The 115,343-nt window shown below is 72.6% G+C and carries 78 protein-coding genes and 5 pseudogenes (2 of these 83 cut by a window edge); 35 read left to right on the top strand and 48 right to left on the bottom strand.

Going from position 1 to position 115,343, the window contains the following annotated elements; translation table 11 throughout:
- The 13 genes from KME66_RS31250 to KME66_RS31190 all read left to right on the top strand — a co-directional run.
- A protein-coding gene (locus KME66_RS31250; protein ID WP_216328298.1) for an alpha-(1->3)-arabinofuranosyltransferase family protein crosses the window boundary here: on the top strand, positions 1 to 3,103 show its 3' portion. It extends 1,184 nt beyond the left edge of the window; the window shows 3,103 of its 4,287 coding nt (coding positions 1,185-4,287); its start codon lies beyond the left edge, outside the window; its stop codon occupies positions 3,101 to 3,103.
- Positions 3,103 to 4,431 (top strand): condensation protein, encoded by a 1,329-nt coding sequence (locus KME66_RS31245; protein WP_216328296.1) that lies wholly within the window; start codon positions 3,103 to 3,105, stop codon positions 4,429 to 4,431. Before KME66_RS31250 ends, KME66_RS31245 begins: the two co-directional genes overlap by 1 nt.
- The gene (locus tag KME66_RS31240; protein WP_073224967.1) at positions 4,428 to 5,153 is read left to right on the top strand and encodes a class I SAM-dependent methyltransferase; all 726 of its coding nucleotides are present in this window, start codon (positions 4,428 to 4,430) and stop codon (positions 5,151 to 5,153) included. Before KME66_RS31245 ends, KME66_RS31240 begins: the two co-directional genes overlap by 4 nt.
- A 4-nt stretch (positions 5,154 to 5,157) precedes the next feature.
- Complete coding sequence (locus KME66_RS31235) at positions 5,158 to 6,051, top strand: hypothetical protein (RefSeq protein ID WP_216328294.1); 894 nt, start codon at positions 5,158 to 5,160, stop codon at positions 6,049 to 6,051.
- 51 nt (positions 6,052 to 6,102) lie between these two features.
- Positions 6,103 to 6,321 (top strand): Trm112 family protein, encoded by a 219-nt coding sequence (locus tag KME66_RS31230; RefSeq protein ID WP_216328292.1) that lies wholly within the window; start codon positions 6,103 to 6,105, stop codon positions 6,319 to 6,321.
- Entirely contained in the window at positions 6,318 to 7,088 is a 771-nt protein-coding gene (locus KME66_RS31225) for an FkbM family methyltransferase (RefSeq protein WP_216328290.1), read from the top strand. Before KME66_RS31230 ends, KME66_RS31225 begins: the two co-directional genes overlap by 4 nt.
- A gap of 49 nt (positions 7,089 to 7,137) precedes the next feature.
- Complete coding sequence (locus KME66_RS31220) at positions 7,138 to 7,902, top strand: GntR family transcriptional regulator (protein ID WP_216328288.1); 765 nt, start codon at positions 7,138 to 7,140, stop codon at positions 7,900 to 7,902.
- Between the two features lie 219 nt (positions 7,903 to 8,121).
- Entirely contained in the window at positions 8,122 to 9,360 is a 1,239-nt protein-coding gene (locus KME66_RS31215) for an amidohydrolase family protein (protein WP_216329726.1), read from the top strand.
- Positions 9,361 to 9,712: 352 nt separating this feature from the next.
- Positions 9,713 to 10,384, top strand: a complete 672-nt coding sequence (locus KME66_RS31210) for a response regulator transcription factor (RefSeq protein WP_216329724.1) — start codon at positions 9,713 to 9,715, stop codon at positions 10,382 to 10,384.
- On the top strand, positions 10,381 to 11,745 hold the full coding sequence (locus KME66_RS31205) for a sensor histidine kinase KdpD (RefSeq protein WP_216328285.1): 1,365 nt from the start codon (positions 10,381 to 10,383) through the stop codon (positions 11,743 to 11,745). The genes KME66_RS31210 and KME66_RS31205 overlap by 4 nt, the downstream gene beginning before the upstream one ends.
- Before the next feature lie 178 nt (positions 11,746 to 11,923).
- On the top strand, positions 11,924 to 13,633 hold the full coding sequence (locus KME66_RS31200; protein WP_216328283.1) for an alpha/beta hydrolase: 1,710 nt from the start codon (positions 11,924 to 11,926) through the stop codon (positions 13,631 to 13,633).
- A 159-nt stretch (positions 13,634 to 13,792) separates the two neighbouring features.
- Positions 13,793 to 14,554 (top strand): IclR family transcriptional regulator, encoded by a 762-nt coding sequence (locus tag KME66_RS31195; RefSeq protein WP_073224958.1) that lies wholly within the window; start codon positions 13,793 to 13,795, stop codon positions 14,552 to 14,554.
- A 234-nt stretch (positions 14,555 to 14,788) separates the two neighbouring features.
- A complete protein-coding gene (locus tag KME66_RS31190) occupies positions 14,789 to 17,119 on the top strand; it encodes an FdhF/YdeP family oxidoreductase (RefSeq protein WP_216328281.1) in 2,331 nt (776 codons plus the stop codon).
- 256 nt (positions 17,120 to 17,375) lie between these two features.
- On the opposite strand, the pseudogene KME66_RS31185 reads toward KME66_RS31190, so the two are convergent.
- Positions 17,376 to 17,528 (bottom strand): annotated as a pseudogene (locus KME66_RS31185) (IS5/IS1182 family transposase); the annotation flags it as partial.
- A gap of 76 nt (positions 17,529 to 17,604) precedes the next feature.
- Entirely contained in the window at positions 17,605 to 17,871 is a 267-nt protein-coding gene (locus tag KME66_RS31180) for a hypothetical protein (RefSeq protein ID WP_253208523.1), read from the bottom strand.
- Between the two features lie 284 nt (positions 17,872 to 18,155).
- On the opposite strand from KME66_RS31180, the gene KME66_RS31175 reads away from it, so the two are divergent.
- Positions 18,156 to 19,036, top strand: a protein-coding gene (locus tag KME66_RS31175) for an IS5 family transposase (protein WP_216328280.1) whose coding sequence is annotated in 2 segments (ribosomal slippage) — positions 18,156 to 18,516 and positions 18,516 to 19,036 — 882 coding nt in all. Because the reading frame shifts where the segments join, the coding sequence is not laid out codon by codon here.
- Between the two features lie 127 nt (positions 19,037 to 19,163).
- Entirely contained in the window at positions 19,164 to 19,994 is an 831-nt protein-coding gene (locus tag KME66_RS31170) for a hypothetical protein (protein ID WP_216329718.1), read from the top strand.
- Positions 19,995 to 20,057: 63 nt separating this feature from the next.
- Here the strand turns inward: KME66_RS31170 and KME66_RS31165 are convergent, their stop codons facing one another.
- Positions 20,058 to 20,510 (bottom strand): hypothetical protein, encoded by a 453-nt coding sequence (locus tag KME66_RS31165; protein WP_216328278.1) that lies wholly within the window; start codon positions 20,508 to 20,510, stop codon positions 20,058 to 20,060.
- A 767-nt stretch (positions 20,511 to 21,277) separates the two neighbouring features.
- On the opposite strand from KME66_RS31165, the gene KME66_RS31160 reads away from it, so the two are divergent.
- Both KME66_RS31160 and KME66_RS31155 read left to right on the top strand, forming a co-directional pair.
- A protein-coding gene (locus KME66_RS31160; RefSeq protein WP_216328276.1) for an IS3 family transposase occupies positions 21,278 to 22,470 on the top strand; the annotation gives its coding sequence in 2 pieces (ribosomal slippage) (positions 21,278 to 21,542 and positions 21,542 to 22,470; 1,194 coding nt in all).
- Between the two features lie 283 nt (positions 22,471 to 22,753).
- On the top strand, positions 22,754 to 23,959 hold the full coding sequence (locus KME66_RS31155) for an IS110 family transposase (protein ID WP_216328275.1): 1,206 nt from the start codon (positions 22,754 to 22,756) through the stop codon (positions 23,957 to 23,959).
- On the opposite strand, the gene KME66_RS31150 is transcribed toward KME66_RS31155, so the two are convergent.
- Positions 23,952 to 24,437, bottom strand: coding sequence for a hypothetical protein (locus KME66_RS31150; protein WP_216328273.1), 486 nt, complete (start codon positions 24,435 to 24,437; stop codon positions 23,952 to 23,954). The genes KME66_RS31155 and KME66_RS31150 overlap by 8 nt on opposite strands.
- Positions 24,438 to 24,731: 294 nt before the next feature.
- Positions 24,732 to 25,718 (bottom strand): DUF3710 domain-containing protein, encoded by a 987-nt coding sequence (locus tag KME66_RS31145; RefSeq protein ID WP_216328271.1) that lies wholly within the window; start codon positions 25,716 to 25,718, stop codon positions 24,732 to 24,734.
- A 309-nt stretch (positions 25,719 to 26,027) separates the two neighbouring features.
- Between KME66_RS31145 and KME66_RS31140 the strand changes: the two are divergent.
- A pseudogene (locus tag KME66_RS31140) lies at positions 26,028 to 26,981 on the top strand (IS5 family transposase).
- 15 nt (positions 26,982 to 26,996) lie between these two features.
- Here KME66_RS31140 and KME66_RS31135 read toward each other — a convergent pair.
- The 6 genes from KME66_RS31135 to KME66_RS31110 form a co-directional block, all read right to left on the bottom strand.
- A complete protein-coding gene (locus KME66_RS31135; RefSeq protein ID WP_216328269.1) occupies positions 26,997 to 27,170 on the bottom strand; it encodes a hypothetical protein in 174 nt (57 codons plus the stop codon).
- 3 nt (positions 27,171 to 27,173) lie between these two features.
- Positions 27,174 to 29,723, bottom strand: a complete 2,550-nt coding sequence (locus tag KME66_RS31130; protein WP_216328267.1) for an ATP-dependent Clp protease ATP-binding subunit — start codon at positions 29,721 to 29,723, stop codon at positions 27,174 to 27,176.
- Positions 29,724 to 29,952: 229 nt separating this feature from the next.
- The gene (locus KME66_RS31125) at positions 29,953 to 31,677 is read right to left on the bottom strand and encodes an acyl-CoA dehydrogenase family protein (RefSeq protein WP_073224953.1); all 1,725 of its coding nucleotides are present in this window, start codon (positions 31,675 to 31,677) and stop codon (positions 29,953 to 29,955) included.
- Positions 31,678 to 31,742: 65 nt separating this feature from the next.
- The gene (locus KME66_RS31120) at positions 31,743 to 32,309 is read right to left on the bottom strand and encodes a PadR family transcriptional regulator (protein WP_216328264.1); all 567 of its coding nucleotides are present in this window, start codon (positions 32,307 to 32,309) and stop codon (positions 31,743 to 31,745) included.
- A 150-nt stretch (positions 32,310 to 32,459) separates the two neighbouring features.
- Complete coding sequence (locus KME66_RS31115; RefSeq protein WP_101928054.1) at positions 32,460 to 33,194, bottom strand: GAF and ANTAR domain-containing protein; 735 nt, start codon at positions 33,192 to 33,194, stop codon at positions 32,460 to 32,462.
- 530 nt (positions 33,195 to 33,724) lie between these two features.
- Complete coding sequence (locus KME66_RS31110) at positions 33,725 to 34,201, bottom strand: STAS domain-containing protein (RefSeq protein WP_073224949.1); 477 nt, start codon at positions 34,199 to 34,201, stop codon at positions 33,725 to 33,727.
- A gap of 197 nt (positions 34,202 to 34,398) precedes the next feature.
- Here KME66_RS31110 and KME66_RS31105 point away from each other — a divergent pair, with 197 nt between their 5' ends.
- The 4 genes from KME66_RS31105 to KME66_RS31090 all read left to right on the top strand — a co-directional run bounded on the left by KME66_RS31105 (position 34,399) and on the right by KME66_RS31090 (position 37,403).
- On the top strand, positions 34,399 to 35,136 hold the full coding sequence (locus tag KME66_RS31105) for a GAF and ANTAR domain-containing protein (protein ID WP_073224947.1): 738 nt from the start codon (positions 34,399 to 34,401) through the stop codon (positions 35,134 to 35,136).
- 268 nt (positions 35,137 to 35,404) lie between these two features.
- Positions 35,405 to 35,731, top strand: coding sequence for a plasmid stabilization protein (locus KME66_RS31100; RefSeq protein WP_216328262.1), 327 nt, complete (start codon positions 35,405 to 35,407; stop codon positions 35,729 to 35,731).
- 53 nt (positions 35,732 to 35,784) lie between these two features.
- Positions 35,785 to 36,261 (top strand): DUF5709 domain-containing protein, encoded by a 477-nt coding sequence (locus KME66_RS31095; RefSeq protein WP_216328260.1) that lies wholly within the window; start codon positions 35,785 to 35,787, stop codon positions 36,259 to 36,261.
- 350 nt (positions 36,262 to 36,611) lie between these two features.
- A complete protein-coding gene (locus tag KME66_RS31090) occupies positions 36,612 to 37,403 on the top strand; it encodes a SigB/SigF/SigG family RNA polymerase sigma factor (RefSeq protein ID WP_216328258.1) in 792 nt (263 codons plus the stop codon).
- Positions 37,404 to 37,416: 13 nt separating this feature from the next.
- Here the strand turns inward: KME66_RS31090 and KME66_RS31085 are convergent, their stop codons facing one another.
- The 4 genes from KME66_RS31085 to KME66_RS31070 form a co-directional block, all read right to left on the bottom strand.
- The gene (locus KME66_RS31085) at positions 37,417 to 38,448 is read right to left on the bottom strand and encodes an iron-containing redox enzyme family protein (protein ID WP_073224939.1); all 1,032 of its coding nucleotides are present in this window, start codon (positions 38,446 to 38,448) and stop codon (positions 37,417 to 37,419) included.
- Entirely contained in the window at positions 38,445 to 38,702 is a 258-nt protein-coding gene (locus KME66_RS31080) for a CDGSH iron-sulfur domain-containing protein (RefSeq protein WP_216329716.1), read from the bottom strand. Before KME66_RS31080 ends, KME66_RS31085 begins: the two co-directional genes overlap by 4 nt.
- Before the next feature lie 13 nt (positions 38,703 to 38,715).
- Positions 38,716 to 39,357, bottom strand: a complete 642-nt coding sequence (locus KME66_RS31075) for a HemK2/MTQ2 family protein methyltransferase (RefSeq protein ID WP_216329714.1) — start codon at positions 39,355 to 39,357, stop codon at positions 38,716 to 38,718.
- Between the two features lie 128 nt (positions 39,358 to 39,485).
- Positions 39,486 to 39,710, bottom strand: coding sequence for a hypothetical protein (locus KME66_RS31070; protein WP_216328256.1), 225 nt, complete (start codon positions 39,708 to 39,710; stop codon positions 39,486 to 39,488).
- Positions 39,711 to 39,884: 174 nt separating this feature from the next.
- Between KME66_RS31070 and KME66_RS31065 the strand changes: the two genes are divergently transcribed.
- Complete coding sequence (locus KME66_RS31065; protein ID WP_216328255.1) at positions 39,885 to 40,571, top strand: DNA alkylation repair protein; 687 nt, start codon at positions 39,885 to 39,887, stop codon at positions 40,569 to 40,571.
- Between the two features lie 169 nt (positions 40,572 to 40,740).
- On the opposite strand, the gene KME66_RS31060 is transcribed toward KME66_RS31065, so the two are convergent.
- The 4 genes from KME66_RS31060 to KME66_RS31045 are packed head-to-tail and all read right to left on the bottom strand — an operon-like array spanning position 40,741 to position 45,638.
- Entirely contained in the window at positions 40,741 to 41,886 is a 1,146-nt protein-coding gene (locus tag KME66_RS31060; RefSeq protein WP_216328253.1) for an XdhC/CoxI family protein, read from the bottom strand.
- The gene (locus tag KME66_RS31055) at positions 41,879 to 44,032 is read right to left on the bottom strand and encodes a xanthine dehydrogenase family protein molybdopterin-binding subunit (RefSeq protein WP_216328251.1); all 2,154 of its coding nucleotides are present in this window, start codon (positions 44,030 to 44,032) and stop codon (positions 41,879 to 41,881) included. Before KME66_RS31055 ends, KME66_RS31060 begins: the two co-directional genes overlap by 8 nt.
- Positions 44,029 to 45,021: a xanthine dehydrogenase family protein subunit M gene (locus tag KME66_RS31050; RefSeq protein ID WP_216328249.1), complete on the bottom strand. Its 993-nt coding sequence runs from the start codon at positions 45,019 to 45,021 to the stop codon at positions 44,029 to 44,031. Before KME66_RS31050 ends, KME66_RS31055 begins: the two co-directional genes overlap by 4 nt.
- Positions 45,018 to 45,638 (bottom strand): (2Fe-2S)-binding protein, encoded by a 621-nt coding sequence (locus KME66_RS31045; RefSeq protein WP_216328247.1) that lies wholly within the window; start codon positions 45,636 to 45,638, stop codon positions 45,018 to 45,020. Before KME66_RS31045 ends, KME66_RS31050 begins: the two co-directional genes overlap by 4 nt.
- 195 nt (positions 45,639 to 45,833) lie before the next feature.
- Here KME66_RS31045 and KME66_RS31040 point away from each other — a divergent pair, with 195 nt between their 5' ends.
- Complete coding sequence (locus tag KME66_RS31040) at positions 45,834 to 46,418, top strand: TetR/AcrR family transcriptional regulator (protein ID WP_073224925.1); 585 nt, start codon at positions 45,834 to 45,836, stop codon at positions 46,416 to 46,418.
- Between the two features lie 323 nt (positions 46,419 to 46,741).
- On the opposite strand, the gene KME66_RS31035 is transcribed toward KME66_RS31040, so the two are convergent.
- Positions 46,742 to 47,095, bottom strand: a complete 354-nt coding sequence (locus tag KME66_RS31035; protein ID WP_216328245.1) for a PRC-barrel domain-containing protein — start codon at positions 47,093 to 47,095, stop codon at positions 46,742 to 46,744.
- Between the two features lie 419 nt (positions 47,096 to 47,514).
- Between KME66_RS31035 and KME66_RS31030 the strand changes: the two genes are divergently transcribed.
- Together KME66_RS31030 and glpK are read left to right on the top strand one after the other, a co-directional pair.
- Positions 47,515 to 48,360, top strand: coding sequence for an MIP/aquaporin family protein (locus KME66_RS31030; protein ID WP_216328243.1), 846 nt, complete (start codon positions 47,515 to 47,517; stop codon positions 48,358 to 48,360).
- Positions 48,361 to 48,388: 28 nt separating this feature from the next.
- Positions 48,389 to 49,906 carry a glycerol kinase GlpK gene (gene glpK / locus KME66_RS31025; protein WP_216328241.1) on the top strand — a complete coding sequence of 506 codons (1,518 nt, stop codon included), beginning with the start codon at positions 48,389 to 48,391 and terminating at the stop codon, positions 49,904 to 49,906.
- A 70-nt stretch (positions 49,907 to 49,976) separates the two neighbouring features.
- On the opposite strand, the pseudogene KME66_RS31020 reads toward glpK, so the two are convergent.
- Both KME66_RS31020 and KME66_RS31015 read right to left on the bottom strand, forming a co-directional pair.
- Positions 49,977 to 52,330, bottom strand: a pseudogene (locus KME66_RS31020) (PQQ-binding-like beta-propeller repeat protein).
- Between the two features lie 224 nt (positions 52,331 to 52,554).
- A complete protein-coding gene (locus KME66_RS31015) occupies positions 52,555 to 53,550 on the bottom strand; it encodes an oxygenase MpaB family protein (RefSeq protein ID WP_216328239.1) in 996 nt (331 codons plus the stop codon).
- A gap of 141 nt (positions 53,551 to 53,691) precedes the next feature.
- Here KME66_RS31015 and KME66_RS31010 point away from each other — a divergent pair, with 141 nt between their 5' ends.
- The 3 genes from KME66_RS31010 to KME66_RS31000 all read left to right on the top strand — a co-directional run bounded on the left by KME66_RS31010 (position 53,692) and on the right by KME66_RS31000 (position 55,887).
- Positions 53,692 to 54,294, top strand: a complete 603-nt coding sequence (locus tag KME66_RS31010) for a TetR/AcrR family transcriptional regulator (protein WP_073224905.1) — start codon at positions 53,692 to 53,694, stop codon at positions 54,292 to 54,294.
- A gap of 122 nt (positions 54,295 to 54,416) precedes the next feature.
- Entirely contained in the window at positions 54,417 to 55,766 is a 1,350-nt protein-coding gene (locus tag KME66_RS31005) for an OFA family MFS transporter (protein WP_216328237.1), read from the top strand.
- The gene (locus tag KME66_RS31000; RefSeq protein ID WP_216328235.1) at positions 55,735 to 55,887 is read left to right on the top strand and encodes a hypothetical protein; all 153 of its coding nucleotides are present in this window, start codon (positions 55,735 to 55,737) and stop codon (positions 55,885 to 55,887) included. Before KME66_RS31005 ends, KME66_RS31000 begins: the two co-directional genes overlap by 32 nt.
- A gap of 64 nt (positions 55,888 to 55,951) precedes the next feature.
- Here the strand turns inward: KME66_RS31000 and KME66_RS30995 are convergent, their stop codons facing one another.
- Positions 55,952 to 57,919, bottom strand: a complete 1,968-nt coding sequence (locus KME66_RS30995) for an acyl-CoA dehydrogenase family protein (protein WP_216328233.1) — start codon at positions 57,917 to 57,919, stop codon at positions 55,952 to 55,954.
- A 694-nt stretch (positions 57,920 to 58,613) separates the two neighbouring features.
- Between KME66_RS30995 and KME66_RS30990 the strand changes: the two genes are divergently transcribed.
- On the top strand, positions 58,614 to 59,930 hold the full coding sequence (locus KME66_RS30990; RefSeq protein ID WP_216328230.1) for a cupin domain-containing protein: 1,317 nt from the start codon (positions 58,614 to 58,616) through the stop codon (positions 59,928 to 59,930).
- Positions 59,927 to 60,823, top strand: coding sequence for a sucrase ferredoxin (locus KME66_RS30985; RefSeq protein WP_216328228.1), 897 nt, complete (start codon positions 59,927 to 59,929; stop codon positions 60,821 to 60,823). Before KME66_RS30990 ends, KME66_RS30985 begins: the two co-directional genes overlap by 4 nt.
- 35 nt (positions 60,824 to 60,858) lie before the next feature.
- Here KME66_RS30985 and KME66_RS30980 read toward each other — a convergent pair whose 3' ends face one another.
- Positions 60,859 to 61,269: a Fur family transcriptional regulator gene (locus tag KME66_RS30980; protein ID WP_073224894.1), complete on the bottom strand. Its 411-nt coding sequence runs from the start codon at positions 61,267 to 61,269 to the stop codon at positions 60,859 to 60,861.
- A gap of 389 nt (positions 61,270 to 61,658) precedes the next feature.
- On the opposite strand from KME66_RS30980, the gene katG reads away from it, so the two are divergent.
- Positions 61,659 to 63,914, top strand: coding sequence for a catalase/peroxidase HPI (gene katG, locus KME66_RS30975; protein ID WP_216328226.1), 2,256 nt, complete (start codon positions 61,659 to 61,661; stop codon positions 63,912 to 63,914).
- A 160-nt stretch (positions 63,915 to 64,074) separates the two neighbouring features.
- Here katG and KME66_RS30970 read toward each other — a convergent pair whose 3' ends face one another.
- From KME66_RS30970 to KME66_RS30950, 5 genes are all read right to left on the bottom strand, one after another.
- Positions 64,075 to 64,908 carry a PIG-L family deacetylase gene (locus tag KME66_RS30970; RefSeq protein ID WP_073224890.1) on the bottom strand — a complete coding sequence of 278 codons (834 nt, stop codon included), beginning with the start codon at positions 64,906 to 64,908 and terminating at the stop codon, positions 64,075 to 64,077.
- Between the two features lie 247 nt (positions 64,909 to 65,155).
- Positions 65,156 to 66,130 (bottom strand): alpha/beta hydrolase, encoded by a 975-nt coding sequence (locus tag KME66_RS30965; RefSeq protein ID WP_216328224.1) that lies wholly within the window; start codon positions 66,128 to 66,130, stop codon positions 65,156 to 65,158.
- Positions 66,131 to 66,493: 363 nt separating this feature from the next.
- Positions 66,494 to 67,528: a DUF3533 domain-containing protein gene (locus KME66_RS30960; RefSeq protein ID WP_216328222.1), complete on the bottom strand. Its 1,035-nt coding sequence runs from the start codon at positions 67,526 to 67,528 to the stop codon at positions 66,494 to 66,496.
- A 304-nt stretch (positions 67,529 to 67,832) separates the two neighbouring features.
- Complete coding sequence (locus KME66_RS30955; RefSeq protein WP_216328220.1) at positions 67,833 to 68,192, bottom strand: UBP-type zinc finger domain-containing protein; 360 nt, start codon at positions 68,190 to 68,192, stop codon at positions 67,833 to 67,835.
- Positions 68,193 to 68,321: 129 nt separating this feature from the next.
- The gene (locus KME66_RS30950) at positions 68,322 to 69,107 is read right to left on the bottom strand and encodes a flavodoxin family protein (protein WP_253208522.1); all 786 of its coding nucleotides are present in this window, start codon (positions 69,105 to 69,107) and stop codon (positions 68,322 to 68,324) included.
- A 126-nt stretch (positions 69,108 to 69,233) separates the two neighbouring features.
- Between KME66_RS30950 and KME66_RS30945 the strand changes: the two genes are divergently transcribed.
- Positions 69,234 to 70,193, top strand: a complete 960-nt coding sequence (locus KME66_RS30945) for a DUF5996 family protein (RefSeq protein ID WP_073224880.1) — start codon at positions 69,234 to 69,236, stop codon at positions 70,191 to 70,193.
- Between the two features lie 166 nt (positions 70,194 to 70,359).
- Here KME66_RS30945 and KME66_RS30940 read toward each other — a convergent pair whose 3' ends face one another.
- From KME66_RS30940 to eccD, 12 genes are all read right to left on the bottom strand, one after another.
- Positions 70,360 to 70,788 (bottom strand): FKBP-type peptidyl-prolyl cis-trans isomerase, encoded by a 429-nt coding sequence (locus KME66_RS30940; protein ID WP_216328218.1) that lies wholly within the window; start codon positions 70,786 to 70,788, stop codon positions 70,360 to 70,362.
- Between the two features lie 75 nt (positions 70,789 to 70,863).
- Positions 70,864 to 83,307 (bottom strand): hypothetical protein, encoded by a 12,444-nt coding sequence (locus tag KME66_RS30935; RefSeq protein ID WP_216329710.1) that lies wholly within the window; start codon positions 83,305 to 83,307, stop codon positions 70,864 to 70,866.
- Between the two features lie 2,447 nt (positions 83,308 to 85,754).
- Positions 85,755 to 87,101, bottom strand: a complete 1,347-nt coding sequence (locus KME66_RS30930) for a hypothetical protein (RefSeq protein WP_216329834.1) — start codon at positions 87,099 to 87,101, stop codon at positions 85,755 to 85,757.
- Positions 87,098 to 89,623 (bottom strand): hypothetical protein, encoded by a 2,526-nt coding sequence (locus KME66_RS30925; protein WP_253208521.1) that lies wholly within the window; start codon positions 89,621 to 89,623, stop codon positions 87,098 to 87,100. The genes KME66_RS30930 and KME66_RS30925 overlap by 4 nt, the downstream gene beginning before the upstream one ends.
- 81 nt (positions 89,624 to 89,704) lie before the next feature.
- Positions 89,705 to 90,073 carry a hypothetical protein gene (locus KME66_RS30920; RefSeq protein WP_216328216.1) on the bottom strand — a complete coding sequence of 123 codons (369 nt, stop codon included), beginning with the start codon at positions 90,071 to 90,073 and terminating at the stop codon, positions 89,705 to 89,707.
- Between the two features lie 5 nt (positions 90,074 to 90,078).
- Complete coding sequence (locus KME66_RS30915) at positions 90,079 to 90,534, bottom strand: YbaB/EbfC family nucleoid-associated protein (protein ID WP_073224872.1); 456 nt, start codon at positions 90,532 to 90,534, stop codon at positions 90,079 to 90,081.
- 112 nt (positions 90,535 to 90,646) lie between these two features.
- Positions 90,647 to 94,165 (bottom strand): AAWKG family protein, encoded by a 3,519-nt coding sequence (locus KME66_RS30910; RefSeq protein WP_216328214.1) that lies wholly within the window; start codon positions 94,163 to 94,165, stop codon positions 90,647 to 90,649.
- Positions 94,166 to 94,213: 48 nt separating this feature from the next.
- Positions 94,214 to 94,687: a type VII secretion system-associated protein gene (locus tag KME66_RS30905; RefSeq protein WP_216328211.1), complete on the bottom strand. Its 474-nt coding sequence runs from the start codon at positions 94,685 to 94,687 to the stop codon at positions 94,214 to 94,216.
- 109 nt (positions 94,688 to 94,796) lie between these two features.
- On the bottom strand, positions 94,797 to 95,105 hold the full coding sequence (locus tag KME66_RS30900) for a WXG100 family type VII secretion target (protein WP_030081478.1): 309 nt from the start codon (positions 95,103 to 95,105) through the stop codon (positions 94,797 to 94,799).
- Positions 95,106 to 95,198: 93 nt separating this feature from the next.
- Entirely contained in the window at positions 95,199 to 95,534 is a 336-nt protein-coding gene (locus KME66_RS30895; RefSeq protein WP_073224866.1) for a hypothetical protein, read from the bottom strand.
- Between the two features lie 446 nt (positions 95,535 to 95,980).
- Positions 95,981 to 97,525, bottom strand: a complete 1,545-nt coding sequence (gene eccB, locus KME66_RS30890; protein ID WP_216328209.1) for a type VII secretion protein EccB — start codon at positions 97,523 to 97,525, stop codon at positions 95,981 to 95,983.
- Between the two features lie 45 nt (positions 97,526 to 97,570).
- The gene (eccD, locus tag KME66_RS30885) at positions 97,571 to 98,977 is read right to left on the bottom strand and encodes a type VII secretion integral membrane protein EccD (protein ID WP_216328207.1); all 1,407 of its coding nucleotides are present in this window, start codon (positions 98,975 to 98,977) and stop codon (positions 97,571 to 97,573) included.
- A gap of 402 nt (positions 98,978 to 99,379) precedes the next feature.
- Here eccD and eccCa point away from each other — a divergent pair, with 402 nt between their 5' ends.
- A complete protein-coding gene (gene eccCa / locus KME66_RS30880; RefSeq protein ID WP_216328206.1) occupies positions 99,380 to 103,393 on the top strand; it encodes a type VII secretion protein EccCa in 4,014 nt (1,337 codons plus the stop codon).
- A 50-nt stretch (positions 103,394 to 103,443) separates the two neighbouring features.
- Here the strand turns inward: eccCa and KME66_RS30875 are convergent, their stop codons facing one another.
- From KME66_RS30875 to KME66_RS30860, 4 genes are all read right to left on the bottom strand, one after another.
- Positions 103,444 to 104,727: a S8 family serine peptidase gene (locus KME66_RS30875; RefSeq protein ID WP_216328204.1), complete on the bottom strand. Its 1,284-nt coding sequence runs from the start codon at positions 104,725 to 104,727 to the stop codon at positions 103,444 to 103,446.
- Entirely contained in the window at positions 104,724 to 108,035 is a 3,312-nt protein-coding gene (locus KME66_RS30870) for a right-handed parallel beta-helix repeat-containing protein (protein ID WP_216328202.1), read from the bottom strand. The genes KME66_RS30875 and KME66_RS30870 overlap by 4 nt, the downstream gene beginning before the upstream one ends.
- Positions 108,036 to 108,142: 107 nt before the next feature.
- Positions 108,143 to 109,429, bottom strand: a complete 1,287-nt coding sequence (locus KME66_RS30865) for a ricin-type beta-trefoil lectin domain protein (protein WP_216328199.1) — start codon at positions 109,427 to 109,429, stop codon at positions 108,143 to 108,145.
- The gene (locus KME66_RS30860; RefSeq protein WP_216328197.1) at positions 109,426 to 110,049 is read right to left on the bottom strand and encodes a type VII secretion system-associated protein; all 624 of its coding nucleotides are present in this window, start codon (positions 110,047 to 110,049) and stop codon (positions 109,426 to 109,428) included. The genes KME66_RS30865 and KME66_RS30860 overlap by 4 nt, the downstream gene beginning before the upstream one ends.
- Positions 110,050 to 110,301: 252 nt before the next feature.
- Between KME66_RS30860 and KME66_RS30855 the strand changes: the two genes are divergently transcribed.
- Positions 110,302 to 111,459, top strand: a complete 1,158-nt coding sequence (locus KME66_RS30855; RefSeq protein WP_216328195.1) for a mannose-binding protein — start codon at positions 110,302 to 110,304, stop codon at positions 111,457 to 111,459.
- Between the two features lie 211 nt (positions 111,460 to 111,670).
- On the opposite strand, the gene KME66_RS30850 is transcribed toward KME66_RS30855, so the two are convergent.
- From KME66_RS30850 to KME66_RS30840, 3 genes and pseudogenes are all read right to left on the bottom strand, one after another.
- Positions 111,671 to 112,324 (bottom strand): HAD family phosphatase, encoded by a 654-nt coding sequence (locus KME66_RS30850; protein WP_216328193.1) that lies wholly within the window; start codon positions 112,322 to 112,324, stop codon positions 111,671 to 111,673.
- Positions 112,325 to 112,713: 389 nt separating this feature from the next.
- Positions 112,714 to 114,116: pseudogene (locus KME66_RS30845) on the bottom strand (IS1380 family transposase).
- Positions 114,117 to 114,402: 286 nt separating this feature from the next.
- A pseudogene (locus tag KME66_RS30840) lies at positions 114,403 to 115,343 on the bottom strand (transposase); it runs 239 nt beyond the window's last position.

Genomic DNA, 115,343 nt, shown 5'->3' with positions numbered 1-115,343 from the left:
GGCGCACGTCACCGGCGTCGCCGCGGTGGCCGCCTCCCGGCGGGGCCGGAACCAGGCCCGGACGCGCCGTCTGGCACCGGTCGTCGCCGCGGCGATCGTCCTGCCCGGTCTGGCCTGGCCGTACCTCAACGGGTCGATCCTTCAGACGGGTTCGTTCCAGAAGGTCCCCGACTACTGGGAAAGCACCGGCAGTTGGCTCAAGAACAACTCGCCGGACGACCGCGCGCTGGTCGTCCCGGCGACCGCGCACGGCATCTACACCTGGGGCTCCCCCATCGACCAGCCCCTGGACGTGCTGGCCGATTCGCCCTACGCCCAGCGTGATTACGTGCCCTTCGGCACCCCCGGCAACCGGCGGGCGATGGACGCCGTCGAGCAGGCCCTGACCTCCGGCGGCGAGGTCCCCGGGCTCAGCCGGTTCCTGAACCGGGCCGGACTGCACTACGTGGTGGTCCGCAACGACCTGGACCCGGACCAGCTGGGCTACGTCCCGACCACCACGGTGAAGCGGACCCTGGAGGCGTCCGGCTACAGCCGCGTCAAGGGCTACGGGCCGGTGATGACCGCCGGCCGGATCGCCGCGGACACCCCCGTGCAGGTCGAGGGCCTCTATCCGCGCCAGCGGGCGGTGGAGATCTACGAACCCCCCAAGGGGACCGAGCGCCCCGGGCGGGCGGCGGCCACCCCGGTCGCCTCGACGGCCGTGGTGAGCGGCGGCCCGGAGTCGCTGCTGCCGCTGTCGGCGAACGGCGCCGTCGTGGGCCGGCCGACCGTGCTGGCCGGTGACGCGCACCCGGGCCTGGGGCGGCCGTCGCTGTACGCGGCGGGCGACGGGCTGCGGCGCGCCGACACCCGGTTCGGGCTGGTCAACTCCAACACCTCGTACACGTACACCGCCGAGGAGCGCAATGCCGAGGAGTCGGCGCAGGACCCGGGGCGGGAGCCGCGGCAGATCCTGCCGGCGTCCGGGGCGGAGCACCAGACGACGGCGGTGATCCGCGGGGCGGAGTCGGTCAGCGCGTCCTCGGTGGGCAACTGGCTGTTCCATCTGCCGCAGTACGATCCGGTGAACGCCTTCGACGGCAATCCGGCGACCGGCTGGGCGGAGGGCTCCCCCGGCGCGCCCAAGGGCGAATGGGTGCGGGTCGGCTTCTCGACGCCGACGGACATCCCCGGCTCGATCCAGGTGACACCGCTGCCCAGCGGCAACGTGCGGGCCGCGCCGACCGTGATCCGGGTGGAGACGGACCGGGGCTCCAAGGACAGCCCGCTGCGGCCCGACGGGTCGCCGCAGCAGGTGGCGGCGCCGGCCGGGCAGGCGGCCTGGCTGAAGGTGACGATCCTGGATTCCCAGCAGGGGCGTCCGGGGCTGACCGGGGCCGGGTTCACCGACATCGCCATCCCCGGGGTGCAGGTGACCCGGATGCTGGAGCTGCCGAACGACGCGCCGCGCGAGGGCGCCGACGCGACGGTGTTCTCGCTGCGGCGGGGCAGCGACCCCGGCGGCCTGTCGTCGGTGGCCGCCGAGGTCGGTCTCGGCCGGCAGTTCACCGCGCCCGAGGCGGGCGACTACACCGTCTCGGCGACCGCGCTGCCGGTGCCCGGCGAGGCGCTCGACAAGCTGCTGTTCGAGCTGACGGGCGTGCGGGACAGGATCGAGGTGACCGCCGACTCCACGGCGCGCCTGGGCACCAACCTCAGTCCCCGCAACCTGACCGACGGCGACCTCACCACGGCGTGGATCGCGGGCGAGCGTCCCGTACTGCGGCTGACGTGGCCCGAGAAGCGGCCGGTCGGCGAGATCGTGTTCGCCGCGGCCGGGGGTCTGTCGGCCCGCGCCGAGCAGGTCCAGATCAGTTCGCCGGACGGTACGGCGGTGGCCTCGGTGGACGAGAACGGCATGGCCCGCTTCTCGCCCGTCACCACCGACCGGATGGACATCACCATTTCGAGGACGGCGCCGCTGACCGTGCACAACCCGGTGGCCGACGGCCAGTTGCAGCTGCCGGTCGGGCTGAGCGAGGTCCACATCCCGGCGCTGGAGGAGTTCCGTACGCCGCAGCCGAAGCCGGACCAGAGGTTCACCCTGCCCTGCGGCAAGGGCCCGGTCCTCTCCGTGGGCGGCACCTTCCTGGAGACCAGGGCCGAGGGGCGGGTGCGGGATCTGACCCAGCGCCGGCCCATCGAGGTCTCGCTGTGCACCGACGGCAGCAAGGTGGAGCTGGCCGCGGCGTCCACCACCGTGCAGGCGGGGGACGAGGGTCCGCTGGCCATCACCGACGTGACGCTGAGCAACGGCACCGCCGAGGCCGCCGCGGCGACGCCGCGCACGGTGGACGTCGAGCAGGGCGAGGGCGACCGGCGGACCATCGAGGTGGGGGCCGGTGAGGCGTCCTACCTCCAGATCCACGAGAACCACAACAAGGGGTGGAAGGCCACCCTGGACGGCAGGGAACTGACGCCGCTGCGGATCGACGGGTGGCAGCAGGCGTGGCTGGTGCCGGAGGGCGAGGGCGGCACGGTCACCCTGGAGTACGAACCGGCAACCGTCTACCGGTGGGGTCTGATCGGTGCGGGCGTGCTGTTCCTGGCGCTCGTGGCGCTCGCCCTCGTGGGCCGCAAGGGCTCCGGCCGGGAGGAGACCGAGGAGCAGCCGGCGCCGCCGGGGCCGGGCCTGATCCTGGGCACGGTCGCCCTCACCCTGGTGGGCGTGGTGATCGCGGGCCCGGTCGCCGTGGCTGTTCCGCTGCTCGCCGTCCTGGCGCACATGTGGCCGCGGCTGCTCGTGCCGGTCGCGTTCGCGGCGATGGCCGCCGCAGGGGTGGTCGCCGCTGTGGGCACCGGGGAGAGCACGACGGCGGGCGAGGGGGCCTTCGGCGCCACGGCTCAACTCCTGGCTCTGATCGGGCTGTTCGCGGCACTGGTGACGGTGCGGCGGGATCCCGTCGGGCGGCGCGCGGTGCGTGCCGGCCAGGGCGCGGACGAGCCGGCCCCGGCGGGCGGCGACCGGCCGACGGCCCCGCTCCCGGCGCAGCCCGCACCGCCGTCGGGCCGGACGCTGTCCGCCGACGGCAGGCATCCGACGAAGGGAGAGGACGCCTGATGGCGACCACGCAGCACCGGCGGGCGCCGGGCGGCGACGGGCCGGCCGGGCAGCCCTCCCGGGTGCCGTTCCCGGTCGTCGACGAGGTGGCCCGGCACTGCGCGCAGGACGCCGAGCCGAGCACGGTGCACATCGAGATCCACCTGCCGGGGCGGGTCGACGAGGAACGGTTGCGCTCCGCGTTCGCCGCCGCGCTGGCCCGGCACCCGCGGGCGCTGATGCGCGAGCGGCCCCGGGGGCCGTGGGCCCGACGGTACGAATGGGAGCTGACCGGGGGCCCGGACACGGACCCGGTCTCGTTCCCGCCGTGCGCGCCCGGCGCGCTGGAGCGGGCGCGGGCCGGGGCGCTGGACCGCGCCCCGGCGCTGACCGCCTCACCACCGCTGCGGCTCGATTTGGTCCGCGAGCCGGACCGGGAAGGCTGTGTGCTGCTGTTCACCGTGCACCACACCGCCCTGGACGGTCCGGCGTGCCTGCGGCTGGCGGCGACCGCAGCGGAGGTCTACAGCGGGTCTCCCGTCCCTCCGCCGCCCGCCCCGGCCCGCCCGGCCGCGGGCCCGCCGCCCCGGCAGTCGCGGGCCCCGGCGCTGGCCCGGCCCGCCCGGGTGACGCCCGGTTCGCCGGGACCCGCAGCGGTGCCGGGCAACGCCCTGCTGCTGGCCGAACTCCCGGTCCCTCGACGGGAGTCCGGCGCACCCTACACGGTGAACGACCAGCTGATGGTGGCCACCGCGCTGACGGTGGCCGACTGGAACCGGTCCCAGGGCGCGCCGGGGACGGACCGGCGGCCGCTGCGGATCACGATGCCGGTCGACGACCGTCCCCGGGGCCCCGGGATGCCGATCGGCAACGGCACCCGGCTGGTGGAGGTGTGCTTCACAGCGGCGGAGGTGGCGGCGGGGACGGACGTGGCGGCGCTGTTGCGGACGACCGCCGAGCGGACCCGGGCGCTGAAGGCCCAGCCGCGCCCTCAACTGGGCCACGGGGCCGGACTGTTGACCGTGCCGCTGCTGCCGGTGGCGGTCCGGGCCGCCCTCACCCGGGGGCTGCGGGTGGCGGCCGGTCCCTGGACGTCGACGACGCTGCTGAGCAACATCGGCCGGATTCCGTACCCGTTGGACTTCGGCGACGCGGGCCGGGCGACGGCCGTGTGGTTCTCCGCGCCCGCCCGGATGCCCCGGGGCCTGACCTTCACCACGGCGTCCACGGGCGGTCGGCTGCATCTGTCGCTGCGCTGGTCGCGCACCCTGCTGGGCGAGCGCGACGGTGTCAGGCTGCTGGACCTGTTCACCCGCCACCTGGCCGCGACGTCCTCGGAGGCCGTATGACCGGCGCCACGTCCCCCTCCCCCGGGCTGCGGGACTTCTACGAGAACCCCGCGGTCCCGGTCGCCTCGGGCGACGGGCGGACCCTGCGGCAGGCCCGGCTGCTGGCCGGCGCGCTGGACGCGCCGGGACAGGTGATCCTGGACATCGGGTGCGGTGACGGTACGGCGGCGGCCACGGCGGCCCCCATCCTCGCCGGGCACCGGCTCATCGGGGTCGACTGGTCGCAGGACGCGCTGCGCCGGGCCCGGCCCCGGATGGGCCATGTGGTGCGCGGCGAGCTGGAGCACGGCGGGCTGCCGCTGGCCGACGGGTGCGCCGACGCGGTGCTGTTCAGCGAGATCCTGGAGCATCTGGTCGATCCGGACCAGGCGTTGGACGAGCTGCGGCGGGTGCTGCGGCCCGGCGGCCATCTGATGCTGTCGACCCCGAATCTGGCGGCCTGGTACAACCGGGCGCTGCTGCTCGCCGGGGTGCAGCCGGTGTTCTCGGAGGTCAGCCTGCGCGGGATCCACGGCCGTCCGGGAACGGAGGTGGTGGGCCATCTGCGGCTGTACACGGCCCGTGCGCTGCGCTCGTTCCTGACGGCGTCGGGCTTCGCCGACGTGACGGTCAAGGGCGCCCCCTTCCACGGGGTGCCGCGTCCGTTGCGGCTGCTGGACCGGGCGGCGTGCGCGGTTCCCGGGGCGTCCTCCATCCTGCTGGCCCACGCGCGGCGGAGGTAGCCGCGTGTGGTGGGGTGTCGGCGCGGCGCTGGTCGCCAACGCGCTGTACAGCGTGGGGTTCGTGGTGGAGAAGCGGGCCCTGGGATCGCTGCCCGCACTGTCCGCGGGCCGCCCGCTGCACGTGCTCCGGGTGCTGGCGACCAGTCCGCTGTGGATCCTCGGCGCGCTGGCGCTGGCGGCCGGGTTCGGGGCGCAGCTGGTCGTCTACCGCGCGCTGCCGATCGCGGCGGCGCAGGGCATCTTCGTCTCCGGGCTGGTGCTGCTCCTGCTGTTGTCGTCGGCGGTGCTGGGCGAGGCGTCGACGGGCCGCGAGCGCTACGCGCTGGGCGGGGTCCTGCTCGCACTGCTGATGGTGGTGGCCTCGGTCCGCGAGGGCGAGGACGCGGTGAGCGCCGGGGCCCCGTGGACGCTGGTGCTGCTGGTCTGCGTCCCGGCGCTGGCGGCGGGCGTCTGGCTGTACGTACGGGTGGAGAGCCGGGCGGCCAAACGGCACCGGGTCCCGACGAGCGGCATCGGGTACGGCGTGGCGGTGGGCCTGCTCTACGGGGTCAGCTCCCTGGCCATCAAGGGCACGTCCAGCCGTCTGACCAGCACCGATCTGAGCGAGGCCGCGCTGTCGCTGCTCGGGTCCCCGTATCCGTACCTGCTGCTGTTCACCGCGGGGGCCGGCCTCGTCATGTCGCAGGCGGCGCTCCAGCGCTGCCGGGCGTCCCTCATCGTGCCGGTGTGCACGACGGTGACCTGCCTGTTCACCGCGGTCCTCGGGACGTTCGCGTTCGGCGAGAGCCTGCCGGAGGATCCGCTGCTGCTGGCCCTGCGGGTGGGCGGCACGGCGCTCGCCCTGTCCGTCCTGCTGGCCATGCCGCGCCACGATCCGCAGCCCGCCGCGGCCCCCTGACCCCCTGACGTCCCTTCCGCTGTTGTGCCGATGACTCCCGAGGAGCTGCCGATGCGTCCCGACGACCCGCTGCTGACGATCCTGGCCTGCCCGCTCGACAAGGGGACGCTGTCCCTGCTGCCGGAGGAGGACGCGCTCTACAACCCGCGGCTGCGCCTGAGTTACCCGATCGTGGACGGGATACCGCAGCTTCTGCCCTCCTCGGGCCGAAAGGTCGGCGCCGTCGACCACGAGCGGTTCCTCACCTCGCTGAAGGCCTCGGCCCCGTGACCACGCTCGCCGCGGCGGTCGCGGCCGGACTGCCCGGACGCCTGGTCGGCTCCGTCGCCGTCGCCCTGTATCCGCGCTTCGAGCCCGAACTCCGCAGGCTCGCCGACTTCTGCCCGCCGGGCGGCGTCGCCCTCGACATCGGGGGCTGGTACGGGCCCTGGTCGCGGCGGCTCGCCGCGCGCTGCGAGCGGGTGGTGACCGTCGAGCCCGTGCCGCATCTGGCCGAGCACCTGCGCCGGACGCTGCCGTCGAACGTCCGGGTGGTCCAGGGCGCGGCGACCGACCGGGAGGGCACGGCGCGGCTCTGGTTCCCCGAGGGCGACCAGGGCGACCGGGGGGTGTCCTCACTGGCCCGCCGCGCGATCCACGCCCACAGTGTGGAGGTCCCCTCGGTCACCGTCGACGGCCTGGGGCTGACCGGGGTCGGCTTCGTCAAGATGGACGTGGACGGCGGGGAGGCGGCCGCGCTGCTCGGTGCGGCGGAGCTGCTGCGCCGGGACCGTCCGGCGCTGCTGATCGAGCTGGAGGGCCGGCTCGGCCCGATCGAACCGGTGATCGCCACCTTGACCGGTCTGGGGTACGCGGGCTGGGTCCTCCCGCACCGCGACTGGCTGCCGCTCACCGGGTTCGACCTGGTCGCCCACCAGGAGCGGACCGAGCACCTGGTGCACCGGGGGGTGCTGCACCGGGCCTTCGCACCCCGCCGGGAGCGGTACGTCAACTCGGTGCTGTTCCTGCCCGAGGGGCGGACGCCGGGTACGGTCTGAGCGGCCCGCGTATCCTCGGCCGGAGGCCGAAAGGCGGGCCGAGCGGAGGATGGCGCACGTGGCGGGCAGCAGCGCGAGGCGGAACGGGGCGGGTCCGGGCGGTCCGGGCGGCGGGCGGACGACGGCTCCGGGTCGTCCGGCACCCCAGGAGGACATCCGGCCGGGACGTACGTCGCTCAGTGTCCGCGCCCGGGACGCGGTCCGGCAACGGATCGTCGACCGCCGCTATCCGCAGGGCGCCCGGCTGGTGGAGCGCGAGGTCGCCGAGGAACTGCGGATGTCCCGCGTCCCGGTCCGCGAGGCGCTGCGCGCCCTGGTGGGCGAAGGGCTCCTGGAGCTGCTGCCGCACAGCGGGGTCCGGGTGCGGCGGCTGGAGCGGCCCGACGTGGAGCACCTGTACGAGGTGTGGGAGCCGCTGGCGGTCCAGGCGTCCCGGCTGGCGGCCCGGCGGGTGGCGGGGTCCGCCCCGGTGGAGCCACCGGGCGTCACCGCGCTGCGGACCTCCCTCGACCGGGCGGAGGAGGCGGCGTCCGACGACGAGGGCACGCGCGAGGTGGCGGCCCACACCGCCTTCCACGAGGACATCGTGGCCCTGAGCGGCAACCCCATGCTGGCGCGCACCATGGAGCAGTTGAGCGGACAGCTCCAGCTGCTGTTCGGGATGCGGGAGGAGCCGCAGCACATGCGGGCCCAGCACGCGGTCATGTTCCGGTACATCGCGGCGGGCGACGAGGAGTCGGCGGCGGCGAGCACGCTCCTGCACGTGCGGGACAGCCGGGCCGTGGCCCTGCGGTCCCTGTTCGACGACGCCTGATTTTGTATACACCTCATGTCGACCTCTCGGAGCCCCACGAAGGCAGGGCCCATTTCCTGCGTGTTCTCGGCCCGCACGGGAAGGCGGAACCGCCGGTTCCCGGAGGTGCGACGATTCTGGTATACAACATGCTCCCGCTCGCTTCCGTGACCTGAGGAGCGCTCCCCCGTGCCTCGTGAACACCCCGCCTCGCCCGCAGCCGGCCCTTCCCGGCGCTCCATGCCCGCCGGGGCCGCCGCCGACCGGATCACCGGGCAGCCCGGCCGCACGGACGGCGACGCCCGCGCAACGGTGTTCAGGAACGTCCGGCCCCACGGCGCGCAGCACCCCGTCGACCTCACGGTCGTCGACGGGGTCGTCACCGCGAAGCACGCCCCGCGCGGCGCGGAGGTCGTCGACTGCGCGGGCCGGATCGCGCTGCCGACCCTGGTCGACGCGCACATCCATCCCGACAAGACGGCCTGGGGCGAGCCCTGGGCGACCCGGAACCCGGCGGGCTCCATCGCCGAGTACGCCGAGGAGGACGTGAAGCTGTACCACGCGCTGCGCACGCCGCTGAAGGTGCGTGCGGAGCGCCTGATGGCCCATGCCGTGACCCGGGGCACCCGGGCGATGCGGGCCCATGTCGACGTCGCCCCCGCCTACGACCTGGTGGGCGTCGAGGGAGTGGGCTCCGCCAGGAGGGCCCTGCGGCACGCGCTCGACGTGGAGATCGTCGCGTTCCCCCAGCACGGGGTGGTCCGGACGCCCGGCACCGGGGAACTCCTGGAGGAGGCCGCGCGCACCGGGGCGATCGACCGGGTCGGCGGCATCGACCCCATCGGGTTCGACGAGGCGCTCGACGAGCAGCTCGACATCGTCTTCGGCATCGCGGACCGGCACGGGGTGGGCGTCGACATCCATCTGCACGAGCGGGCCGCGACGGGCATGGAGTCCCTGCGCGCGATCATCGACCGCACCAAGGCCCTGTCCCTCCAGGGCAAGGTGACCGTCAGTCACGTCTTCTGTGTGCCCGGCCTGCCCGAGCGGGAACTCGACCGTCTCGCGGCCCACCTCGCCGACGCCGGGATCTCGCTGACGACGGTCGCGCCCTCGTCGGACCTGGTGCTGCCGGTCGACCGGCTGCGGGAGCACGGGGTCGAGGTGGGCCTCGGCTCCGACGGCGTACGGGACTCCTGGAGCCCCTTCGGCAACGCGGACATGCTGCACCGCTCGCACCTGCTGGCCCGGGTGCGGGACGCCCGCCTCGACGAGGAGCTGGAGGCGGCGTTCCGCTCGGGGGCCGATGGCGGGGCCCGGCTGCTGGGGCTGCCGGTGGCGGACCTGAAGCCGGGTTCGCCGGCCGACTTCCTGCTGGTGCGCGGGGAGTGCCTGCCGCAGGTCGTGGTGGACCTGCCGCGGCGCGAGATGGTGGTGCGCGGCGGGCGGATCGTGGCCCGGGACGGGGAGCTGCTCTGACACTGACGCCGCACACGGCCGGGCCCGAGTCGGCGCGCCACGGGGCCTGACCCCGCGCACGGCGGGATCCCACTCCGCCCACCGGGGACCTGGTTCTGCGCACGCCGCGGCCCGACTCCGCCTACTGCGGGGCCCTGCTCTGCGCACTGCAGAACCTGGTGCTGCGCACAGCGGGGCCCGACGGGTACGGCCGGGCCACGGACTGTGTGCGGTCGGCCGCCGGCCTGTGTGCGGTCGGCGCTGACCTGCGGTGGTCGGCGTTGCCCCGCGGGGGCCGACGCTGACCTGCGGTGACCGGCCGCGGCCCCGCCCGACCGGCCTCACCCGGCGCGGCTAGGGTGACGGCGTGAGAGTGCTGCTGGTCGAGGACGACGCCAACCTCCGCTTCGGTGTGGCCGCGGCCCTGCGCGCCGCCGGGCTCGCCGTCGACGAGGCGGTCGACCTGCCGCAGGCCGACGAGGCGCTGTTCGTCACCGCGTACGACTGCGTCGTCTTCGACCGGATGCTGCCCGCCGGGGACGCCGCCGAGTACGTGGAGGAGCTGCGGCGCTCCGGGCGGGCCGTGCCGGTGCTGTTCCTGACCGCCCGGGACACCGTCGCCGACCGGGTGGAGGGCTTCGCCCGGGGCGGCGACGACTATCTGGTCAAACCGTTCGCCGTCCCGGAGCTGGTCGCCCGGGTGCGCAGCCTGTGCCGCCGCGCCCCGGCCGTCACTCCGCCGGTCCTGCGGGTCGGCGATCTGGAGATCGACACGGCACGGCGGCGGGTGCGGCGGGGCGGGGTACTGCTGACGCTGACCAGCCGCGAGTTCGCGGTACTGGAGGTGCTGGCCGAGCGGGCCGACCAGGCGGTCAGCCGGGCGGAGCTGGTCGAACGCTGCTGGGACGAGATGGCCGAGCACCGGTCCAATGTGCTGGAGGTGCTGGTCTCGCAGCTGCGCCGCAAGCTCGGCGCTCCCCCACTGCTCCACACCGTGCGCGGCACCGGCTACCGCCTGGCCGTGGCGGCGGATGCGGCCTCGTGACCGGAGCCGTACGCCTGCCGTCGCGGCGCTCCCGCCCCCTCACCCCGACGGCCCGGGTGCGTCGGCTCCGCCGCCGTATCACCCTGCTGTTCGCGCTGACCAGTGCGGTGGGACTGGTGGCGATGGCCGCCTGGGCGGTCCGCGGGGACGATGAGCGCTGGCGCGACCAGCTGGACCGGACGATGAGCGCGGACACCAACTGGGCGCTCGGCCTGCTGGAGACCGACGAGGACGGACGGCTGGACCCCGAGGTGCTGCTGGACACGGCCGGGACCGCCTGCCCGCCCCTGCACGTGCTGTCCGTCCCGTCGGACGCCGCCCGGGACGCGCGCCGGACCGCCCCGGCGGACCTGGTCGTGGAGCACGCGCCGCGCGAGGCGTGCCTCACCGTCGACAGCACTGCCGTACGAGGGGCGGCCGCGGCGGCCGTGAACGCCGACGAGGAACGGTCCCTCGACGGGCGTACGGCCACGGGTGAGCCGGTCCGCCTGTTCGCCCTGCCGTTCTACCCGCCCGAGGCCGAGGCGGACGCCCTGCCGCAGGGGGCTCTGGTCACCATGGCGGACACCGCCGCGCAGCAGGCCGACCACCGGCGGTTCGCCTGGCGGGTGACCGGCGGCTGCGCCCTGCTGGTGGGCCTGTCCGCCCTGGTCGGTCATCTGCTGTCGGGCCGGGCCGTCCGGCCCGCCCTGGACGCCCTGGACCGGCAGGAGTCGTTCCTCGCGGACGCCGCGCACGACCTGCGGACGCCCGCGGCCTCGCTGCGGACCCTCGCCGAGACCGCGTTGCGCGGGGAGACCGACAGCACCGACGTGCACCGGCGCACGCTGCGGCTGGCCGAGGGAATGGGTTCGCTGGTGGACGGGCTGCTCACCCGGGCCCGGCTGATGTCGGGGACGGCCGTGCTCGCGGTGGAACCGCTGCGGCTGGACCAGTTGGTGGAGGCGGCGGTGGAGGACGCGCCGGCCGACGGCCACCGGGTGACGGTCCGGACCCAGGAGGCCGTCGTGGTCGCCGACCCCGACCTCGTACGGCGTGCCGTGGCCAATCTCGTCGGCAACGCGCTCGTCCACGGTCATGCGCCCGGGGCTCCGGCGCAGGTCGAGGTGACGGTCGCCGCCGACGGGACGGCGACGGCCGTCGCCGTGGAGGACGCCGGGCCGGGGCTGCCGCCCGAGGTGGCGGGGGCGCTGTTCGACCGGTTCCGGAGCGGGTCGCGGTCGACGGGGCTCGGGCTGTCCATCGCCGCGTGGGTCGCGCACGCGCACGGGGGCAGCCTGACGGCCGGACCCGGACGGCGCGGCGGGGCCCGGTTCGTGCTGCGTCTGCCGAACGGCGACCGGCCGTCGGCCGAGGACTGACGCCAGCCGCCGACTGACGGCTGACGGCTGACGGCTGACGGCTGACGGCTGACGGCTGACGGCTGACGGCTGACGGCTGACAGTCGAGGGCCGACAGTCGACCCGACTCAGCAAAACCTCAGCATCGACCAGGGATGCTGCCGGGGATCCGCACGGCCCGATCCCTGGGAGCAGTCCGTTGAAACACCCCGCACGCCGCCGCCCCGCCCTCGTCACCGCACTGGCCCTCGCCTGTTCGGTCGCGCTCACCTCCTGCACGGCCGGTCCCGCCACCGGACCGGGCCGGGACTCGGCCTCTCCCGCGTCCGCCGACCCCGCGTCCCGGCCCGGCCTCGCGCCGTTCTACGGCCAGCGGCTGCGGTGGACGGACTGCGCATCGGCAGGGTACGCGTGCGCGCGGCTGACCGTTCCCCGGGACTACGACGACCCGGGGAACGGCAAGACCTTCGTTCTGCCGGTGGCCCGCGTGGCGGCCGGGAAGCCGGACCGGCGCATCGGCTCGCTCGTCTACAACCCCGGCGGGCCCGGGGCGGCCGGGGCCCGGTCCCTCGAAGAGGGCATGGACGAGGCCTTCGGCCGGGCGGCCCGCGACCGCTTCGACATCGTCGCCTTCGATCCGCGCGGGGTCGGGGCGAGCGTCCCCGCCCTGACCTGCACGGCGAGCGACGACGAGGCCGAGGAGGAGCGGGAGGAGGCTGCGGAGCCGCCCGGACAGGAGGGCGTCGTCGCGCCTCTCCACCCGCGCACGGACCAGGAGCGCAGCGCCGCCGACGCGGGGGCGCGGGCCGCCGCGGAGGACTGCGAGCGGCACAGCGGCGGTCTCCTGCGGCACGTCGGTACCGAGGACGCGGCCCGTGACCTGGACGTGCTGCGCGCCGCGCTGGGCGAGCACGAACTGACCTACCTGGGCTGGTCGTACGGCACGAGCCTGGGCACCGCGTACGCCGAACTGTTCCCGCGCCGGGTCCGCGCGATGGTGCTGGACGGGGCGATCGACCCGTCGCTGGACTGGTCGCAGCGGGTGCTCAGCCAGTCGGCCGGGTTCCGGCGGAGTGTGGACGACTACGCCGACCACTGCGCCGGGATCGCGGGGGACAGCTGCCCGGCCGGCGGCCCCGACGCGATACGTGCGCTGATCAAAGGGCTCTACGCCCGCGCCGAACGCGAGCCGCTGCCGGTCTCCGAGGACAGCTCGTACGCGGAGTACGGCGGGATGGACGCGACGGCCGTGCTCGACGCGGTGTCGATGGCGATGTACACCCCGGAGGAGCAGTGGGAGCCGCTGTCCCGGGCGCTGGCGGCGGCGGACGCGGGGGACGCGACCCTCCTGGGCGCGCTGGACGAGGAGGAGCCGGAGGAGGGGGAACCCTCGGCGGAGGATCCCGCTCCGCAGGACACCGGCGATGTCACCGAGGAGGACGGCGGTGGTGAGGGCGGTGGTGACGAGGACAGCCCGGCTGCCGGGGAAGCCCCTGTCGACAACGAGGGTGCCGCACTGACCGCGGTCAACTGCCTGGACGTTCCGCACCCGCGCGACCTGGACGCCTACTGGGACGCCCTGCCCCGCGCGGAGAAGGCCGCGGGGGTCTACGGCACGGCCGGGGTCACCGCCGAACTCACCTGCCGCGGCTGGCCGTCCGGCGGCCGGACGCCGCACCGGGTCGACGCCGACGGGGTGCCGCCGGTGCTGGTCGTCGGCACCACCGGTGACCCGTCCACCCCGTACGCGGAGGCGGTGAGCCTGGCGGAGCAGTTCCCCGGCGGGATGCTGCTCACGTACGAGGGGATGGGGCACACGGCGTACGGGCGCGGCGACGCCTGCGTCACGAGGAAGGTCGACGCCTATCTGGTCGGTCTGGAGCCCGTCCGTCCCGGCGCGACCTGCTGACCGGGACGGCTCGGGCCGTCGGCGCCCGGCTTGCCGCGGCGGGTCGCCACGGCGGCATGTCCGGCCGTGCAGCCCGCGCCCGGGCGCCCGGTGCGCCGACGACCCGGCGGGCGGCGGGCCGCCCTTGCCGCACCCCGGCGCCGGGTCCATCCTGGTGCCATGGGTGACCAGGCCGGCCCCGAGCCGACGGTGTCCGTCCGGCAGGACCTCCGGTTGCTGGAGGCCGCCGGGGCGCGGCCGGACGGCGCCTTCGCACCGCAGCTGGCGCGGGCGGCCGGGCTGCCGGAGTCCACCGCCCGCCGGCTCCTCCACGAGCTCGCCCGGGACGGCTATCTGGACGAGCTGGACGACGGGGCGTTCGCCCTCCCCGAGCGGAGCCCCGGGCTGTGGCCCGCCGCCGACGACCTGGCGTCGCAGGAGCGCGTCCGCCCCCTGCTGTCCTCGCTGCGCGACAGGCTGTCCGCCGCCGTCTATCTGACGCTGTACGACGAGGGCGAGATCCGGGTCCTGGAGATCGTCGACAGCCCGCGCGCTCCCCGGGTGAACGTCTGGGTGAGCTTCCAGGAGGCAGGGCACGCGACCGCGCTCGGCAAGAGCGTGCTGCGCGAGCTGGACCCCGAGGCGCGCGCCAACTACCTCGCCCGGCACGCCCTGGCCGACCTCACCCCCCGCACCATCACCCGCCGGGAGGAGCTGCTGCGCCAGCTCGACGCCGCCCCGGCGGGCCCGCTCTCGATGGACCGGGAGGAGTACGCACGGGGTACGACGTGTGCGGCGGTGCCGGTGTACAGCGGTGACCAGATCGGTTCGATCGGCATCTCGTTCCGGTCGGACCGGATGTACCGGACCACCGAGGTCCGGGCGCGGCTGCTGGAGTCGGCGCGGCGCGTGACGCGGCGGCTGACGCTCCCGGACCACTGATCCTCCGCCACGCCGGCGGTGGCTCCGCCCGGTGGGGCGCCCACGAGCCGGGGAACGGTACCCGACCGGGAGCGACTCCGGTGCCCGCCCCGGAGCCGACTGGCAGCCGGGAACCGCCCGGCATAGCCTGCCGGAAAGACCCGTTACAGACCGTCATGTCCTGCTATCCGCCGCAGCCGGTCCGCCGTACCCGCCGTACCCCGCCGTACCCGCAGGTGAAAGGGGGGAAGTGCCGTGAGCACCGACAAGGACGCCAGCACCGGCAAGGAACCGCAGGAGTCCCCGGAGCCCCGGGTCGGTCCCGCCCCCGACGGCGATCCGCGGTTCCGTCCCTACCGCCATCCCGCCGCGGGGTGGGGAGCGGCGAAGAGCGTGACCCGTTTCCTGGTGGAGGAACGCGCGCTGGTGGACGGCCCCCGCGCGATCATGCGGATGAACCACGAGGACGGCGGCTTCGACTGCCCCGGGTGCGCGTGGCCGGACGACACCAAGGGCCTGCACCTGGACATCTGCGAGAACGGCATCAAGCACGTCACCTGGGAGATGACGCCCAAGCGTGTCGGCCGCGAGTTCTTCGCCGCGCACTCGGTGACCGAACTGTACGGGTGGAGCGACCACGACCTGGAGAACCAGGGCCGGCTGACCGAGCCGATGGTGTACGACGCCGACTCCGACCACTACGTCCCGATCAGCTGGAAGGACGCGTTCGCACTGGTCGGATCGACCCTGCGCGGTCTCGACAACCCGAACCGGGCGGCGTACTACACCTCCGGCCGGCTCGGCAACGAGGCCACCTTCCTCTACCAGCTGATGGCCCGCGAGCTGGGCACGAACAACCTCCCGGACTGCTCCAACATGTGCCACGAGGCCAGCGGACGGGCCCTCCAGGCTTCCCTGGGCACCGGAAAGGGCACGGTCGACCTCAAGGACTGGGAGTCCGCGGACGCCCTCTTCATCCTGGGCGTCAACGCCGCGTCCAACGCGCCCCGGATGCTGACCGCTCTCGCCGATGCCGACCGTCGCGGCGCGCAGATCGTGCACGTCAATCCCCTGGTCGAGGCGGCGGCCACCCGCACCATCGTGCCGCACGACTTCACGGACATGGCGCTGTTCAGGACCACGAGGACCAGCACGCTCAACCTCCAGCCGCGCATCGGCGGCGACATGGCGCTGCTGCGCGGTATGGCCAAGGCGGTCCTGGAGAAGTCGGCGAGCGACCCCAAGGCCCTGGACCGTACGTTCATCGACCGTCACACCGCCGGATTCGAGGAGTACCGGGCGCTGTGCGAGGCCACGCCCTGGGAGGAGCTGGAGCACCAGTCCGGGCTGAGCCGCGCCGCGATCCTCAAGGCCGCGCAGGTGTACGAGGAGGCCGACCGCTCCATCGTCAGCTGGTGCCTGGGCCTCACCCAGCACGAGCACGGCGTCGACACCGTCCGCGAGATCGTCAACCTCCTGCTGCTGCGCGGCAATATCGGCCGGGAGGGGGCGGGCCCCTCCCCCGTGCGCGGGCACAGCAACGTCCAGGGCAACCGCACCTGCGGCATCGACCACCGCCCCACCGAGGAGTTCCTGGACCGGCTCGCCGCGACCTGCGGGATCGACCCGCCGCGCGCACACGGCCTGGACACCGTGGGAACGATCCGGGCGATGCGGGACGGCGAGGTGAAGGTGTTCGTCGGGATGGGCGGCAACTTCGCGCTCGCCGCACCCGACACCCCGGCGACGTACGCGGCTCTGCGCTCCTGCGACCTCACCGTCCAGGTGAGCACCAAGCTGAACCGCAGCCATGTCGTCCACGGGCGCACGGCCCTGATCCTGCCGTGTCTCGGCCGCACCGAGAAGGACCATCAGCGGGGCGGCGTCCAGAGCACCTCGGTCGAGGATTCGATGAGCATGGTCCACCTGTCCGTCGGGATGAAGCACCCTGCCTCCCCGCACCTGCTGTCCGAGCCGGCCATCGTCGCCGGGATGGCGCGGGCCGCCCTGCCCGACAGCCGGACCCCCTGGGACTGGTACATCGAGGACTACGACCGGATCCGGGACACGATGGCCGAGGCCCTGGACGGATTCGAGGACTTCAACCGCCGGGTCCGGCTGCCCCTCGGCTTCCGGATCAGGCAGCCCGCCCGCGAGCTGGTCTTCCTGACCCCGTCGGGGCGCGCCGAGTTCTCCGCGGCACCGCTGCCCGACGTGGTGCCCGAGCCCGGCACCCTGGCGCTCGGCACGATGCGGTCGCACGACCAGTGGAACACCACCGTCTACTCCGACAACGACCGGTACCGGGGCGTCAGGAACCTGCGCACGCTGATCTTCATGAACCGTGCCGACATGCGTGAGCGCGGGATCGCCGACATGGGGCCGGTCGACATCACGAGCACGGCGAAGGACGGCAGCCGGCGGTTCCTGAACGGCTACACGGCGGTCCCGTACGACATCCCGCGCGGCTGTGCGGCCGGCTACATGCCGGAGATGAACGTCCTGTGCGCGCTGGGCGACTACAGCACCCAGAGCGACCAGCCGATCATGAAGCACGTCAGGATCACGGTGGTCCCGGGCACCTGAACGGGCATCACCCGCGGGCCATCACCCGCCGGCCCCGCGCAGGGACGGCACCGGCACGTCCGGCCGCGGTGGACACCGCCCGACAGGCAGCCGGCCGTGCCCCGAGGGGTGCGGGGCACGGCGGCCGCCACCCGGAAAACCGGATCGGAACCGGCCCGCGCTCTGCCGGAGAGCACGGGCCGGACGGATGGGGCGGCCCCCGGAGCGGCCGCCCCAGGAAGGAGAGCCTTCCGGGCTCTAGGCGCTGTTTCCCGGATCATGTTCTGAGCCAGATGGCGAGGGCTGCGCGTGTGACGGTGCCGAGGTGGATGTAGGCGCGTTTGTCGTAGCGGGTGGCGGCGGCCCGGAAGCTTTTGAGGCGGTTGATGGTGCGTTCGACGGTGTTGTGTTTCTTGTAACGCTCGCTGCCTAGGGCGTGTCCGGCGGATCATTGGCTGTCGGGGCGGACGGTCCGGGAGCCGGGGAGGGGTGGGTTCGGATGTGCGCTATCCACGGGCGGCGAAGTAGGCGAGCAGCCCGGCTCCGACTCCCAGGACAATCAACTGCACGAGGCCAGGGACACGCCAACCCAAGGCAAGGAGACCACCGCCAGTGACGAGAGCACCGGCGGCCAGGAGCCACATTCCTCGTAGTGCTTCCTTGGGTGCGCTGGGCGGATTGCCACCGTTGTAGTTGTCCGCCCAACTGGACACTCCGTATTGGATGATCACTAGCCAGGCGATGACCATCAGGTCGATAACGAGCAGGGCCACGCTCACCCCAACCTGCTCGCCGATCGACGGTTCGCCCCCGGGCCTCATAACGTCCACCGATCTGATGTGAGGTGACAGCCTGTTGCTCGCATGCCCCTCAGCATGTTGTTACGCCGGGCGCCACACATGAGCACAGGTACTCAGACCCCGGTCACTTCCTCTCAGCCCTCGGAGCGCAGTCGGATCGTCATTGACCGCGACGGTTGAATGGCCGCGTCGGCAGCCGCCTAGGGTGCGCCCGACTGCTCATGTGACTTTCCGACCGGTCGCTCGTTGGTTCGGTCATGGGTCGGGGGGATCTGACGAGTCGCGAGTGGTCGCTGCTTGAGCCGCATCTACCGCCTTCAGGTGGCCGGGGCGGCCGGTGGAACGACCACCGCACGGTGGTCAACGGGATCCTGTTCCGGGTCCGCACCGGTGTGCCGTGGCGTGACCTCCCGGAACGCTACGGCTCGTGGAAGACCGTCTACGAGCGGCATCGCCGCTGGTCGGCGGACGGCACCTGGGACCGGCTCCTGCAGGCGGTCCAGGCCGACGCCGACCTCGCCGGGCGGGTCGACTGGGGCATGGTCGGCGTCGACTCGGCGTCCTGCCGGGCCCACCAGCACGCGGCCGGCGCCCGCAAAGCCGGTCCGCGGATCCCGAAAAAAGGACGACGCCCCGGCACCACCGCCCCGACGAGGGACTCGGACGGTCCCGGGGCGGCCTGACCTCCAAGATCCACCTCGCCGGCGAAGGCGGCTGCCGCCCCATGGCTCTACTGATCACTCCAGGCCAGTGGGGTGACGCCCCGCAGATGATCGAGGTCCTGGACCGGATCCGGGTTCCCCGCCCGCTGGTCGGGCGGCCCCGGACCAGGCCCGACCATGTCAGCGGCGACAAGGCTTACAGCTCCAGACGAAACCGCAGCTACCTGCGCAGACATCGCATCAAGCACACGATCCCCGAGCCGCGGGACCAGCGGGCCAACCGCCGGCGCAGAGGCAGCGCGGGCGGCAGACCTGCCGGCTTCGACCGCGAGCGCTACCGGCGACGCAACGAGGTCGAGCGGACCATCAACCGACTCAAGAACTCCCGCGCGGTCGCCACCCGTTATGACAAGAGGGCCTACGTCGTCCACGGCACGATCACCGCAGCAGCAGTCCGCCTATGGCTCCGCCTATGATCCGCCGGACACCCCCTAGTGCTCAGTCACATGCATGTGACTGAGCGTCGTAGTTGGCCCGTCCGGCCAGATAGATACTCAGTACTCGGTGGAGCCCGTTGACGGCGTCCCGTACGGTCGGCCCGTGATGATCAAAACGGGCGACCCCCGCAGTCTCGGCGTCCCGACCTCCGAGGCGCGGTTGAACTTCGATACGGAGCTGCAGGAGCTCGGCGGCGGACCGCGGCGCCGCTTGCTCATGGTCGACGACGAGCCTGCCTTCGAGCTCAGCTTCTACTGCGGCACGTGCCCGCTCCTGTTCCGTCGGCTGGAGACCGCGCGGGAGAAGCTGTCCCTGGAGAGCATGCAGGAACGGCTCACCGGAACGCTGGACGATCCGGACGACGGCGGCGTGATCGTTGCGTTCGGCACGTTGTTGCCGGAGGGCGAGTACCTTCCGCTGCTCCTGAAGGTGGAACCCCGGCTGGTCATCCCCGGTAGAGAGGGCGACTACTTCAGCGGCGAACAGGCCACGACGTGGGGGATCGATCAGTTCTGGGGCCTTCCGGTGTACCCGCACACCCCGTACTACCGGACCTTCGAGACCGCGGTCGACGCGGACGCCCACCTCTACGAGTTCGTCGTGCCCATGGTTCCCCCGACGTGGAACGAGCGGGAGCGTGTCGAGGAATACGTCGCACTCATGGAGCAGGGAACGATCCCCACGGCGGTGGCGATCTCCACCCTGGACGTGTGCCAGCCCGCCATCGACCGAGGAGACGACTACTTCGTGCACTGGGGCCTGACCCACTTCCTCCTCGACGGACACCACAAACTGGAGGCCGCCGCCACCGCCGGTCGGCCGGTGCGGCTCCTCTCGCTGCTGACCTTGGGCGAAAGCCTGGCCGGAGCGGAAGACATCGCCCGGCTGCCTGCCTTGCGCACGCAATCCCGCACGGCCCGCCGCATCGGACGGTAGATGTCGGTACGTGACTCCGGCCAACTACAACACTCAGTGGCCAACCAGTTGCTCAGCTGCGAGTCAGTGGAACCAGACGACGAGGCGTACGTTCTCAGCTCCGTGGATCTCGCTGAGGATGCGCATAACGCTCCAGACGCGGCCCCAGTCGGTGTCGTCTCCTGCGGCTGAGGCGCGCGTTCGTGTGCCTGAGGAGTTGGTCTCCTGCCAGTCCGTCGTGCGCAGCTCGGCCCAGGTCAGCCACGTGGTCCCGTGCACATCGTGGGGGCCGCCGTAGCCTGCGAACTCACCTCGCAGCCCATCCGAGGCGTCATCCGGAAGGCCACGACCTTCCGCCAGGGGACGGAAGCCGAAGGAGTTTCGGACTCCGAACAGGCAGGCCAGGCCGTCGTAGGCGTTGCCCCTGTTGAGGAGGAAGAGATCGATGGCAACCTCCCAGACGGAGTCTTCGTCATCGGGGCCCCATAGACGGGCCCCGGGCCGGCATTCGATCATTCCGCTGACATCGGTCGACATGGAGCGATCCTGCCTGTGCCGGTCAAGGGAAGGCATCTCCATTTCCCGCGCTCGCAGGTGGCATGGGGCTTCACCCATGTTCGGGACCAGCCATGATGATCTCTGCCACGTGTTGCAGGGCGGCCTGGTATGCCTCGGTGTTGCCCGGCAGCTTCTGCCAGGTGCGCACTCGCAGAGTGGTGGACTGCAGGGTCCCGGGCGGGATGCCGAGGTAGCAACCCGCGCTCGTACGTGATCCGCCGCGGGCCATCTGGACCAGACGAATCGCGGCGTCGCGCCGCAGAAGCCGCGCGGGTCCGTCCAGCCCTGCCAGCGGGGCTGCCCAGGCGTTGGGGAGGGGATCTGAAATGGCGCGCGGGTCGAGGCGGCCTCTGTGAGTAGGGGGTTGAGGGAAGAGAGGCTGCGGTCCGCAGGCTTCCTGCTGGAGGCGGGTTGCTTCCGCTATCGCAGCGCTCATGGCCGGTGAGCAGTGCGGGGTGAGGGTTCTCAGGCGCCCGGACCTGCCTGGCGGGAGTCGGGACAGTAGACGAGTGAGTGCGGCGGAACCGTCCGGGTCGTCGAGGACTTGGACGACGAGGCTCATCAGGGCGGCGCATTGCCGTGAATCGGCAGGCGCGTGGTCGATGGATCGGGCCAGCCACCCATCGCTCTGACCTCTGAGGCGTTCAGTGGGGCTTCTACGCAGGGCTTGGCAGTGAGCTGTACCGAGATTTGTGGAGTCCCTGATGCCAGGGTTACGGTCCTGGCGAAGGAGATCCACCAGCACCATGGCAGCACCCCGTAAATATCCGGACGAGCTCCGCGAGCGCGCGATCCGCGAGGTCCGCACCACCGGCCGCCCCATCGCCCACGTTGCGAGGGACCTGGGCATCCACAAGGAGGCCCTGCGAGGCTGGGTCCGCCAGGCCGAGGCCGACCGCGGCGAGCGGGACGACCGGCTCACCACCGCCGAGCTGGATGAGTTGAAGCAACTCCGCCGGGAAGTGGCCGAGTTGCGGCGGGCGAACGAGATCCTGAAAGCCGCCTCGGTGTTTTTTGCCCAGGAGATCGACCGTCCCCGGACGAGGCCGAGCAGGTGATCGACCACCTGCGTGACAGAGGTCTCGGGGTCGATCCCGTCTGCCGGGTGCTTCAGCTGTCGCCGTCGACGTACTTCGCCCGCAAGAAGCGGCCGAAGTCGGCCCGCCGGCTCCGGGACGAGCAGCTCATGCCGCTGATCGAGGAGGTCCACGCGGAGTCGGGCGGCACCTACGGCGCCCGCCGGATCACCCGCGCGCTTCGACGCCAAGGCATCGTCGTGGCCCGCTGCACGGTCGAGCGACTGATGGCCGAGCTGGGCCTGGAAGGTGTCATCCGTGGCCGGCGCCGCCGCACAACCGTCCCGGAGCCATCGGCGCCCCGGCCGCCGGACCTGGTCGACCGCGACTTCACCGCGAGCCGGCCTGATCAGCTATGGGTGGCGGACATGACGTATGTCCGCACCTGGTCGGGGTGGGCGTATGTGGCGTTCGTCCTGGACGTGTACTCGCGGATGATCGTCGGCTGGCAGGTCGCGAACCACATGCGGACCGAACTCCCTCTGGACGCCCTGGAGATGGCGCTCTGGCGGCGCCGGATCAAGAAGGACTCCGGACTGATACACCACAGCGATCGCGGGTCGCAATACGTATCAATTCGGCATACCGACCGGCTCGCCGACATCGGTGCCTCCGCCTCCGTCGGATCGGTCGCGGACTCGTATGACAACGCGATGGCCGAGGCGCTGAACGGGACCTTCAAGGCCGAGCTGATCGAGATGCAGGGTCCCTGGAAGGATGTCGACCAGGTCGAACGGACGATCTTCCAGTGGATCGCCTGGTACAACGAGGAGCGTCTTCACTCCGCGCTCGACTACGTTCCGCCGGCCGAGTACGAAGAAGCCTTTTGGCGGAGCCAGGAGCAAATCCCGCAGTCCGCCTGAACCAATCAAGATCGGACTCTACGAAACTCGGGGCAGCTCCCCCCCCGTTACCGTCTTCATGGCTCCGCAATGGGGCTACCGGTCTTCGGGTCCGGCATGACTTCCCCCCCTTGTTGTTCATGATCCGGGGGGGTGGTGTCACCGGGTCCGGAGGCGTCGACGGACCGCTGATGAGGGGCTTGAGCACCGACTTCACCCGAGCCGGAAGAGCTCTCCGTAACGTGGATGTGGCAGCTCGGTGCCGAGGCAAGGCCGGACGAAAGCGTGATGGAGGGGCCTGCACATGATCGACACCGGCGGCATCGACGTCTTCCTCGGCCTGGACGTCGGCAAGGGCGAACACCACGCCACCGCCGTCACCCCGGCCGGCAAGAAGGCCTTCGACAAGCGGCTGCCCAACACCGAGCCCAAGCTCCGCGAGCTGTTCACGAAGCTCCAGGCCAAGCACGGAACAGTGCTGGTCGTGGTCGACCAGCCGGCCTCCATCGGCGCCCTGCCGCTGGCCGTTGCGAGGGACATGGGCTGCCCGGTCGCCTACCTGCCGGGGCTGACAATGCGGCGGATCGCCGACCTCTACCCGGGCGAGGCCAAGACCGATGCCAAGGACGCGTTCATCATCGCCGACGCAGCCCGGGCGATGCCGCACACGCTGCGGGCGATCGACGGCGAGGACGAGACGATCGCCGAGCTGGAGATGATCGTCGGGTTCGACGACGACCTGGCCGGCGAGGCCACCCGCGTCGCCAATCGGCTGCACGGCCTGCTGACCCAGATCCATCCATCGCTGGAACGGGTCCTGGGACCGCGGTTGCAGCACCCTGCCGTCCTGGCCTTGCTGGAGCGGTTCGGCTCACCGGCACAGATACGCAAGGCGGGCCGTCGGCGGCTGGTCACGCTGCTGCGGCCGAAGGCGCCGAGGATGGCCGAGCGGCTGGTCGAGGAGATCTTCGCCGCGCTGGACGAGCAGACCGTCGCCGTCCCCGGCACCGAGGCAGCCGCGCTGATCGTCCCCAGCCTCGCCGCCTCACTGGCGGCCGTGCTCGATCAGCGCAAGCTGCTGGCCGGGCGGGTCGAGGAACTGCTGGAGGGCCACCCTCTTTCGAAGGTCCTGACGTCGATGCCGGGGGTCGGCGTCAGGACCGGAGCCAGGATCCTGATCGAGGTCGGCGACGGCAGCACCTTCCCGACCGCCGGCCACCTCGCCGCCTACGCCGGTCTCGTACCCGCGACCCGCAGTTCCGGGTCGTCGATCCGCGGTGAACAGCCCTCCAGGAGAGGAAACAAGCAGCTCAAACGGGCCTTCTTCCTCTCCGCGTTCGCCGCTCTGGGTGACCCGGCATCGCGGGCCTACTACGACAAGAAGATCGCCCAGGGCAAGCACCACACCCAGGCCCTGCTCTGCCTCGCCCGCCGCAGGGCCGACGTCCTGTTCGCAATGCTCCGCGACGGGACCTTCTATGAACCGCAGCCGTCGGCCGCGGTCACCTGACCTGCGGGTCTGCGAGGAGGACGACTCGATCGGCCTCGACGTCGAAGCCGAGCACCGGATGGCCGGAGTCGCTTTCCGGGTCCATCAGCACGGGCTTGCCCAGCCGTCGGCCGATCTCCCGGAGGAAGTCGCAGAACACATCAAGTCGCTCCTGGCCCTGCAACTCCCGCAGGTCGACGTCGAAGTCGATTTCCTCGGCAGCATGGAAGCGGAAGATCGCCAGCACGTCGGCAGTCGGCCAGACCCGCAGGTCCGGGCACTCGGCATCAGCCGGGCGGGACAGCACGGCCTCCGCCCGGGGCACTGGAAGCACCGTCTCTCCCTCGGAGTACTGGCACTTCCAGCCCTTCTCCGCGACAAGATCAAGGACCGTCTGCCAGTCCTCCACCGAGGCATCCGGGACACGCACGTCCGGCAACGACCCCATCAAGTCCGGGTCGAAGAAGCACTTCACGTCATCCCACAGCAGATCAGCCACCCCGCCATGCTCCCCCGGCTCACCGACTCGACGCACCCCCGTTTCCCTTGACCAAAGACATAGGGGCCCCCGAGGGGCATCAGGTGCACCATGAATCTTGCTGAAAGTATTGAATTTAGCAGAATCCGCCCCGATAGAGAATGCCGCGGCAACACTTCCCGCCACGACCAGCAGTGAGCGCCGACTTGCCAACTCCCTTGAACCCTTTCTATCGATGCGCGAGTAAAGTTCGACCTGACATCACGATTCAACCCCTATTGACGTAAGGACTGTGACGCAATAGAGCAGGTCGCATTAAATCGCTGGTGCGTAAAGCGGGATTACATCACTCCTTCTTGACAGTGCACCCGGGACGACGACGGCTCCAAGGAAAGTTTTGTAGGCCCATCCATCGTCGCCCCCGGCGGCAGCTCCCGCCCCGCTGACCACGGCTCGCAACATCCATCCGGGGCCGTCACTCCCGAGAACTCTGATTTCTCTGACTCTGATTACCCCGGGCTCCGTCACCACCGAGATGGTAGCCCTGATCTCGATTCCTGCCCGGTCGACCCACGTTTCTGCTGAGTTACCCTGGGCGCGCATCTTGGAAATCATGTCTGCACGGACAGCATTCCATACGGTTGCCGAATTTGCGTTGAATGCTTGAAGCTGAAGGGCGGTGTCACCTTGGACCAGCGTAGCTGCGAGCATTTCACCATCTACCTCGACTGGGAGGCATGACATCCCCGGCGCGGACGGCACCATGATCCCACCCATGTCAACAAGATCGAGATTTTCTATATCGATTTCGCTGATGTCCCATGGGCCGAGCTCAAATCCTCTCCGAAGAATATTTCCGTCACGCAAGGATTCTTCGCACACGTCGACAGCCGAAGAAATAAGATATTCTTCTTCCTCCTCAGAAATGGACTCCTCGGCGAAGAGAGCGATGATAATTCGCATCAGGTTGGGCAGCGAAAGCTTCTTCGCTACTTGCCCATCAAAGGCGTCGCTACTTTTTGCCCCCAGAAGCATCTTCGTCATTTCCAGGAGATCACTCCTGGGGATGAAATAAACGTCTCTGGGGGCTACTTCCTCTACCGTTGGCAGGCCATTTTCCCAGCGGATTCGGAGAATTATTTGGGCCGTCGCGACCATGACTCGTTTGAGAGTGACTCGGTCCCATGAGGCTACTTCGGCATTCGCAAGAATGGATGGGTCTACGACTCCGTCCTCGGCGAATTTTCGCAACAGCTCACGGACCTGCTGCACCACGCCGTTCTCGCCGCCAGAGTTTGACACGCTGCGCTCCTCTCGCTGTCACGATAGCTACCGCGACGAGTGCTTCCGCAGGACCGTGAGCCCCCCGGGGCCTGCGGGCCGTCCACGACCTTCTGAACAGTGGAAGGAGCCCTGGAGACAGTTGTCTTGCGCTCTTCAGCCTGCTCGATGGCTTCCTCAGTCGCCTTCTGCGACTTGCCGGCATCATCGACCGATGAGCCCCGGCTTCGGTGGCTTAAGGTTCCTGCCCAGTGCAGGGTCGAAAATGCCGTCTAGGCACTGTTTCTCGGATCTCCTGACGCGGGTGGGGTGTTGGGGCCGGCTGGCTGTATGGGCCGTGGGGATCTGACGAATGCGGAGTGGGATCGGCTGGAGTCGTTCCTACCTCCTGGTGGTGTGCGTGGTGGTCGATGGAGCGACCATCGCCGGGTGATCAACGGGGTTCTCTACCGGGTGCGGACCGGTGTGCAGTGGCGGGATCTGCCGGAGCGGTTCGGGCCGTGGGAGACGGTCTACAAACGGCATCGCCGCTGGTCGGCCGATGGGGCCTGGCAGATGCTGCTGTCCCGTGTTCAGGCAGCTGAGGATGCCGAGGGCAGGATCGACTGGGGCGTGTCGGTGGACTCAACAGCAGTACGAGCCCACCAGCACGCCGCCGGCGCGAGGAAGGCTCCTTCGGCCGCTGTTCCTCAAAAGGGGGCCGGGCATGGGGCGAACCAGGTCGGTCCGGTACTGCGGAAACTGGCCGCCCGCCTGGAGGAGGTGGTCGGATCGGCGAATGCCTGGGACGTTCCCGCGGCGGATTCACCACCAAGATCCACCTCGTCGCCGACGGGCGATGCCGACCCCTCGTCCTCGCCCTCGTCCTGACACCCGGACACCCGGACACCCGGACACTACGATGACGGACCCCAGCTCGAGCGGGTGCTGGGACAGGTATCGCTGCCCCGAACCGGAGTCGGCCGGCCTCGCACCCGGCCCGACCGTGTCCTGGCGGACAAGGCATACACGTCCCGCAGAAACCGCCGCTACCTGCGACGACGCGGCATCCCGCACACGATCCCCGAACGCCTCGACCAGCAGGCACACCGCAAGAACCGAGGCTCCCGAGGCGGTCGACCCACCGGCTTCGACAGCGAGCGCTACAAGAAACGCAACACCGTCGAACGCACCATCAACCGCCTCAAAAGCTTCCGGGCCGTCGCCACCCGCTACGACAAACGCGCCTACATCCACCTCGGCACCGTCACACGCGCAGCCCTCGCCATCTGGCTCAGAACATGATCCGGGAAACAGCGCCTAATACCGGTCGGTCTTCTTCTTCCTGTCCGGGGCGAGGCCCATGTCCTCGCGGTCCTCCTCCAGGCGCTCGTCGAGGCGCTTCTCGTCCGGGCGGCGGGGCATTCCGCGGCTGTGACCGGTGTCCGGGTCGCCCTCGACCTCTTCGTTGGACTTGTGGTGGTGATGGGACATCGCTCACTCCTTGCCGTCGGGGGCGCCGGCCGCCGCGGCGGCCTCGGCGGCGCCGGGAGTCCGCCCGGCGCCGTCGCCCTTACGGATGGTGCAGTGCAGGGAGTCGTCGACCACGTCGGCGATGATCGTGTCCCCGGGGTCGGCTTCGCCGCCGAGCAGCAGGGAGGCGACGCGGTTGTCCAGCTCCGTCTGGATCGTGCGGCGCAACGGGCGAGCGCCGAACTCCGGCTGGTAGCCGTGGGCGACCAGGAGCTTCTTGGCGGCCTCGGTGACCTCCAGGGTCAGGTCCTGGGCGTGGACGCGGTGTTTGCTGCGGTCCAGGAGGTGGTCGACGATCTCGGACAGGTCGTCCTCGGTGAGGCTGTGGAAGACGATGATGTCGTCGATGCGGTTGAGGAACTCGGGAAGGAACCGGCCGCGCAGCTCCTCCATCAGCTCGTCCTTGAGTTCGGCGGCGTCGCCCTCGTGGGCGAGGATGCGGTGGGCGCCGACGTTGGACGTCATGATGACCACGCAGTGCCGGAAGTCGACGGTGCGGCCCTGACCGTCGGTGAGGCGGCCGTCGTCGAGGATCTGGAGCAGCGTGTTGAAGACGTCGGGGTGCGCCTTCTCGACCTCGTCGAACAGCACGACGCTGTACGGGTTGCGCCGCACCTTCTCGGTGAGCTGGCCCGCCTCGTCGTAACCGACGTATCCGGGAGGGGCTCCGACGAGCCGGGCGACCGTGTGCTTCTCCTGGAACTCGCTCATGTCGAAGCGGATCATGCGGTCGTCCTGGCCGAACAGCAGCTCGGCGAGGGTCTTGGCCAGCTCCGTCTTGCCGACGCCGGTGGGGCCGAGGAAGAGGAACGAGCCGACGGGCCGGTTCGGGTCGCCCATGCCGGCGCGGTTGCGGCGTACGGCCTCGGAGACCGCGGTGACGGCTTCGTCCTGGCCGACGATCCGGGCGTGCATCTCCTCCTCCAGCTTGAGGAGCTTCTCCTTCTCTCCGGCGGTGAGCTGGGAGACGGGGATGCCGGTGCGGCGGGAGACGATGTCGGCGATGTCGGAGGAGGTGACCGAGACGACGCCCTCGCGGCGCTCCTCGATCCCCGCCAGCTCGCCCTCCACCTCGGCGATCCGCCGTTTCAGCTCGGAGGCCTTCTCGAACTCCTCGCCGGCGACGGCCTCGTCCTTCTCGCGCCGCAGCTTGGCGAGGCGGTCCTCACGGCTGACGACCTCGGTGGAGCGGTTCGCGCTGCGCAGCCGGACCCGGGCCCCCGCCTGGTCCATCAGGTCGATCGCCTTGTCGGGCAGGAAGCGGTCGCTGATGTAGCGGTCGGACAGTCCGGCCGCCGCCGTCAGGGCTCCGTCGGCGAAGCGGACCCGGTGGTGGGCCTCGTAGGCGTCCCGCAGCCCTTCGAGGATCTGTACGGTCTCTTCGACGGTGGGTTCCGGGACCAGGACGGGCTGGAAGCGGCGCTCCAGGGCGGCGTCCTTCTCGATGTGCTTGCGGTACTCGTCGATCGTCGTCGCGCCGACGACGTGCAGTTCGCCGCGGGCGAGAGCGGGCTTGAGCATGTTCCCCGCGTCCATCGAGCCCTCGCCCGTGGCCCCGGCGCCGACGACCGTGTGGAGTTCGTCGATGAAGAGGATGATCTCCCCCTCGGCCTTCTGCACGTCCTCGATGACCTTCTTCAGCCGCTCCTCGAACTGGCCCCGGTACTGGGCTCCGGCGACCATGCCGGACAGGTCCAGGGAGACGACCCGCTTGTCCTTGAGGGTGTCGGGGACATCGCCCGCGACGATGCTCTGGGCCAGGCCCTCCACGATGGCGGTCTTGCCCACGCCGGGCTCGCCGATGAGGACGGGGTTGTTCTTGGAGCGCCGCGAGAGGATCTCGATGGTCTGCTCGATCTCCTCGGCCCGCCCGACGACGGGGTCGAGCTTCCCCGCCTTCGCCTCCTCGGTCAGGTCGCGCCCGAACTCGTCCAGGGTCGTCGCGGGCTGCTTGGCCCCGCCGGAGGCCCCGTCCGGGCCCGCCGCCCGGTCCGCCGCGCCGCGCAGCTTCCCGACGTCGAGGTCGTCCGACCCCAGGAACCGCCCGGCGCCGGAGTCCGCGTCGTCGACGAGCGCGCCGAGGATGTGCTCGGGCCCGATGTAGGACACCCCGGCCGCCTGCGAGCGGGCGTAGGCGTCGGTGAGGGTCCGCTTCGCCGCCGGGGTGAGTCCGGGCTCGGCGGACGGCTCGGCGGACTCCCGGGGCAGCACCTGTTCGAGCTGCGCGGCGAGGGCGTCGGGGTCGACCCCCGCCCGGGTCAGCAGCCCCCGGGAGGGTTCGACCTGGGTCGCCGCCCACAGCAGGTGCTCGGTGTCGAGGTCCGCGGTGCCGTCCTCGGCGGCCTTGCTCGTCGCCCGGCCCAGCAGTTCGTGGGAGGACTCCGTCAGCAGCCGCCCGATCGGGACGCGCTGCATCGCGGGGGGCGAGGAGGCGGGCGTCATACCGAAGAACCGGTTCAGCAGATCGCTGAACGGGTCGGACGGACCGAGGGGTGAACCGAACGCCATCGACATGTCAGCTCCAGGGGCGGCGAGGGGGCCCTCCCACTCAAACGCGATGTCCACCACCCCGCAAACGGAGGTGACGCCCTCCCGGACCTGTCCGGCGCCACCGCCTCCAGCGCGCGTTCGAGGCGCGACGGCCCGGTGGATCTCCATCCTCCGGCCGGTGGCGCTGCGACGCCGGAAGGGGCCCGGAGGAGTGCTCCTCCGGGCCCACCGCGCGCCGGTGTCGGCGCTGCGGCTACTGCCCCATCTCGTACGCCCCCGACAGCGCCTCGACCTGCTCCCAGATCCGCGCCGAGCGGGCCGCGTCGACGACGGGGCGGCGGACCGCGGCCAGCGCCCAGTTCTGCTGGGCCTCGGTGGCGGAGTCCTTGCCGTGCAGTTCGACGGCGTGCGCGGAGAAGTCGCGGACGAGTACGGCGAACAGCTCGTCCAGCAGCGCCTCGTCCAGGCCGGTCAGCCGGGCCTGCTCCAGGATCAGCTGGCCGTGGACGACGAGCGCGAAGAGCTGGCCGACCGCGAGGAGGAGATCGAGGTCACGGCTCTGCTCCTCGTCGGGGGCCGCCGTCTCGACGAACGTGCACAGGGCGTTCGCCTGCTCGCGGAAGCGGGCGACGTTCGGCACCTCGGCGTACGCGTCGAACGCGGGGCGCCAGTCGTGGAAGCGTACGGAGCCGAGGCCGCGCGCCGGGCCCTGCTGGAAGAGGAACGTGTCGTCGGCGGCGTCGAGGCGGGTCGGGACGGCCGGGCGGTCGACGGGGTTCAGGAGGTGGTTGCGCATGAACTTCAGGATCAGCGCGAGGTTCACGTGGACCGTGCCCTCCAGCTTCGGCAGGCCCCGGATCTCGACGGCGGCCTGGGCGAAGTAGTTGTCCTTCTCGAAGCCCTTGGCGGCGATGACGTCCCACATGAGGTCGATGACCTTCTCGCCCTCGGTGGTCACCTTCATCTTCGTCATCGGGTTGAAGAGCAGGTAGCGGCGGTCGTCGGGCCCGGCGGAGCGGAAGTAGTCGACGGCGCGGTCGCTGAACAGCTTCATCCCGACGAGCCGGACGTAGGCGTCGGTCAGCTCACGGCGCACGTGCGGGAAGGCCGTGACGGGGCGGCCGTAGAGGATGCGGTTGCTCGCGTGCGTGACGGCCTCGTACATCGCGTGCTCGCAGATGCCGATGGAGGCGGTGCAGAGGTTGAACTTGCCGACGTTGACGGTGTTGAGCGCGGCGTCGAAGGCGGCGCGGCCGGTGTGCAGGATGTCGGCCGGCCCGACCGGGTAGTCGGCGAGGCGGAACTCGCTGACGTACTTGGAGGAGTCGACGACGTTCTTCACGAGCCGGTACGCCTCGTGGCGGCTGTCGGCGGCGAAGAAGACGTAGCCGTCGGGGCCCTCGACGTCGGTGCGGCGGCCGAAGACGGAGACGAGACCGGCGGCGTTGCCGTTGCCGATGTAGTACTTGGAGCCGGAGGCCCGGAAGCCGCCCTCGCCGTCCGGCGTCAGCAGCATGTCGGTGGAGTAGATGTCGGCGCCGTGGGCCTTCTCGGAGAGGCCGAAGGCGAACACCTCGCCCCGGGAGAGGAGGTCGGCCGCCCGGGTACGGGCCTCGGCGTTGTCGCTCTGCCAGACCGGGCCGAGACCGAGGATGGTCACCTGCCAGGCGTACCAGTAGTCGAGGCCGTAGAAGCCGAAGATCTCGTTGAGGGCGGCGATCCGGGCGGTGTCCCAGCGCCGGCCGTCCTTGTTCGCGGCGGAGGCGGGGGTGAGGAAGGTGGCGAACAGGTCCTCGCGCGCGGCGAAGTCGAGGAAGTCGCCGAGCCAGGCGCGGGAGCGGTAGTCCTCGATGAGCCGGCGCTTGCCGCGCGCCTCGAACCAGTCGACGGTGGCGCGGAGCAGCCTGCGCGTCTCCGGGTCGAAGTGCGCGGGGTCGTAGGTGTGCGGGTTGAACAGGAGCGACGCGGACTCGGCCATGGCAGGTGCCTTCCGGGTGGGTGAGGGTTTCTTCGGTGGTACGGAGGTGGCGGGCCGCGGACCGTTCAGGCGCCGGGGCCCGCCGCGGCGAGCCGGTGGAGCGTGGCGAGGACGTCGTCGAGCCAGGCGATCGTCATGCGCTCGTACGCGATGCCGCCCCGCAGCACGACGTGCTGGAGTTCCTGGCCCGCGTCCTGCGGCGCGGGGGCGTCGGGCCCGGTGAAGTCGCGCAGCTCCCCGGCGAGGTAGTGCGCGAGCCGGTCGCGGTGCACCTGGCGGTGCCGCTCCACCTCGTCGATCAGGGCGGCCGGGTCGTCGAAGGCCGCGCCCCGGATCTTCACGGCGAGATCGTGCCGCAGGCTCTCCGGCTGGATCGGCTTGTGCAGCCACGCGGTGAGGGCGGCGCGGCCGGTCGCGGTGACGGAGTACTCCTTCTTGTCCGGCCGGCCCTGCTGCTCCACCTCCCGGACCAGGAGGAGGCCGTCGGCCACCATGCGGCCCAGGACGCGGTAGATCTGCTGGTGGGTGGCGGTCCAGAAGTGGCCGATGGACCGCTCGAACCGCCGGGCCAGCTCGTAGCCGGAGCCGGGCCGCTCCAGCAGGGAGACGAGGATCGCGTGGTCGAGGGCCATACGCCGATCCTTCTATGCAACTCGTTGCATAGACAAGGCGTGGAGCCCGGGTGAGACGCGGCTCACCCGGGGTATGCCGACCGCATGGCTCCGCCCCGACGGGCACCGCGGCGAACGGGAGGTCCTGGCCGCCGGCCCGGCGGCCGGAGATCAGGCCCGGGGCTGGATGCGGCCCTCCGGCGGGACCTCACCCGTGATGCTCGCGATCAACTCGGCGCAGAGCTCGCGCAGTTTGATGTTGCGGTGCTGCGATGCGGTACGCAGGACGTCGAACGCCTTCTCCGGGGTGCAGCGCTGCTGGCCGACCACGACGCCGATCGCCTGGTCGATGACGGTGCGCGAGCGCAGGGCGGCCTCCAGGTCCGCGGCGAACTCCTCGGTGTCCGCGATGCGCTGGGCCAGCGCGATGGCCCCGGTGGCCTGGGCGGTGAGCAGCCTCAGCGCGGTCAGATCGGCCGTGTCGAAGGCGTGCGGGACGGGTGCGTACAGGTTGAGGGCGCCGGCCGTGTGGCTGTGCGGTGCGATCGGCAGGGACAGGGAGGAGCGGGCACCGCAGACCGCGGCGTAGGCGGGGTAGTCGGCCCAGCGGCTCTCCCGCAGGGTGTCGGGCACGCTGACCTCCCGGCCGGTGCGCATCGCCTGGAGGCACGGGCCGTCGTCCTGGCCGTACTGGGCCTCGTCGAGCTTCGTCGCGGCGGCCCCCACGCTGGAGACGGTGACGGGGCGCCCGAGCCTCTCCAGCGTGATGCCGCAGCCGTCGGCCTCCTGCACCAGGGCGAGGGCGCTTCGGGCGAGGGCACGCAGGAAGTCGTCCAGCGACGTGGTCTCCAGGAGCAGCGCGGTCGTGTCCGGCGCCTCGGCCACGGGCCTGTCAGTCATGATCATCTCGTTCTGGGCGGTGACCCGCCGCCGATAAGGGCGGGACAGAGCTGGGCGGCGCGGTCCGGGCCGCCGGGACAGGGCAGCCGCCACCGACACACCGGCGCCGGGCGGGCTCCGGGGTGGGGCGGTGCGGGGTCAGTCGTCGAGGTGGGACGGCCGCGGACGGACGGGCGCGGGCGCAGCGGTCGCGAGCGGACCGTCCGCGGGGCGGGGTCTCCTCGCGGGGAACCTGCTGCGGGGCACCCGTAGCGGCAGGTGCGCGGTGCCGGAGGCATCGGTGGCCGGAAGCCGGACCGGAGCCAGGAGGGCGGCGCGGCGACGAGGACAGCGGTTCACGGAAACTCCACAGAGGCAGGAAGAATTCTCACGGGCCGTTTCCTGACCTCCAGCGCTTCATTATGCCTTCTCGCTCCGGCGCGGTCGGCCCGGTGTCACCGAGCCGGTCCGCTCCGGCCCCGCAGCGCCGTGACCCTGACGGGGGATCGGCTCCGCGGAGCCGATCCCCCGTCAGTCTCCGGCCACCGTTCCGGTGGTCAGCGCTCCCCCGGGAACCGGGGGCGGCTGGTGTCGGCGTGCGGGCCGACCGGCCGCGTCGGAGCCCCGGCGGCGGACGGCGCACCTCGGCGCCGGCCGGACTTCGCGGTGCGGACCGTCTCCGGCCCCGGGCGGCATCCCCGGCTGCGCAGCTCCGCGCCCGGGAGGGTGGCGGCGACCCGCAGCACGCGGTGGAGCCCGGCGGCGCCCAGGACCTCGCGGGCCTTGTCGTGGCCGGCCACCACCGCCATCGAGACACCGCGCTCCTCGGCCTGGTCCCGCACCCGCAGAAGGAGCCCCAGACCCCGGGGGGTGAGCAGGGGCGTGCGGAGGTCCACGACGATCGCCCGGGGTCCGCAGCACGGCAGCAGGCGGAGGATCTCGCGCTCGATCGCCGCCTCGTTGTCGAGGTCGACCACGTCGGCGAGCTCCACGACCAGGTGCGCGGCGTCGAGGTGATAGCTGAGCAGGAACATGTGGCACTCCAGGTGAGCAGGGCTGAGTGCGCGGCCGCTTCCTGACCTGCGTACCGCGCGTATGCCCCTTCGCCGGTGCGCGACACCTGTCCGGGGGTATCCGGCCGAGGGCGGTGTCCGCACCCCCGGCCAGCGGCGCGGGACGGCCCGCACAGTGCCATGCTGGTCGCAGGGTCCAGGCCCGGAAGGAATCGATCATGACCGAAGACGGAGTGCTCGCACCGGGGCCGCCCGACCTCGTCTCCCTCCTGCTGGATACGGACACGCTGGACGACTTCCTCCACGCGCTGGCCCGAAGCGCCCTGCTCATGTCGCCGACGGCGGACGGCTGCGGGGTGACGCTGGAGCGGGAGAACCGCCCCCTCACGGTGGCCAGCGCGGGTGTCAGCGCACCGCCGCTGGACGAGGCCCAGTACGGACAGGACGACGGCCCCTGCCTGGAGGCGCTGCGCGAGGGGCACGAGGTCAGCGTGGGCGACATGCGCGAGGAGGGCCGGTGGAACGGCTACCCCGCCTTCGCCGTCGCCTCCGGGACCCGGTCGTCACTGTCGCTGCCGATCGCGGCGCACTCCCACACCGCGGGCGCCCTGAACCTCTACTCGCCCAAGGAGAACGGCTTCGCGGACGTCGATCTGGGCGGGCTGCGCGCCCTGGCCGCCCAGGCGACGGGGGCCGTCGCGCTCGCCCAGCGGCTCTCGGACACCCGGACCTTCACCGCCGACCTGGAGGCCGCCCTCCAGTCACGCGCCGTGATCGACCAGGCGGCCGGGATCGTCATGAACCAGCGCCGCTGCGGTGCGGAGGAGGCGCTCCGCACCCTGCGCACCGCCTCGCAGCATCGCAACGTGAAACTCCGCGACCTCTGCGCCCAGTTGGTCGGCAGCGTCTCCGGCGCCCCTCCCGCCGGCGGCCCCGGCCTGCGCCCCCGGCCCTGACCCGAGAGCCGACACGTACGGCCGAACGCCGGCAGGGGCATGTTTGGCCCCCGCTGCGGGGGTACTCCTGTGGCAGGTGTCCGGCGTACGCGGAGCTCAGGCGCCGACCGGTTGGGAAAGCAGCCGTCGGCGCCGTCCGCCCGCTCCAGGGTGCCGCCCCTCCCCCGCCTCCGGAAGCGTCGTACGGATACGCGCTGTTTAGTGGGATCCGTACGGGAAACGCGGAGTCCGTCCCCCGGACGGAACGAGACGGAGTGAGGAGCACGCCATGCCGGCCGGATCGAACCGGAAGCGTGAACGGCAGTACGAACACATCAGGGAGAGCCAGGAGGAGCGGGGCGCGTCGAAGAGCCGTGCGAAGGAGATCGCGGCCCGGACCGTCAACAAGCAGCGCGCCCGGTCCGGCGAGTCGCGAACGGCGAGCAGGACGTCGACGCGGGACAGGAAGTCCGCCTACGAGCGCGGCGGCGAGCACTCCCACAAGGGGGCGCAGGGTCCCACGAAGGACCAGCTCTACGCCGAGGCGAGGAAGAAGAACATCGACGGGCGTTCCTCCATGAACAAGGAACAGCTCTGCAAGGCCCTCGGACGCTGACACCCGGCGCCTTCCGGGCCGGACGGCCGCCCGCACGACACAGGAGTCAGGACATGCCCGCAGACGCACGTGGCGACGATGTGTACCAGCCGCAGGACGACGACGGTTCGATGCCGCCGAACGATGAGCTCGACCTGGAGAACACGCTCGACGAACGGGACCTGGACGACCAGCTGGACGAGGGCTACAGCCCTCCCGAACGCCCCCTGGGTGTCGACAAGTTCGGCACGACGGGGGCGGAGAAGCGCCGCGGCGAATCGCTGGACCAGCGGATCGCCCAGGAGGTGGACGATGTGGAGCCCCCCGTCGGCGACGGCATCGGCGATCTCACCGAGGGCGAGGGGGAGCCCCGGGAAGGGTCCACCGTCGAGCCCCGGGCGGGCCGGCTCAGCGGCGCGGCGGACGCGGCCGGACGGGAGAACGACGTCTTCGCCGAGGACGTAGGCATCGACGGCGGCGCCGCGTCGGCCGAGGAAGCGGCCGTCCACCTCACCGACGAGGCGGACACCGCCCGGCGCCCCGACAGCTGACCGCCGGGGAAGACGGACGACGGCCGGGAGGAACGGCCGCGCCCGCGGGCGCGGCGGTCCGGCATGCGTACGGCACATCCACGGACAGCGACCGCCTCCGCACGGGTCGCCCCGCCACGTCGTCCCTGTCGTGGCGTCGCCACCTCGACGGCGGCCCGTGCGGGCCGGGAAGCGGCGACTGGCACGGACCGCACCCCTTGAGGCATCTGCGTTTAGCGACCATTGCGTGGGGTATGGGCTGTTTTGTGCTTCGGACAAGAGGTGCGCCCGTGGGATTCCGGGCCGCATCTGTCCGGCCCGGCAACCCTCCCGCGGCGGCCCAGACGCATCGTCGACGAGGAGTGACCACCATGCCGGCAGCAGCCCCCGCCCCCGACCGTCCAGGCGACGCCGCCTCGCCCGACCATGCCTTCCGGCGGCTGCGGGCTCTCCCCCCGGGGCCGGAGCGGGACGCGCTGCGCGAGGAGACGATCTGCTCCTGGCTTCCGATGGCCCACCGGATCGCCTCCCGGTTCCGCAACCGCGGTGAGGCCATGGACGATCTGCGGCAGGTCGCCGCGATGGGGCTCGTCAAGGCGGTCGACCGCTATGAACCGGAGCGCGGCAATGCCTTCGAGACCTATGCCGTCCCCACCGTCACCGGGGAACTGAAGCGGCACTTCCGGGACCACACCTGGGACGTCCATGTGCCGCGCCGCGTCCAGGACCTCCGCAACCGGGTGCGGGTGGCCCGGCACGAGCTGACGCCGGGCAGTGGGGGCGGGTTCCCGACCTGCGCCGAGATCGCCGCCGCCACCGGGCTCGGTGAGGAGGACGTGCTGCTCGGCCTGGAGGCCCTGGAGAGCTACAGCGCCCTCTCCCTGGACGCCGCGCCCGCGGGTGCGGAGGGCGGTTCCCCCCTGGCCGACCGGCTGGGGTCCTGCGACAGGGCCCTCGACACCGCCGTCGACCGCGAGGCCGTCAAGCCGGGGCTGCGGGAGCTTCCCGAGCGGGAGCGGACCATCCTGTACCTCCGCTACTTCCAGGACATGACCCAGATACGGATCGCCGAACGCCTCGGCATCTCGCAGATGCACGTGTCGCGCCTGCTCAGCCGGTCCTGCGCGCGGGTGCGCGAGGACGTGCTCCAGGAAACCGCCTGACGGGCGGCGGCTCTCAGTGCGTCAGCGGTGTGCGCAGGGCCGATCGGCCGTCGCGCCACGCCGCCAGCAGGTGGTCGCCCAGCGCGTCCTCCAGGTGTCCGGTCGCCTCGATGCCCAGGACCACATCGGCCGCCAGGCCGGGCTCGTCCTCCAGCAGGCCGCCGATCACCTCGTGGCGCACCACCTGCTCGTGGACCGCGTCGGCCTCCACGTGCTCGTCGTAGAACCGCTGGGCCGCAGGGCCCGCACCGGCCCGGCGCAGGGCGTCGGCCAGCCGCCTCGACCCGGGGGACGAGGTGATCTCGACGGCGGCGAAGTGACCGACCAGGGCCCCGCGCAACCGGCGGTGCAGGCCGAAGAGGGACATCATGTTGACGGTGGCCAGGGCCTGGGCGGGCGCCGCGTCCAGGTAACGGCCGTACCGGGCGTCGAGGCCGAGGTCGGCCATCAGGCCGGCGAACAGCCGGGCGTGGATGTCCTCCGCCCTGCCCGCGCCGAACTCGTCGAACTCCACGGCGGTCATCGCCGCCTTCGCCCGGCCCTGGAGCCGGGGCACCACCCACAGATGCGGATCGGCCTCCTTGAGGTGGTACAGGGAGCGCACGGCGGCGTACTCGCGCAGCTGCCACAGCTCGCCCTCGCGCCGGAGGTGGTGGCTGACGCTGTGGCCGTCGTCCCCCACGGGTTCCAGCTGGAGCGCGTCCACCGCCCCGGCGACGTCCTGCCCGCCCGAGCCGGCGTCGCGGCGCAGCGCGTCCAGGAAGACGTCCTCGCCCGCCGACCGCACGCCGAGCAGGGCGGGGTCCCATTCCAGCCGCTCGTCCACCCCGGCGAACCCCCGGTAGTGCAGCTCGTAGAGGACGTACAGGAGGAGCTGGAGATCGTCCCCGTACGGGTCGGCGCGGCGGACGGCGTCGGCGGCGGGCAGGCGGGCCCCGCCGCCCGCCAGCACGGCGAGGGCGCTCCCGCTCAGGGGTCCGCGTGCCGCAGGGAGCGCGGGGGGCGCCGCCGGGTTCTCACGGGGGGTGGTGGCCTGGGTCGTCACGGTAGGGGCTCCTCCTCGGCGTCCTCGGGGTGTCGGCCGTCCGCCTCCGCGGGCTGTCGGCCGTCCCCGTGGCTGTCCGCCGGAGCGGCCGGCTTCCGGCGGCGGTGGCTGGTGTCGCACCAGGGGTAGGCGCGGCTGCGGCGGCAGGCGCAGATCGCGACGACGAAGCGGTCGGACCGGGTCGTCGTGCCGTCGTCGGCGACGACCTCGACGGGGCCTTCCACCAGGATCGGGCCTTCCCGGTTCACCACCACGCGGCGCGGCGTCTCATCCCTTCCGGCCACGGATCACCACCAGTTCCTCGCGTTCCAGCCGGTCCCGCAGCAGTCCCCGGTCCCGCAGCCAGGTCACCCGGCGCCGGGTGACCGGCCCGAACGGGATCGTCACCCGGTCGGTCACGGAGACGTCGAGTCCGGCCGCGGACAGCCGGCCGATCGTCTCCTCCGGACGGCTCAGCCCCGACTGGACCAGCAGGAGGAGACCGCCGGGGCGCAGCGCGGCGAAGGCGTCGTCGCAGATGCGGTCGAGGACGGCCCGGCCGTCGGGGCCCGCGTCCCAGGAGCGTCCGGGCCCGTGGCGCGGCACGGCCGGGTCGGGGGCCGGGACGTACGGGGGGTTGCTGACGAGAGCGTCGAAGGTACGGCCCGGCAGGGCCCGGAGCAGGTCTCCCCTGCGTACGGTGACGGGCAGCCGGGCGAGCACGGTGTTCAGCCGTGCGGACGCCACGGCCCGGCGGCTGATGTCCACGGCGGTGACGCGGGCGCCGAGCCGGGCGGCGTGCAGGGCCAGCGCGCCGGTCCCGGTGCACAGGTCCAGCAGATCCGTACCCGGACCGATCCCCTCGCGGCGCATGGCGAGGGCCAGCAGCAGCGTGTCGGTCTGCGGACGGTACACCCCCGGAAGCCGCAGAGTCCGGCCCGGACGCGGGGCCGCCGCGCCCGTCGGCGAGGCCGGGACGCAAGCCTCCGGCGGGGCCCCCGGCTTCGTCGGGGCGTCCTCGCCCTCTCCCTCGGAGAGCCGGACCCCTCGGGCGCCGCTCAACGGCCGGGCGTCCCGTCCGGGCGGTCCCGCCGCTCCAGACGCTCGGCGTCGGCCTGCCGTCGCCGTCCCTCGTCCTGGCGAGCCTGGTCGTCGAGCGCCTTGCCGTCCGACTCCTCGGCCAGTCCTCGGGCCTTCAGGAGCTTGGCCCGCAAGATCCTGCGCAGGTCACGCATCGTGTCCTCCTGTGCGGTCAGCAGTAGTTCCACGGTCGAGCGGTTCATGTCTCCTCGCCAGTGGGGCAGAGCCCGGGGTCCGTCACCGGGCGGTCCGGTGCGCTGTGGCTCGCGCCGCTGTACCGGAGTGACCCCCTACAGCTCCGCCAAACGCGCGATCCGCCGTTCGTGGACCCGTCGTACGCTGAATTCCACGTTCCGGCCGACGGAGAGGAGACCGAGGTGGCCGCGCAGAGCCCGGCGGATACGACGGTGGCGGAGATCCTGGCCGAGCTGGCCGCGCTGGAGGACCCGCGGGTCCGTGCGGTGAACGAGAAGCACGGCGACGACCACGGGGTGAACCTCGGCAGACTGCGCGCCGTCGCGAAACGGCTCGGGACCCAGCAGGAGCTCGCGGTCCGCCTGTGGGAGTCGGACGACAGCGCGGCGATGCTGCTGGCCCTGCTGATCTGCCGTCCGAAGGCGTTCGGGCGTGATGCTCTGGACCGTATGCTGCGCGAGGCCCGCGCGCCCAAGGTTCACGACTGGCTGGTGAACTACGTGGTGAAGAAGAGCCCGCACGCCGAGGAGCTGCGCACGGCGTGGTCGGCCGATCCGGATCCGGTGGTGGCGAGCGCCGGCTGGGCGCTCACCACCGAGCGCGTCCGGAAGAGCCCCGAGGGCCTCGACCTGCCGGGGCTGCTGGACGTCATCGAGGCCGGGATGAAGGACGCCCCCGACCGCCTGCAGTGGGCGATGAACCACTGTCTGGCCCGGATCGGCATCGACCACCCCGCTCTCCGCGCCCGCGCGGTCGCCATCGGTGAGCGCCTGGAGGTGCTCAAGGACTACCCGACCTCTCCGGGGTGCACATCCCCGTACGCGCCGGACTGGATCGCCGAGATGGTGCGGCGGCAGGACGCCCGCTAGAGAGCGCCGGTGGCTGCGGTGTCCCGGTGGAGCGGGTCTCGGCGGGGCGCCCACGCCGGACGGGCCGTTCGACGCCCCCGTCCCGGCCGTCGCCGACCGCATCCGCCACGGTCTCGGAACCGGCCGCATCCGCCACGGTTCCGGAACCGGTTGCCTCAGAGCCGGCTGATCAGAGCCGGCCGGCGACCCGGCACACCTGGCCGGGTTCGCGGTGGATGGGTGCCGCTCCCCCGGTGAGCGGCAGGCCCGTGCCGCCGCGCCGGGCCGCGACGATCTCCGCCGCGATGGACAGCGCCGTCTCCTCCGGCGTACGGGCTCCGAGGTCCAGGCCGATCGGCGACCGCAGCCGGTCCAGCTCACGGTCGCCGAGGCCGGCCTCGCGCAGCCGCCGGGTCCGGTCCTCGTGGGTGCGGCGCGATCCCATCGCGCCGACGAACGCGGCGGGCATCCGCAGCGCCTCCGTGAGCAGGGGCACGTCGAACCGGGCCTCGTGCGTGAGCACGCAGAGCACGGTGCGGGCGTCGGTCCGGGTGCGCCGAAGGTAGCGGTGGGGCCAGTCGACGACGACCTCGTCGGCCTCGGGGAACCGGGCGGGCGTGGCGAAGACGGGCCGGGCGTCGCACACCGTCACATGGTGGCCCAGGAACTTGCCGGCCCTGACCAGCGCGGCGGCGAAGTCGACCGCGCCGAAGACGATCATGCGGGGTGGCGGCAGGCTGGTCTCGACGAGCAGCGTGAGTCCGCCGGGGCAGTGCGAGCCGTCCGCGGAGAGGGCGACGGCAGCGGTGCGGCCGGTGTCCAGCACGGCCGCGGCCTCGGCCACCGCCGTACGGTCCAGCTCCGGGTGGCCCCCGAGCCCGCCCTCGTGGGAGCCGTCGGCGCGGACCAGCAGGGCCCGCCCGAGGAGCCCGGCCGGGCCGTCCACCACCCGGGCGAGGGCCACCGCCTCGCCGGACACCGCTCCGGACAGCGCGGCCCGCAGCACCTCCCGCTCCGGCGCGCCGGACCGTACCGGCGTGACCATGATGTCCAGGACGCCCCCGCAGGTGAGGCCGACGGCGAAGGCGTCCTCGTCGCTGTAGCCGAACCTCGTCCGGACGCTCTCGCCGGTGGTGAGCGCCTCGGCGCACAGTTCGTAGACCGCGCCCTCCACACAGCCGCCGGAGACCGAGCCGATCGCGGTGCCCTCGCTGTCCACGGCGAGCGCGGCTCCCGGCCCGCGCGGTGCGCTGCCACCGACGGAGACGACGGTGGCGACCGCGACGTCGCGGCCCTCCGCCATCCATCGGTGCAGCTCACCGGCGATGTCAAGCATCCGCCGCTCCCCCGGCGGGCTGCGGCCCCGTCGCGGTGATGACCCGGTCGGGGCGGATCGGCAGATCGCGGTGGCGTACGCCGGTGGCGTGCCAGACCGCGTTGGCGACGGCCGCCGCCGCGCCGACGATGCCGATCTCCCCCACCCCCTTGATGCCGACCGGGTCGTCCGGGTCGTGGTCGTCCACCCAGTCCACCTCGATGGCGGGGGTGTCGGCGTGCGTGGCGACGTGGTAGCCCGCGAGGTCGGGCGCGTAGTGGCCGCCGGTGTTGCGGTCGCGGACCGCCTCCTCGTGCAGGGCCATGGAGATGCCCCAGGTCATCCCGCCGACGAGCTGGTTGCGGGCGGTGAGCGGGTTGACGATCCGGCCCGCCGCGAAGACGCCCAGCATGCGGCGCACCCGGATCTCGCCGGTGGCGGTGTCCACGGCGACCTCGGCGAACTGCGCGCCGAACGAGTGGCGTTCCTTGCGCGCGAGCGCCCCGAGGGCCTCGGTGGTGTCGGACCGTACGGTGATCCCCTCCGGCGGGACGGACGTGGTCACCGCGAGCCGCTCGCGCAGTTCCGCTGCGGCCGCCGTGACCGCCCAGGCCCAGGAGCGGGTTCCCATGGAGCCGCCGGCGATCATCGCGGGTCCGAAGTCGCTGTCGCCGATGCGGACCCGGACCTGTTCGGGTGCGGTCTCCAGGGCGTCGGCGGCGATCAGGGTGAGCGCGGTGCGGGCGCCGGTGCCGATGTCGGCGGCGGTGATCCGTACGGTGAAGGAGCCGTCGGCCTCGGCCGTGACCAGGGCCGTCGAGGGGGCTGCTCCGGCGCCGAAGGAGGCTGCCGCCGTGCCGGTGCCCAGCAGCCAGCGTCCTTCCCGGCGGATGCCGGGACGCGGGTCGCGGTCCGCCCAGCCGAACCTGCGGGCTCCCTCGCGGAAGCAGGCGGCGAGGTTGTTGGTGCTGAACGGCAGTCCCGAGACGGGGCCGGCGTCCGGCTCGTTGCGCAGGCGCAGTTCGACCGGGTCGATGCCGCCGCGTTCGGCGAGTTCGTCGAGGGCCGCCTCGATCGCGAAGGATCCGGGGGCCTCGCCCGGTGCGCGCATCCAGGTCGGGGAGGGCACGTCGAGCCGGACGACGTGGTTGGCGGTGCGGTGGGCGTCGGCGTCGTACAGCACCCGGGCGACGCCCGCGCTCGGCTCGACGAACTCGTACACCGTGGACGTCTGGTTGAGCGAGCGGTGCTCCAGCGCCAGCAGCCGGCCGTCGGGGGCCGCGCCGAGCCTGACCCGCTGGGTGGTGGGGCTGCGGTAGCCGCCCAGCGAGAACGTCTGGCGCCGGGTCAGCACCACGCGTACCGGGCGTTGCAGAGCGGTGGCGGCCATCACGGCGGACACCTGGTGGGCCCGCAGGCCCTTGCTGCCGAAGCCGCCGCCGATGTGCTCCGAGCGCACCCGCACCGAGGAGGCGTCGAGCGAGAACATCGTGGCCAGTTCGCCCTGGACCCAGCCGGCGCCCTGGTTGGAGTCGACGACCTCCAGCCGGCCGCCCTCCCACCGGGCGGTCGCCGCGTGCGGCTCCATCATGCTGTGCTGCTCTTCGGGCGTGGTGTACGCGGCGTCCACCACGACGGCGGAGGCGGCCAGTTGTGCGTCCAGGTCGCCCTTCTGCGTCTCGGCGGGCATGTGGCCGGCGGCGGGGTAGGCGCCGGGGTGGTCCGCGTGGAGCGTGGTGTCGTGCGGTTCGCTGTCGTACGTCACGACGAGCGCTTCGGCCGCCTCCCGGGCCTCCTCGGGGGTCTCGGCGACGACGAGGGCGACCGGCCAGCCGGCGAACGGCACCCGGTCGTTCTGGAAGACGGCGCAGGTCGGGTCGGGCGGGGTGCCGAGCATGCCGATGTAATCGGTGTGCAGGCGGGGGGCGTTGCCGTGGTGCAGGACGGTGAGCACGCCCGGCATGGCGAGGATCGGGTCGGTCCGCACGTCGAGGATCCGGCCACGGGTGACGGTGGACAGCACGAGCCAGCCGTGGGCCAGGTCCGCGAAGGGGATCTCGCCCGCGTAGCGTGCCGCGCCGGTGACCTTGTCGCGGCCCTCGACGCGGGTACGGGCGGTGCCGACGGCTCCGCGGAGCGCCGAAGGGCCCGGGGTGGTGGTCGTCATCGGGCGTCCTCCCCGGCGAGTTCGGTCAGGACGGAGACCACGAGGTTGCGCATGAGAGTCACCTTGTATCCGTTGCGGGGCAGCGGCCGGGCTGCGGCCAGTTCGGCGTCCGCGGCGGCGGCGAAGGTCGCTCCGTCGGCCGGTGCGCCGGTCAGGACGGCCTCGGCGGCACGGGCGCGCCAGGGGCGGGAGGCGACGGCCCCGAGGGCGAGGCGCGCCTCGCGTACCCGGCCGTCCTCGATGGCGAGCGCGGCGGCGACGGAGCCGATGGCGAAGGCGTACGAGGCGCGCTCGCGCACCTTGCGGTAGCGGGAGCGGGCGGCGACGGGCGCGGCGGGCAAGGTCACCCGGGTGATCAGCGCGCCGGGCGGCAGGGCGGTCTCGCGGTGCGGGGTGTCGCCGACGGGGAGGTAGAAGTCGGTGAGGGGGACTTCGCCGGGTCCGTCGGCGCTCTCGTAGGAGACGACCGCGTCGAAGGCGGTGAGGGCCACGCCCATGTCGGAGGGGTGTACGGCCACGCAGTGGTCGGAGGCGCCGAGGACCGCGTGGTTGTGGTGCTCGCCCGCGACGGCGGGGCAACCGGCGCCCGGGGCGCGCTTGTTGCAGGGCTGGGAGAGGTCGGTGAAGTAACCGCAGCGGGTGCGCTGGAGGAGGTTGCCCCCGACGGTGGCCATGTTGCGCAGCTGTCCGGAGGCTCCGGCGAGCAGGGCCTGGGACAACGCCGGGTAGCGGCGGCGGACTTCGGGGTGGACGGCGAGGTCGCTGTTGGTGACGGTCGCCCCGATGCGCAGGCCGCCGTCCGCCGTGGGTTCGATGTGGTCCAGGGGGAGTTCGCGGACGTCGACGAGGAGGGCGGGGCGCTCCACGCCGGTCTTCATCAGGTCGACGAGGTTGGTGCCGCCGCCGAGATACCGCGCGTCCGGGTCGGCGGCGAGGAGAGTGACCGCGCCGGTGACGTCGTGGGCGCGCTGGTAGTCGAATTCCCTCATGCGACGTCCTCCTCGGCGGCACGCTTTCCGGCCGCGCGCCCCTCGGCGGCGTCCTCCCCGGCAGCGCTTCCCGCTGCGGTGTGTTCCCCGGCGGCGCGGGCGACGGCCCGGACGATCGAGACGTAGGCGCCGCAGCGGCACAGGTTGCCGCTCATGCGCTCCCGGATCTCCTCGGGCGTCAGGGGCGGCGGCCCGGCGTCGGGCGCCGGGTCGCCCGTGACGGCGCTCGGCCAGCCGGCCGCGTGCTCCTCGATGACGGCGATGGCCGAGCAGATCTGGCCGGGCGTGCAGTAGCCGCACTGGTAGCCGTCGAGGTCGAGGAAGGCCTGCTGGACGGGGTGCAGTTCGTCGCCCTCGGCCACGCCTTCGATGGTGGTGATCTCGCGGCCCTCGGCCGCGACCGCGAGGCTGAGGCAGGAGACGACGCGCCGACGGTCGACCAGGACGGTGCAGGCGCCGCACTGCCCCTGGTCGCAGCCCTTCTTGGTGCCGGTGAGGTCGAGGCGCTCGCGCAGGGCGTCGAGGAGGGTGGTGCGGTGGTCGACGGGCAGGTGGTGCTTCTCGCCGTTGATGTTCAGGGTGATCGCACTGGACGTCGACGGGGGTGGTGGGGCCATGTTCAGCCTTCTCTGGTGTCGGGTGACGAGGAGAACCCGGGCATCGGTCGGCGACTGCGGGCCCCGGGCGGGAGTAAGGTGGCCCTAACCGGACCATTGTCCGCTTACCCGGAAAACGTAACGGACAGCTGTCCGGTTAACAAGGACGGGTTTCGGCCACGCACCCGAGTCCGGCCACGCCCCCGAGGAGGATCCGTGTCCCAGCAGCCGAAGAAGGACACCGCCCCGCGCGCGGACGCCCGGCGCAACCGCGAGCGCATCCTGCGGGTGGCCACGGCCGAGTTGACACGGCGCGCGGACGCCCCGCTGAGCGCGATCGCCAAGAAGGCGGGTGTCGGGCAGGGCACCTTCTACCGCAACTTCCCCCACCGGGAGGCGCTGGTCCTGGAGGTCTACCGCTACGAGATGCAGCAGGTCGCCGATGCGGCGGGCGAGTTGCTCGGGACCAGGCCGCCCGAGCGGGCCCTGCGCGAGTGGATGGACCGCCTCGCCCGCTTCGCGATGACGAAGGCGGGTCTCGCGGACGCGATCCGGCTGGTGACCAGCGCGCCGGGCGGCCCCGCCCGGCCCGGCCCCACCCCGGTCATGGAAGCGGCCGGAACCCTGCTCCGCGCCTGCGAGGACGCCGGTGCCATCCGCCCGGGGGTGACGCCGGACGACTTCTTCCTCGCGATCGCCGGTCTCTGGCAGATCGATCCGCAGGAGGACTGGGAGCCGCGGGCCGGCCGCCTGCTGGATTTCGTCATGGACGGGCTGCGCGTGGGAGCGCCCGGCGGGTGATCAGGACCGCCCGCCGTCGATGGCGGGGCGTGTGAAGATGCTCCGTGCGGCGTTCGGACCTGGGGAGGGACCGGCGGCGGAAACAGCGACGGGAGCGGCGAGTTGAGCAAGGGCGGGGCGTCCGTACCCTCCGGAGCCTGGCGCCGGGGCGCGCTCACCGTCTGCGGGACCGGCATCCTCGCCCAACTCCCCTTCGCATCCCCGAGGAGACGGTGTACGCCCCGGCTTCACCGCGCGATCGGTGAAGGAAGGACGGCGCGCAGCGGGCGGGGCCCGACGCGTGACGCGTCGGGCCCCGCCCGCTGTGCCTACGGTCCGAGAGATCAGACGCGGCGGTGCCGGCCGTAGTACTCACCCGTCGTGCGGTGGAAGTCCGCGTCGCCGACGTGCTTGTCCTTGTCGAACTCCGGGGAGTCCTTGATCTGGTCCTTGGTGAGGTCGACGTAGATCTTCTTGTCGTCGTTGTCGACGCGGCTCACCGTGCCCGCCGGAAGCAGGACGTGCTTGCCGAAGATCCATACACCGGTGTCGACGACCAGGTACGAGGACGTGACCTCGTCGGAGTGCTTGTCGACCTTGCCGATGCTGCCGTCCGTGGCCTCGACCTTGTAGCCGATCAGGTCGGTGCCGACGGTGTGACCGGCGGTCGGCTGGTATCCCCACAGGTTCTCGGACACAGGAAACTCCTTCGTTCGCACGGAAATGCATGAGGTATTCGAAGCGGTCGGCGGACGGTTGCCGGCGCCGGTCGGTCGTTGTCCGGGCGGGCTTTCCTTTTCCTCATCGACCGCTGACAGCCTCGTGCCCCTCCCATTCCGCCCCATGTCCCCGAAATCGATGGTTTTTCCACGGGTTCAGGGGGAACTCGGCGGGCTCGTGCTCTCAGCCCAGCAGCGCCACGACGGCGATGAGCGCCGGAACCGACGGCAGCGTGGAGAGCCCCCCTCACCCGACCGGCCGAGCGCCGCCTTCGCGGGCGCAGGCATGACCAACACATCCACCTCGCCCCGAAATGCCCCTTTCGTTAAATCGCCTTAGCCTGCTGACACTGCTCGGATAGTCGACAGCCGGCGCCGTCGGCGGAGGGCGAGCTTCCATGGCTGAGCTACGTAAGAAGTCCGGACTGGTCGGCGAGTTGTCGGCCGAGTTCGCGGGCACGATGATCCTGATCCTCTTCGGCTGCGGTGTCGTGGCCCAAGTGGTGGCGGGCGGAGCCTTGACGGATCCGGCCGGCGGGCTCGGGGACCACGACAGCATCGCCTGGGCGTGGGGGCTGGGCGTCACGCTCGGCGTCTACGTCGCGGCGCGGCTGAGCGGGGCCCACATCAACCCCGCGGTGACCCTCGCGCTGGCCGCGTTCAAGGGGTTCCCGTGGAGCAAGGTGGCGCCCTACGCGCTGGCGCAGACGGCCGGCGCGTTCGTGGCCGCGCTGATCGTCCGCTGGAACTACAGCGAGGCGCTGGCCAAGGCCGACCCCGGACACACCATCAAGACGCAGGGGGTGTTCTCCACCCTGCCCGCCAACGGCAACCCGGCACTGCCGGTGCACGAGTGGGGGGCCTTCCGCGACCAGGTCATCGGCACCGCCATCCTGCTGCTGCTGGTCCTGGCCGTCACCGACATGCTCAACACCCCGCCCGGCGCGAACCTGGGCCCGTTCATCATCGGCCTGATCGTGGTCGCGATCGGCATGGCCTGGGGAACGAACGCCGGATACGCGATCAACCCGGCCCGTGACTTCGGCCCCCGGCTGGCGAGCTTCCTCACCGGTTACGGCGGAGCGTGGCGGGACCAGTACGGCAATCTCTACTTCTGGGTGCCCATCATCGGCCCGCTGATCGGCGGCCTGCTGGGCGCGGGGCTCTACAAGTTCCTCGTCGGACGCTTCCTGCCGTCCGCGGAGCCCGAACCGCCGGGGCGCGTCCCGGCGTCCCAAGACTGAACCACAGCGCCCGGAGAGGCAGCACATCATGGCGGACTTCATCGGCGCGGTGGACCAGGGGACCACCAGCACCCGATTCATGATCTTCGATCACGGCGGCAACGAGGTCGCCAAGCACCAGCTGGAGCACGAGCAGATCCTGCCCCGCTCCGGCTGGGTGGAACACGATCCCGTGGAGATCTGGGAGCGCACCAACTCGGTGATCCAGAACGCCCTGCGGCACGGCGGCCTGTCGCCCACCGACCTGGTGTCGATCGGGATCACCAACCAGCGGGAGACCACGGTGGTCTGGGACCCGCGCAACGGACGGCCGTACTACAACGCCATCGTGTGGCAGGACACCCGTACCGACGCCATCGCCGCGAACCTGGAGCGTTCGGGCAAGGGCGAGGTCATCCGCCGCAAGGCCGGGCTGCCGCCCGCGACGTACTTCTCCGGCGGGAAGATCCAGTGGATCCTGGAGAACGTCGACGGCGTACGGGAGGCGGCCGAGGCCGGTCACGCGGTCTTCGGCAACACGGACGCCTGGGTCCTGTGGAACCTGACCGGCGGCCCGAACGGCGGTATCCACGCCACCGACGTGACCAACGCGAGCCGCACGATGCTGATGGACCTGGAGACCCTCGACTGGGACGAGGAGCTCCTGGGCTTCTTCGGCATCCCCCGGGCGATGCTCCCGAAGATCAACCCCTCCTCACACCCGGAGGCCTACGGCTCCACGCGCACCTCCCGGCCGCTGAGCGCCGCCATCCCCATCGGCGGCGTCCTCGGCGACCAGCAGGCGGCCACCGTCGGCCAGGTCTGCTTCTCCCCCGGCGAGGCCAAGAACACCTACGGCACCGGCAACTTCCTGGTACTCAACACCGGTTCCGAGCTGGTCCGTTCGCAGAACGGTCTGCTGACCACGGTGGCGTACCAGTTCGGCGACGAACCGGTCGTCTACGCCCTGGAGGGGTCCATCGCCGTCACCGGATCGGCGGTGCAGTGGCTGCGCGACCAGATGAAGATCATCAAGTCGGCGCCGGAGAGCGAGGAACTGGCCCGCGGCGTCGAGGACAACGGCGGGATGTACTTCGTGCCCGCGTTCTCCGGACTGTTCGCGCCGTACTGGCGTTCCGACGCCCGCGGTGCGATCGTCGGCCTGGCCCGGTACAACGACAACGCCCATCTGGCGCGGGCCACGCTGGAGGCCATCTGCTACCAGAGCCGCGATGTGGTCGAGGCGATGGAGCAGGACTCCGGGGTCCATCTCGACGTGCTCAAGGTCGACGGCGGCGTCACCGCCAACGATCTCTGCATGCAGATCCAGTCGGACGTCCTCGGTGTCGAGGTCAGCCGTCCCGTCGTCGCCGAGACGACCGCTCTCGGCGCCGCCTACGCGGCCGGGCTCGCCACCGGATTCTGGCAGAACACCGATGAGCTGCGCGCCCAGTGGCACGAGTCGAAGCGCTGGTCGCCCCAGTGGTCCGAGCAGCAGCGCGCGGAGGGCTACGCGGGCTGGAAGCGGGCGGTGGAGCGGACCCTCGACTGGGTGAAGGTGCCCTGAGGCGCTCGCACGGGCCGTTCGGTCCCGTCGAGTGCGGCTCCTCCAGGGGTGGGGGCAGAAGCCGCCGGAGTCAGCCCGACCTCGGCGGCTTCTGCGCGTCGAGGGCGAAGAGCGTGTTCTGCGCCGCGGCCGCGAACAGCACACGCCCCGCGACGGTCACACGCGGGCTCGCGCCCTGCTGGCCCGTCAGTCCGTCGGCCTGCGGGTCCGTCGACCACAGCGTCTTTCCGTCGCCGGGGGACAGCGCGACGACCCGGCCGGTGGCCGAGCTGAAGTACACCGCGCCGTCACCCGTCGCGGGCCCCGACGCGCCTTCCACGCCCGTCTGCCGCTCCCACTTCTTCCGGCCGGTCGCGGGGTCGAGCGCCGTGACGCGACCGGTCTGCCCGCTCACGTAGACGGTGCCGTCCGCCATGCCGGGCGTGCCGCCGTACACCTGGTCCAGCCGGGAGTACGTCACCTTCCCCGAGGCCGGGTCGACCCGGACCACCCCGTTGTATCCGGTCCGCGCGGTTCCCTCGTAGTGCGGGGAGAGGAGTACGAGGGAGCCGTCGGCGTCGCCCACCGGCTCGGCGGGGCCGTCGACCGCCAGGGGCCTGCCCAGCTCTCCGGAGTCGAGATCCACCGTGCGCAGGGTGGGGCTGCGCTGTTCGAGGGCGTCGATCTCCGCGTCGGTCGCGCACATCGCGAGAAGCCGCGGGCCCTCCGGGACGGGCGCGCACCGGGTGCCCGCCGGGAACGGCGCCGTCCAGGCGAGCTCGCCGCTGCGGGCGTCCCGGGCCTCGAAACGGGAGTTGGAGGCGTCGACCGTCACGACGGCGGAGCCGGCCACGACGGCGTCCTGGGTCCGGCCGGTGACGGCCGTCGACTGGGCGCCGGACGGCGCGGACCACCGTTCGTCGCCGGTGTCCGCGTCGAGGGCCACGACCTCGGTGGGCGGGCCCTGCGGGGCGTCCTGCTCGGCGATGCGGTAGCCGATGACGGTGTCGTCGGTGGCGCCCACCAGGTGCACGCCCTGAATGGGCACGCCGGGGCTCTTCGCCGTCCACACCGGCGATCCGTCCGCGGGGTCCACCCGGGTCGCGATGACCCCGCCGCCCCCGCAGAACAGCGCGTCGTCACGGGCGACGCAGCGCAGCTCGTCGGGGATGTCCTCGCGGCCGCCCGGCACCACCGTGCGCCACGGGGCGAAGCCGTCCGGGAGGGTGCCTCCCGGCGCCGGCGTGCTCCGGGCCGCGTCCGCGCCCCGGCCGTCCGCGCCGCCGCCCTTCCCGTCGGCGCCGCCCGCCGTCAGCGCGGCGACTCCCCGCCGATCGCCGCCACCGCGACAGCGGCCGCGAGCACGGGCCGCCACCGGCGTCGCAGACGGCCGCCGATCGCGGTGCCGGTGCCGCCCGCACCAGGAGCGGGCGGAGTGGCCGGGCCGGGGGCTGCCGGATCCGTGGCGGCCGGTGCGGGAGTCGTCCGGCCCGAGGCGGCCGGTGCGGGAGTGGCCGGGGCCGTGGCGGCCGGTGCGGGAGTCGTCGGGGGCGGGGTCTGCGGGGTCATCAGGTGGTGCTGCGTGGCCATGTCACGGGTCCGGCCCGCCGCCGTTCCTCCGGTGGCGGGCCCGCCCAGGTCAGTGGGCAGATCGCGCAGCAGCACGAGGAGTTCGTCCACCGAGGGCCGCCCCTCGGGATCCTTGTCCAGGCACGGTTCGACGACCGCGCGCAGAGCGTCCGGCACAGCCCCCAACGACGGCTCCTCGTGCACCACTTGGTAGGCGGTTATGTAGGGGCTGTCCGCGTCGAAGGGCCCGTGGCCGGTCGACGCGTACACCAGGAGCGTCCCCAGCGAGAAGACGTCGGAGCGCGGCCCCACCCCGCGCGGTGCCTGCAACTGCTCGGGCGACATGAAGGGCGGCGTACCGATGACCCGGCCGGTCATCGTCAGTGTCTGCTGGTCCACGGCGCGCGAGATGCCGAAGTCGATGACGCGGGGCCCCTCGGCCGAGAGGACGACGTTGGAGGGCTTCAGATCGCGGTGGACGACTCCCACCCGGTGGATGTCGCGCAGCGCCTCCGCGAGACCGATGGCGAGTCTCCGCAGCTCCGCCCCGCTCAGGGGACCCTCGTCGGTGATGCGCTGGGCGAGTGTGGGTCCCTCGATGTAGGTCGTCGCCATCCACGGCTGGTCGGCCTCGGGGGCGGCGTCGACCACGGCGGCGGTGAACGCGCCGCTCACCCGGCGTGCGGCGGCCACCTCCTGCCGGAACCGGACGCGGAATTCGTCGTCCCCCGCGAACTGCTGGTGGATCAGCTTGATCGCGATGGACCGGCCCGAACTCGTGCGGGCCAGGAAGACCGTGCCCATGCCACCCGAACCGAGCCGCTCCTCCAGCGGGTAGCCGCCGATCTCGGCTGGATCACCTCCGCGCAGCGACACTCTCCCCGACCTCCCGTCCCCCGTGGGCCGGTCTCCGCCGCCACGGCCTGCTCGTTCGTGCTGCACCCAAACTAGCCGCAGGGCGGTTCGGCCGGGCAAAGCGGGTGACCGGGCGGGGAGGGACGCCCGGGGCCGGCCCGTCGGGCCGCCTCGGTCGCGGGGCCGGTTCCGGGCCCGTGGTGCTGTCCGTCACGGGCCCCGGACCCGGCACGCGGAGCTGTCCGTCACGGGCGCCGGATCTTCGGCACGCGGTGCTGCCCGTCGCGAGGGCCGGCTCCCGGCACGTAGTGCTGCGGGAGCCCTCGCCGTTCCTCGGGCGGCAGGTTCCGGGGCGGCGTCTCGACCTGGGCCGGTCCGGGCCGCCCTCGTTCGCGGTCCCAGCCCGCCCGGGCGCGCGGGTGGAAGCGGTGCCGCTCGGGGACGTACCGCCACGCGTGGTGCACCGACCGGCCCAGCAGGCGCAGCAGGCGCTCGTCGCGGGGCGTCCAGCGCAGGCCGAGGCGATCCCGGACGGTCTGCGGGTACAGGCCGACCGTGATCCACAGGGTGGTCCGGACGAGCGGGACGCGGGCGAGGGCCCAGAGCGGCGACGGCAGCCACCGCAGGAGGGGCGGCCGGGCGATACGGCGCATGTTCAGGACGTCCCGGGTCGGCCGGTTGTCCTCCAGGACGTCCGCGCACATGTGGTCCCAGTACCGCTGGAACTCCTCCCAGCTGCCGGGGACGGGTTTCATCGAGAGGCCGTACAGCGCGTACCAGCGGACGTGCTCGTCGAAGAGCGTGTGCCGCTGCGCCTCCGTCAGGCCGCCGCCGAAACGCTCGGCGACCTGCACGGTCAGCATGAAGAAGGTGGCGTGCGCCCAGTAGAAGGTGCCGGGACGGAGCGCGTGGTACGGACGGCCGTGCGCGTCGACACCGCCGATCGCGGCGTGGTAGCCGCGTACCTCGCGGGCCGTACGGGCGGCGAGCGGGCCGTCGTAGACCACTCCCCCGATCGGGTAGAGCGAGCGGAAGAGGCGCTCCCAGCGCTCCTCGAAGAAGCGTGAGTGCTCGGCGACGCCCGCGCCCAGCTCGGGATGCATGTTCTGCATCGATCCGGCCCAGGGGGCGAGGAGGAGGCCCCGCCAGTCGCCGAACCATCGCCAGGTGAGGGAGTCGGGGCCGAGAGGTTCGGGGGGCGGGAGGCCGGCCGGGTCCGGTCCCTGTGCTGACGCGCTCACGTGCACCTCCGCTGGGGTTCGGGTCGTGAGGCCGTGCGGAGCAATCTGATGACAGCTGTCCTCAGGTTAGAATGTGCGGACACCTGTCGTCAATGGCGCGGCAGCACACAGCAAGGCGAACAGAGCGCGGGGGAAACGCAGTTGACGGAACGGAGCTGGGGCGGCAGCACGCTCGCCGATCGTCGTGCCACCCGTCGGCGGACACTGCTGGACGTCGCCGAGCGCCTGGCCGGCGAGCAGGGGTGCGCGGCCGTCACGGTGCGGTCCGTCTGCCGTGAGGCCCGTCTGACGGACCGCTATTTCTACGAGAGCTTCACCGGCCGCGACGATCTGCTCCTCGCCGCCTTCGAGCGGGTCGCCGAGGAGGCCCGGAGCGCGCTGGAGGGAGCGGTGGCGACCGGCGCCCCGCAGCGCGAGGTCCGGGCCCGGGGCGCCGTGTCGGCTTTCGTCGCCCTGGTGCTGGACGCGCCGCACAAGGGCCGCCTGCTGCTCCTGGAGCCGTTCGCCGACCCGGTGCTCGGAGCCCGCAGCCACCTGCTCATGCCGGTGTTCACCGATCTCGTCGGCGGACAGCTCGGCGGTACGGGCGACGGCATCGACCGCCGGCTGGCCGCGCACGCACTGGTCGGCGGCCTGGCGAACCTCTTCGCGGGGTGGCTGCACGGCACGCTCGACGTACCGCGCGAGCGGCTGGAGGCGCACTGCGTCGAGCTGGTGCTCGCGGCGACCGCCTCCGGCGAGTAGCCCTGCGGCCGGCAGGTCCCACGGCACCGCCCTCGGGCGTCACCGCCACCCGAATCGAACAAGGTGAAAGTTAAACCACCAGCCTTCTCAACCGAAGGCCCCCTCACTACGGTGAGGGACCCATGAGTCCCCCCATCGCCCCCGCGGGCTGGAGTCGCTGGCTGGTACCGCCCGCCGCCCTCTCCATCCACCTCTCCATCGGCCAGGCCTACGCCTGGTCCGTGTTCAAGCCGCCGCTGGAGAACGCGCTCGGCCTCAGCGGCACGCAGAGCGCCCTGCCCTTCCAGCTCGGCATCGTCATGCTCGGCCTCTCCGCCGCCTTCGGCGGCACGCTGGTCGAGCGCCGCGGGCCCCGGTGGGCCATGACCGTCGCCCTGATCTGCTTCTCCTCGGGTTTCCTGCTCTCCGCATTCGGCGCGGCGACCCAGCAGTTCTGGCTGATCGTCCTCGGGTACGGCTTCGTCGGGGGCATCGGCCTCGGCATCGGCTACATCTCGCCCGTGTCGACGCTCATCAAGTGGTTCCCCGACCGCCCGGGCATGGCCACGGGCATCGCCATCATGGGGTTCGGCGGCGGAGCGCTGATCGCCTCACCCTGGTCGGCGCAGATGCTGGAGTCCTTCGGCGGCGACCACCGGGGCATCGCCCTCGCCTTCCTGGTCCACGGGCTCGCCTACGCCGTCTTCATGCTGCTGGGCGTCCTGCTGGTCCGGGTGCCGCGCCCGCGTGCGGAGGAACCCCGGGCGGACGGCACCGTCGCCGCCCCCGCCGGGCCGCAGGTGTCGGCGCGCCAGGCGCTGCGCACCCCGCAGTTCTGGCTGCTGTGGATCGTGCTCTGCATGAACGTCACCGCCGGCATCGGCATCCTGGAGAAGGCCGCGCCGATGATCACGGACTTCTTCGCGGACACCTCGACGCCCGTTTCGGTGACCGCGGCCGCCGGGTTCGTCGCCCTGCTGTCCGCGGCCAACATGGCCGGCCGGATCGGCTGGTCCTCGACGTCCGACCTGATCGGGCGCAAGAACATCTACCGCGTCTACCTCGGCGCGGGCACGCTCATGTACGCGCTCATCGCCCTGGTGGGGGACTCGTCCAAGCCGCTGTTCGTCCTGTGCGCGCTCGTCGTCCTCTCCTTCTACGGCGGTGGCTTCGCGACGATCCCGGCCTATCTCAAAGACCTGTTCGGCACGTACCAGGTGGGCGCGATCCACGGCCGCCTGCTCACCGCCTGGTCCACCGCCGGGGTCCTGGGTCCGCTGATCGTGAACTGGATCGCCGACCGGCAGGAGGAGGCCGGGAAGAGCGGCGCGGATCTGTACGGGACGTCCCTCCTGATCATGATGGCCCTGCTCGCCGTCGGCTTCGCGGCCAACGAACTGGTCCGCCCGGTCCACCCGTCCCATCACCTCGGCGCCGTCAGCGCGCAGAAGGGAGCGCCCGATGTCCGACAGCAGCAGTCAGAGTCCGCCTGATACCGACGCGGGGAAGGACCGGCGGCCGCTGATCGCCTTCACCTGGCTGTGGGTGGGCGCCCCGCTCGCCTACGGGCTGTACGAACTGATCCGCAAGGCCGCCCAGTTGTTCACCGGCTGACGGTCCACGGGCCGACGGTGCGCCGCCCGGCCCCGGGCATCAGGGCCCGGGGCCGCCACCGGGTTCAGGCTCCGCCCACCAGGTCCGGGGCGCGCAGCATGGCGTCCGGAACCCCCCAGGCGTCGACGAGTTCGGCGGCCAGCGGCCGGACCTTGCGGCAGAGGTCGTTCACCTCGCGGCTGATGGCCTTGGAGCGCTGGACGGTCAGCCGGCCGTGCTCCATGAACCAGGCGCGGTCCGCCTCGATCACCGACAGGGCGAACAGGTCGCAGAGCAGGCCCAGGGCGACCTTGTTGCCGCCCTCGGGCAGCGCGCGCGTCTTCTCGACGAACGCCTCCAGCACCAGGCGCTCCATATGGGCGCGGGCCACGGCGATGACGTGGTCCTGGACCTCGGAGAAGACCGCGCCCGGATCGCGCTTGCGGTCGATACCGCTCTTGAGCCTGCGGGCGACCCCGGCGAGCATGTGCTCCTCCCGGTAGCGGACCATGGCGAGCTGGTACTCCGAGTCGAGCAGACCGGCTTCCTGGTCCCACTCGTCACCGCCCGGCAGCAGATCACGGACCCGTTCGAGGAGTTTGTGGGCCGACGTCTTCTCGATGACCGTCTCGACGGCGAGATGGGTGACGTGGCGGACCATGCCCAGCTGGTCCAGGTCCTCGAACTCGCCGGCGTAGTCGGTGAGCAGGCCCTTCGCGACGAGCTGGAGCAGGACGTGGTTGTCGCCCTCGAAGGTGGTGAAGATGTCGCTGTCGGCCTTGAGCGCGGCGAACCGGTTGACGGCGAGATACCCCGCGCCGCCGCACGCCTCGCGGCACTCCTGGATCACCCGGGTGGCGTGCCAGGTGGCGAGCGCCTTGGTCCCGGCGGCGCGGGCCTCCAGAAGGCGTCGCGCCTGCGGGTCGTCCTCCGGTCCGGAGAAGACGTCGTGGAGCTGGGAGCGCAGGACGTCCTGGGCGAAATGCAGCGCGTACGTACGGGCGATGAGCGGCAGCAGACGCCGCTGGTGCAGACCGTAGTCGAGGAGCAGCTGCTCCTGGCCCCGGGGACCTGCCGGGAACTGCCGCCGTCGCAGGGCGTACTTCGTGGCGATCGCGAGAGCGACCTTGGCGGCGCCGATCCCGGCGCCGCCGACGCTGACCCGGCCCTGCACCAGGGTGCCGAGCATGGTGAAGAAGCGGCGGTTCGGGTTGTCGATCGGGCTCTCGTAGACACCTTCCGGAGTGACGTCGGCGAAGCGGTTCAGCAGCGCTTCGCGCTCCACCCGCACCCCGTCGAACCGGATGCGCCCGTTGTCCACGCCGTTGAGGCCCATCTTCCGGCCGTCGTCCTCGATGTGGACGCCGGGCGCCGCCTCGCCGCCGGTCCGGATCGGCACGACGAACGCGTGCACCCCCCGCGACTCTCCGGCCACCTCCAGCTGGGCGAAGACAACGGCCAGTTCGCCGTGGCGGGCGGCGTTGCCGATGTAGTCCTTGCGCGCCTGGTCGCCCTCGGTGGTGATGACGAACTCCTGGGCGTCGACGTCGTAGCGCGCGACGGTGCCGAGCGCCTGGACGTTGGAGCCGTGCCCGGTCTCCGTCATCGCGAAGCAGCCCATCAGCTCCCCGGTGACGAGCCCGGGAAGATACGCGTCGTGGTGGCGCCCGGTCCCCAGATGCAGGATCGCGCCGCCGAAGAGCCCGAACTGCACTCCGACCTTCACCAGCACCGACAGGTCGCCGAAGGCGAGCGTCTCGAACGCGGCGATCGAGGCCCCGACGTCGCCGCCTCCCCCGTACCGCTTCGGGAAGCCCATGCCGGTCTGCCCCGTCGCCGCCATCTCGACCACGAGTCCGCGCACCCGCTCGCGGTACGCGTCGATGTCGAGTTCCTCGGCCTCGTCCAGCACCGAGGCGTGCGTCAACAGGTTGGCCCGGACCAGATCGCGGACTTCGGCGTACTCGCCGTCGAGCACCTCGGCCAGCGCCCGGACGTCGATCTCCGGCTGTGCGTACCCGCCGGTCGCGGGCGATGTCCTGTCAGTGGTCATACCGATCCGCTACCCCGCCCGGAGACGATCAAGCGATCGGCCATCCGGTCAGCCGTACCTCCCCTGACGGACCACCGGGCCGGCGTCAGGAGGACGATCGGGCGCCGGCACCTCAGACGGAGGCGAGTTCCGGCATTCGGACGACTCCACCACCGCCCGAATCGATGTTTCTTCACCACGGGGATACGGTGATTACTGGCCATTTCGGCATGTACCGACGTCCCGGCGACCGGGTTTCCGACCAGCGGAAAACCATCGTCTCCATGGTGTGACCCCAGGAGGAAAGATGACCGAGCACGACGCGAGCGGAGCCGAGGGACCTGCGGACGGCGGAGCGGCGGGGACGCCCGGCGTCCACGACGGCGGAGCCGACGGCGGCGCGGAAGGGCCCGCGGACGGCGGAGCGGCCGGCACCCCCGGCGTCCACGACGGCGGAGCCGACGGCGGCGCGGACGGGGCGCCGACGGGGGCGCCGACGGGGGCGCCGACGGGGGCGCCGACAGCGGAGCCGAGGACCTGCGGACGGCGGAGCGGCGGGTACCCCTGGCGTCCACGACGGCGGAGCCGACGGCGGCGCGGAAGGGCCCGCGGACGGCGGAGCGGCCGGCACACCCGGCGCCCACGACGGCGGAGCCGACGGCGGAGCCGACGGCGGCGCGGACGGGGGCGCCGACAGCGGAGCCGGCAGCCGCTCTTGAGCCTGTCCCGCACCGAACTCCGGGATTCCGGCGCGCGTGACGGCGCCGGAATCCTCCCGTCGCGTCTGACCGGGCTCAGCCGGGAGGAATTCGCCCGTGACGTCTGGGGACGCACAGCGTCGCTGACGCGGGAGGCGAGCGACTTCTCCGACGTCTTCTCGCCCTCCGCGGTCGACGAGCTGATCTCCCGCCGCGGGCTGCGTACGCCGTTCCTCCGGGTCGCCAAGGACGGGGCCACACTGCCGTCGTCGTCCTTCACCGCACCCGCCGGAGTCGGGGCGACCGTCGCCGACCAGCTCGACGACACCGCCCTGTGGCGCGCGTTCGCCGACGGCGCCACGCTCGTCCTGCAAGCGCTGCACCGCACCTGGGAGCCGGTGGCCGACCTGGTCTCCCGACTGGGTACGGAGCTCGGTCACCCCGTACAGGCGAACGCCTACGTCACCCCTCCGCAGAACCGGGGGTTCGACGCGCACTACGACGTGCACGACGTGTTCGTCCTCCAGATCGAGGGGGCGAAGCGGTGGGTGATCCACGAGCCCGTGCTGCCGGACCCGTTGCGCGATCAGCCGTGGACCGATCACCGTGCGGCCGTCGCCGACCGGGCCTCGCACGGCACGCCCCGGCTGGACACGATGCTCCGCCCCGGCGATGTGCTCTATCTGCCGCGCGGCTGGCTGCACTCGGCACAAGCCCAGGGGCAGGTCTCGGTCCACCTGACGCTGGGGGTCCACGCCTGGACCCGCTTCGCCCTGGCCGAGCAGCTGACCCGGGCCGCCCTCGCGGCACTGGCCGACGATCCGTCCATGCGGCGGTCCCTGCCGCTGGCGGCGCGGAAGGCGGCGGGGCCGGACGAACCAGGCGGTACGGAAGGAACAGGCGGTACGGAACGGCCAGACGGTACGGAAGGGGCAGGCAGTACGGACGGGCCAGGCGGTACGGACGGGCCGGACGACGTCCTGGGCCTGGTCCGCGAGCGCCTGCTGTCCGCCCTCGCCGAAGCCGACCCCGCGCCCCTGTTCCACCGCGCCCACCGGTCCCAGGCCCGTCCGGCACCGCTGGGACCGGTCGCTCAGCTCACCGCCCTGAGCGGCCTCGTGACGACGTCTCCGGTACGGCTGCGGGAGGCGCTGGAGCCCCGGCTGGAGGGAACCCGTCTGCACACCCGCGTGGGTCACCTCGACTTCGCGGCAACCGACCTCGTACCCGTGGCCGGGCTGCTCGACGGCCGGGTGAGCACCGCCGGCGACCTCGGTCTCGCCCTCGCCCGACGGCTGCTGCGGGCGGGCGTCCTGGTGCCCGCGGACCGATGACCGGGCCGGACCGGTTCTTCTGCGCCGACGCGGCCAGGGCACGCGGCGACGCGTTCGCCGGCACGGCCCCCTTCGGCTCCGTCTGGGTTCTCATCGAGTACCGGCGCGCCTGGCCCGCCAACGGTTTCGACGGCCTCGACCTCGATCCGGAGACCAAGACGCTCGTGTTCGCGGCGGCCCGGGCGAACCGGGCCCGGATCCTCCTCGTCCGGCGGCACGGACGCCGCCGCCCGGAGCGGGGCGGCCGGTGGGCGGTGCTGCACCACCAAGGCTCCGGCGCGCTGCGCCAGCGGTGGGGCACCTGGCACCGCGACCGGGACCTGGTGCAGATCGTGACCGCGCTGGACTCCCCGGGCGAGCCCGGTCTCGCCCCCGTCGTCCTCGTCTGCGCCCACGGCCTGCACGACGCCTGTTGCGCCGTGCGCGGCCGGCCCGTGGGCGAGGCCCTCAGCGCCCGGCGGCCCGACCTGGTGTGGGAGTGCACGCACGTGGGCGGTGACCGGTTCGCGGCCAATGTCGTCGTCGTACCCGACGGCGTCTACTACGGCGATCTGGACCCCCGCTCGGCGGTCACCGTGATCGAGGACCACCTCGCCGACCGTATCCGCGCCGACCACCTGCGGGGCTACACCACCCTCCGCCCGCCGCAGCAGGCAGCGGTGGCCGGGGTGCTCCGGCGCTTCGGCCCGGCGGGCCGGCACGACTACGCGGTCACCGCGACGGCCGCCGTCGACGACGGCTGGCGCGTCAGCGTCAGCGGCCGGGCTCCGCACGCGCGGCTGCTCGACGTGGAGGTGCGGGCCCGGCGCACACCGGCGCGCCGGCTGACCTGCCGCGGCCCGGCGAACAGCTCGGCGGTCGTCTACGACGTGACGTCGGTCCGCGAGCGCTGACGGACTCCCGCCCTCGGAGGCCCTTCGCTTCGCGGTCAGGCGCAGGCCGGGCACAACCCGCGGTAGGTGATCTCCACCGAGCCGACCGCGAACCCGAACCGCTCCTCGTCCGGCAGATCGCCGATGGCGTTGCCGACCGGGTGGACGTCGCGGACCGTGCCGCAGCCCGAGCAGACCAGGTGCTGGTGGGGTCTGCGCGCGTTGGGGTCGTAGCGCTTGGCCCGGCCCACGGTGGAGACCTCCAGCACCTCGCCCAGCGCGACCAGCTCGCCCAGGGTGTTGTAGACGGTGGCGCGGGAGATCTCGGGCAGGCGCGCGGCGGCCCGCAGGTGCACCTCGTCGGCCGTCAGGTGCACGTGGTCGCCGTCGAGGACCTCCGCGACGACACGCCGCTGGGAGGTCATCCGCCAGCCACGGCCCCGCAGCCGCCCGAGGAGGTCGCTCATCTCGTTTCACCTGCTCCGCTCGCCGGAGGGGGTGGGCGGCTCGCGCACGGAATGCGCCGACGCCACGCCCCCGTCATCATGGTTTTAGCCTGCTTCTTGACTTGGACGAAGTCCATCGTAGGATCGATCCCGGCGACATCCAAGAGACAGGAAGACTCCGGTACGGCAGCAGAGACACGCGACGGGACACCACCGGTCGACCGCGCCATGCCGCCCGTCGGCCCAGCGCCGTCGTCGTCGCACCGCCCGGGATCACCGGGTGCGGTGGTCCGCGAGGCGCTCGGGCGACCCGCGACGGGCCCCGGCATCAGCGTGCCCCTTCTGTACGGCCCGAATCCTCCTCCCCCGTTCAGCGCCCCACGACCCGCCGGGTCCGGAAGGATTGCCCCATGACCGAGAACCACGAGTCTCACGTCTTCGACCCCGTCACCCCGGATTCGCCCGAGACGGCCGTCCCCGAGAAGCCCGAGGCGCAGGCGAGCGGTTGCCCCGTGGCCCACGGCCGCGCGCCGCACCCCACGCAGGGCGGCGGGAACCGCCAGTGGTGGCCGGACCGCCTCAACCTGAAGATCCTCGCGAAGAACCCCGCCGTGGCGAACCCGCTGGGTGAGGAGTTCGACTACGCGGCCGCCTTCGAGGCGCTGGACCTGCCCGCGGTCAAGCGGGACATCGCCGAGGTGCTGACCACCTCGCAGGACTGGTGGCCGGCCGACTTCGGCAACTACGGACCGCTGATGATCCGGATGGCCTGGCACAGCGCCGGCACCTACCGCATCAGCGACGGCCGCGGGGGCGCGGGCGCCGGTCAGCAGCGCTTCGCCCCGCTGAACAGCTGGCCGGACAACGGCAACCTGGACAAGGCCCGCCGTCTGCTGTGGCCGGTCAAGAGGAAGTACGGCCAGGCGCTGTCCTGGGCCGACCTGATGATCCTCACCGGCAACGTCGCCCTGGAGACCATGGGCCTGAAGACCTTCGGCTTCGCCGGCGGCCGCGAGGACGTCTGGGAGTCGGAGGAGGACGTCTACTGGGGCCCGGAGACCACCTGGCTCGACGACGAGCGCTACACCGGCGACCGTGAGCTGGAGAACCCGCTCGGCGCGGTCCAGATGGGTCTGATCTACGTCAACCCCGAGGGCCCCAACGGCAACCCGGACCCGGTCGCCGCCGCCCGCGACATCCGCGAGACCTTCCGCCGGATGGCGATGAACGACGAGGAGACCGTCGCCCTCATCGCCGGTGGCCACACCTTCGGCAAGACGCACGGCGCGGGTCCGGCCGAGAGCGTCGGTGCGGACCCCGAGGGCGCCCCGCTGGAGGAGCAGGGCCTCGGCTGGCGCAGCTCCTACAAGTCGGGCAAGGGCGGGGACGCCATCACCAGCGGTCTGGAGGTGACCTGGACCAGCACGCCGACGCGGTGGGGCAACGAGTTCTTCCACAACCTCTTCGCCTACGAGTACGAGCTGACCAAGTCCCCGGCCGGTGCGCACCAGTGGGTCGCCAAGGACGCGGAGCCGACCATCCCGGACGCGCACGACGCGTCGAAGAAGCGCAAGCCGCAGATGCTCACCACCGACCTGTCGCTGCGCTTCGACCCGGCGTACGAGCAGATCTCGCGCCGCTTCCACGAGAACCCGGAGGAGTTCGCGGACGCCTTCGCCCGCGCCTGGTACAAGCTGACGCACCGCGACATGGGACCGATCCAGCGTTACCTGGGCCCCGAGGTGCCCTCCGAGGTGCTGCTGTGGCAGGACCCGCTGCCCGCGCGCACCGGTGAGGTGCTGGACGCCGCGGAGATCGCCGCGCTCAAGGAGCAGGTGCTGGGCACGGACCTCACCGTCGCGCAGCTGGTCTCGGCCGCCTGGGCCTCGGCCGCGTCCTTCCGGGGCAGCGACAAGCGGGGCGGCGCCAACGGCGCCCGCGTCCGGCTGGAGCCGCAGCGCGGCTGGGAGGCGAACGACCCGGACGAGCTGGCGCAGGTCCTGCGTGCGCTGGAAGGCATCCAGGAGTCCTTCAACGCCAAGGGCGGCAAGCAGGTCTCGCTGGCCGACCTGATCGTCCTCGCGGGCAACGCGGCGGTCGAGCAGGCGGCCAAGGACGCCGGTGTCGAGGTGGAGGTCCCCTTCACCCCTGGGCGCGTCGACGCCACGCAGGAGCAGACGGACGTCGAGTCCTTCGCGGCCCTGGAGCCCGCGTACGACGGCTTCCGCAACTACACCGGCAAGGCGGCCCGGCTGCCCGCCGAGTACCTGCTCCTGGACCGGGCGAACCTGCTGACGCTGAGCGCCCCGGAGACGACCGTCCTGGTCGGCGGTCTGCGCGTGCTGGGCGCCAACACCGGCGGTTCGCAGCACGGCGTGCTCACCGACCGCCCGGGCACGCTGACCAACGACTTCTTCGTGAACCTGCTCGACCTGGGCATCACCTGGAAGTCGACGTCGTCGACGCAGGACGAGTTCGAGGCCCGCGACGCCTCCGGCCGGGTCAAGTGGACCGGCACCCGTGCCGACCTGGTCTTCGGCTCCAACTCCGAGCTCCGTGCCCTCGCCGAGGTCTACGCGAGCGACGACGCGCGGCAGAAGTTCGTGACGGACTTCGTCGCCGCCTGGGCCAAGGTCATGGACCTGGACCGCTACGACGTGGCCTGACAGCCCCCGGCCGCCTCTGCCTCAGGCGTGGCCGGCCTGCTCCCGCGGTGGGGCCGGTGCGTACGCGCACCGGCCCCACCGCCGGTTGCGGCGCAGGACGGTGGCGGGGACGACACGGCCGCACGCCCCCGTCGTACGAGGGGGGCGTGCGGGCGGCCGGTCAGCGGAGTCCGGCGAAGAGGTCCTTCTCGGGCACGGCCGCCCCGGTCGTGTCCTTGACCCGTACGAAGGTCTCCATGCCCATCAGCCGGCCGAACCTCTCCTTGCCCATCCTCAGGAAGAAGATGTTCTCGCCCTGACTGGCGTGCGCGGCCAGCGCGTCGAACTTCTGGCCGCTGAACGCGGTGGTGTCCACCCACGTGGTGATCTCGTCGTCGGGGAGGCCGATCTCGGCCATCGCGGCAGCCTCGGCGGGGTCCGGCTCCGGCAGGTCCTCCTGGAACTCACGCAGGGTCTTCTCGAACTCGCGCATCGCCGAGTGGGGCATCGTGGTCCAGTAGACCTTCGGTGTCAGCGTGGTCATCTCCAGCGCGGCCATCGTGATGCGGTGGGCCTGGATGTGGTCGGGGTGCCCGTAGAAGCCGTTCTCGTCGTAGGTGACGACGACATCGGGCCGGTAGTGCCGCATGAGCTCCGCGAGCCGGGCGGCGGCCTCCTCGACCGGGGTCTGCCAGAAGGATCCGGGAGCGTCGTTGCTCGGCCAGCCGATCATCCCGGAGTCCGCGTAGTCCAGCGTCTCCAGGTCGCTCACGCCCAGGACGTCGCAGCTCGCCTTGAGCTCCTGGCTGCGCATCGCGACGACGGCCGCCGGATCGTGCCCGGGGTCGCCGGGCTTGACGCCTCCCGGCCCGTCACCGCAACCGCCGTCCGTACAGGTCACGAGAACCGTGCGGATGCCTTCCGCCGCGTACCGCGCGAGCACTCCTCCGGTTCCCGTGGCCTCGTCGTCGGGGTGGGCGTGCACGGCCATGAGGGTCAGGGGCCGGTCGGTCATGAAGAGGTCCTTCCACGCAGTCGGGTCGGGGTCCGAGTGCGCGGCGGGCCCACCGCGGCTCCGGGGCTCGGCCCCCGGTGGGGGTAACCGTCCCGCCCCGGCCCGGTGTTCCCGCGCCGGGGCCTGGCTTCGGCCCCTCTCCTCCCGACTCGCCGCCGGCCGCCTCGCCCTGCGGGACGACGGCGCTGACAACCCACGCCGGCACCCGGCGCCCCAACAGGGCGGCCGGGTCCGGTGTCAGGGCGCCTCAGCCGTCGTCCAGGGCCTTCTTCAGGGCGTCGACGGCGAGGGTGCGGGCGACGTTCGCGGCGCGGGTGTCGCGCAGGCTGTCCAGCAGGAGGAAGTCGTGGACCATGCCCGCCACGCGGACGGAGGTCACGTCCACGCCTGCCTCGCGGAGCCGGTTGGCGTACTTCTCGCCCTCGTCGCGCAGGACGTCGGCCTCGTCGGTGATGACGAGCGTGGTGGGCAGGCCCCGCAGCTGGTCCAGGGAGGCGTGGAGCGGCGCGGCGTACACCTCGGTGCGGTGGGCGGGGTTGCCGATGTAGGCGTCCCAGAACCACTTCATGCCGTCGCGGGTGAGGTAGTAGCCCTCGGCGAACTGGAGGTACGAGGGGGTGTTGAAGTCGGCGTCGGCGACCGGGTACAGCAGGACCTGCGCCTTGAGGTCGATGCCTCCGCGCTCCTTGTTCATCAGCGCGAACACCGCCGACATGCAGCCGCCCACCGACTCGCCGGTGACCGCGATCCGCGAGGTGTCCAGCCCGTGCTCGGCCCCGTGCTCCAGGACCCACTGGCCCACGGCGTAGTTCTGCTCGACCTGGGTGGGGTACTTGGCCTCGGGCGCCCGGTCGTAGACGGGGAAGACACCCGCGGCCCCGGCCCCGACGGTGAGTTCGCGGAAGAGGCGGTCGTGGGTCTGGTCGTCGCCGAAGACCCAGCCGGCGCCGTGGATGTAGAAGACCACCGGCAGCGGTCCGGTGGCTCCCTTGGGCCGGATGATCCGGGTGCGGACCGTGCCCCACTGGCCGGCGTCCACGTCGACCCACTCCTCGTCGACGTCCGGGCGGGGGACGCTCGGGTCGCTCTGCAGGCCGAGCAGGATGTCGCGGCCCTTCTCCGGGGGGACCTCGTAGATGCGCGGATGCGGATCCGTGGCCTCGCACAGCTCCTTGGCCGCCGGTTCCAGGTAGGGGGTGATCGGAGGGGGTAGCTCGGTCATGTCGACTCCCTTTCGCGGGCGCACCTGGCGCCCGGTCCGTGGCACACCCGTGGGGGCCGGTCACGGCACACGGATACGCCCAGTGCACGCGGCCCGTCGGCCGCCGATGTCCGGCCGCCGGAGCAGAACGCCCCGAACGGCGATGAGCGTTTCCATCCTTCGTGCCCTGTTCGTCCCCCGCAACCGGCACGGTCCCGGTCCGGCTCGTGCCGCGGGAGGCCGGGTGAGTGACCACCCGGCCCCCGTCGCCCGCTGACGTCGCCGGGAGCGGGACGTGCCCGCATCGCCGTCGACTCCGTGAAGCGGTGCCCGTCGGCCGTGCCGGTCATGGGGACGGCCCGGTCGGCGGACACGGCGCCTTCGTCATGACGCCTCACGGGGCGAGTCCGGCTCGGCCGCGCGGCGCTGCCGCAGTACCGCGGCGAGCATGGTGACAGCGACTCCCGCGACTGCCCAGGCGGAGAGCACCAGCAGGGACGAGGTCATGCTGTTGCCGTCGAAGTAGGTGATCGAACGGGCCGCCCAGGTGCCCGCTCCCGGTGGCAGCGCCGGGCCGATCGCCTCCCAGAACGGTGGCAGCATCGGCGCGGGGAAGGCCCCGCCCGCGCTCGGGTTGCCCAGGATCACGACGAGCAGGATCGCCAGCCCGATGCCGATGACGCCGAAGAGGCCCTGGAGGGCGAGCGTCGCGGCGCCGACGGCGAAGACGATCAGAGCGCCGAGCCCCCACAGCGCCCAGACACTGCCCGGCAGAGCGCCCAGGACCGGTCCGACGATGATCGCGCCGCCGAGGCCGCCGGCCAGGGCGACGAGCAGCATCGTGCCGAGACGGGTGGCCGCGCGCGTCGGGTTGGCCGGACGGGCCCCGGCGCTGATCGCGAGGATCGAGGCGCACAGATACCCGCCGACGCAGAGGCCCACGACCAGGTAGAACGAGGACAGTCCGTTGAAGTCCTGCGAGGACGCGGGGGCCACGTCGACCACGCGCGCGGTACGCCCCTGGGCCCCCAGCACCTCGCCGGTGAGCGAATCCAGCGCGACCGCCAGGGTTCTGCCGCTGCCGGAGGCGACGAGAAGCGTGTCGGTGGTGCCGTCCGGGCGCACCACGAGCGCACCGTCGATGTCGCGGTTCTCGATCTGCTTCCGGGCCGCCGCCTCGTCGGGCAGGGCGCGCGGGTCCAGCGGCGAGCCGGGCAGCTCGTCCAGACGCTGCACCGTCTGCCCGGCCGCGGCCGGCGGGGCCACGACTCCGAAGGCGACGTCCTTGAGCCTGGGCTCGTGCAACGCGCCCACATAGGAGACAACGAACAGCAGTTGGAGGGCGACGACCCCGATCACGAGGAGTGTGGCCCGGGGGGTGACGGCGCTCTTCACCTCGGACAAGGTGCTCTGTTTCATGGTCTCCACGGTCCGGGACGACCGGAGGCCGCGCAGGCGGGAAGCACCCGAACGGCTGGTGCTCGCCCCTCGCACCCGGTGCGGCGTCCCCGCAATGCCCGAGGCTTGCGCTGCGCCGACCGGGTCGGCGGGCCGTCAGCCGGCCTGCGGAGAGGATCGAGGAAACCGACACCGATGAGCATCTCTCAGACGCTTTCGATCCCGCCGACGGAACTGCGGAGGGCACGTGCCGAGCGTGGCTGGGTGTCGTGTCCGGACCGGGGGCTTCCTCGCTCGGCATCCGTCGTCCGGTGAGGGTTCGGCCTCAGTTCAATTTCTGCTGCCAGTTCTCGGGCACGGCTCCGGCCGGTCCGGGAACGGGCTGGTCGGCCGGGTGGGAGGTGGGCGGGACAAGCTGCGGGCCCTCGTGGAACTGCCCGGTCTCGTTGTTGTAGAACCACTCCTCCCCGGGTTCGTAGCTGGTGATGAAGGGGTGGCCGGTCCTCCGGTAGTGCTTGGTGGCGTGTTGGGACGGGGAGGAGTCGCAGCAGCCGATGCTGCCGCAGGCGGCGCACCGTCGCAGGTGGAACCACCAGCCGGAGCCGTCCCCTGCCAGGCAGTCGGCGCAGCCGGGGCCACTCGGAGCGGCCTGCGGGTCGATACCGGGAATCGATGGGCCAGACATGGGGTGTCCCTTCCTGCTCGGGTGCTTTCCGGATGTGGTGCGCGTGACGTGGGGGCCGGTCAGTCGTTCCGGGCTGCGCCCGGCCGGAGGGAGCGCGGCGGGCCGGACCGGCTCCCGGGCGGCTGTACCTCAGCTGCGGTGCTCCGGATTGGACGCGTCGGAGCGGCAGCCGGCCTCCCATGCGGAGCGCTGGTTGCCGTGTGCGGGAATGCCTCCGGCACGTTTCAGGAGAGCGGCCAGGTGCATGAGGTTCCAGGCCGCGAAGGTGGTGTTCCGGTTGGTGAAGTCGTTCTCGGGTCCGCCGGATCCGGGATCGAGGTAGCTGGGTCCCGGACCTGCCTCGCCGATCCAGCCCGCGTCGGCCTGCGGGGGGATGGCGTAGCCGATGTGCTGGAGGCTGTAGAGAATGTTCATGGCGCAGTGCTTGAGGCCGTCCTCGTTGCCGGTGATGAGACAGCCGCCGACCCGCCCGTAGTAAGCGGACTGGCCCGCTTCGTTGAGTTCGGCCGAGTTGGAGTAGAGCCGCTCGATGACGTGCTTCATCACAGAGCTGTTGTCACCGAGCCAGATCGGTCCGCACAGCACCAGAATGTCGGCGGCCATCACTTCGGCGTACAGATCCGGCCAGGCATCGCTGGCGGCGCCGTGCTCGGTCATGTCGGGCTGGACGCCGACCGCCAGGTCCCGGTCGATGGGGCGGATCACCTGCGTGTGCACACCGGCCGACCGCATCACCGCGGTGCTGCGGTCGATCACTCCCTCGGTATTGCTCGTTTCCGGTGAGGGCTTGAGGGTGCAGTTGAGGTAGAGGGCGCGGAGATCGTCGTAGCGACGCGGAGCGGTGAACGGCACGACGGAGTTCCCTTCGCGATGGCTGATGACATGAGCTTGGAAGACCCGGACAGGAAGGGCCATCGCAGCGAGGCGAACGCGGTACGGGGCCCGCAGCCCCGCGGATGCGGCCCCGGGCTTCGGGCGCGAGAGTGGAGCCACGTGCCCCAGGCCATCCGGGCGGGGTCGGGCCACCGAAAGGCGCCTTCGATGGATCGGTTTCCCTCGCTGCCCAGGGAGTCCTGGGCCCCGACGAAGGAGACGCTGCACCGGTTTCTCCAGATCGTCGGAAAGGTACGGCTGGCTGTGAGCGTCCGGCGCAACCACTGGTGGAACGTTCCCTTCCACCTGACCGGGAACGGCATCACCACCCGGCCCTGCGGCCCGGTCGGCGACGGCATCGTGTTCACCGTCGACTTCGACTTCACCACCCACCGTCTCCTGATTCTGACCCTCGACGGGCGCCGGGTGTCGTTCCCCCTGACGGGCCTGTCGGTCGGCGACTTCTACCGGGAGTTCACCGGCGCGCTGGCCCATCTGGGCATCCGTGTGCTTCCGGAGGACCCGCACCCGTTCGACCTGCCCGACGCCGCCCGGCCATTCGCCGAGGATGACGAACACGCCGCCTATGATCCGGCCGCCGTGAACCGCTACTGGACGATCCTCACCCAGGTGATGCTGGTTCTGGAGAAGTACGCGGCCGGGTACTCGGGAAAGACGAGCCCTGTCCACCACTTCTGGCACACCTTCGACATCGCCGTTACCCGGTTCTCCGACCGGCACGTGGCCCAGGGGCTGTCCGTCGATCCCGTGACCCGTGAGGCGTATTCGCGTGAGGTGATCAGCAGCGGATTCTGGTTCGGCGACGAGCGGTCCTCTCCCGAACCCGCCTTCTACTCGTACACGGCACCGGAACCCGACGGGCTGGAGCGGCAGCCGCTGGAACCGGCCGCCGCACGGTGGACCCAGACCAACGGTTCCCACCTGGCCCTGCTCCCCTACGACGACGTGCGCACCGCGCCGGACGCGTCAGACTCGATCCTCCGGTTCTACGACACCGCGTACGCGGCCGGCGCACGCTTGGCGGGTTGGAACGAAGACCGGCTCTGCCCGGGAGGAATCACCGATCCCCAGGCCTCCGCCGCGACGCGTCCTCGGCCCAGGACGTGACCGGGAGCCGGCCCGCCACGGACGCGGCATCGACGATCGATGTGGATCCGCCCCAGAGGCAATATCGTGAACCGTGCCCACGGAAAGCACTGCCGCGCCCGGTTCGGGAATGCTCCTGCGCGATCCGGACCGCTGTCCGATCGAGGTCGGCCGACCACCGGCCTGCTCAGAGGTGTCTACGCCGATCCGCCTCCCGGGCAGCCGAACCGCACGGAGGACCCGCCACCGTGAGCAGGTCCACGACGAAGACGAGCGTCGAGCCCGCCGGGATCAGCGCGGAGGGTGACTGCTTGCCGTAGCCGAGGCGCGGGGGAACGATGATCTCGCGCCGGCCGCCGGCCCTCATGCCCCGTACCCCGCGGTCCCAGCCCTTGATGGCCCGGCCGCCGCCCACGGCGAACTTGAACGGCCGGTCCTCCTCCCAGGAGGAGTCGAACTCCCGCCCGGACGCGAACGCCACCCCGACGTAGTGAACGCGGACGACCCTGCCCGGCAGCGCCTCAAGGCCGTCTCCGACGACCAGGTCCCGGATCGTCAGCTCGGTGGGCGGCTCCCCCGCCGGAACCTCGACCACCGGTTTCGTCCGTTCACTCATCACGGTCTCCTCGCCCGCCTCCGGAGCCCGCCGGATCGGCCGGCCGGCCCCCTGGACCTTCCATGCGGCGGAGGATCACGTTACGTCGAGCAGCGCCCTGGCGTGCTCGTCGGGGAAGAGTCCGTCCCGGGCGACGTGGTCGCGCAGCTCCTGCTCGGTGAGCGGGTGGATGTTCCAGTACCGGCCCCAGTTGTCCCGGTAGTCCAGCGCCGGGTCGTGGCCGGGGAGCCCGTCCAGCGCCAACTGGGCGCCACGCATGACCTCGTGGAACGAGTGGTGGCCGGCCGACAGCGACATGGCGATCATCCCGGCCCGGATCAGCCCGAGGTCCAGGTCGATCCCCCACCGGTCCCGCATCCGGGCGGCGTGCACCAGGAAGCGGTAGGTCGACCCCGCGGTACCGGTCAGGACCAGGCCCCCCGTGTCCTCGGACGCCCCCTGGAGACCGGTGCTCATGGCGAGGTCGTACACGGAGGACGCGGGCATCCAGGTCAGGCCGAGGCCGTTCACGGCGAAGGGACGCTCGGCCCGGCTCAGCGGCGGGCGTACGTCGTCGGGGTCCGTCGGGACCGTGTGCTGCCGGGTGGCGCGGGCGAGCGCCTCCCGCTTCTCCGTCGCGGAGAGGGTTTCGTCCAGGTTCAGCCGGGCTGCCAGCCGCTCCAGTTCGGCGCGCCCCTCCGCCTGGCGGCGGCCCGGACGCTCCCGCTCGATCTCCGGGTTCGGGTCCTCCCTGCCGCCCAGCATCTCGGGCACCAGGTCGCTGGAGATGCCCTGGAACAGGAAGGTCACCAGCTCCCTCAGATGACCGGTCCGCAGCACCTGCTGAAGGGCGGGCCTGCTGGTCCCGACCGTGCCGGGCATGCTCGGGTTGTCACTGCCGAAGGTGGCCAGGGCGTGCGGGTACTGCTGCCGCGCCCGGTCCCACGCCGCCCGCGCCATCTTGCGGAACTCCTCCGTCACCGCCTCGTTCTCGGCCAGGTGTTCGGCGAGTCGCCGCTCGAAGGCCACGGACTCCTCGGCGTACCGGATGCGGGCCCGGACCCAGGCGGGCACCGGTGCGCCCCGATCGGGGCTGGGCGTCGCGGACCGGCGGCCGGGGCGGGACGGGTCCCGGTGGGAGGACGAGGCGGACGCGGCGGTGGCGGGGCGCGCGGTCGGGGTCCCGGGGGCCGGTTCCGTCCCGGTGGGGCGTGGCCTCTCCGGGACGGAACCGGCGGGCGGTTCGGTGCGGGGCGCCCCGGCGGGTGCGGGACGGCCGGATGCCGGGGGCGAGGGATGGCGGTGGTCGTCGATGTCCACGGTCACCACCCGGCCCCGGTCCGGGTCGGTGGCCCGACGGACCCGCTGGGCGTCCAGGGTGAGGGTGAAGTCGGCGAGCCGGACGTGCGGACCCGGGGAGCCGTCCTGGAAGGTCCTCAGCAGCCGGCTCAGCCGGTCCCCGAGCGCCCTGCCGACCGCCTCCGCCCGCTTCCGGCCGCTCGCCAGGGAGCGGTTGCCGCGGCCGGTGACGGTGACCGTGGGCAGGGGCAGGCCGTTGGCGTGGTTCCACAGGGCGGTACGGGCCAGGGAGAGGGCCAGGGCGTCCAGGTTCTCGTCCGCCTCCGGCGAGGGCGAGTGCTGCTGCTCGGCGAAGCGTACGGTCCGCCGGTCCGGGCGCAGGGCGTGGCCGTGCAGGGCGACCGTGGTGAGCGGATTGGAGACAGCCGGTGAACGGTCCGACAGCAGCGCCGCGTTGACCGCGTGGGCGGACTCGCCGGGACGCTTGCTGTAGGCGCGGAAGAACCACTGGTCCTGGTCGTCCGGGACCGGTGCGGCGGCGCGGACGGCGCCCCGGGCGCGGGCGCGGGCCTGCTCGACCTCGCGCTGCGCCAGGGCGTGTTCGGGGCGGTCCTCGGTGAAGTACCAGCGGACGTGCTCGGCCTCGTGGACGGCCGCCAGCGCCCGCGCCGCACGCGCGAAGCCCTCCAGGCGGCTGATCTCCGCCAGGGCCGCGCCGTCGCGGCGGGCGGTCGCGGCACGGTCTTCGACCTCCCTCGCCAGCCGGTTCAGCCGGTCCTCGTCGTAGCGGTCGAGGTTCTCGTCGACGACCTCGTCCAGCTGGTCCGCCGAAAGCGGTGTCCGGGAGTGGGTCTCGTTCTCCAGGGTGATCTGGTGGCTGCCGTCCTCGGCGGCCAGCACCACCTGTGCGAAGTGGTACGGGGCGTGCGGACCGACCGGGTCGCCGGGCTTGGCGTGGTTGTGGGTGAAGAGCTGCGCGCCGCCGTCGTTGGTGGTGCTGACCGACTGGATCAGATAGCCCTCGCCGACCTCCGCCCAGGCGTACTCGTTGATCCCGGCACGGGCGGCGGCCCGGGTCAGCGGCTCGCGGAGCGCGTTGTCCGGGGTGGGGCCGAGGGCCCGGCCGTACGCCTCGCCCGGGGTGGGCGCGCCCACCACTCCCCCGGTGAAGCGCGGATCCCGGCCCGCCTGCCGGGCCGCCCAGCCCGGACTGACGTCGGTGGCGGTACGGGTGCCGTCGGCGACCTCCGCGAGCGCCTGGGCCAGGTGGTGGGTGCCGGTGACCTCCCGGCCGTGCAGCCCGTTGACCGGGGCCGTGGCGACCGTACCGTCGGGGGTGCGGAAGGCGAGGTGGGACAGCGGCGCGGCATCCGTTCCGGCGACCATCCGGGCGAAGTCCCGGGTGAAGGCGTGTTCGGAGGCCCCGGAGGCGGTGAGGAACCGGGGCTCCACCCGGAGCAGCGGCTCGCCGGGCGTGCCGTCCTCCTGGGCGAGCACCACGCGCACCGAAGGATCGGCCGCCAGTCGCACCCCGGCTCCGGCGGCGGCCAGGCGGGCCGAGGAACGCTCGATCGCCGTGCGGGTGGCGTACACCTGGCGACCGCGCCCGGTGGTGTCGTTCCCGGCCGACAGCAGCGCGACCGTCCGGTCCTCGGAGATGTGCAGCGGCGGCCGGTCGGCGGCGCGGACGGCCCCCGGGCTCCGGTGGGGCAGGACCAGCGCGGACCCCTCCGGCGTCTCCCCGGTGCTGACCTCGCCGACCGTCCGGGGGCCGGGCTCGGTGAAGAGCACCCCGGTGCCGCCGTCGTCGACGACCTCGTAGTCGCGGGTGATCAGGGGGCGGGCACGCAGGGCGTCGACACGGCGTTCCCCCTGCAACAGGTCCGCCAGCCGGTCGAACTCCGCGTCACCGTCGCTCGTGGAACCGCTGTCGCTCCCGGCGTCGCTGTCGCTGTCGTCATCGCTGCTGAGGTCACGGGCGCCGGGCAGGCCGGGCTCGCGCGGCAGCGGAGGTGTCCTCCAGTCCGGCCCGGTCCCCCCGGTGCTCCGGTGCACCACGAGACGGGCGGCTCCGGTGGTGGGGTGGGTGGCCACTTCGGCCGGTGCCAGGGGGTACCAGACCGGGCGGGCCGTCGTACCGGCGACCAGGTCGGCGACCTGCGCGGCGAAGGCCGGGGGCAGGGCGAGGACGATGTCCGCGCCGCGCGGCCGCCGGGAGTCGTAGGAGATGATCCGGGCCATCTCCACGGGCTCGCGGACCACGAAGGTGCGCCACGGCGTGACGATCTCGACGCCGCCGCCCTCCGCCGCCCCGGCCACGAAGAGGTACGGATTCCGCCACGGCGCGTCCTGCCCGGCCACCCGGCCCGAACGCTCGACGAGGTAGGAGTCCGGGGCCGGCAGACCCCGGTCCGACCCGGTGAAGTCCCGCCCGGCCGGGGACCGTTCCGCCGGGATCCGGCCCACCGAGGCCCCTTCCGCCGAGGTCACCTGCGGCGTGCGCAGGAGGGTCTCCTCGGCGAGGGCGTCCCGGCGGGTCTCGATCTGACGGTCGATGAAGTACCCGGCGAGGTCGTCGGCGGTCGCCAGGTCGTCCGACGACGCTTCCAGTGCCAGCGCTCCCAGGTCGAGGACGTCCCTGTTGCTCACCCGGGCCCGGTCCGGCAGGTGCAGGACCTGCCGGACGAGGCCGGCCAGCCCGGCGCGGGTCGAACGCCCGCCCGCCGCCGTGTCGACGAGCGCGTACAGGGCCTCGGAGGTCTCCTGGAGCCGGGTGCGCGGGGCCCTGTTCCACTGCGGGCCGAACACCGCCGTCAGCCACTCGGGGTCGGCCCAGACGGGGGTGTCCTCCTCGTCGCGGGAATCGGAGTCACTGTCACTGTCACTGTCCCTGTCGGCATCGACATCGGCGTCGCTGTCGTCGTCGACGTCGTTGTCGCTCTCGCCGTCGGACGCGGTGTCGAGGCCGACGGTGTCCTGGGGCCGGGGCTGTCGCCGGGGCTCCGCGCCGGACAGCGTGCTGAGTTCGTACGCCTCCTCCTCCCCGGGCAGCCCCGGGGCGTCGCCGTCCGCGGGCGTTCTCGGTTTCGGCGCCGGGGCCGGGGTCCTCAGGAGCAGCGGCACGAAGTCCTTGCCGCGGCGGCGGAGCCGGAGGACCGGCGCGTCGGCGGAGGGCCCCGCGTAGGTGTGGGCGGTGCCGTTCTCCTCGATCAGGGTGACCGTGGCGCCGGTCGCCCGTGCCGCCCACTCGGCGACCGCGCGGTCGGCCTGAGGCCCCCAGGGGGCGTCGGCGAGGTGGCGGCGCAGCCGCCCGTCGAGAGCGTCCTGGCTCAGCGCGGGAGCGCCGTGCCGCTGCTTGGCGGGCGGTGGGGGCGAGAACAGCGCGTCGCGCTCGGCCCGTTCGCCGGGCAGGCCGTTCAGCCGCATCAGCTGTAGCGGCGAAGCCCCGGCGCGGGTCCGGAGCCGGGCCGCCGCCCGCGGTTCGCGGCCGGGCTGCTCAGCGGCGTGGCGCAGGGCCGTGGCGAGTGCGCCGAAGAAGCCGTTGCCCCGGCCCGCCGGGGTTCCCTGGGTGTAGGTGGAGCCGTCGGGTGCGGTGAGCAGGCCGTCGCGGTCCAGCCGGTAGCGCGGGCCGTCGGTGTCGGCGGGCGGCAGCCAGGGCGGGGTGGGGTGGCTGCGGCGGGGGGACGGCTGGGAGGTGGTCCCGGTGCCGCCCGAAGGAGTGACGGTGGCCGGCGGGGTCGGCAGCGCGACGGTGCGGGGCGGTGTCGTGCCCGGCGTCAGTGCGGCCGAGAAGAAGCCGTCGGCGGCGAAGAGCACCGGGCCGGAAGCCGCGTCGGCCGTCGCCGGGTCGGCGCCGTGCGGGAGGAACGTCTGCTGCCGCCCCTCCCCCGTCACCACCGTCACCGGGGTGCCCAGCACCCGGGCCGCGAGGGCGGGCAGCACGTCGGCGCCGCCGTGGTCGCCCGCCCGGCGCTCGGCCGCGGCCGGGTGGTGGCCGTCCGGGTCGGCCGTCGTGGGCTCGGCCGCGAACGGGCGGTACAGGGCGGCCGTGGCCAGCGCCACCCGCTGCGCCGGGCTCGGCCAGAAGGTCTGCGGAAGCCGGCCGAGCGCGTCGAACTCCGCCTGCTGGGCTGCCGTCAGCTCGACGCCCGCCGCATCCAGTTCGGCCTGCGTGAAGGTGTCCTCCGCGTCCAGCGCCAGACCGTCGAGCAGGTCCTCGTTGCCGTTGTCGGCCAGCGCCCAGGCCAGCCGGTCGCGCGCGGCGGCGACGGCCTCGGCGGTGACCGCCGGGTCGCCCGCGTCGGCCGCGAACCGGTCCGCGAGGTCCGCGCCCAGCAGGAGCGGCAGTCCGCCCCGGTCCCGGGCCGTCGCGAGCAGCGCGTGGAAGAACGAGGCCCCGTCGTGCGGTACTTCGTGCACCTGGTGGACCGTCAGCCCGTCGGGCGAGGTGAGGGTACGCGGCGCGGAGCCGGCGGCGTCGGTGACCGTGTACGGCTTCGGCGCCTCGGAGCGCCAGTCGGGCACGGTGTACTCCTGCGGCGCGTCCTTCACCGGCACCGAGGCCGAACCCTGGTGGTGAGCGGTGAGGCGGGCCGCGGCGAGGTGGAGGCGGTGGTGGTCCCGCGCGGCGGCGTCCAGGTGCTGCCGTCCGCGGCGCACGTCCTCGCGGGCCGCCTGCCAGGCGGTGACGGCCGGGGAGCCGGCGACGGCCCGCGGCAGGACCGTGGCCCGGTCGTCGTCCCCGAGCGCGGCACGCTCCTCGGGGCTCAGGCCGAGCCAGGCCTCCCGGGTCTTCGCGCGGGCGTCGTAGTAGTTCTTCTCGGCGGTGGCGAGGTCGGCGGCCGCCCTGGCCTGGTCGTCCCAGGCGGTGCGGACCTCGTCCGGGAAGGTGGTGTCGTCCAGCAGGCCGTGGTCGCGGGCGATGTCCTCGCGGAGCCAGACCAGGACGGTGGTCTCCGCCTCGACGGCGCGCGGCCCCCTCCTGGGCTTGCCGAGGGCCTGCATCGGGCGGCTGTCGGTGACCCGGTGGTCCACCTCGGCCACCGAGAGCCAGCTGACGGGGACCGCGAAGAGCATGCTGCGGTCGGTGACGACCTTGAGGTGCGTGCCGAGGGTGGTGTCGGTGGCGCTCCTCAGCGCGGTCGCGTCGTTGGCACCGCCGACCGGGACCGTGGCACCGGGGTTGGTCACGCCCGCGTTGCTGGTGCCCGCCAGCGGGGACGTGCCGACGGCGCCTTCGACGTTGTCGGTGATGCCCGCGTCCAGCGCGTCGCCGGTCTTGCGCCGCTGCATGGCCTCCATGCGCGGCTTGTTCTCGACGGCCAGCAGCCGGGCGCCGCCGCGGTGCATCTTGGCGTAGAGGCGCGAGTCGGCGGTGTGGGACTGGCCGAGCAGGCGCGCGGAGGACTGGGTGGGCAGGGCGGTGCCGTCGGGCCCGAGAGCCTCGCGGAAGCCCGCGGTCAGACCGACCTGGGAGGTGGCCTCCTGCTGGGCCTGGGCGGGCGCGGTGCCGAGGCCGGTGAGCGGGGTGTGGCGGGCCATCCGTACGCGCTCGGCGAGCGTGGCGTCCGTGTGCCGCTTTCCGAGGTCCGTGTCACCGGGGAAGCCGTCGGCGCGGGCGGTGGCGAGGGTCAGGGCGTCCTGCACGTTGGCCGAACCGAGAACGTCCACGGCGAGGATGCCCGAGCCGATCACATCGTCGAAGGGCAGGATGCCGGGGTCCTTCCCGCCGCTCTCCCCTCCCGTGGTCCGCCACTGGGCGATGGACTCCGGCAGGGCCTGATGAGCCGTCAGCATGGTCACCGCGCGCGGGGGTTCCGGCACGTCCTGCTCGGTGAGCGCGCCGTCGGCGCCGTCGCCGACCGGGGTGAGCAGGTTCGCCGGGAGGATCTCGTTGAGGCTGCCGACGGGGGCGGTGGCGGTGGGCCCGAGCGGCTTGCCGGACGCGTCGACCAGCGTGGCCGTGAGGGTGTACGTGGTCACGATCTCGGCGTGCGCCTGGGTGGTGGCGATGTTGGGCATCGCGGTGCTGCCGACCGCCTCGGCCACCCTGCTCGACCGCTGCTTGGCCGCCGTTCCCTGGAGCGCCGGGTTGGCGGCCAGCGCCCCGCCGTCCGCCGCGCGTTGGCCGGCGCTGAGGGTCGCGTCGGCGCCGCGGTCCTGGGACCGGCCGTCGACGTCGTCGCGGGCGGTGGTGCGGTAGTCCTCCAGCTCGAAGCCCGTCCGGAGCCGTCGGACGGTCGTGGTGACGGGCGTCAGAGTCACCTTCAGCTGCCCGGGGCTGCCGCCGACCGGCAGGTGGTGCGGGCTGGACCAGGTGCGGTAGCGGACCGGCAGGGCCATCCCGTCGGTGGTCAGCTCGTGCACGTGGGAGCGGAGGAAGTCCGGCGAGAGGCGCTGGAGCACCTGCTCCCGGTCGTGCGAGGGCACCCCCATCCGCTCCAGCTGCCCCATCAGGGGCTGCGCGGCCCGGCTCGCGTCCAGCCGGCCGCCGGGGTGGGTGGGGAAGTGCCGGCGGCGGAGGAAGGGGGGCAGCCGGTAGCCGCCGCCGAGGTTGTCCGGTGTGCCGGTCCCGAGGCCGTCCGGGGCGAGCCCGGCCTCGATCGCGTCCTGCATCGGCAGGTGGAACATCACCGCGTCGCGGACGCGCTGGAACGCGGCGGCGGCCCCGCGCGGGGAGAGGCCGCGCCCGAGGCGGCCGGAGATCCGCCCGGCGGCGGCGCTGATCCGGCCCCCGGCGCGGGTGCCGGCCGCCCCCATCGCGGCGGTCCACCGGTCGCGCACGGCCACCGTCTCGACGGCGTCGGCGACCACCAGATACATCCGGCCGGCGTAGCTGAGGGTGGTGTTGCGGCCCCGGGTGAGGGTCTGGGCGACGCTGCGCTCCTTGCCCCAGGCGTACTGGAGCGCGGACGAGTACGTCCCCACCAGCGCCTGCCGGCCGGGCGCCTGCTGCACCCGCGTGACGGCGCCCTGGAGTCCCAGGGTGGTCCGGGAACCGCTGCCGGAGGCGCCGGCGACGCGGTGTTCGTTGCCGATCGTGGCTTCGAGGCTGCCGGGCTTCGGGTCGCTCCTGACGCGGAAGTTCTCCAGCTCGCCCCGCACCGCCGCCTTGAGGTAGTGCGTCGCGAAGGGGCCCGCCCCGGTGAGCCCGGTGATCCGGGAGCCGAACGGGCCGAGGTACTGGCCGAGTTGTCCGGCGACGCCGAGGTTGGCCATGGCCCGGCGCAGGGCGGTGCGGATCGGGGCGCCGGGCGCGCTGACGTGCCAGGAGGTTCCGGTGGCGCGGTCGGCGGTGTCCTGGACGAGCCGCTGGCGCTGCTCTCCGCCCTCCGCGCTGAGGACGACGTGCGGGGCGCTGAGCAGCGTGGTCACGAGCTGCCGGTCGGAGGAGGACGTGCGGGGCAGGGGCCGTGCGCCGTCGAGGAGTTGGTCCGCCTCGGTGGTGGAGAGGGGACGCGGTACGGGGGTGGGTGCGGGGGCCGGTGCGGGACCGGTGGCGGGAGGGTCGGCGGGGGCGTGGCGCTCGGAGCCGTGGGCGGCGGGGACGGCCAGCTCGACCCGGCCCACCGTCTCGGTCCCGCGGGCGAACAGCGGGCGCTCCCCGACCTTGCTGACGAAGACGCCCGCGCCCAGCAGCCCGAGCGAGACGAGCCGGGTCCAGCCGCGCGGGCGGCGGTGCCCCTCGAAGGTGGCGCCCAGTTCCACCCGGTAGCTGTAGAGATCGGCTCCGCTCTGGAAGGCCAGCTGGTCGTGGGCGACCGCGACGGTGTTCCTGGTGGCCCGGGTCCGCGTCTTCGCGTGGCGGGCGCCCAGGGCGATGTTGCCCGTCCGGCGCGGCAGCCCGGTGCCGGGGTCCCTGTCGTGGTCACGCGGCGAGATGCCCAGTTCGACCCCACCGGAGAGGGTCGTGGCCTCCTGCTGCCCCTGCCCGGAGATCTCCGTGCCGATGACGGCGTTGCGCAGCGAGCGTTCGCTCAGGGTGGTCTCGAACCGCCGGTCGGTGAGGCGGGCGCGCAGGATGAGGGTGTGGTGGCCCCGGCGGACCTTGCCGTCCTCGGTGAGGGTGACCGGCACCCCGGTGGTCGTGAGGTCGTCGAGGCTCTGCGCGAAGGTGGGCCGGTTCAGCGCCTCGCGCACCTGGCGCTCGTTGTGCAGGGCGGTCCGGGTGCGCCCGTCGCCGTACCAGAGCTTGGCCAGGTGGGGGTGGCGCAGCATCAGCGGCGGGACGAAGAGCGACGGGTAGGCGCGGTGCAAGGTGTCCAGGACCGTGTCGGTGAAGGCCTTGAGGGGGTCCTGGGGTGCGGGCGCGGGCGTGGCCGTCGCCGTGGCGGCCGGTGCGGGAGCGGTCGTCCCCGGGGCGGGCACAGGCGTGATGGGTGCGGGAGCGGTCCCCGGGGCGGGTGTCGCCGTCGGGGGCGGCGGGGCGGCCGTCGTCGTGGCGGCCGGGACCGGGGGCCGCCGGTCCGGTACGAAGCCCTCGGCGCGGACCTGGCCGCCCAGGTGCACCGGGTCCTGGCGGGTGAGGTACCACGGCACCGGCGGCTCGGCGTCCGGGTTCGGGCCGGTCGCCCCGGGCGTACGGCTGTCCCAGCCGGCGAGGCGGCGCGCGTCCTGGGTGGAGTACCAGTCGAGGCTGACCACCCGGACCGGGCGGGCGGCGGAAGCCGGCTCGCCGGCCTTGCGCACCATCAGGGTGCGCTCCACGCGGTAGAGCGCCACGGGGTGGTTGCGCACGCGGCCGGTCACCTTGCGGGCGGCGTCGGTGCCGAGGTGGTGGGCCCGGCCCGCGCTGAGATCGGCGCGGACCAGGGGGCCGCCCTGGATGCGTACGTCGGTCTCCGGGCCGATGAGCGTGTAGCTCGGTCCGGCGGTGATCTGGACGCCGAGGCGGGTGTCGCGGACGTGGGAGCGCTGGTTCTGATAGGTGGTCTGGGCGAGGTCGCGGACCTCGGCCTTGACCGACTCCGTGACCAGGGTCGCCCGGTGCGGGATGGAGCGTTCGACGACCAGATGGCCCAGCGGGTGCTGTCCGCTGCCCCGGGTGAGCTCGGGCCCGCTGACCGGTCCGGCGAGTCTCCCGAAGAGGCCGAGCAGCCGCCCGGGACGTACGTACGAGATCAGTGTGCGGTGGGCCGAACTGCCGGGCCGCGCACCGGAGACGTCGATCGCCACGTCCTCCGGCGGGTCCGTGAGGTGGAGGGCGGTGGTGTCGGCGATCCGCGGCTCGGCCCCGTCCGGGAAGGTGAGCGTCTCCGGGGCGCGCTTCGGCCCCCGGAAGGGCACGGTGAGGTCGTCGGGCAGCCGCCAGCTCAGCCCGTCCCGCATGGCGAAGGCGGCGGAGTGCACCTGGCTGCGCTGCCAGCGGGGGGAGGCGGGTGCCGTGCCCGGACCGGGGGGCGTCGGCGCGGACGGCCTCGGCGCCTCGGTGACCCGCTCGACCCGCACCCGGTAGTGGACGTCGTCCAGGTGCAGATGGGACCCCTCGACGGCCCGGTACTCGCTCTGGTGGTACGCCTGGGTGCCCTGGGTGTAGTCGGTCCTGCGGGTCCAGCCCAGCGAGACGCCCATCTTGACCAGCCAGTTGAGCGGCGGGCCCATGCCCAGCGCCGCGGCGACCCGGCGGCCGGTGCCGACGCTGCGTCCGCCGCCCGTACCCGTCTGGCCGCGCCGCATGGTGTCCAGCCGGACGGTGGCGCCGCCGACCTCGGAGAACCGCTCCCAGCGGTGGTACGGAACGGCCTCGACGATCAGCTCGTGGCCGACCCCGGACTTCTCCCGGCCCACGAAGCGGGCGCCGCGCGGGGCGGTGAACGCACCGGGCTGGTCCTTCAGCAGCCGGAGCAGCTCCGCCTCGTCGAACCGGGCACGGAGCCTCTCGGGCAGCCGGCCGAAGACCTCCTTCGCGACCTGCTCGGGCGAGCGCAGGGTGAGGACGCCCGGGCCGTTCAGGAGCCCCGCCCTCGGCGGCCCGCCGGCGGTGCGCGCGCCCGGCCCGGTGGAGCCGTCGTCCGGATCGGCGTCCGGGCTGATGAGGACGGTGGGCAGGCGGCTGCCGTCGTCGAAGGTGACCGAGCGCGGGGCGTGGCCCGGCGGCGGGGCGTCCTCGCCGGTCAGCAGCCGGGCCGGGCGGTGCCGCTCCAGCTGGGTCTCCAGCGGGACGGGATCGCCACGGTCCGGCCCGGCGGGGGCGTCCAGGTCGGTGACGCCGCCCATGGCCCGCAGCCACGCGCCGAAAACGTCCGGGCCGGGCGGGGTTCCGTTGGCCGGGGCGGGGGCGGGGGTGGTCACGGGTGCGGGCGTGGGCAGTGCGGCGGCCGGGACCAGGGCGTCGTAGTGGTCAAGGCCGTTGTAGGCGACGTGCAGGGTGCCGCTGCGGCCGCCCGGGTTGAGCGGGGTGACGGAGGTGCCGGTGGGGGCCGTCCCGTCGGGCCGGACCAGCCGCAGCTCGATGTCGAGGGTGTGCGCCAGCGCGAGCGGGAGCGCGTCGGCGAAGGGCGAGGACCACAGGCCGGGGAGTTCGGCCGCCGCGAGGATCAGCCCGTCGGTGCCGAGCCGGCGTGCGTCGGCGGGTGTGGGCGCCACGTCGGCGAGGTGGGGGTAGCCGCTGTCCTTCAGGATCTGCCGCCACCGGCGGCCGTCGCCGTTCTCGACGACCGCCTGCTCGATCCGGTCCCAGCGCTGCCCGATCCGGTCCCGCGCCTCCGCGTCACGTACCCCGGCCAGGGCGGTCATCCGCAGGTCGTCGACGACCGCGAGCACCGGGTCGGGAGTGGCCTCGACGTCCGGGGCGAGCAGTTCGGAGCCGGTGAGCCGGTCGCGGAGCAGGCCGCGGAGTCCGGCGACGTTCCGCGCGGCCCACGGGGGCGGAACGGGGTGACTGCGCGCGGTGTCGAGGAGCGAGCGGAAGAGGCAGTCGCCGTCGCCCCGGGCGGGCATCCGGCGGAAGGCCTGCCCGTCCGCGTGGACGGTGTCCGTGAGGCCGGGTGTCCTGGTGTCCTCACTGGACAGGTGCAGGTCCTCGGCGATGCTCTCGGGGCGCGAGGGCGGCGGTGGGGCCGGGCGTGGTTCGGGGTGGACGAGAACGGCGTGGTCGTTGCCGGGGCTGAAGCGGAGCAGGGGTTCGCCGGACGCACCCGTGTGGGAGCTGACGATCTTGTCGAAGACCGACTTGTCGAAGGCCGTCGGCGGGTTCCAGAACATGTGCGCGCCGTGCGCCACGGCCATGTCCTTGGCCCGCATCTCGTCGATCAGCGCGTCATGGTCGACGGGAGAGATCCGGGAACCGTCCGGCGAGGAGACGTCGAACAGGTCGTGGTCGCCGGTGATCGGACGGCGGCCGCCCGCGTCGTCGAAACCGAAGACGATCCCCTGGTGCACGGTGAACGTGCCGTCTGCCTCGTACTGGGCCATCTTCCCGGCCAGCTCGTGGAATTCCGTGGACCGCTGGTTGAACCGCGAGACCACCCGGTCCCACGCGTCCGCCGGAACCGAACCCCGGTCCGGCGGCACCGGCCGGAAGTAGCCGACCAGGCCGATGGTCGCGGGATCGGCGCCCAGCAGGACGTCGACCTCGTTGACCGTCTTCGCCTTGATGTCCTGCGGCTTGGGCATCGCCCCCGCGTCCAGCCACTTCGGCGCCGAAGGATTCGTCGGCCGCACGTCCACGACCACGTTCCGCTCCCGCGCCACATCACGGAACTTGGTGAAGTTCTTCTCCGGAATGCCGTACGTGTGCCGGGCCGTGTAGGAGTCGACCTGTCCCGGCTTGAGCTTCTGCGTCCAGGCGAGGACGGCGTGGTCGCTGTCGGGGGTGAAGCGGAGCAGCGGTTCGCCGGAGGGACCCTGGTGGGAGCTGACGATCTTGTCGAAGACCGACTTGTCGAACGCGGTCGGCGGGTTCCAGAACATGTGCGCGCCGTGCACGACGGCCATGTCCTTGGCCCGCATCTCGTCGATCAGCGCGTCGTGGTCGGGATGCGGGAGCCGCGAGCCGTCGGGGGACGACACGTCGAACACATCGTGGTCGCCGGTGACAGGGCGCCGGTCACCGGCGTCGTCGACACCGTGGACGATGCCGTCCTGGACGACGAAGCGGCCTTCGGCCTCGTACTGGGCCATCTTCCCGGCCAGTTCGCGGAATTCCGTGGACCGCTGGTTGAACCGCGAGAGGACCCGGTCCCGGGCACCGTGCGGAACGGAGTCCTCGGGGGGCAGCACCGGCTGGAAATAGCCCACCAGGCCGATGGTCGCGGGATCGGCGCCCAGCAGGACGTCGACCTCGTTGACCGTCTTCGCCTTGATGTCCTGCGGCTTGGGCATCGCCCCCGCGTCCAGCCACTTCGGCGCCGAAGGATTCGTCGGCCGCACGTCCACGACCACGTTCCGCTCCCGCGCCAGGTCACGGAACTTGTCGAAGTTCTTCTCCGGAATGCCGTACGTGTGCCGGGCCGTGTAGGCGTTGACGGTGGTGGAGTTCACCGGGAGCGCGGGCGTTGACGGGCCGGCTCCGGGGCCCGGCGCGTCCTGCGGGCCGGTCGGAGTCGCGAGCTCCGGGTGGTGCAGGCGGCGGGCCAGCTCGGCGGTGTCGGCGGGGCCGAGGCCCAGTTCGGACAGCGGCAGCGGGGCGTTCGACAGGGACCAGGTGATCTGCGCGGAGCGTGCGTAGGAGAGGCCGAGCACATCCGACTGCGCGACCAGGGTGTCCGGGGGCAGTTCGGGCGGCGGGGGTGGCAGCAGCGCGTCGAGCGTGGTCTCGGGAGCGGCGCCGGCCCGCAGTGCGGCGGCGGCTTCCAGGAACGCGGTGTACTGCTCCGGCGTGGGGCCGGTGGACGGGTCGACGTTGGTGCCGTTGGTGGCGGTGTGCCAGTCGGTGACCATCCGGTCGAGCAGGTCCGGGGTCATCCGGCCGTCGCCGTACCGGGCGGCGGTGCCCGGGTCGCGCCAGCGCAGACCGTCCACGTAGGCGAGGGCCGCCAGCAACTCCCGGCTTCCGGAACGCTGTTCGGCGCCCGGTCCGATCACCTCGCGCAGGGTGCGGATCTGCTGGAGGGTACGCGCCCGGGCGAAGGCGTCGGCCGGGTCCGGGCCCGCGTGCAGTCCGGCGTCCCGCGCCAGGCCGTCCAGGTCCGCCCCGGTGGGCTCCGGGGTGAACAGCCGCCACCGGCCGGGCCCGTCGGGACCCTCGCCGAGAACCGCGCGGACGTTGCCGTCCCGGTCCTTCGCGGTACCCGCCTCGGTGGTCGGCGCGTACACCGGGCGTCCGGTCCGGTTCGCCACGTGCTGGGCGACCGGCAGTCCCGCGATCTTCGGCTGCTGCCCGGTCTCGCACGAGAACAGCACCAGCGGGCGGCCCTGGTCCCCTTCCTGCGCCCAGGACTTGAGGAGCTCGCCGAGCTGTACGCCGCTGACCTTGACGGTGGGATGGGCGGCGTTGTCCGTGCCGAGGGTGACGGTACGGGGCGTGCCGTGGCCCACGAAGTAGTCGGCGCCCCGCTCGGTGCCGGAGCCGGGGAGCGCGGCGGGCGGGCCGGTGAAGACGGTCCGGGGAGCGGGCGGCGCCTCCGGGGTCCCGGGCGGCGGGGGCCCGGCCGAGGTGGTGCGCACCCCGCGGAAGCTGTCCTGGCCGAGCAGCGCCTCACGGCCCGCGCTGCGCGCCGTACCGTCCTCGGCCGGGCTCTGCGAGATGGTCACCGTCCGTACGGCCACGCCGGGTTGCGGAGCTGCCGCGGTCTGCGGCACGAAGCGCCGGATCTCGCTGAAGGGCACCGTCTTCCGGTCGAGCGTGGTCGGAGTCGCTGCCGTCGCCGTCGGACCGGGGCGTCACCCGTGTCCATGACGCTGTCCCGCCGCGACTCCAGGTTCACGTCGGCGGCGGTCTCGCCCTGCGGCGGGCGCGGCCTTCCGGTGTCCAGCGCGCCGTTGCGGATCAGGGAGTCGACCATCTGCGGTACGGAGTGGCCGCCCTGGAACAGGCTGTACATGGTGTCGGGCACGACGGGGCGCAGGCCCTGCTCCAGCAGCAGTTTCGGCAGCAGGATCTGCACGTTGGACCGGAGGTTGCCGTCCTGGAACGGGTGGACGACGTGCAGCGCCCGGATGGTGCGGACGATCGAGGCGAGCTTGGCCGTGTCGTCGGCGTCGGGATCGGACACCCGGACGTAGTGCTGCCGGAACAGCGTGTCGACGAGGCCGGGTGCCGCGTTCTTGCCGTAGTTGGTCGCCAGTGACGGGTTGTTGTGCATGAACCGGGTCAGGATGGTGACCGGCCGGGGCTTGGGCAGGGGCGTGGACCAGTCGCGGCTGGTCGTGTCGTAGACCAGCAGCTGGTCGCCGATGCGCTCGTCGAAGATGTCGTCGGCGAGCGTCTCCCCTCGCAGCGGGAACTGCGTGGCACCGCCGCCGGACCAGCCGATCGTGCGGCCGAGGTGGCCGGTGGCCAGCCCGTGCATGGTCCGGTACGAGGTCGAATCCATGGGTGTGGCGACGGTGCCGGGGTCGCCGAGGAACTCCCGGTACGCCGACACCATGCCCTGCTGGAACCCCGGCGAACGGTCGTGGTCGTAGTAGGAACCGGGGTCGTCCGGGAAGGCTTCGAGCGCCGCCTGGTGGTTCTTGGGGTCGATGTAGAAGGTCCACCACCGGTCCTCGGGCAGGAAGTCCCGGAGCGTCTGCCGGGGTCGGTCCTGTGCCGGGTCCGCGGGGCGGACGGTGATCTGTCCGGGCGGGGGCGTCGTGTCCGTGTCTCCGCGGCCCGACTCCAGGTGCAGGCCGGTGGCCTCCTCGGTCCAGGGGCGGGCGTCGGCGGCGAGCTTGGAGGCGGCCGGTGTCCCGGTGGGGGTGGGCAAGGGGGCCGGGGAGGCCGCGGTGACGGTCGGCCTGATGTCCGGGGCGGCCCCGGGGGCGGCGGCGGGGTCGAGCGGAGCCTTGACGTCCGGGCCGTGCGGGGAGCTGGTGGTGGAGATCGACGTCGGCTTGGCGTCCGGGACCGCCGGATCGCCGGTGGAGGGAGGCGGCCCGCCCGACACGACCTTCACGGTGGACGGGTCGATGTCGTGCTGCCCGGACTCGGTGCGGGGAGGCGTGGCCGCGGTGTCGGAGTCGGCCGGACCGGGCTCGGTGGACGTCTCCGGCGTCTCCTGCGTCCCCGGGGTCCGCTCACCCGGCGGGGCCTCGGCGGTGCCGGTGTCGCCGGTCGGGCCGCCCTGCGCGGGGGAACGCTGCGGCGAGGGCGAAGACGCGGGGCCCGGGTTGGCCGACGCTGCGGACGGAGCGGTGGGCGGGGCGACGGGCGGTGGAGCGGCGGGCGGGGCGACGGGCGGTGGAGCGGTGGCCGTGGCGGGCGGCACGCCCAGGGCGTCGGCGAGCGGCAGCAGCACGTTCGCGCCCGGGAACGCCGTGTTCGCGCCGCCGTTGGGCGTCCCGGCGGCCCCGGCCCGGCGAGCGGGCGGGCCTCCACCGGCGCGCCGGGGCCCTCCCGGGTCAGCTCGACCGCCTCGCGTACCGGCTGACCTGGCATGTCGGAGCCGGTCGGGGGGCCGAGCACCACGGCCCGGTCCACCCCGGCGCCGTCCAGCAGCTCGGCCGCTTCCGGCGATGCGGCGAGCGGCGGCGGCCCCTCGGAGACGACGACGGTCAGCGGCGGCGCACCGGCGCCGAGTGCGGGCGGCGCCCCCGGACGCTCCCCTTCACCGGGCATACCGGTATCAGTCCCGGTGGCACTGGGCTCCGGCGAGCGTTCCGGGCTCTCCGCCCCGCCGGACGTGCCGGTCCGGGGGCCGGGCGCGACCCTCGGCCCCTCCCCCACGACCGGTGCGTCCACCGTCACCGGCGTGCCGAAGCTCTCCAGGGCCCGCCGCACCTCGTCGGTGTCCACCTGGCCGGCCGGGCTGTTCCCGCCGGGCACCACCCGTACCTCGGGCGACTGCGACAGCCCCGCGTGCACCGCGTCGCGTACGCCGATCTCGGCGGGACCCGGCGGCTGGGCGCCCCGGAGGGCGGCGAGGTCCCGCAGCGCCTGCTCCCGGACCTCGGCGGGGCCCTGGTGGACCTGCTGCCACAGCGCGTTCTCGGCGGCCGTCACCGGCAGGGGGCCGGGCGTGTACGGCGGCGGGTCGGCCGGGACGTAGGGCGGCGGGGCGTCCTGCGACACGTACGGCGGCGGTGACGGGCTGCCGGCGAAGCCGCCTTCGCTCGTGGTCTGCTGAACGGCCGGCGGTGGTGAGGAGAGAGCGGGTCCGGGGCCGTCGCCGCCGGTGGTGTCCGTGCGGGAGGGGCCCTCCGCACGGTCGGAGCCGCCCGGTTCCGAGCCGCTGCCGCCGGAAACGGTCGGTGGCGGCTGGTTGCGCAGCTTGTCGATGGCGTGGCGGAGTTCGGCACTGCTGTTCAGTGCGGTGCTCATGAGCGAGGACTCGACCCGGCTGCTGATGCCCGCGCCGAGGAAGGTGGTCCAGCTGGAGGACCAGTCGCCTTCGAAGGCCCCCTTGATCAGGATTTCCGCGACGACCTCGCCCGCGCCTGCGGCGATGAAGTCCGCCGTCCCCTTCAGGCCGTAGTGTGCGGCCAGCGCCCCGGGCCGGTCGAGGTTCAGGCGCAGGATCTGGCTGTTGCGCCACAGTTCGGGATTATTCCGGAAGGAGAGCGGGCCGTCCCGGAAGGTGACGGGGACCGGACTGGGCGAGGGGGTGGGGCCGTTGCCGTACGGGTCCGGGTCGGGGCGGTCCTTCGGGGGATCGGGAAGGCCGGGATCGGGCTTGGGGCTGGGGGTCGGGCCGTTGGTCCTGATGTCGACGTTCGGGGTGTCCCGCCCGTTGGGGTTCTTGAAGTCGAGGTCAGGGCCTCCCTTGAGGAAGTTGCCGTCGAAGCTGCGGACGATGTCCTTGGCGAACTTCTCGAAGACGCTGGTGAAGAGCCCCGCCGCCGCGCCGAACGCGGCGGCCTTGCCGATGTCGCCCCAGTCGATGGAGTCGGGGCGGCGGCCGTCCGGGGCGAAGTTCATCATCGCGAGCCGGACCGCGAAGGTGGTGAAGGCCTCGGCGAACGCCTCGGTCAGGGAGGGCGCCAGATGCAGTCGCTGGAGGAGGTGGCTGAGGGTGGTGAGGATGAAGAACCGGCTGCGCAGCTTGGCCATCATGATCTGGCTGGCCGAGGCGCCCCCGGTGAAGAAGGACATGGCCAGGTAGATGGCGATCTCGATGAGCAGCCGGATGACCTCGGCGATGACCTGCCACTTCGATTCCATGATGTCCATGGAGGTCTTGCGGCGGCCCTCGGCGATCCTGTCGAGCTGTCCGGAGAACTCGCGCAGGTAGTTCTTGCCGTCGTCGTCGATGAGCATGCCCATCGCCTTGGCGTACGACGAGGCGAGCTCGTCCGGCATGGACGCACCGATGTCGTGGATCGACTTGTCGATGAGCGAGGACAGCCGCTCCAGCTTGCGCCCGAGGCCGGAGTAGGGCCGGCGGCTCTCGAAGGCGAGGTCCTCGTCGGCGTCCATGAGCTTCTCCCCGGTGAGGATGAAGATCATGGCGTTGACCTCGGGCGATACCTGGATGCTCACCGACGGCCGCCCCGGGGTCCGTGCGGGCAGGACTCGGCGGCCGCTCCCGGTCGGGTACGGGAGCGGCCCGCGGTGCGGAGGTCAGCGCCGGCCATGCCCGCCCGGGCCGTCGAATCCATCGGCTTCGAGGCGGCTGTTGCCGTGCTCGATCTCGTCGAGGTTGCGGTCGCGGGTGTCCTTCATCATCCGGACGTTGCCGACCGTGGCGTCCGTGATGCCCACCAGCGCGTCCCGGATGGAGAGCATGGTGTCCTTCGTGGTCTGCCGCTCCTTCTGCTCCTGCGGCCTGGCCTTCTCGGAGAACTCACTGTTGGTGCCGGGCCAGCCGACCGTGGGCGCCAGTTCGTCGAGGAACTCCTCGGTCATGGTCCGGGTGAGCGTCCCGATCTCCTCCAACTGCCGCGCCAGGGCCTCGATGCGCTCCGGGTCGACGTAGTAGCGCTGTCCCATCCCGGTCAGTCCTCTCCCTCGTCGCCGAGCGCGTCCCGCCAGCCGGGGGCCGCCGGGCCGCCGCGCGAGGTGTCCTCGCCGCCGTCCCGCAGGACCTCGGGGCCGAAGATGCGCTCCCAGTCCAGCTCGAACCCTTTCAACTCCGGCACGTCGGCGCTGGGTTCCGTGAAGGGGGCCATCGCCTTCATCACATGGCGGTTCATCTTCAGCCGGGCCGCGCTCGACGCTTCCAGGACGCTGGCGGCCAGCTCCTGCGGGGACATGTCGCGGTACTTGTTCTCCAGGAACTCGATCCCGGTCAGCTCGCCCTGCGGGCCCGCGGTGGCCCGTACGGCCCGGTCGGAGGAGAGCACGGAGAAGGACGCCGAGCGCAGTTCGCGCTCGGTGCGCGCCACCGCCTCCTGGGCGGCCTGCAGTTCGGCCATGGCCTTCTCCAGGCGCTTCTCCAGTGGTTCCGTCACGCGCGCGTCCCTCGTTCCGTCCTGGTGGTCTTCTCGTCGGCCGTACGCATGACCGTACGTTCTCCTCGTGGGGACCGGATCTCCGGCCCCGTCCGTCGTGACCGGCCGGACGTCATCTGCCGATCACGGCCGGGGTGCCGCCCTCCTCGGTGCCCCAGACGTCCGCGTCCTCCTCCAGGTAGTCGGCGGACGTCATGGGCCTGCGCCCCTGCTCCTGCTCCTCCTGAGGGGAGTCGCCGCCGGTGGTGGCCACCCGGGAGGCCGGGGTGAGGAAGGTGTCGCTGTCCTCCTGGCGGTTCCAGGGGCTGCGCCTGCGGCGGTTGCGGCGTTCGCTCTCCTCCGCCGCGTCGACCAGGACCGCGCGCACGCGCTCTCCGTTGCCCTTCTCGCCGCCCGCGCCCATGCCGCCCATGCCGCCGCCCATCGGCATGCCGGGGGTGCCGGGCGTGCCCGGGGCGCCGGGGGCGCCCGGGCCGCCGCCGGTGCCGGGGGGCGTCGCGTTGTTCGTGGCGCTGTCGGAGAGCGGGGCGACCTGGCCGAGCGTCTGCGACGCCGGGAGGTCGGTTCCGGGGAGCTCTCCGCCGGAACCGCCCGCTCCCGCCCGGGCGCTCAGACCCAGTTCCGAGAGGGGGACGTCCCGGGTGGTGGTCCCGTCGCCTCCACCGCCGCCGCTGCCGCCGGCGAGGTCCTTGAGCCCGTCGAGATCGAGATCCCGGTTCTCGTTCACGCCGTCCAGGCCCCGGTCCCCGTTGAGGTCACCGAGGTTGCCGAGGTCGCGGTCCTGGCCGAGGTCCCTCAGGTCGTCCAGGAAGTCCGGCCGGTTGTCGTCGCTCCCGCGCGAGTCGAGCTCGTCGAGGGTGACCGTCTCGGTCCTGCCCTGCGGGTCGGTGACGGTGGCGATGCCGGTGTCCGGGTCGATGGAGTGGCTGGACCCGTCCGGGAAGGAGTTCAGGAAGCGGCCGTTGTCCAGCGAGGAGACGGAACCGTCCGGGTTGGTCACCTCGGCGCCGTGGGTGAGGTCGGTGGTGACCTCCGAGCCGTCCGGGGCGATGCTGGTGAGCTGCCCGGTGTCCGGGTCGAAGACGGTCTTGCCGCCGTCCGGGAACGTGGTGGCGAAGTCGCCGTTCTCCAGCCCGGTGAGACTGCCGGTCGAGGACTTCAGGCCCGTGTCGCCGGTGTTGAGGTTCCCGAGGTCGCCCAGGTCGTTGATGGTCTCCCGGTCGCCGAGGTCACCGGGGGACTCGGTCGGCAGGTCGGCGTTGATGTCGCCCAGGTCCCCGATTCCGTTGCGGTCGTTCAGGCCCTCCAGACTGCCGAGGTTCTCCGTGGTGACGGTGCCGTCGGGGTCGGTGGAGGTGGCCTGGCCCGTCTTCGGGTCCACCACCTGCGTCGTTCCGTCGGGGAACGTCGTCGTCAGCTTGCCGTCGTCGCCGAGGGAGGTGACCGAACCGTCCGGGTTGGTGACGCGGACGCCGTCGCCCAGATCCTGCGTGGTGACACTGCCGTCCGGGTGCGTGGTGGTGAGCAGCCCGCTGTCCGGGTCGAAGGACGTGCTGCTGCCGTCCGGGAAGCCGGTGGTGAGCCGGCTGCCGTCGAGCTGGGTCCGGCCGCCGGTCGGTGTCTCCAGAGAGCCGCCCGCGCCGTTGTTGAGGCCGCCGATGCTGCCGAGGTTCTCGGTGATCGCCCGGTTGGCGGCGTCGTCCGGGTTCCGCGTGGAGCCGGGGCCGCCGTTGACCTGGCCGAGGTTGCCGAGGTTCGAGCCCACCGGGACCGGGCCGCCCCCGGGGTTGTTCACATCGCCCAGGTCGCCGAGGTTCTCGGTGATCGCGTTGTTCACGTCGTCGAGGCCGGGGGTGTTCGAGCCGCCGGGGTTTCCGGCACCGCCGGGGTCGTTGACGTCGCCGAGGTCGCCCAGGCTCTCGGTCACCGGGACGTCCTGTTTGAGGTTGAGCAGATCGCCGAGGTCGCCGAGGTTCTCACCCCCGCCGCCCGGCCCGTTGATGTTGCCGAGGCTCTCCTCCATCTGCCTGGCCTGTTCCTCGGCCTCCCGCTCGGCCTCCTCCTGCTCCCGCCGCTGCTCCTCGCGCAGCTCCTCCTGGTACTTCCGGTCCTCCTCACGCTGCTCCTCCTGCTCCCTGCGCAGCTCCTCCTGGAGCCTCTTGTCCTCCTCCCGCTGCTCACGCTGCTCCTCGCGCAGCTCCTCCTGGTACTTCCGGTCCTCCTCGCGCTGCTCCTCCTGCTCCCTGCGCAGCTCCTCCCGGAGTCTCTTGTCCTCCTCCCGCTGCTCACGCTGCTCCTCGCGCAGCTCGTCCTGGTAGCGGCGGTTCTCCTCGTTCTCCTCGTTGATCCGCTCCCTCTCCTCCTCCAGCTTCTCCTTCTCGTACTCCTCGCTCGCCGTGCTGGTCGACTTGGGCTCGGGCAGGTTCTCGGAGAAGTCCTTGGAGAGCGTCAGGAACTGGTTGTTGAGCCTCGACTGCACCTCGCGGGCGGGCTCCACGAGCATGTCGTCGACGGCGCGGCTCCAGATGTCCACCGCCTTGTCGCCGACCTTCGCCCAGTTGGCGATGTCGGTGAGGTCTCCGTACTCGGGGTGCACCTGGGTGAAGTCGGTCTGGGGGCTGTGGCTGACGGTCGTGGAGTAGCGGGTGGTGTACGACGTGATGTCGGTCCTGGCGACGTTCTCCCGGTCGACCCACTGGGCGAGGTCGTCCAGGACGTAGCGCAGCACCCGGTGCGGATCGTAGTAGTCGGACCGGGCCCAGGTCAGCCAGTGGCCGAGCAGGTCCCGGGCGGCCTGCTCCAGATGGGAGCGGCCGAGCGAGAGCGCCCGGGAGTAGACGGTGCTGCCGGTGCCGGTGGCGTCCCCGCTGCCCGCCGTCTCGTTGAAGGTCGCCACGTAACTGTCGTAGTTCTCACGGATCTTGCCGATGAGGCTGCGGAAGACCTCCGCGGCCTCACCCTTCCAGCTCGCGTCGTCCCGGCCGAAGCGGTCCTCCCAGTCCTTCAGCAGCGGTGCGTGGTCCTTGAAGAACTTGGCCGCGTAGTCGAAGGAGTGGCCGGTCTTGTCGAAGGTGTTCAGGTCGACGATGTCGGACTCCTGGGCGACCAGGCCGCTGAAGCGGCCGTCGCCGCTGTTGCCCTTGAGCAGGGCCAGCAGCGCCGCGCGCGGCCCGTTCATGTAGCGGGCCAGCGGGATGGTGCTGAACGAGTCCTTGTTGTAGTCGGTGAACTCGTTGCCCTCGCGGACGGACACGTTCTCGACGTCGGTGGAGTCGGTGCCGGCGAAGATGATCTCGTCGCCCGACTTCACGCGGCCTTCGAAGACGATCCTGGCCTGCAGGATGGAGCGCTTCTTGCCGCTGTCGAAGAACCAGATGTCGTAGTCCTCGCCCTTGTTCTGCAGGAAGCCGGAGTCCTTGACGAGGAGGCCGAGGCTGCGCTCCTTGATGTCCATGCGGAAGAGCTTGCCGCCGTGGTCGGAGCGGAGCGTGTCGAAGATCTCGCTGCGCTTGGGCACGGGGTAGCCGGTGATGTGCTTGACGAGGTCGGCCCAGTTGTCGGTGGATGCCGCGTTCTCGTTCTCGTACGCGGCGATGTTCTCCACGGATGATGCGTCGTAACGGTCGGCCACCGCGCGCCCTTTCTCGTCTCTCGCCGCCCGCCCCGGTCCCCGGGGGAGCTACTTCTCTTCCGTGCCCGAGGAACCGCTGGTCAGCGTGTCGACCTCTTCGAAGGTCTGGAGCAGCGTCTGGGCGTCTATCGCGTCCAGGTTCTTGTTCTTGGTCTTGTTCGCCTCTTCGATGGTGTCGGTGAGGGCTTCCTTGAGCTCCTTGAAGAGCTCCATCTGATCACCGAGCAGCTTGTCGAGGGACGTCGCCGCGGCCTTCACGCTCTCGACCAGCGTCGGGCCGGAGATCAGCTTGTCCTTGGCGATCAGCCCGAGGCGCAGCAGCTGCGCGTCCTGGTCGAGGTTGTCGGGCGTGGTGAACCCGCCGATCAGCTCACCGAGGGGCCGGATGCGGCCGTCGCCCTCCCCCTCACCGTCCTCCTTGTGCTTCTTGGCCTTGGTGTAGACCGGATGCACCTCGTTGTCGCGGAAGTTCTCCATCTGCTTGAGGTCGAAATGCTTGACGTCTGCCTGCTCACCGGCCATGGGGCGTCCTCCTGCGGTCGGGCCCGGACGGGGTCACCGGAACGGAACTGCGGGAAGCCGGGGTCCGCCTCCGTCGCGCGCGGCGGGGAGGCGGACCCCGGACGGAGGGCTAACGGGCCCGCACGCTGCCCCAGTTGTCGGCGCTGCGGCGCTCGTCGCGGGAGTGGTTGTCGTGGATGCTCTGGACCAGTTCGCCGCTGTCGCCGAGGAGCAGGGCCATGTTCTTGGTCGCCTGGTCCCACTCGGCCTGGACGCCGCGGTACATCGCCTGGTCGTCACCCTCCCAGGAGGTGACGAGCGGCTTGAGCTCGTCCTCCAGGTTGTTGAGGGTGGTGATGATCTGCTGGGTCTGCTGCTTCAGCTCCTCGATCGCGTTGCGGACCGTGGAGTACTGCACATCGATGATGCCGTCGGCCATGGCATCTCCTCTCGGGTGGCCGGGCCGTCGGGCCCGGGGACGCTCACTGGTTCCGGCCCGCCGCGCGGGGGGCCGGCTCCGCCGGGGGACGGGTCAGCGCAGCGCCTCGAAGACGCCCTGGCTGGTCTTGCTGTTGAGCACCTCGGTGAGGTCCTGGTTCTCCTTCGCCAGCCGGTTCGCCGACGTGACGTTCTCCTGGAGCGCGTCGACCATCTTGCTGATCTGCACGACGACCTTCTGCGCCTCGCCGTTCCAGCTGCGGAACAGCTTCAGCAGGGCCTGGCCCTCGTCGCCTCCGACGCCCGAACGCGCGGCGATCTCGGCGACGTTGTTCTGGATCTTCTCGACCGATGCCCGGGCCGACTCCAGCGAGGAGACACCTCCCAGGCCCTTGGCATAGTCCGCCCGCCTCTGGCCGCTGTCCGCCATGTCGCGCTCCCTTCGTTGAGTGACTTCTCGTCGCACCGTTGCCCGCCGAGGCTAAAGAGAAATTGCCGTCCGCCGCAACGCGTGCCGGGAAGATTTGAGCATAGTCCGCCGGGTCAGATTCCCTGTGTGCCAACGGAGTTGTCCGAAGGTTTCCACGGAATGAACGCGGATCACCCGCCGTTTGCCCGTACCGGCCGATGCGGACGGGAAACGGGCAGCGGGAGATTCCGAACGGTCATCGAGGCGGCCCGCTTCCCGTGTTGGGGTGCGCCTCTTTCGCGGGATTCCACGGCACCCCGGGCGCACAATTTCTGAGCTTTTTCTGAGGTTTCCGGTCCGCTGCGGTCCACACCCCGGCGGCTTCGGCCGACGCCGGGTGGTGGGAGAAGTTCCGCTTCCGCACCCCTTTCCCTTTCTTCGCCACCCTATGGGGGTTTTGGTCTGGATCATGGCCGGGAGTCGCCTGCTTCGTCCTTGGCGGAAGCCCTGCACGCGGGGGCGGTGACCCGGGGCTCCGCGGCACCGGTGGCGGCGGCCGGGTCGAGGTCCGCGCCGGTCGGCAGTGCGGCGAGCAGAGGTGCGGGGACGGAGCCGATGTCCCCTTCCGCGTACCCGAGGGCCGTCAGGGATCCCTTCGCCGGGAACCGGTACTTCACACCGTTGTCGGCGACCAGATAGGTGGTTCCGGCGTGGGCGGCGCCGCTCGCGTGCAGGGCCCGGACCAGGGCTCCGCGCCCCGGGCGTACGACGGTGGCGTCGGTCCGGACGCAGGCCGCCTCCACGGGCTGGGCGGTCCCCTGCGAGACGGCGACGGGGGCGAGTGCGGTCAGCGGGACCAGCACCGACCGGATCCGGGCCCCGCCGTCGCCGCCGTCGACCTGGGCGCAGAGCGCGGTGCCGCGCGGTGCGGGGTGCGGGGCGGGCGGCGTACGGGGCAGCTCCGCGCCCGCGGGGCCGGCGGCGGCCGTCTTCTCCGCCCGGTGGGTGCGGAGCGCTTCGGCGCCGACCGCGCGGGCCTCGGGCGAGCGCCCCTGGTAGGCGTCCTTCTGGGTGGCCGGGTCGCCCAGCACGAGGGCGGCCTCCAGGCCGGAGAGCGGCACGAGGCCGTCCTCGCGCAGCAGGTGGTACGTGCTGCCGCCACCGGGCACGCTCACCTCGAAGAGCTGCCCGACCGTGCTCGGTTCGCCGCCGATGACCGGGCCCTTCTCCCCGCGTCCCGGGACCTCCGGCGGCTTCAGGGCGGGTCCCGGGGCGAGTGCGTCGAGGAAGGCCGCCGAGACCGGCATGGCCCGTTCGGAGCCGTAGCCGAGGGCGTTGCGGGCGTCGGACGCACGGTCCAGCGCGAGCCGGCTGCCCCGCCACACCAGGTACTCGGTGCGGTCCGGGCCTCGTACGAGCACCCCGCGGTCGGCGCCGACGTCCTGGGATTCCAGCGGTGCCCCCGCGACCACGGTGGTGGCCCCGGGCCGGTCCACCCCGGCGTCCACGGCGCCGACGGAGGTGCTGGGCAGCGCGCCGTCCGGTCCGGTCACGCACATGTGCCAGGCGCCGGCGTCGAGCCGGTCCGGGGCCGGCAGGGTGTCCGGGGCTCCGGGGATGCCCGCCGGGGTTCCCACGGGGACGTCCCGCAGCGAGGCGGTGGAGACGTCCACGGCCTCGAGGTCGGCCCCGCCGATCAGCCGGGCCGAGGCGTAGTTGCGTACGGGGTGCAGGACGCCGTCGGTACCGGTCCACAGGTAGCGTGCGCCGGTGTCGCGGTTGACCACCAGGTGCTCGCCCTTGCGCCAGGTGTCGTTGCCGCCGGGACGCAGCAGCCCGTAGACGGTGGTGCCCGCGCCGATCAGGACGGTCACCAGCAGGCCGAAGACGACGCCCCGGGTGGTGCGGCCCAGCGGGCTCTCGGGGGCGTCCGGGTCAGCCATCAGCAGGCCCGAGCTGAGCCTGCCCATCATGAATCCGTGGGCCTGGACCTGGTCGCGCTTGGACTGCACAGCCTCTCCTCAACTCGTATCTGGTCAACCGGCGTACGCGGGTGCTCAGCCGAACAGGCCGCGCAGCCAGCCGAAGAGGCCGGCCACCCACAGGGCGAGCGGCAGCAGCGCGACCGCGAAGCCGGTGTGGGCCAGCTCCGCCGCCCGCCCCCAGTACGGCAGCACCCGGCGGCCGGGCACGATCCAGGACGCGGTCACCAGGGCTGCGGCGGCGGCGAGCAGCACCGCGAACACGACCACGCGGCCGTCGGCGTCGCTGTCCACCGCCCAGGCACGGGCGAGGAGCAGCAGCCCCAGGATGCCGGGCACGGCGAGGGTGAGCCGCTGGCCGATGTGGACGAGGCCCCGCGCGTGCAGGAGCAGCAGCAGGGCCAGGGCGAGCGCGGTGAGCGTCTCGGGGAGGTCCGGGGTGTGCGCGAGGACGGCCAGGGCGGCCGCGACGACGGTGCCGGTGGCGGCGAAGAGCGCGGTGACCCAGCGTCCGGCGAGTTCGGTGCGCTCGGCGACCTCGTCGCCCGCGTACGGGTCGATGCCTTCCTGGAGCTGCCCGGCGGAGGACGGCAGGGCGGGCATGCGCATTCCGGCCAGCTTGAAGGCGAAGGGCGCCACGGCTCCGGCGGCGAGCGCGACGAACGTGGCCACCAGCGCCACCGAGGCCGCCGCGTCCAGGTTCGTGTAGCCCATCAGGGCCCCGGAGACCGCCGTGGCCACGGCGACCACGGCGGTGGCCAGCAAGGCGGGGGCGCCGACGGCGGTCGCGGCCAGCGCGAGGACCGCTCCGCCCGCCGCCGCGGCGCCGGCCGCCAGCAGCCGCGCGCCCGCCACCTGTGACGCGTCGGGGCCGCTCAGGTCGCCGCCGGGCAGCACCCAGCCGACCAGGGCGAAGCACGGGGCGACCAGCAGGCCGAGGGCGGTGGCGGAGAGGCGGTCGCCGACCGCGCGGCTGGCGGAGCCGGCGCCCGCGAGCAGCAGCACCCCGGCCACGGCCGCACAGGCGGCCCGGGTGGCGGCGGAGTCGGTGACGCCGGGACGGAACACCATCACCAGGGCGGTCGCCACGGTCGCGACGGCGGTGCCCACCAGCAGGCCGCGGGCCGCCCCGGCGTGCCAGGTGTGCAGTCGGCGGCCGACCGTCTCGGCCATCCCGTCGACCAGGTCGTCGAGCCGCGCCTCGGGGAGGGCCTCCGTGTGCGGGCGCAGATGGAGGACCGCGCCGTCGGCGAGACCGGCGCGGGCCAGCGTGGTCTCCTCGTCGAGCGGGGCGTCGCCGAGCCGCTGGAGCACCCAGCCGGCGTGGTCGAGCCCGGCCTCCTCGGCCTCCTCACCGACGTACCGCAGGAGGGTGGGGAGCAGATCGGCGACCGGTACGTCGGCGGGCACGGCCAGATCGATGGTGACGCTCGGCGCACGTACGGTCAGGCGGCACGTTTCGGCCACCGCACTGTCGGTCATCAGCAGAACTCTCGTCTTCCGTGCAGGCTTTGACAGAGGACTTCCCCGGGCAGAGGGAATGTGCGAACAGTACGGAAAGTCCGCGCGGCCGTGAAGCCGGGGCCCGGCAGGGAATGGGGGCCCGCACAGCGGTGAGGGCCCCTCCCGCGTGGACAGGGCGCGTTCCGTGAATGCAGACTACTGCCTGCGGCCACCGGCCGTGCCGCGGGCCGGACTGCGAATCCGGTATGCGGGTTGTCCGTCATGGAAGTTGGCCGCTCCGCGTAATCCGCGCGAGACATTCACCCGGCGTTCATCGGAGCATGTGCCGCCCCGAATGCAGCGGCCTGGTGCGGTCTTTCCCCTGCCCGGCGCCACGGTATTCGGCGGGCCCGAAAGTCAGCGAACCGGAGGTTCTGTTCCTTGAGTGTCGTGCTGTTTCGCCGCCCCGCCCGCAGGCGCGGGCCGGAGATGCCCGAGGGGCAGTTGACCCTCCAGGAGCCGCCCGTCCTCGCCGAGACCGTGCCCGACACCTCGGCGGTGTGGACCTACCTGCCGATGGCCCTGATGTCGGTGTCGATGATGCTGATGTTCCTGCGCCCCGGCGGCGGGAACGGCGTCTTCATGTACCTGGCGATGGGCGTCATGGCGCTCTCGGCCGGCGCCATGCTGCTGGGGCAGCTGATGCGCCGCTCCAGCGAGCGCAAACAGCGCCTGAAGGGAGAACGCCGCGACTATCTGCGCTACTTGGCCCAGACCCGCAAGCGGGTACGGACCACCATCGCGGAGCAGCAGCGGGCGCTCGCCTGGCGCCACCCGGAGCCGGCCTCGCTGCGTTCGCTGGCCCGCACGTCACGGCTGTGGGAACGCCGCCCCGCCGACGAGGACTTCGGCGAGGTCCGTCTGGCGGTCGGCGAACAGCAGCTGGCGCTCACCCTCAGCCCCGTCTCCACCCGGCCGGTGGAGGATCTCGAACCGCTCTGCGCGCACGCGCTGCGCCGCTTCATCCGGGCCTACTCGACCATCCCGGAGCAGCCGCTGGGGCTGTACCTGCGCTCCTCGGCCCGGATCCTGCTGCGCCCGGAGGAAGCGCCGGACGGGGCGCCGCCCGGCGTCCAGGCTCCGGAGCAGGACGCCGTACGGGCCCTGGTGCGGGCGATGCTCGGACAGCTGGCGGTCTTCCACGCGCCCGAGGAGCTGTGGGTCGCCCTCTGCGTCAGCGACGAGCGGCGGGCCGACTGGGAGTGGGTCAAGTGGCTGCCGCACGCCCTGGATCCGCACGAGGAGGACGGGGCGGGGCAGGCCCGCCGGATCACCGCGGACCTCAACGAACTGGACGACCTGCTCGGCGCCGAGTTCGCCGAACGCCCCGGCTTCGACCCAGACGCCCGGCCCGGCCGTGACGAGCCGTACACGGTGGTCGTGCTGGACGGCGTGGCCGTCCCCGAGGGGCACCGCTGGGAGGGGCACGGCTACCGCAACGCCCTGATCCTGGACGTGTCCGGGGCGCTGCGCTGGCGGCCCGGCCGCAACACACTGCGGCTCACCGTGGGGCCCGGCCAGGTGAACCTGGTGCGCACCGACCGCAGCCGCAAGGAGCGTTCGGTGCCGCTCGGCCGCCCCGACCGGCTCGGTCCGCTCGGCGCGGAGTCGCTGGCACGGCTGCTCTCCCCGCACAGGATGAGCCTCGGCACGGACATCGCGCAGCCGCTGGACACCGATGTCGAGCTGACCACCCTGCTCGGCATCCCCGATCTGCACCGGCACGACCCGCAGACCCTGTTCGCCCGGCACTCCGGGTCAGGCCGGCTGCGGGTACCGATCGCGGTGGGGGTGGACGGCCGTCCGGTCGAGCTCGACATCAAGGAGTCCGCGCAGGGCGGCATGGGTCCGCACGGCATGCTCATCGGCGCCACCGGCTCCGGCAAGAGCGAGCTGCTGCGCACCCTCGTCCTGGGGCTCGCCCTGACGAACTCCTCCGAGACGCTCAACTTCGTGCTGGTCGACTTCAAGGGCGGCGCCACCTTCCTCGGCCTGGAGGAACTCCCCCACACCTCCGCCGTGATCACCAACCTGGCCGACGAAGTCGCCCTGGTGGAGCGCATGCAGGACGCCCTGCACGGCGAACTCATCCGCCGCCAGGAGCTGCTGCGCGCGGCGGGCAACTACACCTCGGCGCTGGAGTACGAGCGGGCCCGCGCCGCCGGAGCCGACCTGGCCCCGCTGCCCAGCCTCTTCGTGGTGGTCGACGAGTTCAGCGAACTTCTCTCCACCCACCGGGAGTTCATGGAGCTGTTCGTGATGATCGGCCGCCTCGGCCGCTCGCTCGGCGTCCATCTGCTGCTCGCCTCGCAGCGCCTGGACGAGGGGCGTATGCACCAGCTGGAGAGCCATCTCTCGTACCGCATCGGGCTGCGGACCTTCTCCGCGATGGAGAGCCGCGGGGTGCTCGGCGTACCGGACGCCTACGAGCTGCCCGCAGCGCCCGGCAGCGGCTATCTCAAGTCCGGGGTGGAGGCCCTGACCCGGTTCCGTGCCGCGTACTCCTCGGGGACGTACCGGCGCAGGACGGGTGCGGTGGTGCAGGCCCGGGTGGCGAGCCAGGTGGTTCCGTGGACCAGCGGGTGGGTGGTGCCGCGCACCCTGGAGGCGTCACCCGGCCCGGAGCCGGAGCCGGAGGAGGCCGAGGACGAGGAGGCGCTGCTCGACGTGGCGCTGGACCGGCTGCGCGGCTCCGGGCCCGACGCCCACCAGGTGTGGCTGCCGCCGCTGGACGAGCCGTTCCCGCTGGACGCGCTGCTGCCCGGGATCGCGCCGGACGAGGAGCGGGGCCTGATCGCCACGCGCTGGCCGGGCACCGGGAAGCTGCGGGTGCCGGTCGGCCTGGTGGACAAGCCGTTCGAGCAGCGACGGGACCCGCTGGTCGTGGACCTGTCCGCGGCGGGCGGCCATGTCGCCGTCGCGGGCGGTTCGCAGAGCGGCAAGTCCACCCTCGCCCGGACCCTCATCGCCGCGCTGGCGCTCACCCACACCCCGGCCGAGGTGCAGTTCTACTGCCTGGACTTCGGCGGCGGCGGCCTCTCCCAGCTCGCGGCGCTCCCGCATGTGGGAGGGGTCGCCGCGCGGCTCAACCCGGACCGGGTGCACCGGACGGTGGCCGAGGTGATGGCGCTCCTGGCCCGGCGTGAGCAGTTCTTCGTGGACCACACGCTGGACTCCATGCAGTCCTACCGGCGCCGCCGGGCCGCCGGGGAGTTCCCCGACGAGCCCTACGGCGATGTCTTCATGGTGGTCGACGGCTGGTCCACGGTCCGCCAGGACTACGACGACCTCATCCCGAAGTTCAACGAACTCGCCGCCCGGGGCCTCAACTACGGCATCCACCTGCTCATCACCACCACCCGCTGGGTGGAGCTGTCCGCGCAGGTGCGCGACCAGGCAGCCACCCGTCTGGAGCTGCGGATGGGTGATCCGATGGACTCCGAGATCGACACCCGCAAGGCCCGTTCGGTGCCGCGCACCGGCGGGCGCGGCATCACCGCCGACAGCAAGATGCACTTCCTCGCGGGTCTGCCCCGGCTGGACGGCAGCGGCTGCCTCGACGACCTCGGCGAGGGCGTGGCCCACCTGGTCGGGGAGATCTCCCGGCGCTGGTCCGGTCCCGCCGCCCCGCAGGTACGGATGCTCCCGCACCGGCTGCCGGTCTCCGAGCTCCCCCCGCCCGAGGCCACGGAGGGCGGCGGCATGCGCCTCGCACTCGGTCTCGACCAGGACGCGCTGGAGCCGGTCCGGCACGACTTCAGCCGGACCCCGCACCTCATCGCGGTCGGCGACACCGAGAGCGGCAAGACCAACCTGCTGCGCCTCGTCACGCAGGGCATCACCGCCCGGTACACCCCCGAGGAGGCGAAGATCATCGCGGTGGACTACCGCCGCACCCTGGTCGACGCCATTCCCGAGGAGTACCGCATCGGGCATGTCATCTCCCTGGACAACCTCAACGAGACCATCGAGGGGGCGGCCCGCGCGATGAAGACCCGGGTGCCAGGGGCCGACATCTCGCCCGCCCGGATGCGCCGGTGCGACTGGTGGACGGGCCCTCGCCTGTTCGTCCTGGTCGACGACTACGACATGGTGTCGGGCAACTCCTTCCAGAGCCCGTTCGAGCCGCTCTTCGAGCATCTGACCCTGGGCTTCGAGATGGGACTGCACCTGGTCGTCGCGCGGAGCGCGATGGGCGCGGGGCGCGGTCTGAGCGACGGGCTGATCAGGCGTCTGGACGAGGCCAACAACCCGGCGGTCCTGCTCTCGTGTCCGCCGACGGAGGGCCGCCTCTTCGGCAACGCCAAGCCGCTGAACCTGCCTCCGGGCCGGGCGCTGCACATCCAGCGCCGCAAGCCGCGGCTGGTGCAGACGGCCCTGGTGGAACAGGACTGAGCGGCACGGCCCCGAGGCGCCCTCACACGCGGGGGGGGCGCCTCGCGCGTTCAGCTCCCGTCGGGGGTGCCCGCCCCCGCCGGACGCCAGCCCCGGGCGCGGGCCCGGGTGAGGGCGAATCCGGCCCAGAGGAGGGAGAGGACACCGGCCGATCCGAGGAGGACGAAGAGGACGGCCCTTCCGGTGGCGCGGTCGGTGTCGGAGGTGTCGCGTACGGCCACGGGTTCGGTGGCCCGCTCCGCACCGCCGGCCGGCGCGCCCGCCTCGCCGAGGACCGTGGTGACGGCGGCGTAGGCGTCCAGCTGGGGAATGTCGGCCGGGTAGGCGGTGGCGGTCAGGCGGCGGGTCACCGCGTCGGCCGATTCCCCGGGGTGGGCGGCGCGGACGGCCGCCGCGGCCCCGGCCGCGTAGGCGGTGGCCACCGCGACGCCGCCGCCGAGGTAGTGCCCCTTCCCGCGCGGCCCGCCGGAGACCACCCCGGCGCCCGGGGCGGCCAGGTCGATGTCCTCGGTGGGCAGCGCGCCGTCCGGGCGGGCCCCGGCGGGCAGCATGTCGGCGACCGCGAGGACGCCGGGCTGACCGGCGGGCCAGTAGGTACGGGAGGGGATCTCGTCGGCCGAACCGCGCGACGGCGGCTCCGGGGTGGCCGCCGCGACCACCACCGCACCGGCCCTGCGTGCCTCGGCGACGGCCCGGGTGAGCGCGGTGTCCTTGCGCGGGAGGGCCACCGCGACCGCGATGACGTCGGCCTCGGCGGTGGTCGCGGCCCGGACGGCCGCCGTGACGAGTGCGGCGTCCGGCTGCCCGCGCCGGTCGGTGCCGCGCAGCGCCAGGATCTTCGCGTCCGGGGCGACCCCGGCGAGGCGCGGGGTGGGGCCGCCGGTCCCGGCGATCAGCCCGGCCAGGAACGTTCCCTGTCCGACGCAGTCGTCGCCGGCCTCACCCCGGGCGGTGACGCGGCCGTCGAGCCCTTCCGCCCCGGGGTCGACGCCGGTGGAGATCAGCGCGACGGTCACCCCCGCCCCGGTGGTGTGCCGGTGCAGGCGGTCCAGGTCGAGGCGCTGGCGCGACCAGTCCTGCTTCTTCGCCCGCTCCTTGGAAGCGGGGGTGCAGGCGACGGCCTCGGCCCGCGCGTCGAGCGAGGTCGGCATCCCGGGCAGCTCCTGCCCCTTGGACCCGTCGGCGGCGGGGAGGTGAACCGGCGTACGGGAGGGGGGTGCGGCCTGGGCGGGTACGGCCACGGGCACCACCAGGGCGGCGGCGAGCGAGGCCCCGTACAGCAGACGGGCCGGCCTGGCCGCCCGCCCGGTGGCCCGCCGCGCGGACGGCCTCACCGGGGCACCGCCTTCGGGGCCGCGGCCGTCACGTCCGCCGGGAGGAGGATCCGCAGGTCGTCCAGCGTGGGTGCGGCCAGCGAACTGATCCGGCCCGCCTGGCGGGTGACCATCGACTCGACGACCTGCCGGGCCAGGCGGGCGTTGCCGAAGGACCGGTCGCGGGGCACCGCGTCGAAGTGCTCCTTGAGCAGGGGTCCGGTGCCGGGGCCGCACTCGTACCCCATGGCCGCGGCCTGGGCGCGCACGATGGTGACCAGTTCCTCGGAGGAGTAGTCGGCGAAGGCGATCCGGCGCGGGAAGCGGGAGGAGAGGCCGGGGTTGGAGGCGAGGAAGCGTTCCATCTCGTCGGTGTATCCGGCGACGATGACGACGACCTCGTCGCGGTGGTCCTCCATCAGCTTCAGCAGGGTGTCCACCGCCTCCTGGCCGAAGTCGGCGCCCTGGCCGCGCGGGGTGAGGGTGTAGGCCTCGTCGATGAACAGCACACCGCCACGGGCTTTTTCGAAGACCTCCCGGGTCAACTGGGCGGTGTGGCCTATGTAACGGCCGACGAGATCGGCGCGGGCGGCCTCGACCAGCTGGCCGCGCTCCAGGACCCCGAGCTGGGTGAGCACCTCGCCGTAGAGGCGGGCGACGGTGGTCTTACCGGTGCCGGGCGGGCCGGTGAAGACCAGGTGGTTGCTGAGGGTGGGAACGGGCAGCCCGGCGGCGGCGCGGTGGCGGGCGGTGGTGATGAGGTTGACCAGATCGGCGACCTCGCGCTTCACCTCGGCGAGTCCGATCATGTCGCCGAGGCGGGTGAGCGGGTCGTCGGCCGGTGCGGCGGTCTCGGCGGCCGAGGCGACGGCGGTGGCGGAGACGTCCTCGGGGAGCAGCAGCCGCAGATCGTGCTCGCTGACCTGCGTCTGGGCGGAGAGCCGGATCGCCTGCCGGTCGACCATCTCCTCGAACACCCCGCGGGCGGCACGGCCGTTGCCGAAGCCGGCGTCCCGGTCCATGGCCCCGAAGTGGGCGGCGAGTGCCTGGGCCGTCCCCTCCCCCAGCTCGTACTGGTGCCGGCCGCACATGCTCTCCATGATCGCGACCAGGTCGGGCACGGAGTAGTTCTCGAACTCGACGGTCCGCGAGAAGCGGGACGCGAGGCCCGGGTTGGAGCTGAGGAAGGACTCCATCTCGCGGGAGTATCCGGCCGCGACCACGACCACGTCGTCGCGGTGGTCCTCCATGAGCTTCAGCAGGGTGTCCACCGCCTCGCGGCCGAAGTCGGCGCCGCCGTTGCCGCTGTCGGCGGTGAGGGTGTACGCCTCGTCGATGAACAGGACCCCGCCCAGCGCCCGCTGGAAGGTCTCGGACGTCTTGATGGCGGTGCCGCCGACGACTTGGGCGACGAGGTCGGCGCGGGAGACCTCCACGAGGTGGCCGCTGCGCAGCGAACCGAGCTCGGCGAGGATCGCCCCGTAGAGGCGGGCGACGGTGGTCTTACCGGTGCCGGGCGGGCCGGCGAAGATCAGGTGCCGGCTCATCGGCGGTGCGGGCATGCCGAGTTGTTCACGACGCTGGGCCAGCTGGGTGAGGTTGACCAGGGTGCGGACCTGCTGCTTCACGTTCTCCAGGCCGATCAGCGCGTTGAGCGCGCCGAGCGGGCCGTCGGCACGGTCCGGCGGGGGCGCGTCGGCGGCGCCGGAGCCGGCCGGATCGGTGTTCTCGGCGCTGCCGCTGCCCCAGGCGTCGCGCTTGCCGTTGCCGACGCTGTTCAGCCCGTCCACGGCGAGCCGTTCGCCGGGCGCGGTCTGCACCAGGCCGCCGCCCTCGTTCTCCCGGGCGGTGCAGTTGACGAGCGAGACCGGAGCGGTGGACTCCACCCGGAAGCCGTCCTGGCCGCCCCCGCTCGCCTCACAGCCGCTGAGCGAGGCGAGCGCGCCTTCGCGGAGGAGGAAGCCGTGGCCCTTGGGGGCGTGGACGGAGGTGCGGTTGGCGGTCAGTTCACCGCCGGCGGCGACGACCACACCGTCCTCACCGCAGACCTCGACGCGGAAGTCGCGGACGGTGACGTTGCCGCCGTCCTCCACGACCAGTCCGCTGGTGGCGGTGTCGGAGACCCCGCCGCCCGCCAGGTAGAGGGTGGAGCCGGAGGCCACCCGTACACCGGCGCCCTGCGGCCGGACGATCTCGCAGTCCTCGACGCGGCCCCGGGCCTCCTTGGCGGCGGCGATGCCGTCACCGGCGGGCTCGACCAGCCGGGCCCGGCGCAGCAGGGGGTTGGCGCCGCCCTGCAGAGCGACGGCGGGCGCGGAGCCGATGACCTCCAGGCGGTCCAGCTCGGGCGCGGCGTCCTCCTCCAGGAGCAGCCCGGTGCCTTCGCAGTCGCGGACGGTCAGGCCGGTCAGCGCCGGGGAGGAGGCCCCGGCCACCCGCAGCGCGGCGCCCTGCGCCCCGTCCACCCAGCAGTCCTCGAAGGTGCCGCGCGCCCGGTCGGTGACGAGGAGGCCGTGGCCGCGTGCGCGCGAGACACGACAGCGGCGCAGTACGGGATCGGTGCCCACGGCCAGGACGATCCCGTTGCCGGAGGCGCCGGTGACACGGACGTCCTCCAGGGTGGTACGACCCGCGCTGCTCAGATGGACACCGGTGCTGGTGTCATGCACCACGGTCCGGACGACGGAGACGGCGGAGTCCCCCTCCAGGGCGATGGAGGGCTTGTCGGTGGAGGAGATGTCGCAGTCCTCGACGGTGCCCCGGGTCTCGCCGTTGGCGAGCAGCCCGTTGCCCCGGGCGCCCCGCACCGTGCAGTCGCGGACGCGCGCCTCGCCCTGCTCGGCAAGGACGATGCCACTGGTGCCGAGGTGTTCGAGGGTGCAGGACTCGACGGTGGTGGGGGTGGTGGAGGTGACGACGATGCCCGCGCCCTGCGGGTTGCTCACCCGGCAGTCCCGCAGCGCGAGGGAGCCGGTTCCGCCGGCCAGCATCGCGGTCCAGGCGGCGCCGACGATCTCGCACCCGTCGAACGCGGCCTGTCCGCGCCGCACGTCCACGGCGGGCAGTTCGGAGTCCCCGCCGCGCAGGGTGAGTTCCGAGAACATGACGGCATCGGCGCGCAGCGCGACGACGCTGCCCGAACGCGGCCGGATCTCCACCGTGCCCCGTCCCTCGGCGGCGGTGAGGGTCACCCGGGTGTGGATCACCAGGTTCTCCGCGTACGTCCCGGGCCGGACGCTGATGAGCGCACCGGTACGGGCGGCGGCGAGCGCCTCACCGATCGTGGAAAAGCGGTCCTCGGGGCCGACCGTCAGTACCTGGCGCGACACGCACCAACCTCCTTGCTACGGCGGCGTCCTGTCCGGACGCCGCTCTTCGCCGAAGACGCGGTTCGGTTCTCCGGCGATCCCATCATGTCTCGCTCCGTGCGCCCGGGTCAGGTGCTCCATTTCTGGTTGTCGAGCCCGGTGCACTCCCACAGGATCAGGTAGGTCTCCGGGCCCCGTCCCTTGCTGTGGTTCGGGATGTCGACGCACTTGCCGACGACGGTGTTGACCAGGTCGTGGGCGCCGTTCAGGGTGAACTTCTGGGCGGCGGAGCCGTTGCACCAGGCGAGCTGGATGGGTGTCCCGTTGCTGAAGTTCGCGTTGGCCACGTCCAGGCACTTGTCCTTGGCCCGGATCGTGCCGTCGGATCCGAAGCGCCACTTCTGGGCGTCGGCGCCGTTGCAGTCCCACATGAACAGCGGCTGACCGTCGTTGAAGTTGTGACCGGGGACGTCGAGGCAGCGGCCGGAGAGGTGGCTGCGGAAGGAGACGGGCCCGCTGAACGTGACGGCGGGCTGGGCCTTGGCGGACTGGTTCTCGGCGTCGCCGCTCTTCGCCTCGGGCTTCTTCTCGGGCGCGTCGGCCTTCTTCGGGGTGTCCTCGGGACCGTCGTCCTTCTTCGCCGCTTCCTTGCCGCTGTCGGCCGGAGGGACGACCGGCGCGGGGTTGCCGGCCTTCTCCGGCTTCTCCTCGCTCTTCTTCTCCTCCTTCTCCTTCCGGTCCTCCTCGGGCGCACCGGTGTCGGGCGCGGTGACGGCGAACTCGCCCGGCGCCTCCGGTCCGCTCCCGTCGAGGACGGTCCCGGCCCCGGCGGCGTTCGTCCGCTCGGGCCCGTCGTCGTTGTTCCCGGCGAGCACGAGGAACGGCACCGACACGAGCAGCGCACCCACGACCGCCGCCCCCGCGAGCGCGGCCCTGCCCGGCCGTCCCACGGGCCCCGCCTCCTGCTGCGGCTGCCCGATGGCGGTGGCGGTCATGGTCCGTACGAGAGCGGGGAGCCGGCTCTGCGTGGCGGCGGAGGCGCCGGGATCGGTCTCGGCATCGGAGCCGGGGGCGGTCTCGGGGCCGGAGCCGGGGGCGGTCTCGGGGCCGGAGGCGGTGTGGCCCTCGGCGGTATCTGCCCGGGGTTCGGGGGCGTCGGCACCGGTGCGCTCGCCCCGCTCACCGCCCTCGCCCGCCTCCGCCTTCCCGACCTCCGGGACCTCTGCGGCCTCTGCGAGCTTCCTGGCCTTGTCCCCTTCCGGGGCCTTGGCGGCCTCAAGGCCCTCCTCGGCACTCTCGGCCTTCTCCGCCTTCTCGGAGACCCTCTCCGTTTCCGCGGCCTCGGCCGGCTCGGCTTCGGGCTTCGCCGGTACGGGAGCGGAGACGGGGGTCTGCTGGGACGACGTACGCGTCACGGGGTCCTCCCTGTGGTGTGGGGCCGGGGTTCGGTCGTGTCGGGGCCGGCGGCCGCGGTCGCCGGGGCGGAACTCACGGCACCGGGAAGGCTGTCGGCGGGGACGAGCAGCGGAGCCGCGGCTGCGGAGTTGACCAGCAGCAGGGCGCCGGTCTCCGTCAGGGACCCGGCCAGCTCCCGGGCGGACACGGTGTCATGGTGAAGTGCCGCGGACATGAACGCGTGGGTGGGCGAGGTGAACAGGAGCACCACCGGCGCACCGTCCCGCCCCGCGGCCACGAGCGTCCCGCCGTCCGGCCCGCGTACGACGGTGACGTCCGCCTCGGCGAGCGCGGCCAGCGCCTCGTCCACCGTGCCGTACCCGGTGGCGGCCCGCTGGGCAGCCGCGTCCACCGGATCGGTGGGCTCCGGCCAGCCGAGGGCCCGGGCCGATGGGCGGTAGGCGGGGTTGGCGCGGTACTCGCCCACGCCCCCGCTCCCGTCCGACTGCCACTCGCCCAGGACGGCCCACTCCGGCGGCGTCCGGGCCTGGGTCCACTCCGGATCGACGATCCCGATCCAGTGGCCGGGCGCACGGCGCGCGGCGTCCTTCACGGCTTCCGGCACGAGGGAGGCATCCACCTGAACTCTTGGCTCCGTACAAATCTTTGAGTACCGGACGGCCTCAACAGGATGTCATACGAGCCCTGGTCAACGGGGCCCGACAGCAGGCCCGTATAGGCCTTCTGCCTGCCCGTTTGCCGCCCGAGTGGGGAACGTTCCGGGACAGGCGCGGCGTGGGATGACAAAGCGGCACCGGCGTATCGAGGCGAGTGACGTCTCCCGCTCCCCCGACGGGCTACGTTGGGCTCGCCCCCGAGGAGGAGTCAGCACATGCCCGCCGAGCCCCCCACCCCCGGAACCGAGTCCGCGCCGGCAGCCACGGAGAAGTCCGGCGCCGCACCCCCGTCACCCGCCGCGGAGGAGCCCGGCCCCGCGTCCCCGGCGTCCGCCGCCCCGGCCGAGGCGCAAGCCCTCCGGAGCGAGGCCACGACGACGGCCGGCACGGAGAAGCCCCCGACCGGGCCCGCCACCACAGCCGGAACCGAGGAGCAGCCCACCTCGGCCCGCACCGAAAAGCACCCCACCGAGCCCGCCACCTCGGCCGGGACCGAGAACACGCGGGCTCCGGCCGCGACCACCGCCACGCCCCCGACTCCGACCGAGGAGTCACCGGCACCCGACGCCTCGTCCGGGGCGTCGTCCACGACGCGGACCACCGAAGCACCCGAGGGACGCACGGAGGGCATCGCGGTGGCGGCGGCCGTCGACGCGAAGCCGGGCACCAGGACCCTCACCGCTGCCGACAAGGGGCGCCCCCGCACCCCGGTCCTGGCAGGGGCCGCGTTCGTCGGCGCCGCGCTGGTCGCGATACCCGTGCTGCTGATGGGCAGCGCCGACGACGAGCCCCGGCGCCCCGCCACCACACCGGTCGCGGGGAGCGCCGACACGGTCCTCGATCCGGAGTCGGCCCCGGCGGCCCTGGACGACTACGTGGCGGTGAAGCCGACACCGTCGCCGTCGCCGACGGAAGAGAAGAAGGCCGCCCCGCCCAAGGCCGCCCCCGCACCCGCGGCAGCCGCGCCGGCGCCCGCGCCCAGGACGAGCGCCCCCGCCGAGAAGCCGAAGGCCTCACCGAAACCGAAGCCCAAGGCGGCCCCGAAGCCGAGTTGGGGCACCCAGACGGTCTCCGCGACCAGCTCCATCGGGGTCGGCCAGTCCTGGGCGACCAACCGCATTCGCATGACGATGCAGCAGGACGGCAACCTGGTCGTCTACAACGAGCAGAACAAGCCGATCTGGGCCGCCATGACCTTCGGCGAGAACCACCGGGCGATCTTCCAGCCGGACGGCAACCTGGTCATCCACAACGGCGACGACCGCCCCATCTGGGCCTCCAAGACCCATGACTTCGGCGGCGCCACGATGGTCCTCAGGCCCGACGCCAAGGTGGTCATCGTGCACGAGGGCAAGGTGGTCTGGTCGACCTGAGAGGCCGGCGTACGCCTGCTTCAGGGGAAGGCCGCCGCTTTCCGGCGCTCGACGAACCTCGTGAAGCGGGACCTTCCGGCGGGCGGGAGCTGACCTGCCCCGGGAAGAAGACCCGAGCACGAGAGCGACGGTCGACCCCGCCAGGCCGACCGTCGCTTCTCCCTGACTCGACGGCGACAGTGGCTGATGCCGTGGAGCGACGAGGTGACGGTCAGTGATCCGCGAGGAGTCCGGGCAGTCTGCGCATGTCGTCGAAGACGACGGTGTCCGGGCCTTCGAGCCGGTCCGCGGGCGTCAGCCCCCCGGCGTAGGCGAAGGCTCGCATGCCCGCGGCCCGGGCCGCCCGAAGACCGTACTGACTGTCCTCGACCACGGCGCACGCCGCGGGCGCGATCCCCATCTCTCGCGCGGCGTGAAGGAACAGATCCGGGGCCGGTTTGCCGTGCTCGACTTCGGTGGCGCTGAAGATGCGGCCTTCGAAGCGGGGGTGAAGACCGGTCATCCCCAGCGTGAAGCGCATCTTGTCGTGGCTCCCGCTGGATGCCACACAGGTGGGGAGATGCGTGAGCGCGTCGAGAGCGTCCACGATGCCCTCGACGGGCGTGAGTTCGGCGGCGAGCGCGTCCTGGTACAGAGGCGCGAACTCTTCCTCCCAGTCGGGCGGCAGGCGGCGTCCGAGGTGGTCCTCGATCTGCCGCGTCATCGACCGGATCGACAGACCCATGAACCGGTCGACGATCTCGGCTTCGGTGAGATTCCACCCCAGTTCCGCCAGGACGAGTGCGTCCACGCGCACAGCGATGCGTTCGCTGTCGACGAGTACGCCGTCGCAGTCGAATATGACGAGTTCGATGGGCTGGGTCATCCCCGCAGGATAGGCGGGCTGTCCCGTCGTACGGGGGCGACCGTCGGCCACCCCGGGCCGGCGGTCGGTTCTCGTCCGGGCACAGGCCGATGCCGCGTGCTGCGGGATGAACCAGGCTCCCGTGGCCGGGGCGAGATCGACGACCAGACGCTCGACGCGAGTGAGGCACACCGACTCGCTGATCACGGGTCCCTCCCCCGGTGTGCAGCCGACGGCGAGTTCCGGCAGAATCCCGCGGGCCCGCCATGTCAGCCTCGCTGTTTCAGTTGAGGTTGCTGGGCGGCTGAGCGAGGTTGTTTGAGGCTGGGTCGGCTGGTGGGCATGGTGAGGGCCCGACGCGGGGTCGGGTTCTCCGAGGTCCTTGGGTCGAGGTGGGCGGGGGCGGCGGGTCAGCTGGCGGGGCGGGGTAGTGCGGCCAGTCGGTGGAATGCGGCCATGAGTTCATGTCGCCAGGGCCAGGTCGCCGATATCCGGAGGCGGAGGCGGCGGCTGCCCCGGGTGATTCGGGCTGTGACGTGCAGGATCCGGTAGCGGAGTTTCTTGGGTTCGGCAGCCGCGAGTTGGCTGTCCAGCAGGAGGATGCGGGTCCAGGTGAGGAGGTCGATCGCCGCGAGGCTGAGTTCGAGCCAGGCGGCGTTGACGCCGAAGCGGCGGGAGGGGGAGCGGCCGAAGCCGGTGGTCTTGCCGCACCGGATGCGGTCCTCGACGGTGGCGTGTCCGCGGTGGCGGACCTCCAGGAACTGGGCCGAGCCGGCGGTGAACGGGGTGTCGGTGAGGAAGACCTGGTGCCGCAGGCCCTCGTCCTGGTCGAAGAGCGAGAGCTGGGCTCCGGGGTGGGGGCGTTCGCGGCGGACGATGATGCGGGTGCCGGCCGGGTAGCCGGCAAGGCCGGTCATGCCGGTCAGCTCGGCGACCTCGGCGGACTCACGGAGGGTGCCGTCCTGGTCAGGGCGGGGTGCCAGACCTGCTCGGGCAGGGCCCGGATCGCGCGGCGGACCGGCTCGGTGACCGCGTATCCGACCGAGAAGAAGGTGCGGATTCCGCGTGCTCGCAGGTCTCGGATGTGGGTGAGGAAGGCTTTCGCGGATCCGGCGCTGTCGGTGCGGATCAGGATGTCGGAGCCGTGCCGGTGGGCGTCAGGGATTTGTGCGAGAGCGTCGTCCAGCACCGCGATGTGATCCGCGGCTGTGTTGGCTCCGGAGTTTCCGGGCCGAAGGCGCCCGGACATGGCCTCGCCGGTGTTGGCCAGGAAACACAGCAGGGGGTGGAAGCCGAAGCCGCCTTTGTAGGTGGGTGCGGCCTGGACCTTCTCGGAGTGGCAGGTGATCAGGGTGGCGTCGATGTCCAGGACCAGGCCGGGCAGTTCCCGTCCGCCGGCCTTTGCCGCCGGTATGCCGCAGCGGGTCTCGGATGCCTGCAGCCAGGCCACTTCCCGGGCCTGAGCGCGGGCTGAGCGCAGGCGGTCCAGTACGCGTTCGTCGACGGCGGCCAGGAGCCGCCAGGCAGTCGGTGTCGAGGCGATGGGGCCGAACACCTCGCGCTGGTCGCGCAGCGTGGCCAGATCCGTGATGGTCTCGCCGCCGGCAGCCACCATCACCGCGAGGTCGGTCGCGATCCGGCCCGGGTCATGACCAGTACCTCGTGGCCGGAGCGGTCCGAGCGCGGTGGAGTACGAGCTGGTCAGTCCAGTGACATCGGCGAGATCAGCCAGTAGCCGTGCCCCGGCATGACCGACCACCCCCGCACCGTCAGCAGAGACATGAAGCCTGGGACGCAAACCGATACACTGCACGCAGAAAGTGCCTTCCACCTGGCCCGACAGAACCCCTCGACAAGGTTCATCGTCCCAGCTCGGAAGGCACTTTCGCGTTCACGGCCAGCAACCGGCCTCACCCCAACAGAAACGGCGAGGGCAGCCTCGATCTTTCGTGACGGTCCGCCAGTTTCTTCGGCGGGCCGTTTCGGTTGTTCGGGTCGGTGGTGGGCGCGCTGATGGCCCGGCTGTCGCGTCGGGTGGGCGCCGGGTTTCCACGGGCGCGGTCAGGGTGGTGCTGGTTGCAGGGACGAGAACGTGCTGGTCAGCCGGGGTTCGGGAGAGTTTCGAGCCGTGCCAGGGCGTCGGTGATCACGTCGGTCCAGGGCCAGTGGCGTGTGAATCTCAGGTGCCGGCGGCGGGCGGTGGTGACGATCTGGGCTGCGGCGGAGAAGAGGCGGAGCCGGAGACGGCGGGGCTCCCACCTGCGGGTCTTGCCGGTCAGGCCGAGCCGGGCATCCAGGCGAGCAGATCAAGGGCGAGCTGGACGATCTCCAGCCAGATCTGGTTCTGCGCGGTGTCGTGCAGGGGCAGGCTGCGCAGGCCGGTGGCCCGCGCGGCCCGGATGCGGCCCTCAGCTCGGGCTCGCTGGCGGTGCCGCAGCTCCAGTGCCGCGATCGGCATGTCGGTGGTGTTGGTGGCGAAGCAGGTCAGCCGCAGTCCGTCAGCGTCGGTGATGCGCAACTGGGCACCAGAGTCGGGCCGTTCCTTCCGGACGATCAGCCGCATTCCCTTCGGCCAGCCCTTTAGGCAGTCGCCGGTGATCTCGGCGACCCAGGCCCCGTCCCGGATCTCGCCGCCGGGCTCGATCGCTGCCGTCCAGGCCGGGGCTGATGTGATCGGCGGCGGTGTTACTACCCGCGTTGCCGGGCCTGAGCAGGCCGGCCACAGGTTCCCCGCTCCCACCGCTTCCGTGATCGACGAACCCCATCAGCGAATGGTGTCCGAAGGTCTTCTTCCAGGTCGCGGCAGCGTCCTGCTTCTCGGAGTGGGCCAGCACAAGCACCCCGTCCAGTCGACGATCACCTGCCCTGAGGCGTCCGGCGCCGCGTTCTTGGCCACGTTCCAGACGCGCTCGCGGGCTTCTGCCCGCGCGGCCCGTATCGCGGAGAGGGCCTTCGGCCCAGCCGCGGCAAGGGTGTCGATGAGGCGGGAGACCGTCGGGTCGGAGGCCACCAGCCCGAACACGGACGGCTCGGCCCGCAG

The organism is Streptomyces sp. YPW6, assembly GCF_018866325.1.
Classification (GTDB): Bacteria; Actinomycetota; Actinomycetes; order Streptomycetales; family Streptomycetaceae; genus Streptomyces.
This window is presented reverse-complemented; position numbering and strand designations above follow the sequence as displayed.

What these genes read in the sequence shown, in the direction of transcription:
- KME66_RS31245 (WP_216328296.1), top strand. Translation starts at nt 3,103, where the DNA reads ATGGCGACCACGCAGCACCGGCGGGCGCCGGGCGGCGACGGGCCGGCC.
- KME66_RS31240 (WP_073224967.1), top strand. Translation starts at nt 4,428, where the DNA reads ATGACCGGCGCCACGTCCCCCTCCCCCGGGCTGCGGGACTTCTACGAG.
- KME66_RS31230 (WP_216328292.1), top strand. Translation starts at nt 6,103, where the DNA reads ATGCGTCCCGACGACCCGCTGCTGACGATCCTGGCCTGCCCGCTCGAC.
- KME66_RS31220 (WP_216328288.1), top strand. Translation starts at nt 7,138, where the DNA reads ATGGCGCACGTGGCGGGCAGCAGCGCGAGGCGGAACGGGGCGGGTCCG.
- KME66_RS31215 (WP_216329726.1), top strand. Translation starts at nt 8,122, where the DNA reads ATGCCCGCCGGGGCCGCCGCCGACCGGATCACCGGGCAGCCCGGCCGC.
- KME66_RS31195 (WP_073224958.1), top strand. Translation starts at nt 13,793, where the DNA reads ATGGGTGACCAGGCCGGCCCCGAGCCGACGGTGTCCGTCCGGCAGGAC.
- KME66_RS31170 (WP_216329718.1), top strand. Translation starts at nt 19,164, where the DNA reads ATGATCAAAACGGGCGACCCCCGCAGTCTCGGCGTCCCGACCTCCGAG.
- KME66_RS31165 (WP_216328278.1), bottom strand. Translation starts at nt 20,510, where the DNA reads ATGTCGACCGATGTCAGCGGAATGATCGAATGCCGGCCCGGGGCCCGT.
- KME66_RS31155 (WP_216328275.1), top strand. Translation starts at nt 22,754, where the DNA reads ATGATCGACACCGGCGGCATCGACGTCTTCCTCGGCCTGGACGTCGGC.
- KME66_RS31135 (WP_216328269.1), bottom strand. Translation starts at nt 27,170, where the DNA reads ATGTCCCATCACCACCACAAGTCCAACGAAGAGGTCGAGGGCGACCCG.
- KME66_RS31130 (WP_216328267.1), bottom strand. Translation starts at nt 29,723, where the DNA reads ATGTCGATGGCGTTCGGTTCACCCCTCGGTCCGTCCGACCCGTTCAGC.
- KME66_RS31125 (WP_073224953.1), bottom strand. Translation starts at nt 31,677, where the DNA reads ATGGCCGAGTCCGCGTCGCTCCTGTTCAACCCGCACACCTACGACCCC.
- KME66_RS31120 (WP_216328264.1), bottom strand. Translation starts at nt 32,309, where the DNA reads ATGGCCCTCGACCACGCGATCCTCGTCTCCCTGCTGGAGCGGCCCGGC.
- KME66_RS31115 (WP_101928054.1), bottom strand. Translation starts at nt 33,194, where the DNA reads ATGATCATGACTGACAGGCCCGTGGCCGAGGCGCCGGACACGACCGCG.
- KME66_RS31110 (WP_073224949.1), bottom strand. Translation starts at nt 34,201, where the DNA reads ATGTTCCTGCTCAGCTATCACCTCGACGCCGCGCACCTGGTCGTGGAG.
- KME66_RS31105 (WP_073224947.1), top strand. Translation starts at nt 34,399, where the DNA reads ATGACCGAAGACGGAGTGCTCGCACCGGGGCCGCCCGACCTCGTCTCC.
- KME66_RS31100 (WP_216328262.1), top strand. Translation starts at nt 35,405, where the DNA reads ATGCCGGCCGGATCGAACCGGAAGCGTGAACGGCAGTACGAACACATC.
- KME66_RS31095 (WP_216328260.1), top strand. Translation starts at nt 35,785, where the DNA reads ATGCCCGCAGACGCACGTGGCGACGATGTGTACCAGCCGCAGGACGAC.
- KME66_RS31090 (WP_216328258.1), top strand. Translation starts at nt 36,612, where the DNA reads ATGCCGGCAGCAGCCCCCGCCCCCGACCGTCCAGGCGACGCCGCCTCG.
- KME66_RS31070 (WP_216328256.1), bottom strand. Translation starts at nt 39,710, where the DNA reads ATGAACCGCTCGACCGTGGAACTACTGCTGACCGCACAGGAGGACACG.
- KME66_RS31060 (WP_216328253.1), bottom strand. Translation starts at nt 41,886, where the DNA reads ATGCTTGACATCGCCGGTGAGCTGCACCGATGGATGGCGGAGGGCCGC.
- KME66_RS31055 (WP_216328251.1), bottom strand. Translation starts at nt 44,032, where the DNA reads ATGACGACCACCACCCCGGGCCCTTCGGCGCTCCGCGGAGCCGTCGGC.
- KME66_RS31050 (WP_216328249.1), bottom strand. Translation starts at nt 45,021, where the DNA reads ATGAGGGAATTCGACTACCAGCGCGCCCACGACGTCACCGGCGCGGTC.
- KME66_RS31045 (WP_216328247.1), bottom strand. Translation starts at nt 45,638, where the DNA reads ATGGCCCCACCACCCCCGTCGACGTCCAGTGCGATCACCCTGAACATC.
- KME66_RS31030 (WP_216328243.1), top strand. Translation starts at nt 47,515, where the DNA reads ATGGCTGAGCTACGTAAGAAGTCCGGACTGGTCGGCGAGTTGTCGGCC.
- glpK (WP_216328241.1), top strand. Translation starts at nt 48,389, where the DNA reads ATGGCGGACTTCATCGGCGCGGTGGACCAGGGGACCACCAGCACCCGA.
- KME66_RS31005 (WP_216328237.1), top strand. Translation starts at nt 54,417, where the DNA reads ATGAGTCCCCCCATCGCCCCCGCGGGCTGGAGTCGCTGGCTGGTACCG.
- KME66_RS31000 (WP_216328235.1), top strand. Translation starts at nt 55,735, where the DNA reads ATGTCCGACAGCAGCAGTCAGAGTCCGCCTGATACCGACGCGGGGAAG.
- KME66_RS30995 (WP_216328233.1), bottom strand. Translation starts at nt 57,919, where the DNA reads ATGACCACTGACAGGACATCGCCCGCGACCGGCGGGTACGCACAGCCG.
- KME66_RS30985 (WP_216328228.1), top strand. Translation starts at nt 59,927, where the DNA reads ATGACCGGGCCGGACCGGTTCTTCTGCGCCGACGCGGCCAGGGCACGC.
- KME66_RS30980 (WP_073224894.1), bottom strand. Translation starts at nt 61,269, where the DNA reads ATGAGCGACCTCCTCGGGCGGCTGCGGGGCCGTGGCTGGCGGATGACC.
- katG (WP_216328226.1), top strand. Translation starts at nt 61,659, where the DNA reads ATGACCGAGAACCACGAGTCTCACGTCTTCGACCCCGTCACCCCGGAT.
- KME66_RS30970 (WP_073224890.1), bottom strand. Translation starts at nt 64,908, where the DNA reads ATGACCGACCGGCCCCTGACCCTCATGGCCGTGCACGCCCACCCCGAC.
- KME66_RS30965 (WP_216328224.1), bottom strand. Translation starts at nt 66,130, where the DNA reads ATGACCGAGCTACCCCCTCCGATCACCCCCTACCTGGAACCGGCGGCC.
- KME66_RS30960 (WP_216328222.1), bottom strand. Translation starts at nt 67,528, where the DNA reads ATGAAACAGAGCACCTTGTCCGAGGTGAAGAGCGCCGTCACCCCCCGG.
- KME66_RS30955 (WP_216328220.1), bottom strand. Translation starts at nt 68,192, where the DNA reads ATGTCTGGCCCATCGATTCCCGGTATCGACCCGCAGGCCGCTCCGAGT.
- KME66_RS30950 (WP_253208522.1), bottom strand. Translation starts at nt 69,107, where the DNA reads ATGGCCCTTCCTGTCCGGGTCTTCCAAGCTCATGTCATCAGCCATCGC.
- KME66_RS30945 (WP_073224880.1), top strand. Translation starts at nt 69,234, where the DNA reads ATGGATCGGTTTCCCTCGCTGCCCAGGGAGTCCTGGGCCCCGACGAAG.
- KME66_RS30940 (WP_216328218.1), bottom strand. Translation starts at nt 70,788, where the DNA reads ATGAGTGAACGGACGAAACCGGTGGTCGAGGTTCCGGCGGGGGAGCCG.
- KME66_RS30935 (WP_216329710.1), bottom strand. Translation starts at nt 83,307, where the DNA reads ATGCGGGCCAAGGACATGGCCGTGGCGCACGGCGCGCACATGTTCTGG.
- KME66_RS30920 (WP_216328216.1), bottom strand. Translation starts at nt 90,073, where the DNA reads ATGGGACAGCGCTACTACGTCGACCCGGAGCGCATCGAGGCCCTGGCG.
- KME66_RS30905 (WP_216328211.1), bottom strand. Translation starts at nt 94,687, where the DNA reads ATGGCCGGTGAGCAGGCAGACGTCAAGCATTTCGACCTCAAGCAGATG.
- KME66_RS30900 (WP_030081478.1), bottom strand. Translation starts at nt 95,105, where the DNA reads ATGGCCGACGGCATCATCGATGTGCAGTACTCCACGGTCCGCAACGCG.
- KME66_RS30895 (WP_073224866.1), bottom strand. Translation starts at nt 95,534, where the DNA reads ATGGCGGACAGCGGCCAGAGGCGGGCGGACTATGCCAAGGGCCTGGGA.
- eccD (WP_216328207.1), bottom strand. Translation starts at nt 98,977, where the DNA reads ATGACCGACAGTGCGGTGGCCGAAACGTGCCGCCTGACCGTACGTGCG.
- KME66_RS30855 (WP_216328195.1), top strand. Translation starts at nt 110,302, where the DNA reads ATGCCCGCCGAGCCCCCCACCCCCGGAACCGAGTCCGCGCCGGCAGCC.
- KME66_RS30850 (WP_216328193.1), bottom strand. Translation starts at nt 112,324, where the DNA reads ATGACCCAGCCCATCGAACTCGTCATATTCGACTGCGACGGCGTACTC.